Origin of the sequence: Streptomyces sp. NBC_01476, from assembly GCF_036227265.1 — a bacterium.
Taxonomy (GTDB): Bacteria; Actinomycetota; Actinomycetes; order Streptomycetales; family Streptomycetaceae; genus Actinacidiphila.
This window is the reverse complement of sequence record NZ_CP109446.1, coordinates 2,315,204-2,419,780: the sequence shown is the minus strand read 5'-3', so window position 1 is coordinate 2,419,780 and position 104,577 is coordinate 2,315,204. Positions and strand designations below refer to the sequence as shown.

Sequence of the window (104,577 nt, the reverse complement as noted above, 5' to 3'; positions counted from 1 at the left end):
GCTCGGCACGGACGTCATCGACGTCTACTACATGCACCGCCGTGACCCCAAGGTGCCGCTGAGCGAGTCGGTCGGGGCGATGGGCGAGCTGGTGGCGGCGGGCAAGGTCCGCCACCTGGGCCTGTCCGAGGTGACCGGCGCCGAGCTGCGCGAGGCGCACGCGGTGCACCCGATCGCCGCGATCCAGTCCGAGTGGTCGCTCTTCAGCCGGGACGTGGAGCAGTCCGCGGTCGGCGCGGCGGCCGAACTGGGCATCGCCTTCGTGCCGTACTCGCCGCTCGGCCGCGGCTTCCTCACCGGCGCCTTCCAGGACGCGGCCGGCGACCTGGCGCCCGGCGACCTCCGCCGCGCCCAGCCCCGCTTCACCGGGGAGAACGCGGCACGCAACGCCGCCCTGCTCGACCCGGTCCGCGAGGTGGCCGCGGCGCACGGCGCCACGCTCGGGCAGATCGCCCTGGCCTGGGTCCAGCAGCGCGCCCAGGTGCACGGCCTGCCGGTGGTGCCGATCCCCGGCACCCGCAGGGCGTCCCGTGTCCGCGAGAACACCGCGGCCACCCGGATCACTCTCACCGACACCGAGCTGGCCCGGCTCGAACCGATCGCCGGGCAGGTGGCGGGGACCCGTTACCCGGACATGAGCAGCACCTCGGCGGCGCGGGAGTAGGCAGTGGGCGCGGGGCGCGGGACGGGGGCCGCCGGACGGCGGAGGGTTACTTGCGGACGGCGGCCAGCACGGCGGCGGCGAACGGCAGGGACTCGTGGACCGGGCCGTAGCCGAGGCCGAAGATCACCGCTGAGGGGTCCTGGTCGGCCGCCGCGGGCGGCTCGGCCGCGTCCCGGCGGCGGACCCGCAGGTGGCCGTGGAGGAGTTCGGGGGAGTGCCATTCCACGCCGTCCAGCTCCTCCACCGGGAAGGACTGGTCGCCGGCTTTCCACTTGGCGGTGGAGGCGCCGGTCCAGAACCAGCGGAAGGTGACCGTGCGGCCGTCGAAGAACGCCTTGGCGTCGTACGCCTTGAACGAGCGCGGTCCGGCCGGCGCCGCCACCAGGAAGCGGGCCGGCGGCTCGGCCGGGCCCAGCGCGCCGATCGCGGCGGTGAGCTCGTCCCGCCGGGCCTCGGCGAGCGACCGCGACTGCTCGGGCAGCACCAGCCGGTAGGGGTCCGCGGTCTCCCGCAGCTGCCCGGCGGCGGCCTCCACCACCGGGTCCGCACCCGGCCGCGGCACCGCCCGCAGCACGACGGTCCCGCGCCGGCCGTCGGCCACCTCCACGCTCTCCAGGGCGGTGTACGGCACCCGCCGTTCGCCGAGCGCCTGCAGCAGCCGTGAGCCCCGCACCGAACGGCTGTACCGGATCACCAGCGCGTCTGGTGCGAACTCCCATACGGCGTTGTTTCCGGCCAGTACGTCACCCATAAGGGTCAGCTTATGGCCGGGTCGCGCCTGCCGACTCCCCCTGGCGCTACGCGCGTCACCGCTTTTTGCCCCGGAACCGCCGGCCGGCGGGAACGGGACTAGAGCCCCTGTGTACAGGCGTCACTCTGGTTGCAGGCGACGTCCCGGTAGTCGCCCAGGGCGATCTCCGCGAAGTTGGCGAGGCTGGTGGTGCCGGGGGCGAAGTAGCCGGGGTGGCCGGAGGCGCCGGCCGCGCTGATGACGCGGGCGCCGAAGGAACTGGAGACCGGATCGGCCCCGTGGCCGAGGCCGGCGAACTCCAGGTGGGGGACGTCGCCGATCCAGTCACCGGCGTCACGGGCGGCCCAGATGTGCGCGGTGGTGTGCAGGTCGTCCGCGTGCCGGGCGCGTACCCCGGGGCTGCCGAAGACCGTGATGTCCGAGACCCGTCCGCGCGGCAGGTCGGGGGCCGCCACACCGCACAGCACCGAGCCGTAGGAGTGGCAGAACAGCGCCACCTCGGCCTGCCGGGGCAGCGCGGTGACCAGTCCTTCGAGCCGGACGGCGCCGCGCTCGGCGTCCAGGCCGGTGGAGGCGTCCAGGCCGACCCCGATGGGGGTGGTGTAGTCGGCCCAGGCGACGACCGCGGTGTGCGCGCCGGGGTCGGCGGATGCCTCGGCGCCGTAGAGCTCCCGTGCCATGCCGGCCGGTGCCTGGTACGGCTTGTCGTCCCGCTCGAAGCTGAGCATGTCGGTGTCGACGCCGGGGACCACGATCGAGATCCGGGAGGCGGTGTCGAGGTCGCCGAGGACCTCGGCGGCGCGCCCGGCGCCGGTCGGGTCGAAGGCGAGGATCTGCCGGTTGCCGGTGAGCAGCGAGGTGTACCGCTCCACCAGCAGGCGCGCGTTCTGCCGGCCGACCGGGGTGAGCTTGCCGCTGCGGTAGAGCGCCCGCTCCGCGCTGCGGGCCTCGGTGAGGGCGAGGCGGTTGGCGAGGTAGCGCAGCGCCGTCGGGGCGCCGTTGAGGTTGCCGACCACCAGGGGGTAGCGCTTGGCGAGGCCGAGCCGCTGGGTGGCGGTGAGCGAGGCGAAGAAACGTGCGATGGCGCCGGGCGCCGCCTTCGGGTCGGGCAGTCTGCGCAGGCCGACCTTGCCGCTCATCCACGCGGAGATGGAGGCCGCCCGCGCGTCGGGGAGGCCGTGCGGGCGGACCGCGGTCCACCCGGTGGTCGCCAGCATGACGAAGACGACGGCCAGGGCGAGCAGAACTCGCACGGCGGCAGGGCTGGTACGCAGATAGAAAAGGGTCACTCGCGGTTGCCTCGCGCATTCATTCCCGCGATCAGCGGGCCGGTCCGGGGTAAGGGGCGGTACGGAGAGGTACTGAGAGGTACTGAGAGGTGCTGAGCGGTAAAAGGGCGGTGAGGAGCGGTGCCGTCAGTGGGCAGTGCCTCCTCCCTGCAGGTTAGAAGACACGGTCCGGCGCAGGGCCGCTGCGTGACGGACGTCACGTTTGGCAACGGAATAAGGACAGTAGAGGTTACGTGCCGAATCTCTACCCGGATAGGTCCTGACCGGCGCGAAAAGCCACGAAAAGCCAGAAAAAAGGCCCCGGCCGGTGGTATTACCACCGGCCGGGGCCAGGAAAATCGGCTCAAAACCGCTTACGCGTCGCCGCCCGCGGCACCCGGATGGGCCGCCGCCACGTCCAGCAGCTGGTACCGGTCGACGGCCTGCTTGAGCACCGAACGGTCGATCCTGCCGTCCTGGGCCAGCTCGGTCAGCACGGCGAGCACGATCGACTGGGCGTCGATGTGGAAGAACCGCCGGGCCGCCCCGCGGGTGTCCGCGAAACCGAAGCCGTCCGCGCCGAGCGAGGCGTACCGCCCCGGTACCCAGCGGGCGATCTGGTCCGGCACCGAGCGCATCCAGTCCGAGACCGCCACGAACGGGCCCTCGGCCCCGGAGAGCTTCCGCGTCACGTACGGGACGCGCTGCTCCTCCTCCGGGTGCAGCAGGTTGTGCTGCTTGACCTCGACCGCCTCGCGCCGCAGCTCGTTCCAGGAGGTCGCGGACCATACGTCGGCCCGTACGTTCCAGTCCGCGGCGAGCAGCCGCTGCGCCTCCAGCGCCCACGGGACCGCGACACCGGACGCCATGATCTGCGCCGGGATCGCGCCCGCCTCGCCGGCCTTGAGGCGGTGGACGCCCTTGAGGATGCCCTCGACGTCCACGTCGGCCGGCTCGGCCGGATGCTGGATCGGCTCGTTGTAGACGGTCAGGTAGTAGAAGATGTCCTCGCCGGGCCTGCCGTCGGCGGTCTCGCCGTACATCCGGCGCAGACCGTCCTGCACGATGTGGGCGATCTCGAAGGAGTACGCCGGGTCGTAGGCCACACACGCCGGGTTGGTCGAGGCCAGCAGCTGCGAGTGACCGTCGGCGTGCTGCAGGCCCTCACCCGTGAGGGTGGTCCGGCCGGCCGTCGCACCGAGCACGAAGCCGCGCGCGAGCTGGTCGGACATCTGCCAGAACTGGTCGCCGGTGCGCTGGAACCCGAACATCGAGTAGAAGACGTACACCGGGATCAGCGGCTCGCCGTGGGTGGCGTAGGCGGAGCCGGCGGCGATCAGCGAGGCGGTGCAGCCGGCCTCCGAGATGCCGTCGTGCAGCATCTGGCCGGTCGGCGACTCCTTGTACGCGAGCAGCAGTTCGCGGTCCACCGACTCGTACTGCTGGCCCAGCGGGTTGTAGATCTTCGCGCTCGGGAAGAAGGCGTCCATGCCGAAGGTGCGGTACTCGTCCGGGGCGATCAGCACGAAGCGCTTGCCGATCTCCTTGTCCCGCATCAGGTCCTTCAGGACCCGGACGAACGCCATGGTGGTGGCGATCGACTGCTGGCCTGAGCCCTTCTTCGCGGTCGCGTACGTCTTGTCCGGCGGCTGCGGCAGCGGCTTGGCGCGGACCACCCGGCTCGGCACGTAACCACCCAGGCTCTTGCGGTGGTCGTGCATGTACTGGATCTCTTCGGAGTCCCGGCCCGGGTGGTAGTAGGGCGGGTAGCCCTCGTCGAGCCGCTTGTCGGTGATCGGCAGGTGCAGCCGGTCCCGGAACCGCTTGAGGTCGTCGACGGTGAGCTTCTTCATCTGGTGGGTCGCGTTGCGGCCCTCGAAGTTCGGCCCCAGCGTCCAGCCCTTGATGGTCTGGGCGAGGATGACGGTCGGCTGGCCCCGGTGCTCCATGGCCGCGGTGTAGGCCGCGAAGACCTTGCGGTGGTCGTGGCCGCCGCGCCCGAGGTGCAGGATCTGCTCGTCGGTCATGCCCTCGACCATCTTGCGCAGCCGCTGGTCGTCGCCGAAGAAGTGTTCACGGATGTACGCGCCCGTCTCGGTGGCGTACGTCTGGAACTGCCCGTCCGGTGTGATGTTCATCTTGTTGACCAGCAGGCCGTCGCGGTCCTGGGCCAGCAGCGGGTCCCAGGAGCGGTCCCAGACCAGCTTGATGACGTTCCAGCCGGCGCCGCGGAACTGCGACTCCAGCTCCTGGATGATCTTGCCGTTGCCGCGCACCGGGCCGTCGAGCCGCTGCAGATTGCAGTTGACCACGAAGGTGAGGTTGTCCAGCCCCTCGCGGGCGGCGATGGAGAGCTGGCCGAGCGACTCCGGCTCGTCCATCTCGCCGTCGCCGAGGAACGCCCAGACATGCGACGAGGAGGTGTCGGCGATACCGCGCGCCTGCATGTAGCGGTTCATCCGGGCCTGGTAGATCGCGCCCAGCGGGCCCAGGCCCATGGAGACGGTCGGGAACTCCCAGAAGTCCGGCATCAGCCGCGGGTGCGGGTAGCTGGACAGACCGTCGGGCGCCTTCGACTTCTCCTGCCGGAACGCGTCCAGCTGCGCCTCGGTGAGCCGGTCGAGCAGGAAGGCGCGGGCGTAGATGCCGGGGGAGGCATGCCCCTGGAAGAAGATCTGGTCGCCGCCGGTCCCGTCGTCCTTGCCGCGGAAGAAGTGGTTGAAACCCACGTCGTACAGGGAGGCGGAGGAGGCGAAGGTCGCGATGTGCCCGCCGACGCCGATCCCCGGCCGCTGCGCCCGGGACACCATCACCGCGGCGTTCCACCGGGTGGCGTTGAGGATCTTGCGCTCGATCTCCTCGTTGCCGGGGAAGAACGGCTCGTCCTTGGTGGCGATAGTGTTGACGTAGTCGCTGCTGCGCATCTCGGGTACCGCGACCCGCTTTTCGCGGGCGTGTTCGATGAGGCGGAGCATCAGGTAGCGGGCACGCTCGCGGCCGCGCTCGTCGATGGCCGCATCGAGCGAGTCGAGCCATTCCGCCGTTTCCTCGGGATCGAAATCCGGGACCTGGCTGGGAAGGCCACCAATGATGATCGGGTTGCGATCGGATCCGGAAGCCACGCTGTTCCTTCACTGATAGAGGTGCTCTGCTGGGTCGCCGCATCCATCGTGTACCGCGGCGTTCGATACGTCATCTCTACCGTGCGGTAACCGGCGGGCCGGTGGGTTCGGTGGGTGGGTGTGCGGCCGAACGTGAACTGTACGCCCAGCAGGACCCGCGACCGACGCGTGGACCCAATCGCCCGCAACACCGACAAACCGGAGTGATCTGCGTCACCATGGAAGCGAAAACCTGAGTGCGGGATGCGGGGAAGACGGTCGAATCGTCACCGTTTCGGCTGTCTCGTACGCCGGGTACTTGCGCGATCCGCCCCGCCCGTGTGGACTACCGCCAATAAGCTCGCGCCGCAGCGGGCACATACAGACACAGCGAAACAATGCAGTTCCCATGACAGGAGGCAAAGCGTGAGCGCGACCGCGGACCACGCGGAGGAGCGGACCAACCCGGCGAGCCGGCTTGGTTTCGAGCCCGGACAGGTGGTCCAGGAGCTCGGGTACGACGAGGATTGCGACCAGGATCTCCGCGAGGCAATCGAGGAGCTCACGGGCGAAGAGCTCGCCGATGAGGAGTACGACGACGTGCCCGACGCCGTCCTGCTGTGGTTCCGCGAGGACGACGGCGACCTCACCGACGCATTGGTCGACGCCACGTCGACCGTCGACCCCGGCGCCCCGATCTGGCTGATGACCCCGAAGACGGGGCGTGACGGCCACGTCGAGCCCAGCGAGATCGGCGAGGCGGCGCAGACCGCGGGCCTGGCCCAGACCAGCAGTGTGAACGCTGCGCGGGACTGGACCGGCAGCCGTCTGGTCACCCCCAAGGCGGCGAGGGCCGCCCGGCGGTAAGCGGTCAGCGGTAACCAACAGTGCCGACAGCGCCGCCGGGGCTGCGTGCTCTGCCATCTGCCCATCGCATGTGGCCGGGCGCGCGGCTCCCCGCGCGCCCGTCGCTGCCCGGTGACGGGCGCGGGCCGTTCCCGCCGAGAGGGAGCCGTACGAGAGGGAGCCGTACCGTGCCGACAGAAGCCGGCGCCCCCGCCCCCGACTTCCAGCTGAGCGACCAGCACGGTCGCACCGTGCGGCTGAGCCACTTCCGGGGCCGCAAGAACGTCGTGCTGCTCTTCTTCCCCTTCGCCTTCACCAGCGTCTGCACCGGCGAACTCCGCGCGGTCCAGGAAGCGCTTCCCGCCTTCCAGAACGACGACGTACAGGTGCTGGCCGTCTCGTGCGACTCGATGCACGCGCTGCGGGTCTTCTCCGACTCCGAGGAGCTCGACTTCCCGCTGCTTTCCGACTTCTGGCCGCACGGAACGGCTTCCCGGGCCTACGGCGTCTTCGCCGAGGACAAGGGCTGCGCGCTGCGCGGCACCTTCGTCATCGACAAGCGGGGCACGGTCCGCTGGACGATCGTGAACGGCCTGCCGGACGCGCGGGACCTCCAGGAGTACACAAAGGCGCTCGAAGCGCTGTAGTCCGCGGGAACCGGTCACTAAGCTCGGCTCGTTGATCCGGCACGCGCGAAAACCGCAGGTTCAGCACGCAGGGCCCATACAGCACGCACGTCACGCAGCCTGGCTGCGCCGAACGGACGGGAGGACTCGTGGGAGTCAGCCTCAGCAAGGGTGGCAATGTCTCGCTGACCAAGGAGGCGCCGAACCTCACGGCGGTCGTCGTCGGTCTGGGCTGGGACGCCCGCACCACCACCGGCAACGACTTCGACCTCGACGCCAGCGCGCTGCTCACCAACGAACAGGGCAAGGTCCTGTCCGACGCGCACTTCGTCTTCTTCAACAACCTGCGCAGCCCCGACGGATCGGTGGAGCACACCGGCGACAACCTCACCGGTGAGGGCGAGGGCGACGACGAGGTGATCAACGTCAACCTGGCCACCGTGCCCGCCGACGTCACCAAGATCGTCTTCCCGGTCTCCATCTACGAGGCCGAGACCCGGCAGCAGAGCTTCGGCCAGGTCCGCAACGCCTACATCCGGGTGGTGAACGCGGCCGACAACCGCGAGCTGGCCCGGTACGACCTGACCGAGGACGCGTCCACCGAGACCGCCATGGTCTTCGGCGAGCTCTACCGGCACGGCGGTGAGTGGAAGTTCCGCGCCATCGGCCAGGGCTACGCCTCCGGCCTGCGCGGCATCGCCCAGGACTTCGGCGTCAACGTCTGACGCCGCCGGCCGTCGCTGAAGCGACCGCCGGACCGACTGCGGGATCAACTGCGGGATCAACCGCAGCGCCAACTGCGGCACAACCGGCACCAACTGCGGCACCAACTGCGGGGAGGAAAGAACCACGATGGGCGTCACGCTCGCCAAGGGAGGCAATGTCTCCCTCTCCAAGGCCGCGCCGAATCTCACCCAGGTGCAGATCGGCCTCGGCTGGAGGGCCCGTTCGACCACCGGAGCCGACTTCGACCTGGACGCCAGCGCGCTGCTCTGCGCCAACGGCCGGGTACTGGGAGATGAATACTTCGTCTTCTACAACAACCTCAAGAGCCCCGAGGGCTCCGTCGAGCACACCGGTGACGACCTGGTCGGCGGCTCCGGCGGCGACGACGAGACCATCCTGGTCGACCTGAGCCTGGTCCCGGCCGCCGTCGACAAGGTCGTCTTCCCGGTGTCGATCTACGACGCCGACGCCCGGGTGCAGACCTTCGGCCAGGTCAGCGACGCGTACATCCGCGTGCTCAACCAGGCCGACGGTGTGGAGCTGGCCCGGTACGACCTGACCGAGGACGCCTCCACCGAGACCGCCATGATCTTCGGCGAGCTCTACCGCTACGGCGGCGAATGGAAGTTCCGGGCGGTGGGCCAGGGGTACGCCTCCGGGCTTCGCGGTATCGCCCTAGACTTCGGGGTCAACGTTTCGTAAAGCCGCGTACCTCGCGGGGGCTCCCTTGCTCAAGGGATTCACAAGGGATTGGGTGGGAAGCACGTGCTCCTCAGAACTTTCGGCTGGTCGTTCGGCATCACTGCCGCGGGCCTGGCCCTGGCCGGCGTCCTCTGGGGAGGAAAAGGACTCGCGATCGTCGCGATCCTGTCCGTCCTTGAGATCTCGCTCTCCTTCGACAACGCCGTCATCAACGCGGGCATCCTGCGGAAGCTGAACGCCTTCTGGCAGAAGATGTTCCTGACCGTCGGTGTGCTGATCGCGGTCTTCGGCATGCGGCTGGTCTTCCCGATCATCATCGTGGCGATCACCGCCAAGCTGAGCCCCTGGGAAGCGGTGCGGGTCGCGATCGACGACCACGACCGGTACGAGTCCCTGGTGACCGGCGCCCACCCGGCGATCGCCGCCTTCGGTGGCATGTTCCTGTTGATGATCTTCCTCGACTTCATCTTCGAGGAGCGCGAGGTCACCTGGCTGGGCTGGCTGGAGCGCCCGCTGTCGAAGCTCGGCAAGCTGGACACGCTCTCCGTGGTGATCGCGATGGTCGTGCTGGTCATCGCGGCCACCACGGTCGCCACCGGAGTCCCGCTGCACGGCGGCCACGGCACCATCGACAAGGGCGAGACGGTGCTGCTCGCCGGTGTCGGGGGTCTGATCACCTATCTCGTCGTCGGCGGGGTCTCCAGCTTCTTCGAGGAGCGCCTGGAGGACGAGGAGGAGGACGACGAGGACACCGGCACCGCGCAGGTCCCGGCGCCCGGCGGCAGCGGCGCCACCCGCAGCCAGGTGGCCGGACTGGCAGGCAAGGCCGCGTTCTTCATGTTCCTCTACCTCGAAGTCATCGACGCCTCCTTCTCCTTCGACGGTGTCGTCGGCGCCTTCGCCATCAGCAACGACATCTTCGAGATCGCCCTGGGTCTGGGTATCGGCGCGATGTACATCCGGTCGCTGACCGTCTTCCTGGTCCGCAAGGGCACCCTGGACGACTACGTCTACCTGGAGCACGGCGCGCACTACGCGATCGGCGCGCTGGCCGTCATCCTGCTGATCACGATCAAGTACGACGTCAGCGAGGTGATCACCGGACTCGTCGGCGTTGTCCTGATCGCGGCGTCGTACTGGTCCTCGGTGGTACGCAACCGGCGGCTCGGGGAAGGATCCGATACGTCGGACGACAAGGCGGAAGTCACCTCCGGGGTCTGACCCCGGCCGCTTGGCTACGCTGCCCCCGCCGACCGGCGGGGGCAGCGTCGTGTCACCGCGACGACGGCAACCCGGGAGGGTGGAACACCGATGGACTGGCGGAGTCTTCTGGGGCCCAGTGGGGCCCAGCAGTTCGACCTGACGAATGTGCACTCCGTTGAGCTGACCAAACGGCGCCCGGAGATCTCGCTGACCAAACAGGGCGCCGCGATCGGCAACATGCGCGTCAACCTGTCCTGGTCGATGCGTACGTCGGACACCGCGAGCTGGAAGGTGGAGGGCGGCGGCTTCCTCCGCCGCCAGCTGGAGATCTTCAAGCCGCAGGTGGTGCAGGCGGCCGGCCCGGCGATGGTCAATGTGGACCTGGATCTGGCGTGCCTGTACGAACTGGCCGACGGCAGCAAGGGAGTTGTGCAGCCGCTCGGCGACTTCCTCGGCGACCTGGACGCCCCGCCGTACATCAAGATGAGCGGCGACGACCGGTTCGGCAGCGGTTCCGGCGAGACGCTCTTCATCAACTTCGACAAGCGCGACGAGTTCAAGCGGCTGCTGGTCTTCGTCTACATCTATGACGGCACGCCGGCCTTCGACCGCGCGCACGCCAAGGTGGAGATCTTCCCCGGCTCCGGCCCGCGGATCGAGATCCCGCTGAACGAGCGCGAGCCGCAGGCCAGGTCGTGCGCGGTGCTGCTGATCGAGAACCGCAAGGGCGAACTGGTGGTGCGGCGCGAGGTGCGGTACGTGTACGGGTTCCAGGCGGAGATCGACCGGCTCTACGGCTGGGGACTGCAGTGGGGGCGCGGCTACAAGTCGAAGGTGTAGCCGCTCCTCAGTGGGGGCCTCGGCGGCCTCAGCGGCCGGGCTGGAACTGCGGCCCCTGCGGCGGCAGCGTGAACCCGTTGTCGCCGTTGTGGGGCGCGGTGGCCGCACCGACCGGCTGGGGGTAGCCGTACGCCGGGTAGCCCTGCTGCGGCTGCTGCAGGACCGGCGGCGGCGCGGTGGGCGGCGCGGGGGCGGCGGCCACCGGCTGCGGGTAGCCGTACGCGGGCTGCGCCGGGACGTGCGCGGGTGACGAGGGGGCCGGCAGCGGATAGCCGTACGCACTCGTGGGGACCGGCGCGGCGGGCGCCGGGGCGGTGGGTGCCGCCGTGGCCGGTGCGGGGCTCTGCGGCGGTTGTGCGGGCTCGGACTCACCGTCGTCCACCGCGATGCCGAACTCGTTGGCCAGGTCGGCCAGGCCGGAGGCGTACCCCTGGCCGAGCGCGCGGAACTTCCAGCCCGAGCCCTTGCGGTAGACCTCGCCGCAGATCAGCGCGGTCTCGTGGCCGGTGTCCGGCACCACGTCGAAGGTGATCACCGGCGCGGCGTGCTGCGGGCCCGCGGTGTCGTAGAGCAGCAGCGCCAGATCCTCGACCAGGCGGAACGGCCCGCCGTCGCTGGAGGCGGCGAAGACCACCCGGTCGACGCCGGAGTCCAGCGCCGCCAGGTCCACCTCGACGGTGTCGGTGAGGCCCTCCGGGTCGCGTTTCTTCGGCAGGTGGCGGGCGAGGCCCGACGGATGGCGGGGTTCGTTGTAGAAGACGAAGTCGGCGTCGGAGCGGACCCGCCCGTCGGGGCCGAGCAGCAGCACGGAGGCGTCCACGTCGGGGGTTCCCGGCCGGGGCCGCCAGCGCAGCACGGCCCGCACGCCGGAGGCGTCCAGCGGGACGTTCATGCCCTTCACCATCACGTGCGTCATACCGGCCATCCTGCCCTTCCGGCGGGGCGCCCCACAACGCCGGGCGGCGCGCGGAGCGGGCGGGGATGTCGGAGCGTAAAGAATCGGCCTGTGTTGTTGGCATATCCATACAACGGAACCGGCCTCGCGGTCACGCGGTGGACCAGCGTCGGTTACCTGGTTTTCACGCACGGGGGGAACCAGTACCCCGTGGTCGCACGTACGATAATCGGCCAGATGTCTTCGGGCCCGACCACCCTGAAAGGTGGCATATGCGACACTTCGGACATCTCACTTCTGAGCAGAGAAGTGAACTGTTCCACCGCGAGCCCCAGGAGTTCACTGCGGACGCGCCTGCTGGGACGCTCGCCGTCGCCCTCGGGGCCACTTTGTACAGTCCCGCCACCCGCCCCCGGCTCGCGGACGACATCCGCAAACAGGCCGGCCAGGGTGTCGTCTCCATGGTGCTCTGCCTGGAGGACTCCATCGACGACCGCGATGTCGTCGCAGGTGAGGCCAATCTCGTCCAGCAGTTCGCCGACCTGGCGAGCCGGCCCGACCCGGCCGGCTCGATCCCGCTGCTCTTCATCCGGGTCCGCACCCCGGCGCAGATCACGGACCTGGTGGAGCGGCTCGGCGAGACGGTCGCACTGCTGTCCGGATTCGTACTGCCGAAGTTCACCGAGGAGACCGGCGTCCCCTTCCTGGAGGCGCTCACCCACGCCGAGGCCGCTTCCGGCCGCCGGCTCTTCGCCATGCCGGTGCTGGAGTCACCGCAGCTGCTGCACCTGGAGAGCCGGGTGGAGACGCTGCAGGGCATATCGCGGACCGTCGAGAAGTACCGCGACCGGGTGCTGGCGATGCGGCTCGGCGTCACCGACTTCTGCGCCTCCTACGGGCTGCGCCGCGCGCCCGCGATGACCGCCTACGACGTACAGATCGTGGCGTCCGTCATCGCCGACGTGGTGAACATCTTCGGCCGGGCGGACGGCAGCGGCTTCACCGTCAGCGGGCCGGTCTGGGAGTACTTCCGTCACCACGAGCGGATGTTCAAGCCGCAGCTGCGGGTCAGTCCGTTCCGCCCCGAGGCGGTGAACCTGCGCGAGGAACTGCTCGCCCAGGACATGGACGGGCTGCTGCGCGAGATCGAGCTGGACCGGGCCAACGGGCTGCAGGGCAAGACCTGCATCCACCCCACCCACGTGCCGGTGGTGCACGCGCTCAACGTGGTGACCCACGAGGAGTTCTGCGACGCCGCCGACATCCTGCACGAGGACCGCAGCGGCGGGGGAGTGCTGCGGTCGGTCTACACCAACAAGATGAACGAGGTGAAGCCGCACCGGGCCTGGGCGGAACGGACGCTGCGGCGGGCCGAGACGTTCGGCGTGGCCCGGGAGGAGATCGGCTTCGTGGAACTGCTCGGGGCGAGTCTGCCGTCCTCCTGACGGAGCGCCCACCTGTTGTAGCTGGAGTGAGGAAAACCCGCTTTATGGCCTTCACGGCAACGAACGCGCCCTGGTCAGGACAGTGGGTCGCCGACCGGCTGGGCGTCGCCCTGCACGGCGACGGCCTGTCCGCCCTGCTCGGCCTGGCGCTGCGGCGCAACCCCAAGCGGGCGCACCTGCTGGTCTCGCACGTCCTCGGCAAGCACGTGCCCCAGGACCCGGAGACGGTGTACGGCCACGGGTACGCGCTCGGCCGGCGGGTGCGGGAGCTACTGGGCCCGGACGCGGACGCGGCGGTCGTCCTCGGCTACGCCGAGACCGCGACCGGCCTCGGCCACACGGTCGCCGACGGCCTCGGCTCGGCGCCCTACCTCCACTCCACCCGCCGTCCCGTCCCCGGGGTGGCACCGGCCGGCGGCTTCGAGGAGGAGCACAGCCACGCCACCGGCCACCTCCTTCTGCCCGAGGACCCGCTGCTGCTCGCCGGCCACGGCCCGCTGGTGCTGGTCGACGACGAGTTCTCCACCGGCCGCACCATCCGTAACACCATCCGCGACCTGCACGCCCGCGCCCCGCGCGCCCGGTATGTCGTGGTCGCCCTCACCGACATGCGCTCCGCGGCCGACCGCGACGAGCTCACCGCCTTCGCGGCCTCCCTGTCCACCCGTATCGACGTCCTCGCCCTGGCCACCGGCACCGTCACCCTCCCGCCGGACGTACTGGCCAGGGGCCAGGCCCTCGTCGCCGCCCAGGAGGCGCTGGCCGCCGGCGCCCCCGCGGAGCCGGCCGCGCCCGCCGCGGCCGGGCAGGTGAGGCGGGTGGCACTGGACTGGCCGGCCGGGGTGCCGGACGGGGGCCGCCACGGCTTCCTGCCCCGTCACCGGGAACGGCTGGAGGCCGCGCTGCCCGCGATGGGCCGCGCGCTGGCCGCCGCACTGCCGGCCGGCGCCCGCCGGGTCCTCGTGCTCGGCAACGAAGAACTGATGTACGCGCCGCTGCGGCTCGCACAGGCCCTCCAGGACACGGCTCCCGGCGCCGTCGAGGTGCGGTACTCCACCACGACCCGCTCACCAGTGCTCGCCGTCGACGATCCCGGGTACGCGATACGCAGCCGGATCGTCTTCCCGGCACACGACGAGCCGGCCGACGGCGGGAGCGCGGAGCGGTACGCGTACAACGTGGCAGGGTTCGACGCGGTGGTGTGCGTGGTGGACTCCGCGGGGGACACCCCCGCGCTGGAGGAGGCCGGCGGGCTGGTCAGCCGGCTCGCCGGGGTCACGGACACGGTGATCGTCGCCGTGGTGCCGTCGTATCGACCGATGGGAAGCACGCAGAGCATGGGCATGGGCCGGCAGCACACGAGCGGGACACTGGCGGAGCCGCTGAGGGGACCGGAGTTCTCCTCCTACCGCCCGGACGAGGTGGGCTGGCTGCTCAAGGACCTCTCCGCGGTGGAGCTGGAGGCCCCGACCGAGGAGCGGGAGGAGGCGATCCAGAGCGGCGGCGCGCACTACGCCGAGTCGCTGCCCGTGGAGTACCAGCCGACCCCCGAGTACCAGGAACTCTTCCGCTCGGCGCTGGCCGGCTCCGCGCACCGGATCGCCCGCGCGGTCGGCGCGGTCACCGAACTCGTGCTCGCCGAACGCGGCCCGGACGCCGTACTGGTCTCCCTGGCCCGGGCCGGCACCCCGGTCGGCGTCCTGATGCGCCGCTGGGCCCGGCACGCGCACGGCCTGGACCTGCCGCACTACGCCGTCTCCATCGTCCGCGGCCGGGGCATCGACGCCAACGCCCTGCGCTGGCTCACCGCCCACCACGACCCGGCCGATGTGGTGTTCGTCGACGGCTGGACGGGCAAGGGCGCCATCACCCGCGAACTCGCGGACGCTGTCGCGGAGTTCGACGGCTTCAACCCGGAGATCGCGGTCCTCGCCGACCCCGGCGGCTGCGTGTCCACCTACGGCACCCGGGACGACTTCCTGATCCCCTCCGCCTGCCTCAACTCCACGGTCTCCGGGCTGATCTCGCGCACCGTGCTCAACGCCGGCCTGATCGGGCCCGACGACTTCCACGGCGGCAAGTTCTACCGTGAACTGCTCGACGCGGATGTCTCCGGCTACTTCCTCGACACCGTCTCCGCCGCCTTCGACGCGGTCGCCGGCGGCGTCGCCGAGGACGTCAAGTCGCTGCGCTCGCAGGACCGTTCACCGACCTGGGCGGGCTGGCGGGCGGTCGAGCGGATCAGCGAGGAGTACGGCATCGGCGACGTCAACCTGGTCAAGCCCGGTGTCGGCGAGACCACCCGGGTGCTGCTGCGCCGCGTCCCGTGGAAGATCCTCGCCCAGCGCGGGGCCGGCTCCGACCTGGACCATGTGCGGCTGCTCGCGGCCCAGCGCGGCGTCCCCGTCGAGGAGGTCGACGGCCTGCCGTACTCCTGCGTCGGCCTGATCCACCCCCGCTACACCCGTGGCGCGACCGGTACCGACGGCAAGGCGGTAGGCAGCAAGTGACCCCCCAAGCGAACCCGCAGGACACCAGGGCCGCGCACCGTCCGGGCGGCGGCACCCTGGTCGCCAGCGACCTGGACCGCACCCTCATCTACTCCTCCGCCGCGCTCGCGCTGACCATGCCCGACGAGCAGGCGCCCCGGCTGCTGTGCGTCGAGGTGCACGAGGCGAAACCGCTGTCCTACCTGACCGAGGCGGCCGGCCGGCTGCTGGTCGAACTCGCCGACAGCGCCCGCTTCGTGCCCGCCACCACCCGCACCCGCAAGCAGTACCGCCGGATCAGCCTGCCCGGCCGCCAGCCCCGGTACGCGATCTGTGCCAACGGCGGCCACCTGCTGGTCGACGGCCACACCGACCACGACTGGAACGACGAGATGCGCCGCCGCCTCGCCGACGGCTCCGCGCCGCTGGACGAGGTCCGCGCGTACCTGGCGGCCACCAGCGACCCCGAGTGGCTGCGCAAGGAACGCGTCGCGGAAGACCTCTTCGCCTATCTCGTGGTGGACCGCGAGCGGCTGCCGGCCGGCTGGGTGAAGGAACTCGCCGAGTGGGCGGAACCGCGCGGCTGGACCGTCTCGCTGCAGGGCCGCAAGATCTACGCCGTGCCGAAGCCGCTGCGCAAGAGCGCCGCCCTGGCCGAGGTGGTCCGCAGGACAGGCGCGGAACAGGTGCTGGCGGCCGGCGACTCGCTGCTCGACGTCGACCTGCTGATGGCCGCCGGCGCCGGCTGGCGCCCCGGCCACGGCGAACTCGCCGACACCGGCTGGCTCGCCCCGCACGTCACCGCGCTGGGCACGGTGGGCGTCGCGGCGGGCGAGGAGATCCTGCGGCGGATGCTGGCGCGGGTCGCCGGGGACGAGGCGGCGGCGTAACCCCGGGCCGGCTCAGAGGGCGGGTCCGTCGGGTCCGTCGTCGGGGCCGTCAGCAGGGCCGTCGTCCCGTCCGTCGTCCGGGCTGTCCTCGGGGTCCGGGCGGCCCGGTACGACCACCCGGGTGCAGTGCGCCCGACTGCGCTCGATCCGGCGGGCGTTGGGCCGTTCGCTGGCGGTGATGAAGGCGCGGGCCTCGGATTCGCTGCGACCGCCGCGGACATGGCGGCGCAGCAGGCGGCGCTCCCGCAGCCGGCGCGGCGCGTCCACGTACCAGAGTTCGTCCAGCAGATCGCGGACCTGGTCCCAGCCCGGGCCGTCGTCGGCCAGGTAGTTGCCCTCGGTGACCACCAGGCCCGCATGCGGCGGCACCACCAGGCCGGCCGCGATCGGCTCGTCCAGCCGCCGGTCGAAGTCGGGTGCGTAGACCGGGCGTTCACGGGTCGCCCGGACCCGGCGCAGCAGTGCGACGTAGCCGTCCACATCGAAGGTGTCGGGTGCGCCCTTGCGGTCGCGCCGGCCGAGCCGGTCCAACTGGGCGTTGGACAGATGGAAACCGTCCATCGGCAGATACGCGGCCGTGCCGGGGCCGAGCCGCTCGTTGACGCCGGTGACCAGCCGCCGGGCCAGGGTCGACTTTCCGGCGGCCGGCGGGCCCACGAGCCCCAGCAGGGCCCTGCGGCCTGGGATGCTGGGCACCAAGGCCACCGCGTCATCGACGAGCATCTCGACAGCCTAAGACAGGCCCGAGCTTCACACACGGGAGCAGACGTTGTACGAGACCAAGAATCCGCAGCTCACGCCCGAGCTGTACGCATACGTCCTTGAGCACAATCCGCTGGACCCGGGCCAGCGGGAGCTGGTGGACACCACCCACGCCGCGCTGGCCGACGTGGCGGGGCTGCAGACCGCCGAGGAGCAGGGACCGCTGCTGGCCTTCCTGGTCCGGCTGACCGGCGCCCGGCAGATCGTGGAGGTCGGCACCTTCACCGGCTTCTCCACCCTGTCCATGGCCCAGGCGCTGCCCGCCGACGGCCGGCTGATCGCCTGCGACGTCTCCGCCGAGTGGACGGCGGTGGGGCGCGAGGCGTGGCAGAAGGCGGGTGTCGCGGACCGCATCGACCTGCGGATCGCCCCCGCGATCGAGACGCTGCGGGCACTGCCCGGCGGTCAGTGGATCGACCTGGTCTTCCTCGACGCGGACAAGAGGTCCTACGGCGACTACTGGGAGGAACTGGTGCCCCGGCTGCGCCCCGGCGGTCTCGTGGTCGCCGACAACACGCTCTACCACGGCGAGGTCGTCGCCCCCGAGCCCGGCCCTGACGCCCTGGCGATCCGCGCCTTCAACGACCGGGTGCGGGCCGACGACCGGGTGGAGGACGTGCTGCTGACGGTCGCGGACGGACTGACCCTGGCCCGGCGCGTCTGACCCTGCCGGGGGGGGCAGCGGGCGGCCGGGCGTTTTATGCGAACCGGCCGCCGAAGGTCCGGGGCTGCGCCCGCCTGGCGCGAGCCCGTCGGGATACGCTGAGCCCATGCCTCGTTACGAGTACCGCTGCAAGACCTGCGAAACCACCTTCGAGCTGCGCCGGCCGATGTCCCAGGCCAACGCCCCCGCCCCCTGCCCCAAGGGCCACCCCGAAGCGGTGAAGCTGCTCTCCACGGTCTCGGTGGGCGCCTCCGTCGGGTCCTCCGTGTCCTCTGGGTCCTCTGGGTCCTCTGCGTCTTCTGTGTCCCCCGCACCGGCCGCCGGCGGCGGTTGCTGCGGCGGGGGCTGCTGCAACTGACACCGGTCCGCGGCCGGCCGTGTCGTCCGTGGTCCGTGGTCCGTCGTCAACGGCCGGCGGCGCGGTCCTCGCGGATGTTGGCGACGACACGGTTGGCGGTCTCCCGGACGGCGGCCGTCTCGGTGAGGAAGGCCCAGTAGTCGGGGTGGCGGCCCCCCAGGGCGGCCACCGCGCGGTCCAGCCGGGCCACCGCCTCGTCGAGCGGGCGGGCGTGGCGCGGCTCGGGGGTGGTACGGCCCTGCATCGCCAGCCGCTGCGCGTCGCGGATGGCGAAGCGGGTCTTCTCGACCTCGGCCTTCGGATCCTTGCTGACCTCGTTGAGGCGGCGCAGCCGGTCACCGGCGGCGCCCACCGCGCCGTCCACGTCGTCCATCAGGGCCCGCACGGTGGCCAGCTTGGCGGTGGCGTCCGCCCAGCGCTGCTCGGCCCTGGCCTTGCGCGCCTCGGCGAGCGCGTCCTCGGCCTGCCGGACGGCCTTGGCGGCCTGCTCAGGTACCCCCTGGAGATCCTGCCAGCAGGCCACCGAGAAGCGCCGCCGCAGTTCGCTGAGGACCGGGGCCACCCCCTCCGCCCGGGTGGCCAGTGCCTGTACCCGGGTGCGCAGCGACACCAGCCGCTTGTCCATCTCCGCGGCCTGCTCGGGCAGCCGCTCGGCTTCGGCCCTGACCGCCTCCGCGGTGCGCCGCATCTCGTCGGCGCGCCGCACGGTCTCGGTCACCCCGTGCTTGCTCGCCCCTTCGTTGAGCTTGGTCAGCTCCGGGCCGAGCGCTGCCAGCCGGGCCGCGAGATGGTCCGCCTTGAGCCCGGCCGCCCGTACCGCGTCCAGCGCGTCGCTCGCCGCCAGCAGCGACTGCTTGGCCCGCTCCCGGGCCGGCGCCAGCCGGGCCAGCTGCGTCTCGGCCTTGCCCAGCAGCGGACCCAGGCTCGACTGGAACCGCTCCAGCTCCTTCTTGGCGTTCTCCAGGTCGTCCTTCGCCCGGGTGAGCTCGGTCCTGGCCCGGGCCGCCGCCGCGTGGTCCAGCTCGTCCCGGTCCAGGTCGTGCGCGTCGACGGTGTTGATGTAGGCCGCGCTGACCTGGTCGATCCGCTCGCCCAGCGACCGGAAGCCGGCCAGCGCCCGGCGGGCCTCCGCGCTGTCGTCGACCGCGGAGATCGTCTCTATCGAGATCTGCAGGTCGCGCTGCGCGGTGTCCAGCTCGTAGAACGCCTGGGCCGCCGCGTCCTTCGCGGCCTGCGCCTCCGCACGCTGATTATTGTCGCCGCGCCGCCACCACGAACGTGCCGTCGTCACAGTGACACTCTCTCCCCGCGCTCAGCCCTCACCACCGTTCGCTCCATCCTCCCACCCGCCCGCCGCCGGCACACTGCCCGGTCCGTACACCCACGGTTCGCCCACGGTTGCTGACCAGCCCCCAGGGCAAGGTAACCTTTGACGTCGCAACTCCCGGGGCGTGTAGCTCAGTGGTAGAGCGCCGCCCTTACAAGGCGGATGTCGGCGGTTCGAAACCGTCCACGCCCACCCCCCCAGCAGGTCTGATGTAGAGAACTGCCAGGTCAAAGGCTATGCCGGGCCTGGCCATTCCGCTTTGCCAACAATGTGGGCGCACTCTAGGAACGCGCTGAGCGCATGCTGGGTACGCGGCCTCATCTCCCGATCGTCTCCCAAATGATCAAGGCGTTCTTGCAGGTGGGCCGGACATGGCGAGGCCCCCGTCACCCGTCGGCGACGAGGGCCGGCCTACCCCGGGAGGACCGACGAGGGGGCGCCTACAACGGTCTCCCGGGGAGTCGGTGGTTTGACTTCCCGCAGTGCCTAACGAGTTGCACCTACCAGGCGTTGTTCACTCGTTCGAGTGAACATGTGTTCGAATCACGTACACGCATCCTAGCCTCGCGGCGTCGGGCTGCCGCGGGGCCGGCTGTGCGGGTCGAGCGGTTGTTGGGGGTGGCCTGCTCATCTCGCGGGGTCCGGGCGAGGAGCTGGTTGAGCGGGTGGGGCCGCCCCAGATCAAGATCGTAAAACACTTCAGAACTGCTGTGGGCTTATGATCGTTTGCGGATCAGCGTTTGTCGAGTGCCCGCACCTCCCCCGCTGCCCGACTGGGTTCACGACCGCCGCCGCGAGCACGGCCGCCGTATCCAGTTGTGGCGCAGAGAGCGCGGGTTAACCCAGGAGCAGCTCGCCGAACGCACCGAGACGACCCTGTCCCTGTCGAGCATTCAGCGGGTGGAGGCCGGCGCCGAGGTTCACTTCTCAGCGATCATCATCGTGGCTGATGCTCTCGCTGTTCCCATTGGGACCCTCCTGACCACTGATCCGGGGATGGATCCGCCCGCCAGCTTGGGGGGCGCTGGCGGGCGGTGACTGCTGCCCCCACCATGCAGCTATGCGCGTAGCCGGGGCAAGGGTGCTGCATATATCTGCTACGACTGCCATATGACCCGAGGGTCTGCCGCCACCGCCCGGGGCCGCCTATGCGCTGCGGCGGACGTACTTACGGTTACACGGCTCAGGGTGGATCCACTGGGTGGGCGCCGGCGCGGCGTCTTGGTCGGCCGTCACCTCGCGAGCCTCGCCTTCGATTGGCTCATCGCAGTCCGCGCAAATCGGCCGGGCGGTCACGCGACGCCCCTTGCGGCACGGTGGGCTTCCCAGAGCTCGCGGCCAGTGGGGCAGTTGTGTAACCGGGTCAGGCATTCGTCGCAGCCCCGGGAGTGGGAGATGTAGGCGCGCCACGTGACGTTGGCGGCCGACTCCTGGCCGCGGCCCTCGGGGACTGGCTTCACCGTGGTGCCTTCGAGGAGCACGAGGGGTTCTGGTCCGTCTCCTGTGTCGAGCCAGTGGCCGCCGGTATCTGCGATCTCCGTCATTTCCCCGCTCCTTGCCGTTGATCAGGGCTGTTACCAGAGTCGGTGCACCCGGGTGTGCGCGGAAGTGTGCGCTGGGCGCCTGTGGTGGTGACCGAAACGCACACTGTGTGAATGGGAGTTGGCTACGCTCACGGCACTGAGAGTGATGTGAGGAACGCATGGAGCCCAACACCCTCCTCGACGCCCTGCTCGACGAGGCCGGCATGTCCCGCAAAGGGCTGGCCGCACGCATCAACCAAGCCGGCCACGCCCGCGGGAAACCCATGCGCTACGACCACACCGCAGTCATCCGGTGGCTGTCCGGGGCCCGCCCGCGCGGTATCACCCCCAACTTGATCTGCGACATCCTCTCCGAACGCCTCGGAAGACCCATCTCCCTCGCCGACATCGGCATGGGTCCCGCGTCCCCCACGACGCCAGCCGCCCCCCTCGCAGGGTTCATCGAGAGGTCCACCGCCCTCTGGCGCGGGGACAGGCAGCACCGTGCAGACGTGGAACAGACCCCTCTCATCACCGGCCTGCCCGCGATCGGACCCGTGTGGGAGTGGGAGAACCCGCCCGACGACCTCGACGTATCCCGCCCCGGCACGATGCGCGTCGGCCGCACCGACATCGAGGTCCTGCGCTCGGCGCGCCTGCACTACGAGGCGATGTACCGGCAGGCCGGCGGCGTCGCCACCCGTGGGCGCATCGTGAAATTCCTCGCCGAGCAGACCGCCCCCCTCGTGCGCGGCGCCTACACCAACACGACCGGCCGTGAGCTGCACCGGGCGACCGGCGGCCTGGTGGCCGTCGCCGGGATCTGCTCCTACGACTCCAACCGGCAAGGCCTGGCCCAGCGGTACTTCCACCAGGCGCTGCGCCTCGCGAAAGCATCCGGGGACAGGGCGTTCGGCGGGTACGTGATGGCGCTCCTGGTGAACCAGTGCCTGTTCATGAAGGACTACCGGCAGGCCGTCGCGTTCGCCGAGGCCGGGATTCGCGCGGCCGGCGGGGCGATCTCCCCTGCCCTGGCCACTGACCTGTATGCGATGCAGGCCAAGGCGTTCTCACGCATGGGCGACCAGGCGGGTGCCCACCGGTGTATGACCGCAGCCGAGGAAGCCGCGTCCCGCATCCGGCCCACCGAGGAACCAGCGGAGCTCGGCTACGTCCAGCCGGGCCTGGTCGAGGCGCAGCTGGCTGAGACGCTTATCAGCCTCCGGGATTTCGCTCCGGCGCAGGACTATGCGGCGGAGGCGGTGCGGGCCGGGGCGCATGCCCGCGGCAGCATCCACCGTCTGGCGACACTGGCGACCGCCGACCTCGGGCGCGGGGAGGCCGAATTGGCCGCCGCCCACACCCTGGACGCGTTGGAGCTCGCCCGCGGTCAGGAGTCGCAGCGTCTGCGGGACCGTTTCGTTCGTTTGCGGGGGATGCTCGCTGACAACGGTTCGGCGGTCGGCGTGGACGTGGTCGAGCAGATCGACGCCTCGTTGTCTGTTCCCTTGTAGGGGTGCGGCTCGGGTAGCGTCCCCGTCTACGAGTCCAGGACGGGAGCGGCGCGGTGTCGGTGTGGAAGAACCTCGGCGAGAAGACGGTGTACGAGAACCCCTGGCTGCGGGTGAACCTCGCGGATGTTGAATTGCCCGATGGCCGTCACCTTGACCACTATCTGATCCGGCAGCGTCCGGTCGCCCTGGCTACCGCCGTGAACGAGCGGGATGAGGTGCTGCTGCTGTGGCGTCACCGGTTCATCACCGACACCTGGGGGTGGGAGTTGGCGGCCGGTGTCGTTGAGGACGGCGAAGACATCGAAGCCGCAGCCGCCCGCGAAATGCTGGAAGAGACCGGGTGGCGTCCGGGTGCTCTGCAGCATCTGCTGACCGTGGAACCGTCGAACGGCCTGTCTGACGCCCGGCATCACGTGTACTGGTCGGAGACGGCTGAGTACGTCGGGTACCCCGAGGACGATTTCGAGTCGGACCGCCGGGAGTGGGTTCCGCTGGGCGATGTGCCGACACTCCTGGGCAGGGGCGAGATCCGTTCGGCGAATGCGGTGGCGGCGCTTCTGCTGCTGCATCACATGCGCTGCCGGTAGGCATATGCCGTCCGCCCCGCGCCTGTTACGTGCGTGACCTCTGCGCCACTAGGCTTGGATCATGCCCCCACCGCCGTGTACCTGCGCTGTCGCGCGCCCGCGTCCGGTGGCGGCGACCCGGTCGCCGGAGGCCGTCAACGCCGAGATCCACGAGCTTGCCGACCGGGCCCCGCTGACGGATGCGGACCAGGTGCGGCTGGCCGAGCTGTATGCCGAGTGGCTGGCAGTGGCGCGGGAGCGGGACGCGGCGTAGGTACGCTGACGTGCAGATGCCCCGGCCGCTTTCCTCGGTCGGGGCATCGCTGCTTAGCAGGTCAGGCGGTACGGCGCTCGTACTCGTCCCGGTAGGGCTGCTCGTTCTTGCGAACCTCTTCGGCGACCCGCTCGGCGATCTCGGTCCCGACACGCCCTCGGAACTCCAAGTCGTCTCTGTCCGCCGGGGCGACGCGCGCCTTGGAGTAGAGCAGGCACGGGGCATCGGCCCCGTAGCCGAACAGGAGGTAGACCTCGATCGTGTCGTCGTCGGGACCGGGCTTGAGGTCGATGTTGTACGTGCGGGTGTGGTCGCGCGGGTGGTCCGGGTCGTGGAACTCGGCGTAGCCGGTCAGGTAGTCGTCCGAGACGTAATCAACCAGGCCCGGGTTGTCGTAGTCGAACGGGTGCAGCTCGAAGCCGTTGGCCATCAGGGCCGTACCGGCTTCGAGGATGGCGTGGGCTTGACGTAGGCGCATGGTCAGTCTCCCTTGCAGTTCGGGTAGGTCCGCAGGTGCTTGGTGATGCTGGCGGGCGCCCCGGCGTAGTCGCAGCCGCGCGGGCACAGGTTCCAGCCGCCACGGTCGAGGGCGGCTTCCCGGATGGTCTCCTTGCCGCCGGGCGCGAACCCGGTGTCGGCGAGGAGGCGGGCGACGGACGCTTCGTGGTGGACGGCCATGTAGGCGGCTTCGGCGGTCTTGTCGTGGCCGGAGGCGAAGAACTTGCCGATGCCGATCTCGTTGCCGCAGCCGCACCAGCAGTTGCCGGTGGGGATGAGGCGGGGCTTGTCGTTGCTTGGCATGCTTCCAAGGTAGCAACCCAAGGATGTGCGGCAAGGGTTGATGGCTAGGATGGCGCGAATCCGCCACGCCCCCAGACAGCAGAACGCCCCGGCCGAAACCGGGGCGTTCTTTCGCGGTCGGGGCGACAGGGCCCGCCGTTCAGGCTGGCGGGAGCCTCCCGGTGCTACGGCCCGTAGGCTGGGACCGGATCCCATCCCTGTGCGTCACCCCTGTGTGGGAGCTGAGTGCGTTGGCCGCGCAGCACAGACCGATGCTGACCCTTTGCGGGGGGTCTCGCGGCCTCGGGATCTTTGGCGCATCCTCCCGGGCGATGCTGCGCGCCCATGGACACGTCAGGGCCAGTGTGGCACGCCGCACTGACAGCGCGACGCCCCTGCCTCCGGGTGGGCGGCAGAGACATCGGCGCGCGATTGGCCGGCCAACAGCCAGCACGGGCGGCGCGCACCACCAGCGGGCAGTCTGACACCCAGGTGAGACACGGGGTACGGAGTCCCGGCCCCCGGGTCGTAGGCTCGCCCCGTGGCTGACGAACCGATCCCCGGACACCTGTTGGACCTGCAACGTGCTGTGCTTGCCGCGCAGGCGGAGGTGACCGCGGCGTCCGCTCCCCCGGGGCGTGTGGCGGACTGGCCGCCGGAGGATCAGGCCCGGCTTGTGGCGGCCCGGCAGGCTGAGCTCGATGCGGTGTTCGCGTTGCAGGAGGCCCGCCGGGGTACCCCGTTCGAGGCGGTCGCGCAGCAGTGGCGACTCCGGGACGCCGCACGCGAGGCGTAGCCCCCGGGGTGCTTAAGATCGAACCTATGTCCGATCCACTGCCCCGCCCTGTGACGGTGACCCTGCCCGGTGTGGTCGCCGGGCGGCTCCTTGGGTGGCAGCGCACGGACAACGGGTGGGTGGCGGAGGTGGCCGTGACCATTCCCGCCGCGAACGTGCGCCCGGCCGACGAGAAGCCGGCGCCCCGACCCGAGCCTGCTGCCCGCTGGGTGGTGGCGCCTCTGCACCGCCACGGTGACGCCCCCGATGAGGTCCACCGCGCCAACCGCTGCTGGTACGTGACCACCCGCCCACCCGGGCAAACGGTCACCCAGGACCAGGCCAGGGCCGCCCTGGCTGCCGGGGCCATCCCCTGCCAAATCTGTGACCCCCAACCCTGACGGGGCGGCTACCGGATCGCCCCGTGATCCGTTGCCCCCGGGGTCCGTTCGCTCGGCCACGTGTTGCACCAGTGGCATGCCCACCGCAGGTTCGGCACCGTGTTCGGGCCCCCGGCGAACCGGGCCACGATGTGGTCCAGGCTCCCGATGCGGCGGCCCACATGCCCCCACGGCGCCGGCTTCCTGGTCACCGGGTCCACTGGGGCGCCCTTCCACTGCCAGTGACCCGCAGTGCGAGCACCGGCCTCGGGCGGCGTGCAGGATGCCGTACACGTCGTCGGTGGTGATTCGCTCCTCTGGGCGGCCACTCATCAGCCGCACCCGGTTCGCGCGCTTTGCCTTGAGCCCGCACCATGCCCGGACCTCCCGCAGCGGGGTTGCGGCCCGGTACGCGTCGTAGGTGAGGAACCGGGGCGGGGGCGCGGTCAAAGTCGGCGGGATGCCGGCCTGCGCCTCGTACTCCGCCGGGGTCGCCGGGGCAGGAACAAGCCCCAGAGCGGCAGCTATCACGTCCATGCCCTCGCTCACACCCAGCTCCCTAGTTGTCGTTTCTGAGGATGGACATGATTCCGCCGATCACGAGCGTCGCCAGGATGATCCCGGCGAAGAACCCGCCGGGCCACCACACCACCCACAGCATGCAGACGATCAGCACGCCCACCCCGAGCGCTGCCAGGGCGATGCCCAGCAGGACCAGGATGAACGGCACCGCCAACGCGGCACCCGTCGCCAGCCCCAGGACCGCCAACAGGTGGCGCCACAGGTCATCGGGGCCGGGCTCAGGCTTCTCGGTGCTCATTCCCCGCTCCCTGGGTTGGACGGGGTGGCGGCTGGTGTGAGCCAGTTCTCCCCGTTGTGGTCCCAGGCCAGGCGGTCGCTGGGGTCCGTGTAGCCGGCGCCCTCGTAGCAGCTGTCGCACCATGCCTCATGCTGCCCGTCGTGCCCGTCTGGCAGGTCACACACGGATGTTCCGTGGGCGTGGTGCAGCTCGGCGCCGCATGCCGGGGCATCGGGGTCAGGCATCGTTTAGTCCTCCTTGGTGCGGGCGAACACGGCCGGCGTAGATCAGACTTTGTGCGCCCACTCGGGCCTGTAGTCGGGGTGTTCGGCGAAGGCGGACGCGAGCAGACGTACCACGCGCCGGTAGATGTTCACGGCCCCGGTCATCAACTCGTGGACAGCCGTGCCGGGCTCGGTGTTGCGGAGCGAGATCTCCGCACTCTCCAGCTCCTGGATGATCCGGTACTTGGCCTTGAAGTCGGCGGTGCGCCAGGCGTCATCCTCCTCCCGCTCGTCCAGGCGGGCCATCAGGAACTCGATCAGGTCGGTCACGCGCCGCCTCCCGTCGAGGCATGGGCTTGGCGTGCGGCGATCTGGTCCATGTCGTACCGCAGCCAGCGCCGCCACCCCTCACGGGTCTCATCACCCAGCCATCCCTCACCGTGCTCCGAGCAGTACTTGCTGTCGTCCTCCGACCCAGTGTGGAGCCAGCACAGGTCGTGCTCCGTCACCCGAGGGCAGACGCCGCAGGTCGCCTCGCAGCAGTCCTCCTCGGGGGTGCAGTCCTCACACCGGGCGCCGGGACAGTGGAACTCGGATGCGGCGTCAGGTTCGGTCACGGTCACGGCTCAGTCCTCCTTGGTGCGGGCGACGGGTACGAGGTAGGGCAGGGCCGGGTTGGCCCCGCCGAACGCGGCCACGAGCGCCGCCATGGCCTCCCGGGCCACCGCGGCAACACCAACGGCGGCACACCTGGGCGCGCATGCCGGGCCAACTGGTGGCGCGCATGGGCCGGCGATGGGTACGGGCGGAAGGTCACGGGGTGCCTCCGGTAGTACCGAGCTTGGCCAGTTCGACGCGGTCCATGAACTCCTGTATCGGATCCTGGTGCACCCAGTTGGTGAGGGGGCTGATGGTCAGGTTGCCCCCCTGCTTGATGATCGCGGTCACGAGCCAGGCATGAAGCGCGATCAGGCCAAGTCCGGCCGGGGGCTGGAGGTCGGCGAGGAACGGGTGCTGTTCGATCAGCACGGGCCGAGCCTCATCGGCCGCGCGGGGCAGCTGCCACAGTTCCAGCCGGTCGCCGGTCATCCAGTCCAGGAGATCCGTGAGGCCGTCCACCTTCCGCGCGGACAGCAGCAGCGGCGTGGTCACGGACAGGACGTCAGCGAGGGGGAAGGTGCGGGTCTCAGGCATGGCTCAGCTCTCCTCGGGGGCGGGCGGGGTGGGGGCTGTTTTGGGGAAGCGTCCGGCGGCCCAGGACCATCCCATGCGGGAGCGGTGCTTGCCCTTGTGGTCGGCGGTGAGTTGGCAGGGGCGCTCCTTGCCCTCGGCGTGCGGAAGGCGTGGCGGCCGACCGATGCTGCCGCACTCCGGCCCGCCGGGTGACGCGAACGCAATGAACCAGTCCATGTGCAGCGCGGACGACTTCTCATTGCGGTAGCAGAAGTGCGTTGCGCAGCCACCGCACAGCTCGCACTCGGTGCAGTCGTCCAGGTCCCACGGGTCGACCTGGAAGCCCATCTGCTGCTGGTACCGCTCACTGCCGCATCCGGAGTCGGACACCGACCTCCACGTGCGCTGATCGTCGGCGGTCACTCGGCGGCCCCCTTGTCTTCGCGGGTGGTAGTCGGACGCACGGGGAGCTTCGCACCGGGGCGCCGTAGGTACCAGGCGATGAAGTCCCGGATGAGGCGCGTCCGGTTGCGCTCGCCGACGGCTTCACCGAGTGGGTTCCACTCGTCATCGGGGATGCGCAGCGGGCGAAGGGGCGTGTGCCCCTCGGTGTTCTGCTTGGCCATAGGGCCAGCGTAGAGGTGTATATGCATGAGTTCCACCATAGGGGTTGCCGTGTATATGCACAACGGCTACGGTGTGCATATACACACCGCACCGAGGGGCCCGCAATGAGCACCGACCGCATCGTGATCGACCAGGCAAAGATCCGCATCAGCGACGAGATCGCCGCCCGCATAAAGCCCGGGTCCGAGTTCCCCCGCTCCCTGGCCTGGTGGCAGCGGATCGTCCCGTGCTGGCTGACCGCAACCGAAGACGAAGGCGGTCACATCGTGCTCACCCCGAGCGGGCGCGACGCCGCTGGCAGCGTGTACGAACTCACCCCGGTAATCACCCGCCGCGAGATCCGGTACGGCCTGGACTGGCTCACCCGGTGGAACGGCAACAACGTCGACTTCACCGACGCCCTCTCCTGACCCGCACCAACACCCACCACCAGGGGAGTCACCGTGACCCGCACCGCCCGCCGCACGCTTCGTACCATCCGCCGCAGCATCACCGCCGCACTCCACACCAGCCGGCACCTGGTCACCGCCGTGCGCGGGGCACGCTTCGGGCTCCTCGTCCGCCTCTACCGGGCCATCGACCAGGGCGCCACCGTGCGGATCGCCTACCGGGACCGCGACGGCGTGACCACCGTGCGGGACGTGCAGCCCCAGTCGCTCCAGCCGACCGCCGCCGGGGACATCACCGTCACCGCCCACGACCACCTGCGCGGCGAGAAGCGCACCTTCCGCACCGACCGCATCCAGCTCGCTGCCTGAGGAGGCGCACCATGTCCGTCAACTACTACGCGTTCGGCCCCGGCATCACCGACCCCGAAGGCCTGCACATCGGCCAGTACGCCGTCTCCAGCCGCTTCCTGATGCAGTCGCTGCCCGAGCTGGGCTTGACGTCGTTGGCAGCGTGGATGGACTTCCTCCGTCGGCCCGGCGTCATCATCCGCGCCGAGCACGGCCTGGAGGCGAGTCCGGACGAGATGGAGGAGACCATCAGGGAGCGCGTCGACTCCCGGGGTTGGTCGAAGCAGGCGCGGATCAGGCGTCCCTACGATGCGCGGCCCGGGTACCACGTCGACGCCGAGGGCGTCGAGTTCTGCGAACTCGACTTCTGCTGACCCATCCCCGACCCGGCCGCCACCGTGCGGCCGGTACCCGCATAACCCCCGCCCGCCACCCGAGCAAGGAGACCACCGTGACCGACAGCCTCGCCCGACAGATAGTCGACCGGGACATCGCGGACAAGATCGACAGCCTCGCGACTGATGCTGACCGGCTCGCCGCCGCGGCGACGGATCTCGCCCGCTCCCTGAGGACCGGCGGCCACGCGGGCGGTGCCTTCCAGCTCGCCCAGCGCGCCACCCTCCTCCTGCAGCAGGCCGCCACCCTGGATGGGATGCGCGAGATCGCCAAACTGCTGCCCAAAGACGAACTCGCCTGACCCCCGCCCACCACCTAGTAAGGAGACCACCGTGACCGAGATCATCCGTCAGAGCCCGGTGAAGGACGCAGCGAGGAACCTCCTCGTCTCCACCGTGAAGATCCGCCGCAACTACTACGACACCGTGGTCTTCGACGAGCACCCCGACAAGCGCCACCAGGGGAAAGTACTTCCCGGGCACGAGCACGAGGGGCGCACCTTCGGGCCCTATGTGATCGGGGCGTCCAGCGAACGGGCGATGACCCGTGAGGAGGCCATGGAGCAGCACCGTGAGGCGCTGTATGCGGCCCGCACCGAGCAGATCACCTGACGCCGTGACCACTGCCCAACTCCGTGCCGCCTTGGCTGGCGTTCACCTGCGTTGGGGGCATGGTCATGACGGGCTCACCCCCGGGTGTGCCCTGTGTGCGGAGGAGCTGGCTGAGGTTCGGGCACTCACCGCCGTCAGCCGGGCACTCGCACCCGCCGGCCAACCCCAGCCCACCCCGGGCGCCAACCCGACCACAGCAAGGAGCACCACGTGAGCACCGCTTGGCCCTACGACGCGGACCGGGACGACCCGCTGACCACGCTGCGCATCCCCGTTGCGTCCGCATGGGCCGACTGGAACTACATCGTCGCCTTCGACAAGGAGAGCGCCGTCCGCCCGGACAGCACCGAGGCCCGGCAACTCGCCTCCTGCCTGCGCTACTACATCGACTCCTGGTACACCGAGTCGTACAAGGCGCGGCTCGCCGAACGGCCTTTTGACATCGACGGCGGCGCCAACGGGTTGACGTTCCACAAGTACGGCCCCGGCGACTGGGGGTACCGGCGGCGCACCTGGACGATGGGGCCGCTGTATGTTCCGCAGTCGCCCAGGCTCAGGGAGAGCGCCCGGCTCACGATCGGCCCGCTGCCTCTCGAACAGGTCATGGACCGCGCTTACGGACATCGTGACCGCCCACATGCCCGCCGGCTGGGACTCCTGACCCCGCCCCGCCCCGCCTTCCACCAGCAAGGAGACCGTCATGGCCCGTGAGAAGCCCAAGCCGCCCTGGAGTGCGCGGCGCGTCTGGCACTACCGGCGGGACGACATCGAGTCGTACCCGAACGGCGGGAAGCTGTGCGCCTGCGGGAAGCCGTGGCCGTGCGCCGACGCGCCACGGTGCACGTGCGACGCGGAAGTCCACGCGGGCGTTGGCTACTGGCACCAGCCCGACTGCGCCACGCAGCGCCCCGACGACCCGGCCCATCACCGACCCGAGGAGATCCAGTGAGCGCGTCCTGCGACCGAACCGAACACGCCAACCTCCTGCCGTTGCAGCACCTGGTGGAGCATCTGCACTGGGGCTGCACGGATCAGGCGCAGCAGGTGTGGCTGCTCGAAGCGGTCTTCGCCGAGCACGCCCACCAGCTGGCCGAGCAGGCGCTTCGGGTGTGGGGCAGGGAGGGCAGCAAGCGCCTCGCGGTGGACGAGGATGGCCTGCCGCTGTACCGGTCACCGTTCTACATGCACGAGGACGCAGACACCGCCGCCGACCTCATCGACCCGGAGGCCACCCCGTGACCATGCCCGCCAATACCTGCCTGAACGACTGCCCTGATACGGCGTGGTGCCCCGGATGCGCCGCCTGTCCGTGCGTCCCAACGTGCGACCCCGGCTGTCCGGTCAACTCCCGGCTCGCGCCCCACAAGGTCACCACAGCGGACGTCCGGGCCGCCCGCACCTGGGACATCCGCTGAACCGACCGCCGCCGACACCCCGCAGCAAGGAGAGAGACGTGCGCACCATCCGCGAGCAGCAGTTGTATCGAGATCTGGCCGTCGACATGATCCAGCGCGACCGCCGGTTGCGCGTCACGGCCATCGGGCCGGACGGCCGCGCCGAATGCCTGGTCGAACACGACCTCCACGGGACGACCGGACGAGTAGTCCGCATCCGGCCGCAGGCGTTGCGGAGCCCGGCGAAGTACGAACTGCTGGATGAAGCACCGACGTTGGCAATCGACCCCCGGTACACGGCCCTGCTCAAGGCGATGAACGGCGCACACCGTGCAGGCGCCACCCCGCGCGACTACGCCCAGGCCGCCTGGGACGCGCTCGGCTACCGCGAGGCCACCCCGTGAGCGCGCGTCTCACCAACCCGAACCGGGGCGCCTACCTGGACATGGAAGCCACAGGCGCAACGGCCGACGAACTGTGGGACTGCACTGGCTTCGCCCGCTGCGACGACTGCGGTCACCTGATGCGCGCCGAAACCCTGGTCACGCTCCCCGACCACCGATGCGCCCAGCGGCAACAGTTGCGGCGTGAGGCAACGACCTGACCCCCGCCCCTGCCCCGTTGCCCGGTTTGGCCACCATGGCCGAGCTGGCGGCGGGGCGTCCCGTTGTCCGCTGCCGGGAGTGCGGGCACCCGCTGGTGGACCGCGACGCGCGTTTGCGGGAACTGGGAGCCGACTGCGCGCTCAAGCGGGGACTGCGGGACGTGCGCGGGCCCGGCAGGTTCGAGGTCGAACAGGAGACGCTCCCCGAGGCGTGAGCCGGCCAACAACACCGCCCCGCCACCAGTCAGGTAGCGGGGCGGTGGCACGGGTGGGGTCAGGCCCGCTCCCCGAGGATGCGCCGGGCCATGGTCGTGGGGTACCCGTCGGTGACGGCCTCTTCGCTGCCGCCCATCCGCGCCTGCCGCACAGCGTCCGCAGCGGTCGCGTCCAGGAAGTCGGCGAGATCCAGGGCCAGTTCGGGCGACAGCAGCCCGCAGAGGACGCCGATGGGGCCGCCGAGGTAGTTGTCCAGGTCGTAGGCCCATTGGTCTGGTGCGCGGCCCCGGACCTTCTGGATCTCTATCGCAGCCTCCGCCGCGGCTCGCAGCTTCTCCGCCGCCTCGTGCAGCCGCAGTGCCGGGCCGGGTGGGGTGAGGAGCGCGAGTCGTGCCGCCTTCTCCTCCAGCCGCTCCGTGGGTCGTTCCGGGTTCAGCATGCGGTCCGCCTCGGGGGTCATCGTCCTGCCCTTCTGTGCGCGTCGGCCACGATCTCGGCCCGGTCGGGGTGCGCCTCAACAGCTTCCCGGAGTGCCGCCCACCAGGTGTTCGCGTACCGCTCCCGTTCCCGCATCTCCTGCAGGCGCCGCTCCATCCGTACCAGCCGGGCCGCCAGCTTGTCGCACATGCATTCCGCATCTGGGTCCTGTATCCGCGCCATACAGCCCGGCAGGAGGCACAGCGCGCCGTCGGGGTCGGTCCACCAGTAGCAGCCGGCCGGGACCGTGCCCGGCGTCGTGGTCGTGGGCGCCTCACGGTCGCCCAAGGCGACCTGGGTGGCGGTCACGACGCCTCCCGGGGCGTGGCCTTGGGGCTGCTGGCGCCCTGCTGCGGGTGGCAGGTCTGGTACCCGCCGTCGGCGTGCACCCAGTTCGAGTACCAGCCGAAGCCCTCACCCTCACGGGCCACCGGATGACCCCGGTCCTCAACCTCCAGGCCACAGTTGGCGCAGGCGGGGTAGGCGATCGGCGGGTCGGTGGTGGTCATCCGGCGTGCCTCCTGTTCGTGGTGGCGGCGAAGTCATCGTCGTGGGCGGACCGGCCGCGCGAGTCGGGCCCGCAGTCGAGGTAGGCGTCGATTGCCTGCCGCAGCATCGGCCCCGAGATCAGCTTCGGGTTGTTGTGGGCGTAGGCGGCGTACCAGTCGTGCTCCCACGGCTCACTCCGGGTGCCGATCAGGTCGCCGATCTCAGCCGGGGTCAGGTTCTCGCGGACCAGGGCGATCAGGCGGTCGTACCCCTCCGTGCCGAAGTCGGACAGACGGTACGTCACGACGGGTCCTCCTGGTCCGACTTGGCAATCCACGCCCCGAGTGCCTTGACGTAGGCGCGGTCCGCCCGCTCGGCCTCAGCCCGGAGCCGAACCGCCTCTGCGCGCAACTCGGCAAGGTCCGGAGCGTGGATGGCGAGCGGCCCCCGCAGCCAGTCCGGCATCACCTTCGCCAACTTCGCCACGGTGCGCTTCGGGAAGCCGGGGCCCGGGTCGAGGCACAGCTTGAGGAAGGCGCGGACTTCGGGTTCGGTGTCCAGGCGTACTCGGCTGCCCGTCGCCGTCGTCATCGGGTCTCCTGTTGTTGGTCGCGCCGGGCCCGCATCCGGGCGAGGCGCTGGGCGTCGGTGGGTTCGGTCCACGGGTGCCAGCCGGCGGCCTGCGTCCACCGCTGCATGTGGTCACGCTCCGGGACAGGGCAATGGCGGCCCGCGGGGAGGGTGGCGGTCACGAGGTCACCTGGTCCCACCACAGCGGGGTGTGCGTTGTGTGCCGCTGTCGCCTGCCACACGGGCGGCACCGAACGGGCGAGTGACGCTGAGGAACGAAGGCGTGGAGGGGCTTCCGCCAGTCGCCTTCGACCTGGATGTGGTAGCCGCGGTGGCCACCGCACCGGGCGCAGATCCAGTAGCCGTCGGAGCCGTCCGGCCGCACCGGGCCTTCGCGGAACCAGTGGTCGGTGATCACAACGCCTCCCCGCCGCCACACTCCGGACCGCAGTAGCGGTGATCGCCCTCCGCATGCTCGGCGGCCAGTTCGTGCTTGGCGCAGATCTCGGAGTCCTTGCACGGCGGCTCCGAGCACGCGTCCGGCCGATTCGGGTCCAGCACGGGCATCGGCGGAATGATGTACCCGAGTTCGTTGATGAGCTCACGATGCGCCATCGCCGCCGCAGCGCACAGCGGCCGGCCTGCGTGCCAGACGTAGTCGTCCCGGTTCGCCCCACCGGGGGTGGTGAGGACGGTGACATCGCCGAACGGCTCGCCGCAGTGAGCGCAGCGGGGATGCGTTGCAGTCTCAGCGGTCGAGTTGTTGGCGGCGGGCTCGCTGAGCAGCCCGAGCACGATCTCCCGGGCGCCGCAGAGGGCGACGTGGCTCTGGCTTCGGTGTGCGTACCGGGCGTTGCGGTCGATGACGGCCTGGAGCGCGGCAGCAGCCTCGGCGATCACCTCTTCCCGATGCCCCGGCGCGTAGGCGTCCATCACTCGGTCAGCGATCAGGTCGATGCTGTCCTTCGACAGCGGATCGGTACGCAGCATCGCCTGGGCGGCGGCACGACCATCGTCGCGGGCGGTCATCGGGTGTCCGCCTCGGCGTCATAGCCGCCGACATGGCTGATCTCGCCGGTGATGCTGAGGCTGGTCAACTCCGGCAGTTCGCAGTCGAGGAGCGCGGTCGGGTCGCGGTCGTCGCCGGTGTCATGGGCGGCGAGGGAGACCTCGACGCCAGCGGAGTTGGACAGGACGACGCGGGTTCCGAAGGCGTGGTCGTGGTCGGTGATGATGCGCAGCCGCATGATCGAAATCTCCCAGTTTGTGTAGGTTCATTCTCTCGCCAACTCCCCATGATCGCCACCCAGTTGCGTGGACGCGCAGGAGGAAAAGCGCAGGCAGGGGCGGGGGTTGGGGCTAGTCGAACAGCGAGCCCTGCACCCCCGGACCGAGGTCGGCCGGCCCGGCGGCGTCTTCCGCTTCCATCTCAGCGATGACCCGCAACAGTTCGGCGTGGTCGTCGCTGGGGTGGAAGTCGCAGTGCGGGTTGGAACAGGACCGCTCGGGCTGTTCCCAGTAGGCGCGGTGGGCCTTCTCCGCGTCCGCGAGCCAGTCGTCGCCGGCGGTGAAGCCGGGCCGGTGTGCCGCCCAACTGGCTTGGGCGGCGGCGATCCGGTCGCCGTCGCCGTAGAAGTCCGAGAAACCGTGCATCTTGATGTTCCAGACCCAGGACGCGCGCACGCTCTCGTAGGCGCGGCGGGAGCGGTCGTAGCCGGAGGCCGGGTCGATGTCGTCCATGTCCACGCCGCGCGCCAGGCAGTAGGCGATGCGGGCGTCGGCCGTGGACGTCCGCCGATCCGGGTCGGCGCTGTCGGCGTAGCGGCTGATCATCATCGCAGCACGCTGAGCGGACGTGAGCATTGCGGCCCTCCTCGGGCGGGAGCGGTGGCCCGCCCCGGGTTGGGGCGGGCGGGGTGAGTCAGGCGGCCGGGATGGACGAAGCCCACTTGGCGCAGTCGTCGCAGTGGCCGCTCTGGCTGGTACAGGCGAGCGCGGCCTCGGCGGCGATACGCAACAGAGCGGCAGCGGTCCCCGGAAGGTCATCCACCTCGGCGGCGAAGTGCCGCTGCGACTGGGTGGTGACGGAGACGGCGAATCGGGTGCAGCGGACCATCAGCGGGTGCGGCGCCAGGATCCAGCCCTCCATAGTGGCGACGGGGCCGTCCACGGTGGCGATCAGCGCGGCAGTGCGGCAGTGGGTGGCGAAGTCCCGAGTGGCCACCACGTCGTAGGTCTGTTCGCCACCGACGGTGCTGTCCGGGTGCTTGGCGTGCCACGCGACGGTCCGCTGCGTCGCCAGTTCGTCCATCTCGATGGCGGTGGTCCACATGTCCGTCGCGTTCATTTCCGTCTCCCCTGGCTGCTGCTGGTTTCTGTAATACAAGAATGCGCCCGCCACGTCCGCTTGTCAACCCACTCGCCCAGATGGGAGGGTGTTCCTGTAATACACATACCTAGGAGGCACCTCATGGCCCGCCCCAAGACCGGCCAGACGCCAGGCAAGAGCTTCCGGCCGCCCGTGCCGCTATGGGCCGAGGTCATGAAGTACGTCGAAGCCGAAGACCGCCCCTACGGCGACATCGTCATCGAAGCCCTCCACGACTGGCTGAAGAAGAAGCAGCGAGAACAGGCGCAGCAAGAGGCCGAAGAACCGGGATAGCCGCGCCGACCACCCGTCAGAACCGCATGCTGGGGTGGCACTTCTTGCACCGCGCTGGCTCGCCACCGGTCCCGTCGTCCCGGATCCGGGTAACGGGGTCGCAGTCCCAGTCCCCGCAGTGCGGGATGGTGTTGGTCGTGGGGTCGGCGTTGCGAAGTGCACGATCGGAACGTCTACCTGACGCCCATCAGATGGGCCTGCTCAACCGTCCGTTGGGCGGAGCCAACGGGGTTGTATTGACCGAAGTTGAACCATTCGCCTTCAAGGCGCAGCGGGCTGAAAGCGTCATGCAGATACGCTTCGAGATGCCTTCCGCCAGCGCAACTCCACAGCACTTCCAGTCGAACCGGGGACCCGGTTTGGATGGTGCGCAACCTCGCGCGGAGGCTAGACGTTGTGCCGATCTTCACCACTCCCGACCCATGCTGCCCAATCACGTAGACAACTTGGTCCGGGTGCACCCTCGCTTCTTCAGAGCCTTCCGGAATCGCGAACGCCTCATAGTTCTGAACGAGCTTGCCGCCGACTCTGCGCCCAGTGCGCACGAGGTAGCCGTGGTCGTAAAGCTCATCGAGCATCGGGCGCAAAGCACCCAACCCTTCACCCTCGTCACCACGTCGATCTCGTGCCCGTTCCATCAGGCCGCCTACCGAGACCTCCCACTTCGGAGCGTGATCCAAGATGACGAGTAAGAGCCCCACCGCTCCGTAGGTGAGTCTCTCGTCCGCCACGATGGCAGCCCGAGCGCTTGCTGCTGCTTCGGCGTCATCCGGTATGTGAATCAGCATTTGGTCAAGGTCTCCCATCTTGAAGCGGTCGGGTCTCGTACCGGCAACGGCCGGACGGTTGCCACCGTCCGGCCTTCTGCTTGTCCGCTCAGGGCCGGTCCTCTCGTGGCCAGCGAGCCGACTCGTCTCTCTCGACGGTGTACGAAACCGCGAACCGCTCGGCAGCCATACGCGTCTCATTCACCTCGGCGATCACTTCCCCCGCACCCGATCGCACCCGGGACTCCCGGGTGACCACGAGCAAGGGAGCGGACGAGTGCACGCCAAGCCGGCGCTGTTCGTCTGCGTTGGGGAGCCGCGACGAGATGGTCTCCCGCCATTGGAGCGGCGATCGGAAGTGCTCTTCGATGCGGTCGTAGATTCCACCAGGGCCGCTGTTGGCCTCGCCGAGGGGCGGAATGTCGGACGCCAGGGGTACGGGAATGTAGCTGGTTGACATCTGCAGTGGCTTGTTGGTGTCCGTCGGCCCCATGGCGCGGTCCCGAATGATGACGGTTGAGCCGCGTTCGATGCCGAGCATGTCGGCGATGTGCTGCGGTGCGACCGCAAGCCCGAGGTGCGGCGTTCCTACGGCCCTCCACTGCTTTGCGTTCTGGTCGAAGAAGTAGCCGATCTCGTCGCGGTAGGCGTGCCTGTCGCGGACGATGATCCGCGCCTCGGGGCGCTCCCGGACGATGGCTTTCTTCTTGGGCTGGAGGGTGACGAAGCCGTCCGTTGCCAACTGTCGGAGGGCTTGGAGGGCTGTGCCGGGGGCGACGTTGTGTTCCTTGGCGATCTCCTTGCTGGTGCCCAGTTCGGTGCCGGGCGGCAGGGTTCCTGCCTCGATGGCATCGCGGATGCGTTCCGCGATGTCCCGGTACCCAACACGCGGCACTGATGGCTCCTCTCGGCGGCTTTGGCTCATTTCGTTTCCCTTACTATAGTGCAGGGAGGCTGCCATAGGGTAGCCTTCTGCTTGTTCAAAGGAACGGCCCCGGTCACACGGCGCTGGAACGCCGACCGGGGCCTAACCCACCCGACCCCTGATCAAGGAGGGCAGGTCTGTGCCACAGAGTAACGCCCCTGCGCTAAGGCAGCACGTTCCGTCACCCGGAATCTCCGACATGTCGCCGGCGGATGTTGCCGCGCATCGTGCCGCGTCCTACATCCGCCCGTCGGCGAACTGGGGCATCTGCCCCGAGTGCAACGGCAACCTGGGCCCCAACCACGTGTGCCCGTCGCGGACTGTGCTGCGGCTGGAGACGGAACTCGCGTACCTGCTGCGTGACCGGCAGTACACCGAGAACGCCCGCCGCGAGATCGCCGAGCACGCCGCATGAGCCGCCGTCCGTCCCGCGCCGAGTTAGAGGCATACGCCGTCCACTCCGACAAGGCCGCCAGCCGCTTCGATGAGGCCGCCCGCGACGCCGAGGAGGCGTTGGCCACCGAGACCCGACCCGAGGTCCGGGCCCAATACGAAGCGATGAGCAAGTTCCACCAGCAGCACGCCAACGAAGCCCGCGAGGACTCCGCGACCTACCGCGACGGACGCATCCCCGGGGAGCAGTGGTGACCACCGCATCCAAGGACCCGCGCCCGCCGCTCCAGCCGTCCACGGTGCTCGCCGAACCCGCCACCGTCCAGGCAGCCGCCGACGACTACGCAGGCCGCAACACCACCACCCCCCAGACCATCACCGCCACACCCCACACCCACGGGCGGAAACCATGACCGCCCCGGGCCGCCCGCACAACGTCAACCATGGGGAGCCACGATGAGCCGCCGGGCCCGGGACATGGAAACCCCGGAGCAGCAATACGCCCGCCGCCAAGCCGGGGCCGCCGCCCAGCGATCCCGTGAAGCCGCCGCCAAGGCATACGACCAGGCCCAGCGGGACGACAACGCCGTGTGGGCCATCGGACGCGAGGGCCGGCGCGGATACGACCCCGATGCGGCAGCCCAGTACGCCGCGAGCCGTGACCAGAACTACGACCGGGCCGCCCGATACCAGGCCGAGGCCGAACGGCATGACGCCATCGCCAGCGCTCCGCAGCCGAAGAAACGCGGGTGGTGGCGGTGACCGCCGAAGAGGAACTCGCCCAAGCCGCCCGCGACTACGAGGACGCCCAGGAGTGGCTCAACCCCACCCCGGTCCGTGAAGAGCCCGACGACGAATGATCCCCCACCCGGTCAGTGACTGCGGCGACCCGCAGCTCCTCTGCCCCCAACACGACCAACCGTTCTACCCCACCCGCGACTACGACCAGGAGCACACCATGCCCCGCACCACCGAGCCCGAGCCCGACGACGACGGCACCATCCGCACCCCCATCGACGAGGTCTAACCCCCCAGCCGCCGGGCCGGCGGCGACCACCACCCGCCAGCCCGGCCACCAACCCGCAGAGAAGAGTCCACCGATGACCAGCCGCCCCGACACCAAGCCCCGAGCACAGAAGACGCTCGCGGGCATAGCCGCCGTCGGCGCCGCGATCATCGCCGGGATCGGCTTCGTCGGCTCCTACAAGGCAGTCCGCGACCTCGCCCGCGAGCAGGGCTTCGGCTGGTTCTCCGACATCTTCCCCATCGGCATCGACGCCGGGATCGTCGTCCTCCTCGCACTCGACATGCTCCTCACCTGGAAGCGCATCCCCTTCCCGCTGCTCCGACAGGTCGCCTGGCTACTGACCGCGGCGACGATCGCGTTCAACGCCGCGTCGGCGTGGCCCCGCCCTCTCGGCGTTGGCATGCACGCAGCGATTCCGGTGCTGTTCATCGTCATCGTCGAAGCCAGCCGGCACGCTGTCGGCCGCATCGCCGACATCACCGCCGACAAGCACATCGAACCCGTCCGGATCACCCGCTGGCTGCTTGCCCCGGCGCCGACGTTCCGGCTGTGGCGGCGGATGAAGTTGTGGGAACTGCGCAGTTACGAGGAAGTCATCCGGCGCGAGCAGGACCGCCTCGTGTACCGGGTGCGGCTGCGCGCCAAGTATGGGCGGAACTGGCGGGCGAAGGCTCCCGTCGGCGCCATGATTCCGCTGCGGCTGACGAAGTACGGGGTTCCGCTTAAGACTTCGGCGACCGCCACGGTGGCGATCTGCGCGGGCCCGAAGGGGATCCTCCCCGTCCCCGCTGTGGCGCCACGCCCCGCCGCTCCCGTGACGGCAGAGATCGCCACGGACATCGCCACGGTGACGGTTCAGGAGCGCCACGAAGCGACCGCCACGGCCGCTACGGAAGCGCCGCAAGGCAATCCCGCGAAGCGTCACCGCAGCGCTACGGCGGCAGCCAAGCGGAGCGGCACGGGCGATAGCCGAAGCGCCGCAGTGGCGGCCATCCGCGGCTTGTACGACACCCTCGGCCGGCGCCCCGTCGAGTCCGAGATGGTTGCCGAGCTGATCCGGATCAAGTCCAAGCACGTCTCCCCCGCCTTCGCGAAGAAGGTCCGCGCGGAGATCGAGAAGGATAACCCCGCGCTTGCCGCACTCGGCAGCGACAACGTCCGCCCGATGACTGGAAGCTGATGACCACGAACGATCAACCGAACTGCCAGGCAATGCAGGACGAAGCCCCCTGCGCACGCATCGCAACCCTGACGGCCCCGGTCCGCCTGTGCGACGAGCACAAACTGCAGGTTGCGGCGAGCATCCTGCCGGAAGTGCTGGCCGGCGCGCTGCGACAGGCGCGTTCGGTGGGGGCCAGGACGCTGGCTCCGGCGCTGGCTCACCTGGTGGCCAGCGCGCAGGCGGCGGCCATGCCGTCCGCCGAGCCTCATTCCGCGCTGGTGTACTTCATGGCAAATGGCGGCCGGGTCAAGATCGGATACACAAAGTCCCTGTTCACGCGGGTCTCGTCGTTGTCGTTGCGAGAGGACGCGCTCCTGCTCCTGCTCCATGGCGGGACGGATCTGGAACGCGCGTTGCATGCGAAGTTCGGTGCACACCGGGTGGCCGACAGCGAGTGGTTCGAGCTGACGCCGGACATCGTCCACTTCATCTCCAGCAAGGCGCCGAAGCATCACCTCGGTTCGAAGAGCAAGCGTTCCACCAGGGCGAATCCCCGTGGCCGGCGTTCACAAGCCGCCAAGCGGGCACCCCGCCGATCGATGACCGAGTGGGTGGAGCTCGCCGGTCCGATCTTCCACGCGGAGTTCAAGAGCCTCCGCAGGCAGCCCACCGCGAATGAGTTCGCCACCGCCATAGAGGCCGCCGGGCTCGGCCTGGTGTCCGATTCCACGGCGAAGAACATCCGCACCGAGATCTTGGACCGGACCGACGTACCCGCCCTTGACTGAACCCGACCGGGGTCCGACTCCGACCCGACTCCGACCGGTCGGAGTCGGACCCCACCACCCCCTTGATCAGTGATCTTCTCCCAGACCCGCGCCCGACTCCGACTCCGGTCGGAGTCGGAGCAGCCCCACGAAGGAGACCCCCGTGGCCGCCCGAACAGCCCCTCCGGCAGACCCGGTTGCGGCACCCCCAACCACCCCGAAGACGCCCGCACCGCCGCCCTCGCCGGTCCTGGCCTGGCCGTCGGAGTGGCCCGTTCCGGAACCCCCGAAGTCGTCCTCCCGGTCGCGGAAGCGCACCGGCCGGGGCGTCCCGATGGCCCCCGTTCTCGGGGCGGCGGGGAATGGAACGGCCCTCGCCGCGACCGCCGCCTACGCGGCAGGTGGCGTCGCTGCTGTCGCCGCCACCGGTGTTGCCGCAGCCGCCGGGGCGACCGCTGCTGTTGTCCGCCGCCGCAAGACGGTGAAGAGGAACCTGGCGGCGCGGCACAGCGGTGGCGGTCACCGCTCCGGGAGCGCTACGGCCGGGTGGGGCGGGATGGGTTCGGCATCGGGTGGCGGTCGCTCTGGAGGGTCGCGCCGTGGCGCTTTCGGTGGTGGTTCCACCGGCCTCGGTTCGGGTTCCGGTTCGGGTTCGTCCCGGCGCCCTGGTGGCGGCGTGACGGGGCTGGGGCGGACGGGTCCTGGCGCCGGGTCGCAGAAGGGAACCCGTACCGGTGTGGGCCGTTCTGGCGGCCTTGGGTCGGGCGGGGGTTCCGGGGCCGGGTTGTCGAAGTCCCACAAGAAGAAGTCGCCGACGCTGCGGGCCGCCGCATCCCGGGCGGCGCGGGCCGCTGCCGCTCTCGGTCGTGGTGCAGCCACCGCCACCCGCAAGACCCTCGGGCCGAAATCCCCGGCGATCCGGGCGGCGAAAGCTATCGGCCGGGGAGCGAAGAAGGCATGGAAAGCCGACGCCAGCACAAGCGCCCGGAAGACCGCGGCGGCCAGGGCAAGGCGCCTGCGCGGTGCGGCGCACGACGGGATCCGGGCGATCCTCGCCGGTGCCTGGACTGGCATCAAAAAACGCGACAGGCACGCCGCCCTGGCCCGCCTCAAGGACGTGTGGGCGCGCCGCCGCAAGAACCGCGCCGGCAAGAACACCCCCACCGCCGCCCCGCCCGTGGTCGCCCCGACCGTTCGCCGCCCCACCACAACCAGCAGCCCGACTGCCAGCACTGGAGGAACCAGCATGCCCGGACACCACTTCGTCGCCCCCGCCATGGAAATGGCCCGCATCGCCGCGAACTACGACCCCCAGGGGATGCTCCAGGTCGGCGAGGACTTCTCCGGCCTCGAAGAGGCCCTGCGCCTCACCGCCGAGGCCATGAAAGTCACCGTGGAGCACGCCGACGCCCGGCAGCCCCTCGCCCCGCAGATCATCGAAATGATGCGGCAGATCCACTCCCTGCAGCTCAAGGCAGCCGAGATGGCATCCGAACTGCGGCCCGCGTTCGAGTCCCTCCACCAGGTCGACCTCAACCGTCTTCGCAACCCCCGCAAGGGCGCAGCCGGCGAGCGCATGTGGGACGTCACCACCAACCTCTCCTGACCACCCCGTTCACCTACTGGATTCGGAGCACCTCGTGAAACTCGACTGGGATGCCGGGCACGGCCCCGTCACCGGCCCGATCAACTGCGGCCTCACCGCCCTGACCATCGGCTGGGCCGGGAACGAAGCCGGCATGCCCATGTCCTGGGCAGCCGCCACCGCGGCAGCCGGCTGGCTCGGCACCCACATCGCCGGGGTCCGGAAGGGCGTCACCGGCACCACCTTGGCCATGCGCACCGCAGCCTGGCTCGGCGCCGGCACCTGGTGCTCCTTCGCCATTGCCAACAGTCCCTGGACGCAGTGGAGCCTGGGATCTCTCCTCATCGGCACCCTCGGTCTCGGCGGGGCCATGGCCGGCGCCCACCACGTCGAAGCCGAAGCAGCGGAGAAGAAGACGGCAGCCGAGGCCGAAGCCAAACGCTCGTCCCTGGACGGAAAGCGCGCAGCGAAGGCCACGGAGTGGCAGGAACGCATCGCCCGTGTCTGCGCCGGCACTGTCGTACAGATCGTCGGCGTTGAAGACTGGGACACCGGTGCCGGGTTCACCCTCGAAGGTGAGTTCGGGCCCGGCGGCGGCCGGTGGAAAACCCTCGCCGGCTACGCGGACGCCCTCGCCTCCGACGCGCGCCTCCCCGAGGGCTGCGGCATTGAGGTCGGCCCCGGCGTTCACCGCGGCGCGGTCCTCCTGAACGTGTCCACCGAGAACGCCCTCATCGCCGACGCCAACTACCCCCCGGACTACTCGCCTCTGACGATCAACGGCCCGTCCCCGATCGGCGCATACCGCGACGGGGAGCAGGCCGCACCGGTCATGCGGCAGCGGTCCGCGCTGTACGTCGGCCGCCGCGGCTCCGGCAAAACGAACCTGATGAACGTGCAGCTCGCCAACCAGGTCCGCATGACCGACAACCTGGCGTGGGTCATCGACCTCAACGGCGGCGGTCTTGCCCTGCCCTGGCTCCACGCATGGGAGGCCGCGGGGCGCCCCGGGCGTCCGCCGATCGACTGGGTCGCCGACACCCCGGCGAAGGCCCTGGCCATGGCGGAGGCGGCGCTGCGGATCGCGAAGGCCCGCAAGCCCGGGTACAAGAAGCGGGAGATCGCCGCCAACGACGACAAGCTGCCCGTCGGCCCGGACGTGCCAGCGATCACCCTCAACAACGACGAGATCGCGGAACTGTTCTCCCCCCGAGCTCGCCGCGACGAGACCCTGCGCCGGGTCGGCGACACCCTCGTCCAGGTCATGGAGATCGCCCGCGCGGTCGCCGTGAACATCCTCAACGCCGCGCTGCGGGCAACCCAGGACGTGGTGTCCGAACCCCAGTTGCTCAAGCAGGCATCGCTGCGCATCGGGATGCGCAGCGATGAGACAGAGATGAACTACCTGTTCGGCTGGAACGACAAGGCCAGCCCCGAGGACGCCCCCTACCCCGGGTGCGGGTTCATCAAGCTGGAGGACGACCCGGCCCGGCCGGTGAAGATCTACCGCCTCAAGCCCGAGCAGATCGCCGACATCGTCAAGGCCACCTCCGGGATGCGACCCGAACTCGACGACCTGTCCCGGCGCGCCGCCGGCGACGCCTACGCCAACCGGTGGGACGGCACCGAGCACCTCTTCGGCGCCAACCCGACCGCCAGTGCGCCCGAGCCGGACCAGCCGCAGACGCCCGCGCCCCGCCAGGGAACCGGTGTCACCGACAGCTGGGGCAAGCCCACCCCCGACATGAAGCCCGACGTCCAGGCCGCCCTCGACGACGCCGAAGCCGCCAAGCGGAAACTCCACGACGCCATGGGCGAGAACGGAAACCGCGACCCCGACCTGGAACAGCAGTTCCAGGACATCCTCCGCGGCGGCGGCGCCGTCTGGCAGCCCCCCACCGACACCGGCGCCGACGGGGAAGACCCGCGCCGGCAGATCGTCTTCGACATCGTCGCCGGATCCGGTCCGGCAGGCATCGGCCCCGCCGCGATCGTCGACACCATCACCCGGCGCCACCCCGGCATCAAGCCCCCGCACCCGGACGTCATCGCCCGCTGGCTCAACGCCGACCCGCGCATCCACCGGCCCAAGACCGGCCGCTACGCCGTCCGCCCCGACCAGACCTGAGGACTGTCATGCCCGCCACCGACCCGTACACCGCGCTCCGCCCCGACCTCACCGGGCGGCCCCCGGTCGACACCCCTGCGTTCCCGCCCGGCCACCCCGACGCCCCACCCCAGGTCGCACCCGCACCGCCCGGCGCCGTCTGGACAATGCTCCCCAACGGCGACCGAGCCCTCGCCTACCTCCCGCCCGGCTACGAGAAGACCACCGAGCCCACCCCCGCCGCCCCGGCCGAACGCGACAAGTGGCCGCTCCGCATGGCCACCGGCGGCGGCGCCACCGCGGCAGTGATCGGTGTCATCGGCCACTACGGGCACGGCATCAACCAGGCAGGTCACGGCATCGGCATGGCCTTCCTCGGGATCGCCGCAGCAACAGCCACCGTCGGCATCGCCGTCTCGGCCATCAAGGGCAGCACCACCAAACGGAACCCGGTCAACGTCACCGTCAACAACAACATCTCGCCCAGCTTCTCCGCCAACTCCCGGTCCACCAGCAGCAACCGGGGGCGGTGATGGCCACCCCCACCCGGCGCAGGCCGGCCACACGGCGCCAGCCCGTCCGGCGCCGGCGCCGGACCGCCCGGCAGAAACGCAACGACCTCATCGCCGTCGGCAGCGTCCTCGCCCTGTTCGCCGCGATCGGGGCGGCCCGATGGGTCAACGAGCACCGCGGCATAGCCCTGGCCGTCGGGGCCCTGGTCCTGCTGGCGGGCGCGTACTTCGTGGCCCGGGTCATCACCGGCCGGATCCGCGCACACCGCCACCGGTGGACAGCGCCCACCAGCATCCACGCATACCTGACCGCCAGCCCAGACGAGTTCGAGCAGCAGACCGCTGCCCTCTGCCGCCGAGACGGATGCACCCGCGTCCGCGTCGTCGGCGGCTCCGGAGACCTCGCCGCCGACGTCCTCGCCACCACCCCCAGCGGCAAGCGCATCCTCATCCAGTGCAAGCGGTACGCCCCGCACAACAAAGTCGGCTCCGACCACGTCCAGCGCGTCAACGGCACCTACCGCGACATTCACGGATGCCAGCAGGCCGCGATCGTCACCACATCCAGCTACACCATCGACGCCATAAAGCTGGCCCGGCGCGTCGGCATGCGCCTGTACAACAGCAACGACCTTGCCCACTGGGCCGCCGGCGGACGACCGCCCTGGAACTGACCACAACCGGTGGCTCGGCCGATCCACCACCAACACCCACCAGAGGTGAGTTAGCCAGAGCGCGGATGTTCCGGCACCGTAACAACCACCCCGGCACCCACCCATAACCGGTTCACTCAACCCGAACCCTCTCAGAACCAGGAGAACCCATGCACTACGGATCCGGGCTCGCCCGCACCGGCGGACTCGCCATCGTCATCGGCGGCGTCACCTTCACCCCGTTCTGGCAGATCGCCATAGCCATCGGCACCGTCCTCGCCGGCGGCCTCGCCCTCCGCGCCGCGCACCTCATCCGCCACCGCTAACCACCACCGGCCTCGCCCCCTTGGGGGCGGGGCCCCAACAGGGGGAGCCCCAACCCGTGCACTCCGACGAAGCCGGCAGACGCCGCTACCTCGCCTACGCCCTGATCCTCGCCGCAGCCCTCACCGCCTACGCCCACCACCACATAGCGCAGACCATCCACCAGCCCTCCCGGCTCGTCGCGATCGACACCCTCGGGTTCTGCTGGCTCGCGTTCTCCCTCATCGCCGCCCACACCCACATCGACGTCCGCCCGTCCCGCCGGCAGACCCGGCAACTGGATGAACGCCGCGTCACCGTGATCGTCCCGCTGAAGAACGAAGACCCCACCACATTCCGGGCCCTGCTGGACTCACTGGCCGCCCAGTCCCGGCTGCCGCAGCGGTTGCACATCATCGACAACGGGTCCACCAACACCGACTGCCAGCGGGCATTCCACCAGTGGGCCGCCACCAGTCCGGCCGGCATGCAGGTCGAATACACCGTCACCGGTTCCATCGGGAAACGCGCCGCACAGGTCCTGGCGTTCGACGCCGACCCCACAGCGGACATCTTCGTGACCCTCGACTCCGACACGGTCCTCGACCCCAACGCTATCGCCGAGGGCATCGCCCCGTTCTCCCGCACCGACGTCACCTCCGTCGCCGGGCTGCTGCTGTGCCTCAACCAGTCGAAGAACCTCCTGACCCGCCTGGTGGACCTCAGCTTCGTGATGTCGTTCCTCAACGGGCGCGCCGCCTGGTCCCGGTTGGGCAGTGTCGTCGTCAACTGCGGTGGGCTCGCCTTCTACCGGGCCGACGTCGTCCGCAAATACCAGGACCAGTACGTCACCCAAACCGTGTGGGGCCGCCGCGTCGCCTCCGGAGACGACCGCATGCTCACCTGCTACGCGCTCCTCGAGGGACGAACCGTCATCCAAGAGCGCGCCATCGGCTACACCCTCCTCCCCGAGCGCATGAGCCACCTGGTGCGGCAGCGGATCCGCTGGTGGAGGTCGTTCTTCTGGGGTGGCACGTGGCTCATCAAGACGTTCCCCATCACCAAACCGGCCTGGGGCATGGTGCTGTGGCAGTTCGCCAGTTTCGCCCTGTACACGTTCGTGCTGCCCCTCGTCCTCATCGTGCACCCCGTGGAAACCCGCGGCTTGGCCGTGCCGTTCCTCATCTACATGGCCGGCCTGTCCTACGTTCGATCCGTCCGCTACCTAGTGGTTCGCCGCCCCGACCAGTCCTACGCATCGCAGCTCGGGTCGTTCGCGCTGGCGCCCCTGTCGAGCCTGCTGAACGTGTTCCTTTGCTCGATCCTCCAGTACGCCGGTCTGCTCACGTTCCTCAAGACCGGGTGGTCCACCCGCGCTACGGTCGAAGTCGGCATCACCGGCCAGCCCGACCTCGCGCCGGCCACCGTCATCGGCGTTCAAGGAACCGACCCGGACGCCCCCACGACCCCCATCCCGGTCATCACCGGCGCCACGGCGCCCCTCGCCAAGCTCTACGACCCCATCACCGAGATCACTCTCGAAACCCACCTCCCACGACACGCCCGCACCTGACCCGAAAGACCAACCACTCCCGCGCCAGCAGAGGAGAATGAGGGCATGACCGAGCCGCTGTACAGGGGAACATCCGTCGAGCAGGCAGCGCATGCCATCGACTCGCATGGATTCCGGGAGACCGTGACCAGCGCCGGAGTCACCATGGCCGTGGCCGCGCAACGCCTTCACACCGCCGCCCAGCACCTCGACCCGTCCGAGCTCGAAGTCCTGATTGCCACGCACCGGCCCGAGTTGTGGAAGCGCATGAACAAGAGGCCGGGGCGGATGGCGCGGATGATGCGACGGCGCTGACCCTGGACGAAACGACACCGCCCCCTGCCAGCCGGAAGGCGACAGGGGGCGGTTCCATGTTCGGCCGTCCAAGTGGCCCAGAAGAACAACCCACCTTTCGGCCCTCTAATGGTCCAATCTGCGCCGTTGACGTAGGACACTAGATCGCGTAACGGGAGGATGCGCCATGAACGGAACCACTGCAGCAGCACCACTCGAAAACCACCGCTGGTGGGCATACCGCGCATGCTCGCCGGCGCCCGGACTCCCCACCATGAGCGCAGCAGACGAAACGGTTCCGCTCACCGCATGGGTCAGTTCGGACACCGAAACCCAGGACGAACGTCACCTCCGCGAACTGGCCGCGCTCGGCCTCTGCAACCGCTGCCCCATCCGCCAGGCATGCCTCGACTACGCGCTCGCGGAGGAACCCCTCAACATCTGGGGCGGCATGACGGCAGCGCAACGACGGGACCTGCTTCTCGACCGTCGGCGCGCCGCCTCAGCGAAACCAGTTGAGCCAGCGCGCATCCCGGTCACTGAACTCGACCTGAGAGTCCTACGGGCGCTTGCCGGGCATCGCAGCCAGCAGATGGTTGCGCGGGCGGCGGGCATGGATGTGACGCGAACGAACTGGCACCGGTCAAGGCTTGTGACCTTCCTCAGGCTAGACCCGCGCACGGCCACTCGCATGGACCTGCTGCGGGCCGGCCTAGGGGCTGGGCTCCTCGATGGTGGGGTTTTCGTCCTGGTCGACCGGCGGCGGCTGATCGCCGCGGTGCCGTCGCGGCAGGCATCTGTTGCCCGATCCCGCGGGGTGCAGTTGGTGCTGCCTGGACTGGAACGGTTCCTCAACGGCTCCTCGACCGGCCGGGCGTCCGTATCCGTGATGCCTCAACGGTCCACGGGTCTGCTTGCCGCGTAGCGCCGACGTGTCCCTGGAGGCGGTCACGACGGCGCCTATCCGATGTTGGCCATGAGCCAGCGGCCGAGGTAGCCGCCGCCTGCGTAGATCTTGTTGTCGACGCCGCTGAGGCTTGGGGCGGAGTAGGCGAGGTTGACGGTGAAGTTCCCGCCGCCGTCAACCTCGCTGGCGTCCACGATGAACTGGGTGATTCCGCTGGCGTGGGGGAACGATGTGGCCTGCGTGTAGAACGGGGCGTACCCCTCAGGGCCCGGTGATCCGCTGGTGCCGGAGGATGAGGCGTAGCGGGAGACGCCGCTGCCGTCGCCCTTCATGACGGCCAGGTCGAGCTGGTACTGGGTGCCCGCGTACATGAACGACGGTGACACCCACACCCGGTCGCCGGCCGATGCGGGGACGGACTTGCCGATGATGATCCCGCCGGATGTCGTGACGAGTGTCCAGGCCGGTGCGTTGACCAGGACGATGATCTCTTCGTCGATGCGGTCGTCCGCAACCGAGGTGATGCCCCCACCGCTGCCTCCTGCGTGGGAGTCGGTGTAGGCGTTCGCCGCGGTGAGAGTTTCCGCATCCCCGTCATCGGCGTACCCCTGCGCCGCGGTCTGGGCTGCTGCCGCGGCCCCGGCGGAGTCATATGCGATGTCGGCCCGGTCGGCTTCCCCGGTGATGGCATTGTCGGTGTACGACTCAGCGGCGGCTTGTGCGGCGTTGGCAGCACCGAGCGTGTCGAACTGCCCACCGGCCCAGACGCGGTCGCCGTGCGGGTCCGTGGCGCTGGCGTGCGCAGCGACCTTGGCGGTGGAACCGGCCCCGGTTTCGAGGGCAGCAGTGTCGGTGATGCCGTGGATGTTGGTGCTGTCGGCTGCGTGTGCCGCAAGGGCGTCCCCTGCCGCTGCTCGGTCGCCGTGGGGATCATTCGAGGCGGTGTGAGCGGCGACTTTCGCCGTAGCGTCGGTGGCGGCTGCACTGGTGGCTGCCGATTGGGCCGATGCCGCCGAGCCCGCGGTGTCGAATGCGCTGGCCGGCTGGACTGCTGCGGTGCCAAGCCCCAGGTTCGTCCGGGCTGCCGCTACGGAGGCGACATCGGACAGGTTGCTGGCCTTCGCAAGCCCGCCCAGGCCGGCCAGCGTTGGCGCAGTCGGTGTCCCGTGCGCGTGGTCTCCCCGGGAGTAGTCGCTGGCCGAACCGGCCGTCGAGGACGCGCCGAACGCTGTCTGCGCGACCACCGTGGATGACGGGGTTCCCGTACCGCCGCCGCCAGGTTCCCCCGTGTCGCCCTTTTCGCCCTGCTCTCCTTGCGGACCGCGCGGCCCGACCACCGGGACGTACTGAGGGGAGGAGGGGTCGACTTGCTGCTGCCTGTCCAATTCGGCTTCCTCCTGGTCGGCGGAGACTGCCATGTAGTACGAGCGTTTCTTCCCTCCGATGGTCTCGGTGACCAGCCACAACCATCCCCGTGGGTTCGTGCCGGGAACGTCGTTGGGGAGGACCCGGACGCCGACGTTCCCCTCTGCGTCAACAAGGTCACCGTCGTCGTTGAATCGGTACGTGCCGGCGCCGGAGAAGACCCGGCCGAATCCTTCGACGGTGATGGCGGGGACGTTCGGTTCCAGGCGCACCGTCCCCTCTGCAGGGTCGCCGCCCGCTGGGTTGGTGGCGGCGTAGGTGAGAAGGGTCGTGGGAAGACCGTCTGGGAACGACATGTCAGACCCCTTCGTGGATGTAGGTCCGGACTTCTTCCGGCATCGGCTGCGGTGGCAGGGGAGGTTCGAGGCCGGAGCGCCGTATGTAGCCCACGAGGTCGCGGACCCATCCGGCGAGGTAGCGCAGCGCGTATTCTTGGCCGTTGATCTTCTGCCGGTCCCGGTCTGCCCGTTCCCGGTCCCGTTCGGCGTCGGACTCCAGTTCGTCCACACGGCGATCAAGCCGGCCGATCTCCTTGTGGTGCTGCTCGCTGAGCAGCTTGAAGTCATCCCGGCGTTGCTGACCTCGCGGTTGCCTGCGCCCGACGACGGCAGTGACGATTCCCCCGGCGGCTGTCACCCCGGCGACGCCCATGGCGCTCACGGCGGTCAGCATTTCAGCGCTCACGCGCAGTCTCCGTTCTTGCGCGGCCGGGCTCACGCCAGCCGACTACCACCAGGCACACCAGGCCGAACGCGCCAAAGATCGCTGCTGTTATCCACCCCCGCGAGTTGTCTCCCAGGGGCCACCAGGATGCGAGGTAGCTGAGCGACCACGGCACGCTGATCAGCCACACCGCAGTGAACCCGGGCCAGTCCCTGCCTTCACCGAGGAACGCGCACAGCAGTGCAATCCCGCCAGCTGTGAGCCACGCGATGGCCCACCCGTGGGAGGGCATCAGGTGCAGCAGCAGTCGCAGGCCGCGTTTGTCGGGGATGGGTTCGATGAGTTGCCCGTACCCGTAGAGGACAGCGATTGTCCCCTTGAGGCAGAGGATTGCTCCGCGGCGGCCCAGCCGGGCGCGCAACCGCCGGGCCGCCCCGAGCACGGTCAGGCCGCCTTGACCGGCGAACGCTGCTCCACCGGCAGTGCGGGCACGGGCGCGGTGACCTCGCGGTGCAGCACGAGAGCGAGGACAGCGGAGACACCGGACATGACGAGCGACTGCTGGTCGGCGGAAAGGTCCAGGCCGAACCCGACGAACAGTGCCAGGCCGGCCTGCGCGAACTGGAGGATCGCGGCGCCGGCGGCTCCGGTCTTGAGGACGACCGCCGACGCGACACCGACGATGGCGGCGAGCACGGTGTTGATGATGGCCTGCTGGTCGGCGGATACGTTCAGGCCGAATGCGGCGGCGAGCTTCAGTGCGATGGCCGCGACGGCCAGGATGTAGACGGGTTCCCTGCCGAATATCTTCATGGTTGTCCGTTCTCGGGTTTTGGTGGGGTTCAGAGCTTGGGGATCTTCAGGTCGGCCCATGTCTTCGGGCCCGGGTAGCCGTCGGGGTCGCCCTTCAAGTCGGGCTTGCTGCGCTGGTAGTCCGCGACGTTCTTCCGGTCGGCCTCGGTCCAGGACGGTCCGGGACCGGACTTGTAGTGCTTGCCGAATCCGAGCGCGACCAGTCGGCGTCCGAGCGCGGTGACGATCGGGCTGGTGCGGCCCACGTGGAAGAACCCGTCACCCGGGTACGGCTCCAGCGTCGCCGGCTTCGCCGCCGGGGGGATGTTCTTGCCCTTCCCACCGGTCAGGTACGCCCACGTAGTTGGGCCCGGGATGCCGTCGGCATCGGATCCGGTCCAGCCCTGCGCCTTCTGGAACGCGGCGGTGGCGTCCTTGTCGGCGTCGGACCACTTCGGTCCTGGACCGTCCTTGTAGAAGCGGCCCCCGCCGCGGGCGACGAGCATCTGGCCGAGGTGCGTGACGAACGAGTTGTTCTTGCCCGGGCCGAAGTGGTCGGCTCCGGGGAAACTGTTCGTCACGGTGGGGTCGGCCGGCTTCGGGTCGTCTGCTGCCCCGGGGACCACGGTGACGTCTATGGACCCGGGGTCGGTGTGGTCGTTTCCCGGCACGTGAATGTGGCCGTAGTGACCGGCCTTGGACTGCCACGTTCCCCGGTTGCGATTCGCCTTGGAAGGCGGACCGGCCGGCCAGGTGTCGGGGATCCCCCAGTCCCGCCCTGCGGCGAGGAGCCGCTGCCAGTTGACCTTCTTGGACGGGTCGAAGCCCTGCGTCCACGGCTTGGCGGCGTAACCGAGGACTTCGACCTGGATGTTGACGAGGCCCTCGCGGTTGGTGCGCCGGGAAGCGTCGTTCTTCAGGGCGCGGGCAGACTTGCTGAGGGGACCGAACTGGCCGACGCGGTCGGTCGGCGGGTCGTAGATGACCTGCGGCTCGGAGGCGACACGGATCAGGTATGCGGCGACCCCGGAGAAGTAGTCGCCGCCGGCCGGGGACTCTGTGGTGTGCCAGGTGAACCGGGCCCCGGACTCGGGGTGGTCCATGGCGCCGCCGATGGACTGCGACCCGAACCGGACTGCGCCAGCGATGTAGTCGGGCCCGCGCGTGGCAGTGCGCGCCCCGCGTCCCGAAGCTCGAGGAGTCGGTTCCGGCTGCCGTACTTCGAACGGCTCGGCGTCGACCGGAACGTACACGTCGAGGTCACCGTCACTGCCCTGTGTGGCGTCGCGGGCCACGAAGAACGCACCGGACTGCCGCGGGGACTCGATCAGAAGCCTGCCGGCGGCCGGGATGGCCGCCAGCGCCCGGACCTCGTCGACGTGGGCCTGGTCGCACTCGCCCAGGTACGCGGAGTTGACCGCTCCTGTGCTGAGGTCGATGGTGTCGACGGCTACGTGGTACCGCCGCGGGTCGACCTCAGGGGCGTCCTCAGTCTTGCTGGTCTTGTCGGTCATGCCGCGTGCTCCCGTCGGGGCTGGATGATGTCGACCTGGTCGCTGATCTGCTGGTACAGGTCGAGGGACAGGCGGAACGAACCGCCGTCGCCCCAGGACGTGGTCCAGTGGTTGCGGAGGCGCACGATGGTCCGCTTGGGGTCCAGGTCCCCGGTCTTGGTGAAGGTCACCTTCTCCAGTGCGGTCGCGGTCACCAGGTGGCCGCCATCGATCGGGGAGTTCTCCCACCCGGTCACGTCGTCCAGCAACGCAGAGCTGGTGGGCTCGAACCACGCCTGGTACCAGGGCATCCCGAAGAGACACGTTCCGTGTCCCATGTCGCGGGCGAACTCCTCGGCGGTGGTGGCGGTGCCGTACTGGTCGCAGATCCCACGGGACCTCAAGACCTTCGCGATGGCGAGACCCGACGTGCCGCAGTCGTCGGAGGGGAACTGCACGTCGTGCCACTCGTCGCGCTTGGTCGCGTCGGAGTACACGCCGATCGCGTACTTCTCCGCCGCAACCGCATCGGTCACGTCCAGCCCGACAGCGGTCGCCTCCACCGGGGTGAGAAGCGCCGCGGCGACCTCGGTCCCGGAGTTACCGCCGCAGGACCCGAGGGCCGGCAGGTCGTCCAGGCCGGGGAAGAGCTCGCTGGTTCGGATCCCCTGGTCGATCAGGTCTTCCTGGTCCAGGACCGGGAGGTTCGGTTCGTGGTCGGCCGGTTTGATGGGCTCGCCACTGTAGGAGCGGCGGTACGCCAGGGTCCGTGCGTCGAGGACCTGGTGGCGGCCGAACCTGGGGTGTACGTCGTAGGTGCGCACAAAGGGCTGGGGCACTGCGCTGCTCCGTGATCTCCCCGTGCCCCGGACCGCCGCGTGGTGTAGTCCCTCGGGGAGTCGTACACGGGGCGGAGGGTCGCCCTTCTGCTGCTGATCGTAGATCGGTGCGGGCTGGTCACTGCCCCCGCTGCTTCCCGGTCAGGTGATGTTGCCGAGGGGGACTTTCGCGTTGACGAGGTACTCGCGGCCTGCCGCGATGGATCCGCCTGAGCTGCCGGACACCAGGACCGCGCCGCCGGTTGTGACGAGGAGCGGGAAGATGCTGAAGGCGCCGCTGAGGACGCTGAAGCAGGGCAGCGGCGACTGTGTGGCGGGGCGGTACCCGGTGGGTAGGGTGACGATGGTGGTTCCGGCGCCGGACGCGACCTTGAAGGCGCCGACAAGCCACAGGTTGTCCTCTGCGTCGATGCGGTAGCGGAGGGTCTGCCAGTTGGTGGCACCGTTGTAGGTGGTGTTCCCGGACCAGCCGGTGGTGTAAGACGGGGTCTGCCATGTTGTGCCGTGGGACACGTACCCGGAGACGATGGCGTTTCCGGTGGTGGTGATGTCCACCGGGTGGGATCCGCCGCCGTCGTCGAAGGACACGATGGGCCTGGCGGCGTCGGAGCGCAGGCGCATCTTCACCGGGTAGGTTCCGCTGATCGAGTTGCCGAGGATCTGCGTGGTCTTCCCGTCGGCCTCAGCGAAGATGTTCGCGGCCGGACCGATGGATCCGCTGACGTCGCCGAGGTAGAGGATGCCGTTCTGGACCTGGAAGTCGAGGGTGACGCCGGACTGCGAGTAGGAGATCAGGTTGCCGAGGGAGCCACCGATTTCCAGGGTCAAGTCGCTGCTGGAGTTGTAGATCCGCAGGAAGTTGTCGTCGGTGATGACAACCGAGGGGTCCGCGTTGGATGTCTGAATGGTTCCGCCGGTGATGACGGTGCCGTCGATCGTTCCGCCGGTGATGGTCTTACCGGTGATCGCGTCGGCTTTCAGGGCAGTGGCGTCCACAGACCCGACGGCGAGCTTCGCGGCTGTGATCGAGAGCGCTGCCAGTTGCGCCGTCTGGATTGCGCCCGCAAGGATCTTCGGGGTGGTGATCGCGTTGTCTGCGATCTTCGTTGTGGTGATCGAACCGTCGGCGACATCGGTATCCACGACAGCCCTCGGCTCATACGGTCCAGCCTGAGTGGTCGGCGCGGACGCGGCACCGGACGTGTTCCTGGCTACCAGGACGACGTACTGCGGTGCCACCGCCGGCATGTAGACGATGGCACCCTGAGGTGTCTCAATCGTCGCCTGCAGGGTCGTTGCGGACGGGGTGAACCCCGACACGGGCGAGGCGTGCACCTCAACCCGGGCCCAGTCGAGTGGTGCCACAGCGTCCCCGGCAAACGAGCCGTCCCAGGCAACAGCCAGGCCACCGAGCGCCGGGGCCACCGTCGGCGTGGACGGAGCCGGTGGGGGCCCGCCGTTGACGATGTTCACCGCGGTCGTTCCGTCGGCCTGCTGCCCCACCAGGGCCCGGAGACTACCGTTGGCGTCCTTGACCTGCAGTGCGGTGTCGTCCAGGGAAGCAGATCCTAGCCGGGATGCCCGTTCCATGTTCTTCAGGCGGGTTTCCAGGGACGCGATGCGGCGCCCAATGTCAGTGGTCATGCGGCGGTCCCGTATACGTAGGAGGCGGATGGCTGCAGTGAGATCACGGCCTGGGGCCCGCCGTCAGCGGAGGGCTTCTTCGTCCACCCGGTGATACGGCACCAGCCGCGCCAGGAGATCCAGTCGTTGTTGACACGGACCTGCACGTCGTCTCCGATCTGCCAGGACCCGATCGGTGCGGACGGGGTGTGGCGGACGGTGATCTCTTCGACGGTTCCGAGGACTTCCCGGAAGGCCCGTTCCTGGTCTGCCCGGGTGGCGAGTACATCGGTGGCGGAGATGTCGGGGACGTCCAGGACGCGTTCGAGGCGTAGCCGGCCATTGCGGACGGCGCTGATGGCGCGGCGCTTCGCTGATCCGTCACCGAGTCCGTTAGCGACGACGACCTGGGCGTAGTCGTCCCCGGCGAGGGGCACTTCTGGGTCTTCGATGATGTTGATTCCGGTGGCGAAGCTGATGTCTGTTCGGCGCCGGCCAAGACGCGGCCACCCGAGTGCGATCCGTTTCACAGGGGCCGTCCGGTCGGCGTTCCAGGTCGTAACAGCCGTGTATTCGGGCATGGCCTGACCGGACACGATGTCGTCGACTTTGTCGCCGAGGACGGGGAACTCCCACCAGGGGAAGGCGTAGGGCTCGGAGGTGGTACCGATCTTCGCGGTGCTGGTGGTGGCATCCACGACCACGTCGAGGTCCCCGTCGGGGATGGACTGGGCGTAGGCCCAGACGTCCCGCAGGACCTGGCAGGGGTCGGCGTTGGCGTAGGGGCCGCGGCCACCGAGGTTCCCGTCGAGGTCGATGCGGTGCATCAGGTAGGACGGCCACGAGGCTGCTTCGATCGCGTAGGTGCTGCCCTGGGGCCGGGCGTCCCAGACGAGTCCGCCCCAGGTGATCTGGCCGTCTTCCTCGACGTAGATCTCGGTGGTTCCGGGGTCGGTGAGGGTGCTGTTGGAGTGGATGAGGTGCGGTGCGAGGGTCCCGGACAGTGACCCGGGTCCGGATAGTTCAGGGCCGAACTCGGGGTCCGTCAGGGGAAGCGCCTTGGACAGCCACTCGCCGGTGAGGGCGTGCCGCGTCATGACCCGGAGGTTGTTCGCGGCCATCAGCGGGGCGCCTCGGTGAACTCCACGTCGGCGACCAGCGTCACCCCGGTGTCCATGCCGACGTGGCCGCCGTTGCCGCCCCCGCCGGCCGCCCTGGGGCGTAGTAGTTGACTGGTTCCCCGGTAGGCGCTGGGGATGGTGAGGGTGTCGGCTACGACGACGGTGGACCGGCGGACGCCAGTTCCGTTGTTGTCGTCGAGGACGGTGTTCTGCAGGGACAGGGAGGCGCCGAAGGTGGCGCTGAGGTTCCCGAAGAAGTCCGCGGTGGAGTAGCGGATCTGGCAGATCGTGAGGACGATCTTTACGGTGGTTGCCCAGTCCGGGACGGGGATGTTCCACCCGGCGACGTTCGACCAGTAGGAGAACGTTCCGGATGATCCTGAGATCTCCACGAGGGCCGCGGTCGGCGAGTACGTCCACAGGGTTCGGTTGCGGCGGGGGTTGGCGCACTGCCGGATGTCGGTGATCATTCCGGAGGTGATGGTGGACGTGGACGCGGGGATGTCGATGCGGGCCAGGGGGATCGCGGTGTACCCGCCAGGTACCACGGTTGCGGTCGATCCGACGTTGCTGATCACGTCGAAGAACATGATCTGGTCGGTTGCCGGGTCGAGGCTCCCCTCGTACTGGGGGTCGAGGATGCGCAGCACGACCATGTCGGACCGCGGTGATCCACCGGTGGATGCGATCGATACGGTCGCAGACCCGATGTTGCAGGCCGAGTAGGACCCCTGGAACGAGTTGGCCTTGCCGCGGACTACCCCCGATCCGTCGCCGACCTGTACGGCGGCCCCAGGTGTCCCCAGGGCGGTGACCTTCAGGTCGTCGCCCTGGGTGATTCCCTCGGCTCCGTTGGCGAGGTCCCGGACCAGCATCCGGAACTGCTGCGCACTGTGCATCGACCCATTCGTCAAGATAGGCGCCTGGAACAGCGTCATTGCGTGTATCTCCTGTTCATAGCGCCTGGTAGGCCGGACGCCAGGTCAGGCGCAGCCGGGACGTGTTGGTCGGGTCGACGGCGGTCCATCTCAGTTCGCTCTGGCCGGCGGGTAGCGAGAACTGGTCCAGGCGGGAGGCGGCGGAGAGGAACGCTTCCGCGTTGCCGCCGTTCTCCCGGACCACGCTGACGCGCCCGGGCCGCGCGTCGAGCTCCACCCACTGGCCTGCGGTGAGCGCCAGCGTTGGCAGGGCGAGGGTCCTTCCTGACTCCGCGTGGATGATCGTGACGTTCGAGCACGGGCCGGTGATGCGGATGAGCGGGTAGGTGTCGGTGTCGCCGTCGTTGGTCACCCACCCAGGCCGGTCGGCTGCCCCGGATGCTGCGGTGACGAGGATCGGAGCGGCCACCGGTGCGGTGAACCCGCCGCCCGACAGCCACCCGAGGGGAATCTCCACGGTCTGGTCGGTGTCGCCGTAGAACAGGGGGTCGCCGGCAATGAACTCGATGTCGAGCGGGACGTAGCCGTAGATGACCTGCGCGAACTCGGCGTCGACCTTTCGGACGCGCCCGTAGAGGACCTTTGTGGGCCGGCCGGGACGCTTGATCCGCAGCGGGATCGTTTCCCCGCCCGCGAGGCGAACCGCTGGGTCGACGGCCCCGGCCTGCAGGGCTGCGAGGACATCGTGGGCCGCCTGCGGGTCGGCGGGGGTTTTGATGGCCGCGTCGAACTGGACTTGCCTCGCGTCCCAGTAGTCGGGGCCCACGAACACCCCGTCGGCGCTGGGCTGGGGCACGTCGTTGTCGCGGACCGGGGGCCTGCCCAGACCGGATGTTTCGATCACGTTGATGCTTGTGCCGGCGCCCATGAGCGCGCCCGCGAGGTCGTACTGCCAGTCGACGAGGTCAACCACGTGCGTTCACCCCTCCCCGTTTGGCCCGCCGGTAAGAGCGGGCGACCTGCGCGCCAATGTCGGACCCCGTTGCGCCTGTGCGGACTGTGGACACGCTGATGTGGGTGTCGCCTTCCTGCCGGATGACCGTGACTCCTCCAGCCGACCCGGCGGCGGTGAGGCCCAGACCGAATCGGTGCGCGATGTCGTACATCACGCGCATGGCCTGTGGCCGCTTGTTCTGGCCGAGTGGAACGAACCCCTCACCGCCGGTGGACGGCTCGGCGAACGTGAGCGCGCCGGCGGTCGTGCTGTAGATCCCGGGCCTGATCCCCCCGTTGTCGTAGCTGAGGCCCTTCTGGGCGCGCGCCAGGTCAGCGAGGAACTTCGAGGACCTAGACCCGAGCGCAGTCTTGATCTGCGAGGCGGCCTTCCCGGCGACGGTGACGATCTCGTCTTCCTCAATGCCGGTGGCGTCCGCGACCGTGTGAATGCCGACCTTGTTCGATGACACCGATCCGATGATCTGCACCAGTTCGGCGAGCTGATCGGACGACAGAGCGTTCCCGGCGGCCTTCGCGGACGCGTTCGCCTTCGCCGCGGCTGTCTTGTTCTTCACCGCCTGGGCGGCAATGGCCTGCGCCGCGTCGTCGCCCTGCCCGGCGAGTTGCGCGGCGAGCGCCCCGTACCCCTGCCCGGCGAGTTTCGACAGGTTCGCCTCGAAGGTGGTGGACACCTTGTTGGAGGCGTTGATCTGCGAGGTGTAGTCCGCGAGGGTTGCCTTCGCAAGAGGTCCGAGGCGCCGCAGGTTCGCGACGATGCTGTTGAACTGCTTGGTGGATGCCTTCGCGAGGGCGGCAACCATGTCGGCGCCCTCGGTTCCCATGCTCCGCAGCTGGTCGATGATGTCCGATCCGCCCCGGGACGCAATCCGGGACAGGGACGCCTCGTAGGACTTGCTTTCGCGGACGGCGGCGCCGAGGGTCCCGGACCACTCCGTCAGTGAGAATGTCTGCTTGTAACGCTTCTCCGCGGTGTTCGCCGCGTTCGTGGCCGTGGCGACGGTTCGGCGGGCCTTGGCGACGCTGTTCTCCGCCGATACGAGGGCGGCGTGGGTGTGCTTGTGCGATCGGACCTGCTGCAGGCGTGCTTCTGCGGTCCGCAGTGATCCAACGGCGTTCTGCTCTGCCCTGATCGCTTTCAGGTAGTCGTCGCGGCTGATGGGCTGGTGCCAGCTGTCGTATCCGGACTGCACGTCGCTGAGGGACCGGGCCGGGTCTGACGGTGAGTAGGAGAACCCGCCGGAGTCGAATGCGGTGACCGAGCCGTTGGCGTTCCACTGGATCGCCGACGGGTCACCGCCAAGCCGGCGCACGATCTCCTCGGTGATGGCGCGCGAGCGGGGCCGCTTGGACCTGGCGAATGGAACATACCCTTCGCCGTCGGTCTCCGGCTCGGCCCACACTCGCATGGCGCCGGCCGGTGCGAGTTGCGCGACGTGGCGTTCGCGCATGCCACCGGAGGCGTAGTAGTCGGTGACGGATCCGTTGGCGTTGGTTTTGTGCGGGCCCTGCGAGTAGTACGCCTTCGGGTCGACGCCGGTCTTGACCCCGTTGATGGTGACGGTGACAGTTTTGTGACTGGGAATGGAGTTGATGTACCGCTGGAGGCTGTCGATGGCAGACTTCGCTGTGCCCGTTGGTACGGTCAGCTGGAACTGGCGCGTCCCCGGGATCATGCGGATCTTGTACCCGAGGTTTTTCAGTGCCGTCTGGGCGTCCGCCGACAACGCATCAACGGTGATGGTCTTCTTCCCTGGGGTCTGCTTGATCTGCGCCTGCACCGCGAGGAGTTCCGCCATGACGCCATCAACTCCCTGGGTTTCCAGGAGGATCGCAACCTGCCCGGGAATGAGCCCCATGGAGTCCGCGACTTTCTTCGCGTCGTCCCCAGTGATTCCGTACTGACCAGACAGCTTGATCGCCGCGTCACGGCCGCGCTGCATTTCCTTGGAAGCCGCGGCAATGGATGTCGGCAGGTCCTTGCCCTGAGACTGGGCAAGAGAGAACGCAGCGGTCGCCGCATTGGTGGCCCCGTCGGCAATGTCAGTGAGGCTGCTGTAGAGCTGCTGACCGTTCTTGGTGACGGTGCTGATGCTGCCGTTGGTGTTGAGGAGAGCCTTCTTGTACCCCTCCGCCTTGTTCACTCCGTCAGCCAACTGGTCGTTCGCGTTGCTGATGGCCTGGTTCATCTGCGCCTCGGCGGCCTGGTAATCCAGCGTCCCGCCGGACAGCAGATCAAGTGCCTGCTTCAACGCCCTCGTCCGGGAGTCAGCGTCGGACGTGCTATCGGAAAGGTCACTCACCGCAGATTTCAGCCGGTCGTATGCGGACGTCCCACCCGATGTCCCCTTGATCGCCGAGTTCAGGTCGCGTGCTTTCTTCGCGGCCTCATCGGACTCGCCGATCAAATCCCGGACGGCATCAGCAGCGGCGCTGTACTGCAAGCCGGCCTTGATGTCGGCGTCCTGGCCCCTGGACCGCCTCTTCTGGCTCATGGCGGCCTTGTCGGACGCTTTCGACATTGCGTCGAGCCTGGTGGCGACGGTCTTCAGCGAGGTTCCCTGGCCCAGGTACGCGTCGGTGGTGTCCTTGAGGCTGTAGCCGGCCTTCCCGAGGATCGTGACAAGATCGCCGTACCCGCCCTTGACCTTGGTGGTCTGGAGGACGTTCGCGGCCTGCTCGCGGACAGCGTCATTGATCGCACCGTTGCTGTCACGGAACGCCTGGGTGAGGGACGAAACGCTGGCCTTGTGTTCCGCAGTGGCCTGCGCTGCCTTCTGCTGTGCCGCGGCCCAGAAGCCGAGGGCGACAGTGCCGGCGGCGATCGCCACGCCCCACGGTCCGCCGAGGAATCCGACGAGTCCACTCATCCCAGAGCGGAGACTCGTTGTGGCGGCGGCGCCGATGCCGCGCAGCGTCCCCGTGAAGCGTCCGCCTGTTGTGCTGGCGGTACGGAAGCTGTCTGTGATCCGGCCGATGACCGGGATGCGGGTCTGAAGCACCGCGAACGCGGCCCCGTACCGGGACAGGCTGACGCCGGCGGACGCCGCCAGTGTCCGCTGCACGGCCATCTGCGCACCGAACGACCGGAACGACCCCGTAAGGCGACCGCCGACGGTGCCAGCGAGTCCGGTCATCACCGGGGCAACACGGCGCGCCAGGAGCATCGCGAGGATCGCTGACTGCACCGGCCCCGGAAGGCTGCTGAAGTCCTGCACCAGCGCCCCAACGAGGCGGCCGAGCGGACCCAGCACACCGGACACCTGACCGACGACTTTCGCTGTCGCGTCGAACGCGAACACTGCCGTGTCCAGGGCGGTGGATACCCCGTCGCCGCCCTTACCGATATCACCCAGGGCGTGCACCACGGGTTCGGCACCGTGGACCACGTTCTTCAGGACGGTGACGAGAGCCTCGCCGGCGTTCAGTAGAACGTTCAGGGCGTCAGCAGCGACTTCGGTTCCGAAGCCCTTGAAGCTCGCCCCAAGCCCACGGGCCTCATGTCCGATGCCGGAGAAGATCCCGGAGAACTCCTTCTTCAGGTCCGGGCCGTACAGGTAGGCCGCCGAGTTGAGGTGCTTGAACCAGGCCGTCAGGTACGGCGTGGACTCGGCGAGTCCCTTCGTCAGCCCGCGGGTGATGTACTCCAGCGCCGGCGCCATCCCGTCGTAGATCGCCAGGCCGGTCTGCTTCGACTGGGTCTTGAGCTGCACCATGGCACCCGCAAGGCCCTTACCCTGCGCTGCGGCGATAGCAGCGGCGGCACCCTGCTGGCGTACCGCAATGTTCAGGGCGTCGAAGGACTCGGTTCCCTGGTGCGCCAGGGCGACAGCCGATGCCAGGGCGGGCTTCCCGAATGCCTTGCCGGCCGCGGCGGTGAAAGCCTTCGGGGAGAGTTTCTGCTGGGCGGTGTGGAGCTGGTCGATGACGTACCGGAGGCCCTTGAAGTTGCCCTGGGCATCCCACGCGTTGATGCCGAGGGTTTTCAGGCCGTCCGACATCTGATTGGTGGGTTTCGCGAGGTTGGTGAGGATTCCCCGCAGTGCGGTGCCGGCCTTGGATCCGAGGATGCCGGACTTGGCGAGCATGCCGACACCGGTGGCGGCGTCCTGCATGTCGATGCCGAGTCCGTGCGCAACCGGGCCAGCGTAGGACATGGCGTAGTAGATGTCCTTGACGCCACCGGAGGCGTTGTTCGCGGTCGCGGCGAGGGTGTCGGCGGTCTTGCTGGCCTGGTCGGCGGACAGGCCGAACTGGTCCATGATGTCGCCGAGGTACTTCGCACTGTCTGCTGCGTCGGTCTGTGCGGCGGCGGACAGCAGCAGGGCGGCCCTTGTGGAGTCGATCGCCTGGTCGGTCCTAAACCCTGCCTTGGACAGTTCGACCATGGCGTCGGCCGCTTCTACGGCGGACACCTTGGGGAGTTTCAGGTCCGAACCGAGTTGGTTGGCGACGGCCCCGGCCCTGGCCATCTGCATTCTGGTGGCGTTGGATGTGGCGCCGAACTGGTTGAGTGTCTGGTTGAGTTCGTTGCCGTTCTCAACGAGTTTCCCGGCGCCTGCGATGAGAGCCCCGCCGGCGAGCAGCGTCAGCAGGCCGGCGGCCCGGTCGCGTACCCGGCCGATTGCACCGTCCATGCGGCCCATGGATCGGGTGCCGTCGTCGCCGATACGTGCCGCGGCGGTGCGGGCTGTTCGGGAGGCGGCGGCGAGCCGGTCCAGGTCGCGGATGGTCACGCTGACCCGGGAACTCATTCTCCGCAGGTCGTTGGCGGCGTTCCTGGACTCGGTGCGGAGCAGCGCGATGTTGCGGCGGGACTCGCCGGAGGATCCGGCGATCAGGACGAGTTGCCGCTGCGCCGCCCGGGCTGATGCTGCGAGGGTGTCGATGTCCCGGGCTGTGGACCGTGAGGTGCTGCCGAGTTTCTTGACTTCCTTCGTGGCGGTGCGGGACTCGGTGCCGAGCTTGCCGACCTCTTTCACTGTGGACTTCAGGGCGGTGTCGAGGGACCGCGCGTCTTTGGCGGTGGCCTTGAGGGTCTTCGGCAGGTCTCCGGTTGCCCGGAGCGCCACTGACAGGTTCCAGTTCGGCATGGTCCCTCCCTTCTGTCATCCGGTGGTGCTGGTCAGTCGAGCCGTGCGTTGTCCCAGGGGCGTGGCCTGCGGTCTGCGCGTTTCAGTTCCCGTTCGGCCTGCCGTGCCGCGTGGACGGCCCAGGGCAGCAGCCCGACCTTTGCGCCGTGTTTCGTCTGGGGGATGTCGGCTTGGGCGTAGCCGATGGCCTCACAGCCGAGGCAGAGAGATGTTTCGGCGACGTAGGCTTCGTCGTCGCCCTCCCATTCCTCGGGGCGGGTGCCGCAGTGGGGGCAGACGCCGGTGAGGTACTCGCGGTAGGCGAGGGCCTTCGCGCGGTCGCGTTGGGTCCAGGTGCCGTCACCGATGCCGAGGAACTGCGAGTGGGGGATCCCCCACCGGTCGCACAGTTCGAGTTCTCCGCGTAGTCGGGCATCGGCGATCAGCCTTTTCCCAGGTCTGTGCGGTTCTTGTTCTGCACGGAGTACGCGGCCTGCCACAGGGCGATGGACTCTGCCGGCCCCCAGGTGTCGAGGTAGTGGGTGGCGTCCTCGACGGGCATGCCATCCACGGATGCCGCGGAGATCAGGGCGGGGGCGAGCGTGTCGATGTTCCACGGCTCGCCTTCTTCGGCCTGCTCTTCTGTCGGAGGGTGGGCCTTGATGAGGGCCTCGTACTCGGGCCTGGGGAGGGCTCGGAAGACCAGGAAGGTACTGGCCCCATCCACGGCGGCCTGTGCCTTCTGAACGGCCCTTCCGCACGCGGCGAGGGCCTTCTTCGCGTCGGCCAGCCGGTCCGAACTGGACGGGTCCTCGGTGAGCGCCTCGACCAGGGCCTCGGCTTGGCGGTGGGTCCGCTGGGCTTCGGCGAGGTCGTCCTTGAGGTCTTCGTCGTCGCAAATCCTCAGCTTCGCGGTGGCGTTGGTGCGGCTCTGGAGGCGTTCGCGTTTGGCCGCCCAGTGGGCGTCGAGGGCCACGGCCGCGGCCGGCGGGTCAGGCTGCGCTGGGGCGGTAGCCGTCTTCGTGTTTGAGGTGGTCATGTGGGGTCGGTCCTCCGTCAGGGAAGGGGGTGACCCGGCCGGGCGCCGCGTGGCGCCCCCTTCCGACACCGCGGGTGCCCGGCCGGGAGCTGGGGAAGGATCAGGTGGCGGCCGGCACGGCGGCACCGATGACGGGCGGCTCGGTGATGCTGAACATCACGGCGAACTTCGCGGCCTCGTTGTCGGTGGTGTACTGCGGGCTGATGGAGGCGACACGCACCGGGTAGATGTCCATGCTGGTGCTGGCGGGGACGTCGCCCTTGCGGAGGATGATCACGAAACCTTCGGAGCCCTTGGCGAGGGTGGTCTCGATGTCGTTGTCGGTGTCGTCCTCGTAGAACGTGATGGTGGAGTCCGACGCCTGGTCGGATCCGGGGATCTTCGCGTCGAAGGTCGCTTCCATCGTGGGGGTGTCGATCTGCTGGTTCTCCACGGAGAACCCGTCGATCGCGGCGATCGAGGGGGTCAGCTTCGTGGCGCCGGTCAGTTCGACCCGGGTCGGCAGCATCGTGGTCGCGGCGGCGGCGATGGTGTCGGTGAACAGGATCTTCGTTGTGCCCTTGCGGGAGAACTTGCCCATGAGAAAGGCCCCTTCGCGGGGCCTTCCCTCCTTTGCGGGACCTGGCCCCTACACGTGATGTGTGGGTGGCGGCCACCTGTCGGTGGCGTCCGCGTGGGGTCCCGCCGCGGTGCGGTTCTGCTCCCGACCCGAGTGGGGTCAGGTGGTTGGGGTCAGGTCGAACCTGAACCTCTGCACGTAGGACATGATCCCATCGGCGGGGTCGGGCACTGCCCCTGGTTCGATGTCGATGCCGCGGCTCATGCACTGGTAGCCGGGTGCGGTGATGTTGTGCAGCCATGCCCCGGTGGTGGGGTTGCGTCCGAGCAGGGCGATTCGGGCTTTATCTGCCAGCCACTCGGTTTGGGTCTGGTCTCCGCCGGACTGGGGGATCTCCGGGTCGGGACCGGACACGGAGGTGACCTGGTAAACGAGGTGGGCGTCCTCGTTTTCATCTGTGAAGGGCGCCCCGTCGAACGTTGAGTCGATGCTGTACAGGATGTGGTACGGGGGAAGGACGGGGGTTACCCCGTCGTCGGATCGGGGCATCTTTCCCAGACCGACGGGTTTTCCCGATTCTGCTGTGATGGCTGCGGCTACCTGAGCGGTCACAAGTCGACGTTCGATCACGACGGGCCGCCGCCCTCGTACCGTTCGCGTCCGTCCAAGCTGTTGTGCACGACTACCCAGCCCATTCCGCCGCCGTTCTTCTCGACGGGGCGAGTTCTGGGACCGCACACGCAGTCGCTGTCGCCGGAAGTGTCGTGCTCGATCAAGTCGTTAATCGGCGTGACGTGCATCGTGTTGGGGTCAGCCATCAACTCATCGCCTCCCCGACAGCGCGCTTGATGTTGAACCCGAAGCGCTTCTGGAAGTCCCCGACGGCCAGTCCGACATGGGGACGGGGGTGCTGGTCGTAGGTTCGACCGAGGGAGTCGGTGCCGACGAACCCGAACTCCAGCCGGCGCCCCTGCGGGGCTTCGGTCCCAACGGTGGTGACGTCCCCGGTGGACACGACCTGCCACGAGGCCAGGTACGCGCCGGTGACGACGTTGGGACCGGGAGCCCCCGAGGCGTTCGCCTGGATCAGGGCTCGCAGCAGTTGCCCTTCGTGCTTCGTGGTCGACTTCATCGCCTTCGGAACCCGGGCCGCGGCCTTCTCCAGGCGGCTGGCGAACTCGTCGGGTGTCATGCGGTTCCCCCGCGGCGCGCTTCCTGCTTGCGGTCGATGGGGGTGACCCGCACCGCACCCAGGGTGTTGGCCCGCCCCGGGTCGGTGGCCTGCCACACGGGGCCGATGAGCGCGGTGTCGCCTCCCTCATGGACCGCAGTGACGTCCACGAGGTCGTCCTGGTCTGCGGTGGGGGCGCTGAGCGGGGTCATGAGTCGGGACATGCTCTTGGTTTCCTGCACGAAGGGTTCGCCGGCTGATGGCCATCCGTTGTACCCGGACTGGGCGCTGTCGGCTTGCAGGGCACCCGGGCCTTCGTACACGGTCGCGGACGGCGGGTAGGTGAGCTGTCCGGTAGTGGGGTCGAGGACGGGTGCGCCGAGGGAGGGGCGGCGGATGCGGACGGTGTCGCGGAGTACGAGGTCGTTGATGAGTCCGGCTGCTTGGGCGAGGACGTCGTCGAGGCCGGGCACGTCAGTTCACCTTCCCTTGGGCCCAGTCGGCGAGTTGCTGGAGCATCGCGGTGGTGAGTTCGTGTTTCCCGCCGTCGAGGTCGCGGTTCAGGATGGCGGCGTCCAGTGCGGCTGGGTCGATGGCATCCAGGAACTGGGCGATCAGCTCTCCGGGCAGGGTCTCCTGTGCGACGGCGACGGTGGCGACGCCTTCGAGGTGCAGGTCTATGCCGGGCTTGAGGTGCAGGACCATGAGCGGCGGCTGCCCGGCGCGGTGCTGGATGTCGTAGCCGATGAGGTCGTTCGACATGTCGGTGTCGTTGACGGTGATCGTCGCCGTGGTTCCGGTGGTCGTGATGGTCACCGGGCGGGTGTCGTCGCCCATGCTTGGGGTGCTCACGCTGTCGCCTTCCCGCTGGTCGGACCGGGTTCGGGCGGCAAGTCGGCCACAAGAAGCCGGGTGCGTTCTACCTGGATGGCCTGGTCGCCTCCGACTCGCGATTCCTTCTGGCCGGTTTCGTTGGTGTAGAAGCTCCAGAAGTGGATCGCCCGTGGTCCGTCACCGGCCTGTTCGATCGTGAGCGGCGCCCCCTGCGGCACGTTCACTGGGTCGACGCCGTTGGCGCGCAGCCAGTCGCAGATCCGGTTCCGCTGCTCGTCATTGATGGTCTGGCCCCGGGCGACGACCACGGTGATCGTCGTTTGCGCTGGGGACGGCACAGGAAGTGCGGGGTTGGCGAGCGCCGTCGTCTCGGTCACAGCGCCTCCCCGTGAGGGATGTGCCCGCAGTTGGGGCAGCGGGTGGGCATGTGGGTGCGGAGCGCGTCCCAGAAGCGGCGGGCCGCGTCGTCCGGGTCGTAGCCGTCGCCGTACTCCAGCGTCCCGTCCGGGTGGATCGTGACGAGCGGTCGGCCGTTGTTGCCCCCCTGGATGGTGATCGTTGGCGGGGCCGGGTCGGCCACGGCGAAGACCGACCCCACCGGGATCGTGCCGTAGGTCAGTTCGCCTTCGGGCAAAGGAGGGGTGTCGGCCATCAGTCGGTCACCGCCCCACACCAGGTGCACCGGCGCGCGGGCAGCAGGACTGGTGCGGCAGGATCCCAGTCGTGCATGCCGAAGAAGTGCCGGAGCTTCCGAGTCACGGTGTACAGCCAGATCCACGCCCAGTAGGAGCGCGGAACGGGGTCGTACTCATCGCCGGACCACGGACTGGGGATCAACAGCGCGGTGGGCTTGGTGGCCATAGCTGCTTCCTTGCGGTGTCGGGGGCGTGCCCCGAGTGTCGGCCGAACCGGCGCGAGGGACTGCCCGCGCTCAGGACCCGCGCTCATAGGGTTCGTCGTCCTGTTCCACGTCGTGCTCCCGCAGCGGTGGGGGCGCGGCCCGTTCCGTATCGGCCGACAGCGAGAACCCGAACGGGACCTCTTCCGGCTCGGGTTCGGCCGGCGGTTCCTGCTGGAGAGCGGCGAGCATCCGCAGCGCGGAGTTCTCCACCCGCCGCAGATCGGACACTGCGGCGCCGTCGATCCGGATGTCCACGGTCCGATCCCCAGACGTGAGCGTCACCCGCATCAGGCCGCGCTTCGGGCTTCCAGCCAGCGGCGGACGGTCTGGTTGTGGCGGGCGTCAGCAAGCGCGTTGTGCTCCCCGTCGGGCTGCTTCGGGAGAGCGTCCCAGCCGATGCCGAGGCGCCGGGCTTCCTGCTGGATGTCGTTGGTGTACATCGGCACGCCCGCCGGAAGGTCGACCATGAGACCCCAGAGCCAGCACAGACGGACGTGGTCGTAGGCGCCGTAGTTGGCCCAGAGTTCGACATCGAGCGTGTCGCGGATGAAGGCGGCGACCTCGTGCGCGATGCGGTCCTGCCGCTTGACGGCGGGGTCCGCGTAGTCGAACAGCCACCGCTTTGGCATGGTCAGTCGTCGGTCGCCGTGGGCCTTTGGGAGGGACGGCACCACGTTGGCCATGAGCCAGCGGTGTCTGCGGATGCGGCGGATGGGCATGTTGCGGTTGACCGCGTAGTACGTGCGACCGTCTTCGGCGACCATGGCGATGCTGATCAGGTCGATGGTGTAGTGCTTCCGGAACCAGCCGCTCCGACGTTCCAGGAACTCCAGGTCGTAGTCAATGGCGGTCATGCCGAGTCCCCGTCTTCGATGTCGGTTCTGCCGGTCAGGTCAGGGCGCGGCGTCCACTGCCGGATACACCCCGGGTGAGCAATCGGGTAAGCGGCGGCTTCATCGGCGCTGCGGAGCGTCCCCGAGGCATGATCCGGATCCTCGTGAGATACGAACCCGCACTCCGGTCCATCAGTGCACTCGAACCACTCAACCCCCAAATCGAGCACGCCCGTGTTGACGGCACCCCGGTTCGCCGTCGTCGCGGCCTGCGCAGCGAACGCAGAAGCCGCCCACGCGGCAACCGGATGCCGGCGCTGGTTGGCATAGACGACCGCGTCCAGAGGATGCTCAACTGCCAAGGCATCCGCATCCACTCCCTCCGGACGACGAGCCGCCTCCGCCGCCGCCCGGGCGAACGCCTGCGCCCGGCGAACCGCCTCGGTGATGCGGCGAATCAGGTCCGCCCAGTACACGGCCGTAATGGCCGTCAGTGCGGCCTGGTGATCCGTTGTCCAGGAGAACCTGCGGATGTCGGCGCGCGCCGCCTCAAGGGCTCGGAGTGCGCCGTCCCGGTAGGCCGTCGGAAGATCAGTCGCGACCCAGCGTTCCGCCAGAGACCGCGCGTCCCGGTCGAACGCGGCTACGACACCGTTGAACTCGGCTACCGCCGCCCGGATCGCTTTCGAGGTGCGCTGCCGCAAGCGTGCGAGACGTCGCAGCAGCGAACCCTGCCCGTCCGTGAGGCGCTGCCACACGGCGGTCAGCCGCGATGTCGCCACCGCGATCATGGCCAGCAGTTCCGACCGGTGCCGGTTCGCCGTATCGACAGCGGGCGTTGTCATCGCCGGGGACGCTCCCGCAACCGGAACGTGCTGATCTTCCCAGCCGGTTCGAGCGGGTCGCCGAAGCCCGGCTCACCCGGCGCCGGCGGACCGTTGGGGTCTTCCAGGGCGGCGATCTGGGCTTGTAGGGCCGCAATGTTCGCGGCGTAGGAAACGTTCAGGACGTTGCTGACGCCCAGAACCGCCGGGGAGACCAGGATGTCCGCGAGCCTGCCTCGCAGGATCTCCAGGGCCACGGCGCGGGGGGTGCGCAGCCGCAGCAGCCTGGTCTCCAGGTCCACGAGGTCCGTTTTGGATCCCAGTTGGGACAGTAGCCATTCCTGGGTGGTGCGGTCCACGACAGCCTCCTGCTGGTGGGCGGTGCATGAAGGGGTTGGGTGTGGGTGCTACCGGGGACGCCCCGACCGCGGTAGCACCCACACACCTTCAGTGGCCGCCGGTGCCCTCAGCGGCGGCCCTCCGGCGCGAGGCCGGCTTCGTGGCCGCCTTGGGGGCGGCCGGCTTGGTGTCGGCCGCCTTCGGGGCTTCCTTGTCTCCGCTGACGGACGGAGGCGCGCTCGGGTCGGACGGTGAACTGTCCTTCCCTGGGCCGTCGGCCTCCTGCGGTTCGGACGGCAGGACTCCGTCCTTCCACACGGCCGGGTTGGACATGTACGGCCAGAACCGCTCTGGCACGTCGTCCCCGGGCAGGAACAGGACCGGCTTCGCTCCCGGCCGCTCGGGGTCCTTCACATGCACCGCCGCGATCAGTTCTGCCATGGTGATCACGCCGCCGGCAGGACGGTCGCGGAGATGTGGATGTCCGGCACGTACAGCACCGGCATGCCGATGGCCGCGCCGCGGGTGTAGATCTGCACCGGGTTGTCGTCGACCTTGGTGACGACGACGATGCCCGGGGCTTCCTCGCGGGTGAGGGCCGGGTTGGTGCCGGACGTGAACTGTGCGGCTTCGCGGGTGACGCCGTACTGGGTCTCGCCCCATTCGGAGGCGGGCACGTTCGGAACCATGATCCACTTGTTGTCGGGGATGACCCGCACGTAGCTGTCGTCGTCCCAGACCTGCACGTCGTAGGTCCGCACCGGCGGCAGGTTGTAACGGGCCCGCACCGCGTTGACCTCGTTCGGCGCGAGCGTTGCCGTCGGCGTGGTTCCCGTGGAGTAGGAACCGTAGAACGCGCCCCGGTACTCGGCGTTCGCCGCCAGCACCGACAAGGCCCGAAGCGAGGTCACGACCTCCTTCGGACGGGGGGCGCCGGAGTTGACGAGGAACTGGATCCACGCCATCTCGTCGGTCAGCGGCGTGGCGTCCGGGTCGTCCCACAGCACCGCCGCGGTCGGCTTGTTCGCGGAAGGGACGTTCCAGTTCACGTCCAGGCCCAGACCCGGCAGGGTATTGATGCCCGAGGAGAGCACCCGGCCGGCGGCCAGTTCCTGCGCGGTCTGGATGGCCTCGACGTGCCGCTCCGTGTCACCGTAGAGCAGGTCGACGTATCCGTTCGTGGCGAGCCCGTTGCCGACGTCCAGAAGGATCTGGTCCATCTCGGACACGGCAAGGGTCTGCCCCAGCGGGGGCAGCATGCCCTCGTTGACGACCTGCTCGGCCTGCCGCTTGGCCATGGCCGTCGGGGCGTCGTAGGCGCGCCACTTCGCCGCGTTGACGCGGCGCCGGGAACTGGTGGTGCGGAACTTGACGCCCTGGATCTGCCGGGCCGGCATGATCTCCCGGGTCAGCGCGTAGTCCGCCGGGGTGTCGATCGTGCGCGCGAAAACCGTGAGGTCTTCGGCGCTGGTGTCCTGAAGGAGGAGCTCAAGCGCATCCATCAGTGTCTCCTCCTCTTACCGGTAGTGGATGTTGACGCCGGGCGCCACGGAGGCGACGTCGGTCGGATCGAACGGAACGGGCAGCTCGCTGGCGAAGACCTCGCCGTACCACAGCAGCGCCCCGCCGGCCTTGGTGGAGGTCGGGTTGAAGAAGATGTGGTCGACCAGGAACCCGGCCAGGACCTCGGTGCCGTCGGATGCACTGGCCGCACCGCCGGCGGTGGTGGTGGCCACGGTGACGCCCGGCGTGCTTCCGCCGGTCAGGGACGAGGTGGTGGTGGGGGCTGCCACGTCGTCGCCGAGCTGCGCACCGGCCCAGTGGAGGGTCCAGGGGCCACCGGCTGCACCGGTGACGGTGACGTCCCCGACGGCGATGTTGGACAGGGCCTCCAGTGCGGACTGGACCGTGGAGGCGGCGGCGTTGTAGGCGATCGCCGCGGTGGTCTGACCGGACCAGGTGATCGTGAACGTGCCCCCGGTCGGGGACCCAGTGACGGTCAGAGTCTGGACCTCGGACGTCGGCCCCGCGTAAGGCGCGTACAGCCCGGATTCGGTGATCTTGCCCAGGGGGATCCCGGACTTCATGACGTTGCGGCCCTGCAGCAGCGGCATCGTGGCCGCCGTGTAGTGCACGCCGACGGTGAACTTCGTCAGGTCGAGGGCGATGGTGTTGGTGTCCTGGACACCTACGAGGGACGCGAGCCACGGCCGGTCGGCCGTGACGGTGTCCGAGTAGGTGAGCGGCTGGAAGTCGTTCATAGCCTCTCCTCGGGGAGCGGTGATGGTGGCGGTGCTCCACGAGGTGGTCGGGCGTGGTCCCCAAATGCCCCGGGTGGGGCGTCCACGGTGCGGGCGTGGTCCCGGTGCAGTGGTTCAGCTGGCCTTGAGGTGTCCTCGGCGGAGGGCCATCTCACGGCCGCGGTCGCCGGGCTTGCCGGACGGGGTCTGGCGTGACGGTGGTCCGCCGGCCGGGGTCCCGGCGGGCGCCGGCGGCGGGGTTCCCGGCGCGGCGGGCGCCTGGGCGCCGAAGTCGCCGGGCCGTCGGGCCTTCAGCTTCTCGGCGGCCTCGCGGATCTGATCGTCCGTTGGGTTGTCGACGTTGGCGAGGTCGTTGCGGAGGATCGCGGTGACGTCACCCAGCACTCCGGGGGCAGCACCGAGGCCCATGAGGGTCATCTGGAGGGATGCTGCACGGGTCATTGCCTGGGCCGCGGCGAGTTCGCGCCCGGCCTTCTCTGCTGCCGCGGCGGCGTCGGCCTCGCGGCGCTCCACCTCCGTCATGCGCTGCCGCTCCGCCTCCTGGGCCTGCTTCAGCAGAGACCCCATCTTGGCGGGGTCGAGATCGACGGTGTCCGGGTCGAGTCCGGCGGCGGTGGCGATGGACCGCAGCGCGGAACGGCGGCCGTCGTCCTTCTCCGCGGCCATCATCTTGCTGAGCCGGTCCTGGGTGATCTGGACCATCGGCGGGTTGCCGCCGGGTTCGCCGCCGGCGGCGGGCGGGGCAGGGTTCGCGGGCGTGCCGGGCATGTTCGCCGGGGTGGGCGCCGGTGGGACGGCCGGGGGCTGACCGCCGTCGTTGTAGAACACGGCGCGGGCGACGAGACCCGTGTACGGGTGGGACCACCCGGTGTCCGGGGTGGGGCGGTAGAGCGCGGGGCGGCGCATGAGGGCAGATCCTCCACAAGAAGTGGTAACCGACGCCCCCGCGCCTGGGCTGAGAGTATGCAAGGTCGTCAACTGCCACTGCCCCCGCTCTGATCACTGGGCGCCGGATCGGCCGATGGAACCGGCGGAAGCTCGGGCGCGGGAGGGGTGTCCTGGGTGACGTTGATGCCCAGGTAGCGGCCGACCGCCTCGGTGTCGCCGGTGGCGTCCGCCAGGTTCTTGGCGTCGGCGAAAGCACGGGCCTGGATGCGTTCGATCTCTTTCTGCACGTCCTGGATCGGGAACCCGGCCTCCATCAGCATCCGCACACCGGTTTCCAGGCTGATCACGTGGCCTTGGACGCCTTCGATGACCTGGTCGAGGATCCCCTTCTTGTCCAGGGGCCGGTACGGGCCGAAGGTCATGACGGCTGATTGGACGGTGACGCCTGCCCACTTGGGGAACTGGCCGGCGAGGTGGAGGCGCTGCACGAACTTCAGCAGCAGCTTGTACTTGTGGAATCGGGCGAGCCGCATGAACGCCATGAGGGAGTCCTCGGGCCCCAGGGCAAGTTCCAGGGCGTACCCGGAGGGGAACGCGGCGGGGTCTGCGGTGCCCAGCGACACGGCGGGGAGGCGGGCTGTGGCCGCGGCCCGGTCCTGCAGCGATCGGACGTGCTCGCGCAGCCCGGCGAGCTGAGGGGCGGTGTTGAGGGCGTCCATGCGACCGCCCTCGGGAAGGTCGAACACGACACCGGGCTCAACGCGGCGGTCTGGTTGCTTCCCGCCGCCGCCCTTGGTGGTGATCGACAGGATTGGCGAGCCGGTGATCGCGGAGGCGTGCGAGGAGTCGGTGTCGGCGCCGGCCAACTCGTCGAAGACCTGCAGCACCTTTGCGAGCGACGACTGGCCCCAGTGCTCTTCCGCGTCCGGGACCGTGTTGGGGACGTGTACGACGGGGATGAAGTCGATCAGCAGGTCGAGGTGGTCGAGGACCTCGCCGTCCCCGCGGGTTGCGAAGGCCGCTTTCTCCAGCGGGAGGGCGTCCACGTCGGTGGGGCCCGTCAGGTCGGACAGCCGCCACGTCGCATCGGTCATGTAGCAGGTGAACGGAGACGGCCGGTCGTTCCATGCGTAGTTGCGGGTGATTGAACCCGATGCGGGGTCCAGCGTGTCCCCGGTCACCAGGATCGGGCCGGGGTCGGTTTCGCCGTCGGGGTCTGGTGGCTGCATGACGGGGGCGCGCACGGCCCGGCCGCGCTGGTCCACGCCCGGTGCGGTGAGGGGCCGGATGTAGTCGAGTTCCCAGGTGATCCGGCGCAGCCTCGGTTTCAGCCCGCGGAGTTGGTCCTCGGGCAGTTCCCACGCCAGGTGCACGCGCCGCGGGTACGCGCCCGTGTCGCCGTCCTCTTCGATCACCGGAAAGTAGAACCCGGGGTCGGTGACACGGAGCACCGGCCGGCCCTTGGATGCGTCGAGGGCGAGCCAGTACACGCCGTCGCCGAGGCACACGGCCTTGCGTTCGGCCTGCAGCATCCGCATGGGCAGCAGTTCGTCTTCGGCCCATTCCCGCAGCAGGCCCTGTACGCGTTCGGCCATTGCCTGTTCGGGGGACGGTTCGCCGTCCCCGTCGTGGTCGGCTCCGGGCACGGTGATGGTCTGTTCCGAGCCGAGTACGTCAGCCACGAGGGTGTCGATGAACATGGCGGGGTCGCCGAACTCGCGGCGTTCCAGGGCCTCGGGGCCGTCTGCGATCGCCGCCAACTGGCCGGCCTGGTTGTTGTCGTAGGCGGCGAGGATCTTGTATGCGGCGAGGCGTCGCTGATCTGCCGGTGGCACCCACATCGCGGTCGACTCGGGGAACGCCCGGCGCGACGGCATACCCGTGTCGGAGGCGAAGATCGGCTTGTAGTTGAGCCATCCCCAGCCGTCGATGATGAGCTGCCGGCCGGCGGCGGCGAGGTGACGCAGGCCCACCGAGTTCTCCTCTGGGTGACGCCCCCGCGCCTTGTTGAACGGTAAGGCCGACTGGGGCCGGGGTCTGCCCGCGCGCGATCAGCGTCGTCCCGGGAGCCGGCCGCGGTCGTACTTCTGCGCGGCGGGGGCCACCGAAGCGGGGTCGGCCAGTTCGGTGAGGGCGTGGACGGCGGCGTCCATGCGGTCCGGGGAGTCCATGCCGGGGATCCAGGTGACCATCTGTCCCTCAAGTTGGGTGTGCTCGCTAACATGGTGAATGAGGCCCTGCTTGTAGAGCTGCGCGATCGGCTCGGCGCGGAGGCGTTTGCCCTGCTTGGCGTGCACTTCGATGATCGCGGGCATGAGCATGCCTCGGGTGTCGCCGTCGCGGGCGAGTTCTTGCCACGCCTGGGTGACGATCTGGCGGGCCATGTCACCGCCGAAGTTGGCCTCCACGATGATGGCGTCCGCGTTGCGTTCGATCGCGAGCAGGCAGACCTCGGTGCCCCAGGTGTCGGCTCCCATGGACCGGGAGCGGTCGTCGCGCACGTACATGTGGCCGCTGTTGTCGATGGCGGCGCAGCACAGGCCGACTTCATCGTTGCGGACACTGTCGCCGCCTGCGTGGTCGACGGCCACGACGACGCGCGTGGGGGTGATGCCGGGCCACGCGTCCTCGGCCACGCGGTGGTTGGTGATCCACGCCCATTTCCACACGCCGCCTTCGAGGGGGCGCGGTTTCTGTTGGTAGAGGGCGTACCAGATGCGTTCGCCGACGGATTCGCGGGTGTCGGCGAGTTCTTTCGCGTCGTACTGCTCGGGCCACAGGGGCTTACCGATAGGGCGCCCAAGGGGGTCGTCGGCACTGTCGGCGATGGCGGGGAGATCGATCTGCTCCCACCGGTGAGGCTCGTGGGCGAGGAGCCGGCCGGACAGGTCGTCCTCGTGCCAGCGCGTGTTGATCAGGATGATGGAGGCGGCAGGGGCGCGGCGGGTGAAGAAGACGCTTCGGTACCACTCCCAGACGCGTTCGCGCTGCGCCGGGCTGGACGCGTCGTCGTGGCCCTTGAAGGGGTCATCGACGATGCCGAGGTTGAACCCCTTGCCAGTGAGGCCACCGCCGACACCGGCGGTGACCATTCCGCCGCGGACGGATGAGCCCCGTCTCTGCTCCAGGTCGAAGCGCGCTGCGGCGTGGGAGGCGGGGTTGAGTTTGATGCCGAGGGCGGGGCTGTTGTCCTGGATCTGGTCGCGGACCCACCGGCCGTGGTCGTCGGCGAGATCTGCGCCGTAGGAGGCGATCATGACGCGGTGTTCCGGGTGGCGGCGCAGGTACCACAGCGGGCCCCAGCGGGACGCGCGCTGGCTCTTGCCGTGCCGCGGAGGCATCGTCAGCATCACCTGCAAGCGTTCGCCGCTCGCGATGCGCTGGAACGCGCGGTCGATCAGGTCGAGGTGCGGCGCTTGCTTCTCGCGGCCTTCGGTGAGGACTGCGGCCATGGCGCCGGGCGACCGGTCGAGAGCCATCTCCCGCTCGGCCTTGGCGAGCTTCGCGCGGATCTCCGGCGGGGACCGGCGTGCGACACGTCGGCGTTCAACGATGCCCAACTGCCGGTAGGCGTCCAGCAGGCCGGCCTCGTCAAGCTTCGGCACGCTCGCCCTCGTCGGCGTCGTCTTCTTCGGGGTCGGGTTCGAGGTGCGGGTGTCCGGCCTGCCCGGCGACGTTGATCAGCTTGTACAGGGTGGCGAGGGACCCGTCGGACATGGGCAGGTCCGCGCCGTCGGGCCCGGACAGTTCGGTCTTGGCGGGCATGTCGAGGCCGTTTAGCTTGGCGCGACGCTCAAGGAGTTTGATGGCGGTGTCCACGGCCCTCGGGTCGAACTTTGTCTCCGGTTCGGCGTCGGGGTCGTCCCGGTTCACGACTTCGCGGATCGGGTTCGTGGCGTGTGGCCATACAGCCAGCAGGAGCGCGTCGAGGCGCTCGTTCTCTTCCTGTCGGTAGACCGATACTTCGGCCTTCCAGTCGTCCCGCCGCTCTTCGAGAGCCCTGATCATGTCCTTGGTGGCGGAGGTTCGGCTTTTGTAGCCGAGGCCGAGGATGCGTGGGTCTTCGAAGGGGATGCCTTGCCGGCGGAGGCGGATGAGTGCTGCTCGGCGTTCGGCGACTTCCGCTTTCTTGGCTTTGGTCGGGGGCATGTTGGGCTCCGTGGGGCGACGGTGGTGATCTCTGCGCCCCCGCGCCTGTGCTGATGATCGCCCGGCGGCCGAGTTGGGACTGCCCGTGATGGTGTGGTGGCGCGGCCACGGCGGGATCAGGGTGCGCCGTGGCCGCGCGTTGAGGGGCAGGGCCGGTTGGATGAGGCACGGGGGATGCGGTGATCCTCCCGGCCCTGCTGTTGCAGCGTGCCCGGGGCCGGGGTGGGTGTCCACCGCGCGCTGCCCCCAGGTCCGGTCAGTCGGCCGGTGGGGGTTCGCAGGGTGTCGGGTCGGGGATCCGGAAGAGGTGCGGTCCGGCGGGATCGGAGGCTGCGGTCTGGACGAGCCACATCGTGATCGTGTCACTGTCTCGCTCCCACAACACGGGGCAGCCGGGAAGCCCAGACGGAGAGACGTCGAAATCCGCAGACGGAGTCACGGCCGCCACTCCTCGCGGTACTCGGGGTGGTCGGCGTAGGGCAGCGCTTCCAGCGGGAGCAGTTCGGAGGCAAGGTCGTAAGTGTCGTGTCCGACTGCGATCGCTTCGGCGAGGGAGTCGAGACGCCGCCGCTTGGCCTCGACTTCGCGCAGCACTCGGGCGGGGTCGTGGCGGGCGATGTGGGCGGCGTACTCGGGGTACCACGCATCGGCGATGCAGAACGATCCGCTGGCGAGGGCAACGACGGGGAGCACCTTGCTCTCGCCCTCGCCTGCGCGCCACGAGAAGTGGTCCCTGGCGGACCGCGCCGTCTGCTCATCCTCGTCGAGCCGGGCCCGGACGAACGTGATCAGGTCTCTGCTCACGGCCGCCACCTCGCGTCGTAGTCGGGGTGGGCGGCGAACGGTACCGCGAGTAGGCGCAGGGCCCGATGCAGCGCAGCCGCACACCCGTCCGCTACCTCGTACCACGTTTCCGGGTCGGGATCCCAGCACCGGCTGGCCTCTGCGAAGTCATTTACGATCCGCTCCTTCGCGTCGAGGTCGGCGAGTACGGACTCCGGCCCGCCGCAACTGCACACGGCCCCCGGCACGGCGCTGAGCATCTCAGCGGCGGCAATGGCCCCCGCGAGGTCCCCGCCTAGATGTTCATGGATGTCGCACTCCAGGTCGTGCCACTGTCCAACCCGTGCCCGATCCTCGGTGTACCGGGCGCGGAGGAAGTCGGCGATGTCGGTCATGGACGCAGCGCCTCCCGCCAGCGTTCGACGGTGGCGATGCGCACATGCCCAGTCTGGAGGCAGCGTTCGCCAGGATGGGTCTGGTGAATGAACTTGCCAACGACTTCACCGAGCAGACCTCGGAGTCGGGCGTTGTCCTCGCGCAGGGCGACGAGTTCCGTGTCCGGCTGCCGAGCTGGCATATGGACGGCCATCGCCCCCCAGAACTGGCGGGCGGCATCGTCGGGGTCATAGCCGGGTCCGTACTGCAGGCTGCCGTCCGGGTAAATCGCAACCAACGGCTCGTTGGCGGCGTTGTGGAATGAAAAAGCGGGGTCAGTGCGAGGGGCGTCGCTCATGGGCCCAGTGTCCCTCTTGGGCGTCGGGCCGCCTGCCCGCGAACGCAACCTGCCCCGCCTTGATCAAGGCGGGGCAGGCAGGCGAGCGGGCTGCGCCAACAGCACCGCAAGCGGGCGGTTCGAGTCACCGCATCAGGATGCTTCCATCCTACGACCAGAAGTCACCCGGAACGCAGACCAGAGCAACTTGGCGCGGATATGAATCAACTGGGTGGCGCCTGCTCGCCGGATCTCGCCGGGTCGTGACGGGCAGACGCCGAGGCGAAAGGAGCCTCGCACGAACCGTACCGCCCCGTCCCCCTACCGGTTCGACGCGTACCAGGTGATCGCGGCCTGGATGGGCTGCAACACGGCCATCATGTTGCCGGCCGCGCCCAGATTCTCCGTCCCATAGTCGCGCGCGACACGATCCGCCCGGTTCACATCCGCGATCGGCACCGCGTACCCGGACGGATCCTCAGCCTTCATCGCATCCCGCAGATCATGCGCCGCATGCAACCGGGCCGTCACCAGCGTCTGGCACTCATCAACCGTCGCACACCCCGGACCCATCAGACCCTGGTACTCCGCATACGCCGCCTCCACCGACATCACCGGCGCACTGGCCCCCACCGAAGTTGTCGCAGCCGGCGCCGGCTTACCGCCGCCCCCTCCGCAGCCGGCCACGCCCACGACTACCGCCGCGGCAACGGCCGCCATCCCCCACCCACGCATCCCCAACATGGCGCGCAGTCTCGCACCATCCCCACTGACACAGATCGGCTCATGTCACAGATGTAGCCGACCTGTTGCACAACCCCGGTGCCAACCACCGCTCGATGCTCAACGTCCTGGCAGGATCGGCACATGCTCATCACTCCACGCCCCGGAAACAACGCAGAGAGCATCCTCCAATCCCTGTCTCACGTGCACGGCCAGATATCGAACCTTCGATCAGGTCCCAGCATCCGAGCTCTCGAACAGCCCGCAGAGGACGCCAGGCGATGGCTCCTTGACTACCTTGAGTGGGCAACCCAGTCAGTCGAACACCTCAGATACGCAATCAGCGACGCGGACATCGACCGACTCATCCTCACCCGCCGCTACTACGAACTCCTCGGCGCGGCAGCACGACCCTTCGGCGACATCCACGCCCGGCTCATCAACGGACTGGTCAGCCTGGAGACTGCGGAGCGGACGGACGCCTTGGGCATCGTGGTCGCGGCGCTCAAGAAAAGCGCACGGCAGTGGTCAAAGCCCGGTCGGTTCGTCGTCGCCGACACCAGCTTCTACCTGCACAACGAAAAGCCCCTACGAGATGCGGATCTTCACGACGTACTCGATCTGCGCCCCTACGATCACGTCCACCTGCTCTTCCCCATCGTTGTGGTCGACGAGCTGGACAAGCTGAAAGAGTCCGGCAAGAACCACGCCCGGTGGCGCGCCGGCCACACGCTTGGCCTCCTCGACGGGCTCATCGGCAAGGGGACCACGGGTATTCTGCGCCGATTCCACAATCCGACGTCGGGACCCGAGGAGCTGATCCGTGGCGAGGTAAGCGTGGAGATCGTCCTCGACCCACCTAGGCACGTGCGCCTGCCGCTGGAAGACGACGAGATTATCGACCGAGCAGCGGCAATCCAAGCTCTGGCCGGACGCGACGTGTTGCTTCTGACCGCAGACACAGGCCAGGCCACTCGCGGGCGCATGGCTGGCTTGACGGTGAAGAAGATCACCAGCTCGGCGGGGACGGGCGAAGAGCCGCCGCCGGACAACCAGAAGCCCAGCCAGCAGCGCGGGAACGGATCCCGCGGGCAGCGAAAAGACCGGCGAGACGCTGAGGCGGATGACGCGTCGGCGCTGTGACGCGGCGTTCGGCCCGCAGCCACCGCCCCCGATAACATGCGGTATCAGGGCTGGTCAGTGAGCGTCGTCGCGTGCTGGTCGGGCGAGCTTGAGCCAGGGGTTGTTGGCGCGGTTCTGTGCCCGGTCGAGATACTCGCGCTTGACGACAGCTGAGCCAGCGTTCCACCGGCCCTGCTTCGTGGGGTCGCCGCCGGCGTCGGAGATGGCTTGGGCGCCGCCGCGCCGGAGACCGTGCGCGGTGATCTTCTCCCAGCCTTCGAGGCCGGCTGCGCGGGCCCGGTTGCGAACCCACTCGTTGATGGCGTCGCCGGTGACGTGATCGCCGCGCTGCGTGGCCTGGGCCCGCGATTGGAGGGTGCCGGCGCGGGTGAGGGCGCGGAACAGGGCGCCGTCGTGGATGCCGAGGCGGTGGAGGATGTCGAGCCACGCCCGCGTCGCACGGACCGGGTCGATCGCGGGGTCGTCCCATGCGGGGATGAACGTCTCGGCGCCCTTGGCCTCCTGGTCGGTTTTGGAGGCGGCGATGTGGAGGGCGACGCCGTCGGTTTCGATGGTGATGTTGCCGATGGTGAGGTCGGCGAGTTCGATCCTACGGTTGAGGGCGCCCCGGCCGAGGAGGAGGACGCACCGGTCGCGGATACCAGCCGGGGTCGCCGGGTCGCAGGTGGCGATCATGGCGCGGAGCATGGCGTCGGTGATGGCGGGCGCCTTCTTGACGCCGACGCGCTTGTTCCATTCTTTGCGGTACTCGTTGAGCATGCCGCGGGCTTCGGTGGTGCCGGGTTTCTTGTCGTCGGGCATCCAGGTTCGGATGGCTGACATGGCCACCGAGATGGCGTTGGGGGCGCGGCCCTGCTCGATGAGAGTGGCGACGTATTCGACGTAGGTGGCGGTGGTGCACGGTTGGGGGACGCGGCCCTGAGCGGCGCACCACGCCTTGAAGAGGTCCCGTTGGTTCTTATACGTCCGGCTGGTGTTGCGCGGCTTCGACTCGTTCTTGAGCCGGTCGGCGGTGGCCTTGCTGACGTACAGGTCGCGTTCGGTGTATGTGGGCTGGTCGGCCTCGGTCGGAATGGCCTGGCCGGGGACGAGGATCGTGTGCCGGTCGACGAGCGGCCGGGCAGGCGACGGCGCGGAGATCGGGGTAGGCAGGTGGTCGTCGTCAACCAGTTCGGCTTCGACCACCTCCTCGGGCTCGTTCATGCCGATTCCCCGTCGTCATCGGGCGCCGGGTCGAATCTCTCCTGCTCCTCTTCCATGAACGGGTAGCCGAGGTAGTAACCCACCCAGGCGGTCTCGATGTACGTGTGCGAACGACAGGGCATGCAGACCGCGTACACGCGCCCCTTGTCGAGGTCGGGCTGTCGGACCTGGACGCGTCCTGCGCTGTCAAGGAGTTGCGCCTCGAAGACGAAGGAGAGCGGCTGCCACTGGTGCTCGCCGTCGGGGGTCTTCGGGCATTGGGTCGCCGTGGGGTGGTGTTCTGATCCTCCGTCGCGGAGTGGTCGGTGGCGGCGGCCGGTGCAGTCGGGGTGGCCGCACTTCTCCCAACCCGGGCCGTCTCCGTCGCGCAGCCAGTAGTGCTCGCCTTTGTGGGTACCGCCGCCGTACATGGAGCCCCCTCGGGATTGGTTGGTATAAGGGAAATTATACTGAGCTACCTTGGGTAACGCGCCCCTCTGGGCAGAGTTGAGGACGCCTCAGCATCGCCTCTCTACAGCACCTCGCCCCGCCTCCCTTCCGGGTTGGCGGGGCGTTGCTTACGGCCGGGGCCTGGTTGTTCCCGTGATCTGTCCTGTGGTGGCCCCGTACCGCTCAACCCGGTGGCCGCAGGTGCAACTGGGGTCGTCGCAGTGCTGGTTGCGGGGTGCGTGCTGATCGCCCGGCGCGGCCGTGGGGTTGGTGGTCACTGGGTGCTCCCGGCGTTGCGGTAGGGGGCGTGCGGGTCGATGCCGATCAGGCGCCACGGCGAGGTGCAGGTGACTGCGTCGGGGTCCTGAGTCATGCGGTCGGTGCGCGGGAGTTCGAACGGCGGGCGGTGGCAGCACGGGGTGAGGCTGCTTCCGCCGGGCGGGCAGGCGTGGACGGTCTCAGGCATGGGGCGTCTCCTCTCCGGCGGGGGCGGTGGGGTGCTGTCGGTCGTGGATCCTTGCGATCTCGTGGAGGTTTTCGATGCTCGGCCACTTGACGTCGAAGGTGTGGATGCGGGCCTCCTGGTCGTGGGTGTCATCGCAGTCGACGCAGACCAGGGTGATAGCGAGGTCGCCGGGCCTGGTGATGGCGTCCGCGACAACGCGGTACCGGTACAGGTCGATCTGTGGATCGGTCACGTGTGTTCCTTGGTGGGGTGGCCCGGCCGGTCAGCCGGGCCACAAGCGGGCAGGTCAGGGGGTGGGGATGTCCTCGTCCGGCATCGGCGGCTCGTTGTCGACGAGGACCCACAGCGGTCCGAAGCTTCCGGGTTCGTGGTCGGAGGGCTTCTCGTCGAGGGCGTAGAAGGCGCCGGTCTGGCCGTGCCAGCCGATCTGCCGCCATGTCTGCTCGGCGTCGAGGGTCATGGTGCGCATCTCGGCGCCGGTCTCGGATTCGCGGCGGTACGGGCGGGTATTGGGCGGGGCGGGTTTCGGCATCGGGTTCTCCTTGCTGGTCAGGCGGGTGGGGTGGTGGGATCAGACGGGGCGCCGGCCGGGCTGCAACCGGCCGGCGCTTCTGGGGGGTCATGCGGCGGTCGGTGCCGCGAGGTGTTCGGCGAAGTCCAGGCCGAGGCCGGCGGCAACTATGCGCGCGGCGAGCAGCGGCGGCACAGCGTTGCCGATCTGGAGGGCGATCTGTCCGGCGTTGCCCTTGAACGGGTGGCCTGCGGGGAACGACTGAAGGGCCGCGGCTTCGGCCGGGGACAGGCTGAGGTGTCCGCCGGCCTGCTTCCCGCCGACGTGTCCGACGGTTCCGGTGACGGTGGGTGCGGGTTTGCGCCAGGCCCAGCGACCTGGGTTGTCCATCGCGGCGCGCATCGCGGCCCTGGACGTCGAGGAGAACGGCTCGGCGCCGCCGGTCTCCGTTCCGCCGCCAGTCACTGTGGGCGCCGGGCGCCGGGTGTAGCCCCAGCCGAGGGCGTCGGCCATGGTGCGCCACGGGAGGAGTCCGGCACCGAACAGGCTGTCGCCCTGCGGGTACTGGGTGTGGGTGGCGGTGGGGGCGGACACGTCGCGGACGCGGGAGGCGATGAGGATGGCGCGCCGCCTGGCCTGGCCGACCCCGTAGTCCGCGGCGTTGAGCTCGCCGCACCAGACGCTGTAGCCCCAGCCGCGGAGAATCTGCGCGTACTGCTTCCACAGCGGGAGAACGTCGGGGACTTCCTCCATGAGGATCGTTTCGGGCCGCAGGTCGTGGTGCCAGCGCATGGGTTCGGCGGCCAGGATCGATCGCGGGTCCTTGCACTGCGCCTTGAGTTCGCTGCGGGTGTCGAGGCCGACGGCGAGGTCGGCGACCGCCTGGTGCACGAGCGGCTGGTCGACCAGGCCGAGGCCCTTGCCGGCGCGTGACCACGCCTGGCACGGCGGGGAGTCGACCTTCACCTTGACGCGGCCGATGAAGGGCGCGGTCGGGTAGGCGGAGACGTCGCAGCGGACCGTCATGCGGTGTCCGGCCGCGACGCGGGTGCGGCAGGCTGCGTCGTCCCACTCCAGGCCGACCTCTGACAGGCCGAGTATGCGGAGCCCTTCGGCCCAGCCGCGGCGGGCGCGCGAACGAGTCGAGGATCATTCGGTGCCACCGCCCGTCCCGTGCCCACAGGGGGCGCCGCGGCGGGGGCTGACCCAGCCGGGGATGTAGCCGCAGACCGTGCAGGCGGTGCGCGTCTCCGTGTGCCCCTCAGACGGCTTGGGATCGGTCGGTAGAGGAATTCCCCCACTGAGGCCCTGCGGGGCGCTGTGGCGGCGCGTGCTGCCCTTGGACGGGGGAACGGGGGGCAACTCGCTGCTGTCGATCCACCCGAACGGGTCACCCCCGTCCTCCGGGCACACCACGCGCAGCAGTTCGGCCTCGTACCAGGCGGACGGGGCGGTCATCGGGGCACCCCGGCGAGGATCGTGTCGGCGACGGCGAGGGCCACGGGTTCGCCAACGCAGACGCCGCAGTCCTCCACGCACTGCGGACCCTCGTCCGGGTCGTCGTCGGGGTACTCGGCGACGTCGTGCATGCCGTTCTCGCTGGCGTCGGCTGCTTCCTCCAGCCAAGCGGACAGTTCGGGTTCGAGGATCACGACGACGGCGGCCTGGCGGAGACGGTCAGCGAGCGGGGAGGTGGTCGGTTCGTGCTGGTCGGTCATGGTCATCCTTCGGGTCGGGGTTCCTGGCGGGTAACGGGGCGGCGGGGTCAGGCGGCGTCGATTTGTGCGGCGATCCGTTCGGCGGCGGCGACCCGGCGGACGGCCAACTCGGCGTAGGCGCGGTCGATCTCCACGAGGAAGCAGCGGCGGCCTTCGAGGACCGCGGCCACCCCGGTGCTGCCGGAGCCGGCGCACGGGTCGACGACAAGGTCACCGCGGACCGTGCTGGATTCGATGAGCTGGGCCATGAGTTGCCACGGCTTCTCGGTGGGGTGGCGGGTGACGGCGTCGGCGTTGGGTCGCAGGACCCGCAGGACGGAGCCCTGCCTAAGGCGGGCGGTGAGCTGGCCGCCTCCGGCTGCGCGGCCGGAGCGGCGCTTGTAGTGGGCGCCGAAGGTGATGACTTCGTGTCCGGGCCCCCAGGGCAGGGACAGGTTGCCCATGCTGGTGTTGGCTTTGTCCCAGATAAGTCCGGCGGTGGCACTGAGGCGCAGCGGGCCGGCGAGCTGTTCGGGGCGGTAGCCGAAGACGTACACGTGGCGTTTGTCGGCCATGCCCTGGGTTCGCGTTCCTTCGGGGCCGACCCATTCGGCGAGGATCGCGGGCCAGTCGACGGCCCCGTCATCACCTGCGAGGCGCTCGAAGTTCTTGGCGTAGTTGGAGCGCCAGTTGGCGCCGTAGGGCGGGTCGGTGGCGAGTAGTCCGTACCCGGCGGGCACCTGCGCGATCACCGCCGAGTCCTGGGCGTCGCCCCAGATGACGGTGGCCCGGGCGGACTGGTGCAGGACCTGGCCGCCCGGGGGCGGGGTCAGGGGGAGGTCGAGGGTTTCGTGTGCGGTGGCGGTCATGCGGGCCTCCTGGGCGGCGGACGGCATCAGGCGCCTGTGGTGAACAGGTCGAGGGCTGTGGGTTCCTGCATGCGCTTCGCGATGACTTCGCAGTACCGCTCGTCGGCTTCGATGCCGATGGCGCGGCGCCCGGATTGCCGGGCGGCTTCAAGGGTTGAGCCGGATCCGGCGAACGGGTCGAGGACGAGGCCGCCCGGCTTGCAGGCGTAGTCGATCAGCGGGGCGAGGAGCTGGACGGGCTTCTCGGTGGGGTGGACCGCGCGGCCCTTCATCGACTTGGCGGGTATCACGGACCGCATGAGGCGGGTGCCGGTCTCTGTCCACCTGCGGCCGGTACCGTACTGGGCTTGGTGGACGGGCGGGCTCGTGCGGACCGCCGTGCCGTTGCGTGCGATCTGCGCCGGGGTGGCGGCAACGCGGGGTGTGTCGTGGTGGACCTCGCCCCAGGGCCCGCGGTACCAGTGCAGGGCGTGCTCGTGGACGCGGCGGAACCGGTCGGTGCCGGCCCCGGAGCCGTTGTGCTTCTCCCAGACGACGTCCTGCGACAGCTTCCAGTGGGCGAACTGCGGGCGCCGGTCGAGGAACATCCGCATGCTGCCGAAGCACCACATGCTGCTGGCGACCGTGGCGGCCAGCGTGGGCCACCCGTCGGGCCACCGATCCCAGGCGAGGCTCGTTTCCGAGTACGGCGGATCGGCCAGGACCAAATCGGCCTGCAGTCCGAGCTCGGGCAGCACCTCTCGCATGTCACCGAGGTACAGGGTCACGTCCCCATCGGGGCTGGACCAGTACGGGATCGGGGCCATCAGTTCTCCCCTCCGGCCGCGAGCCGCAGCAGCACCGCGGCGTGGCAGTGGTCGGTCTCGCCGGCCTCCGGTACGGCGCACCAGCACGCGAGGTCGAGGCCGGCCAGCTCGCGGCACGCGGTGTCGGCCAGGTCCGGGTTGGCCTTCAGGTGCGCCCGGTAGCTCTCGACGGCGAACCGGCGGGCCTCGGCTGCGGTGGGCCAGGTGCCGATGTTCGAGCCGCTGTCGTGGACGGCGTGCCAGCCGCCCGTCCGACGGTCGTAGACGACCCGGGTGGGGTTGCCCCACTTGCTGCCGCGCCCGACGTACTTCGAGCCGGTCGGCATGCCCTGCTGACCCTTGACGTGGGGACGGGTCCGCTGCACACGGGCGGGCATCAGGCCGCGCTCCCGTCAGCGTGCCGCACGAGCCGGTAGCCGGTGGAAGTGGGCTTGAAGCGGTCGAGGCGGATGCGGGTCGGCGGCTTCGTCGTCGGGCTCACGCTGCCGCCCCGCAGGCTGACGGCCTTGGTAAGGGCATAGCCGTCCTCGATGGAGATGACCTGGATCTTGCGGCCGTAGCCGCGCTTGTCGTTGTCGGCCCAGACCTGGCCGGGCTCAACGGACGGAAGGGGCGCTTCGGGCATGGCGGCGGTTCCTTTCAGGCGGCGGACGGGCGGGCAGGTCGGAGGGCGGCGAGGAGTTCAGCGCGGTGGGCGGCTTGTTCGGCGGGGGTCCAGGCCCGGCGGGGCACGGGCCCGTAGTCGGCGATGCGGCCGGTGGGGAGTGCTTCGGCGAGGAGCCGGTCAAGGGGGGTTTGGTGGCCGTCGGTGATGCGCCGACGGGTGCGGTAGGCGGTGGTGCGGTGGATGCCGAGCTGGTCGGCTATCGCGCTGTCGGTGTGGCCGGTTGCGACCAGGGCTGCGACGGCTGGGCGGACGTTCATGCGGTGGTCCTTTCGGCTTCGGTTTGGCGTTCGGGGTGGATTTCGGGGTTGCCCAGGGGCCAGCCGCCGTTGTGGCAGGGGGTGCCGGGCTCCACCTGGCAGACGGGGCAGACGGCGGTGGCCCGGGCCCACGCGGTGACGCGGGTGGGGTGCGGTGGGTCTGGGAGCCGGCGGCGGCCGGTCCGGGTGGTACACGCCTCGCCGGCGCCGACGTGGCAGTGCGGGCACGGAACCGTGCGGGCCGGATGGCGGGGGACGTTGAGAGCCGCGCGGATCGACACGGGCATCGAGGCGGCCGGGGGTGTGGTCATGACATCTCGCTTTCGACGATCTCGGCGTCGACGATTTCCTCGTCGGCGGTTAAGCGCACGAGCGCCACCCGGGACGCCTCACGGCGCCGCTCTTCCTCCGCCAGACGCTGAGCCGGGGTCTGCTCCAACTCGCCCACCGCAGCCCGCAGCCGGGCGCTGTGCGGCTTCAGGCGGGGCTTCCCCAGCGGCTGCTTCTCCGTGCCCCCCGGGGTCTTGCACGGACGCCCCACGACCGCACCGCACGCCGGGCACTCCACACCCAGCGGACCCGCACGGCGCACCGAGTCGATGACCGCCTGCTCGTCGGAGTCCGGCACAGGCCGGCCCACCTCGAAGCCACGGGCCTCCAACTCCTGCACGAACTGCTTCGACGGGCCGCCCTCAAGCGCCAACCGGCTGGCCGGCGGAGTGACGCGGCCAGATGCGACGGCCCTGATCTGGCCCTGGTAGCGGGCTATGAACTCGGCGGCGGTCTCGCCCTCGACGGGCTCGTACTGGAAGTTCTCCACCCGTGCCGAACGGATCTTGGCGCGCAGGGTCCGGACGTGGTGCGGCAAGATCCACAGCTTGCCGTCCGGGTCCTTCGGCGCGGTCGTGTAGTAGGTCGCAACCGCGGCGCTGGCGTCGTCATCGAACGGCACATCGTTGAGGGCTGCCGCCCAGGCAACAGCGGCAGCAGCGGACGGCTTGCGGTTGTCGAACGCCGAGCAGTGCTTCAGCAACTCGGCGGCTTCGGAGGGGTTCACGCGGGGTTCTCCTTCGCACGGAGTTCGGCAGCGAGGGCGTCCCAGCCGGCGACCGTGGTGTCGGTGCCGGGGAGGGGGCGGCCGGAGGCGCGGATGGCGACGACGTTGCCGCCGCTGTTTTGCTGGCGGCCCGACTCGAACTTCGCGGACCGGCGCAGCCACTTCTTCCACTCCTCGGGCCAGTTGCGGCGTCGGCCGCCGTCGGCACGGAAGTGCGAGACGAACTGATCGGTCTCGTACTCGATGTTGAGAGCGCCGCCGAAAGTGCTCACGGCCCAACGGCGCATGGGATCGGTGAGAGCGAAGCCGTCGAGATCGATAGGGGCGGGGTCGTAAGACCCCGACTGCGCCAGCCCGGCGGCGGCTTCCGCCTGTTCGACGGCCTCGCCGCCCCCCTCTGTTCCGTGGCTGGGGACAGTGGCAGGGGACAGGGGAAGGGGAGCGCGCGCGTCATGCGCGCCCGCGCCCGCACGCGTAGAGGGGGTCGGAGCCTCTTCCGCATGGGTCTCGCATGTCCCTTCGGAGGGGGGTGCGGAGGGGGTATCGGAGGGGGGTGCGTACCCCCCTCGGGTGGGGTCGGGATGGGGGTTGCCGAACGCCTTGCGGAGGGCGCCGATGTGATCGGCAACCTGCTGCCGGATGGACGGGCCTTCGATGCCCCGGACCTTCATGGGTTCGTCGCTGAGTTCGTCCAGCGGCACCCGGTTCATCTCGTCGAGCAGCGCCCGGCGCAGCAGCGGCGAGGAGATCTCCATGGCGCCGCTGACCATCGCGCCCATGACCTTGGGCTGCTTCCACACGCCGTCGTTCCGGACGAACGAGCGGATGAGCAGCTCCTCGGTGTCCTCGTCCATGACGATGAACCGGGCGGTGGCCAGGGCCAGGAGGTGCTTCTCCAGCTCGACCGCAGTCAGGTCGCTGGACTTACGGGCCCAGCGGCGGAGGGTCATCGGCAGCAGGCCGGCGTGGTTGAGGTTGGGCTGGCTGATGAGGAACAGGTAGAGGCGCTGCTCGTGCTGTGTAAGCGCGAGGAAGTCGGCGTCTTCCCAGATGGGCGTGAGGATCCGGCCGTGTCCGCGGGCCATCAGTTGGCACCGCCCGTCGAGGCCAGTTCGGCGACGTGCTTGCGGAGGTCGGTGCTCATTGCGCGGCCGGCGGATTCAGCCGCGATCAAGAGCGTTGCCGACCCCGTTCCGGCGTCGTAGGTTTCCCCGACCACGTTCAGGAACTGGCATACGGCGTCGCCCGGCGGCGGTCCTTCGTCGCTCACGGAATCCCAGGCCCGCTCCCATGCGTTGATGGCATCCACGCAGGCCACGAACCGATGGTCTTCCAGTGGATCGGGCGTTGATGCCGAGCGCACCATCCGTCCGATGTACGACGAGATGTCGATCGCGTTGTCAGCGCCCGCCAGGAACGCCGCCTCGGTGAGATCGGCGGTGGCGGATGCCCCGCAGTCGAGGAGCTTGTGGGTTTCGAGAGTGAAGTAGTCCTCGTCCAGTTCGGTGACCAGACGTCCCGCCCGCTCCCAGGACCATCGCCACGTGCAGTACAGGTGGACGAAAGTCACGTTCCTGCGCTGCTCCGCCTCGTTCTTCAGGTGAGCGGCCCGCCGGAACGTCTCCTGATCCACGTCGGCCACCGGCGTGGCGTTGGGCATGCTGCTGGTCTTGCCGCCGTTGCAGGCGGCGCAGGCGGTGACGAGGTTGGTTGGCGCGTCGCTGCCGCCGAGCGCCACGGGGATGACGTGGTCAACGTTGAGCTTCACGCCGGGTGCGGTCGCACCGCAGTACCGGCAGGCGTGGTTGTCCCGCCGCAGGATCTCGTAGCGGAGGCGCTGGGAGACGGCCATCGGTTCTTCTTTCGAAAGTGCTGGTCAGTGGGTTTTTGAGCGCAAGGAACCAGACCTTCAGGGAGGCTCTTTCTTCGCGGTGGAGCTGCGAACGGTACGGCTCCATACTATCGCAGGGTGTGTAGGCACCCGCAATACATTCGCAGTACGGCCAGGTCGCACGGGGTGTGCAGCTAGTGCACGGTCAGCTACCCTGACCTCATGACGACGAAGGGAACGCCCGGCCGCATGGTCCGTGTGGACGAGGAGACCTGGGCTGCCTACGAGGTGGTGTGCAGGGCCAAGGGCCTGTCGCGTGCCGCCGACCTGCGCGTCTACATCAACCGCGAGATCGCCGCGCACAAGCGCCGGCTCCGCGACGAGCGTGCCGCCGAGAACATCGCCCGCGCCGATCCTTCCTCCGGCTGACCTCATGCCCCTTCCCCCCTACTGCCTGGTCCCCAGCCGTTCCTCTCGAGCGGTTCTGGCACGCCTTTGAGCGCGGCGGGGCTGTGAGCGGCGCACCGGTGGCCGGGCGTGAAGTACCGGGTCTGCTCTGCCCGGCAGTACCTCGCCCCGTTCCAGTGCCCGCACGAACCGTCTGTGGGCCTCGTGTCCATGTGCTCCCCCTCCTGGCCCCGCGGTGGCGGGGCTTTGTGCTGTGATGGGTGGTGGGGCCGCCCCCGATTCCCGCGGGGGCGGCCCGTCGGGTCAGGTGGTGGCGGCGTAGATCGCCTTGCAGGTGGCGAGGTCCCGTTGTGTGGGGGTGAGAACTTCTCCGCCCGGGCCCCAGGTGCGGGTGCGGGGTTCGTGTTCGGCGAAGACGACCAGCTCGTGCTCGACGTGGAATGCGCGGCCTTGGACTCGGCAGGTTTCTGCTGCGTCCCAGTCGCTGGCGCAGAGCCACGCGCCGGTGGTCATCCAGTACGGCGGGTAGGGCTTGGCCCAGATCTCGTCGCCGTTGTCGTGGCGGAGGTCGTAGTGCCAGATCGGGCGGATCTGCTGGCAGTGCTGGCAGCGGCCGACTTCCTGCGGCGGGTCGATGAAGGTCATGCCGGGACTCCGAGCTGCTGCTGTACGGCGGTGAGGACTCCGGGGGCTGGGGTCCAGAAGCTGAGCGCGCCCTTGGCGGGCACCGGGGCGGGCAGGGCGGTGACGTCGGCGATCCGCCAGTGGAAGACCTGCTCGAAGCCCCAGGTGGCGCACTGTTCGTCGCATTCGGCGTCGCCGTCGAAGTGGCAGCCGGTGAAGGTGATGCGCGCGAGGATGGCGCCGCGGACGCCGGGCCACTGTTCGTCGGGGTCGTGGCCGGTGATGTCGTGGATGGCGAGGCGTCCGACTGCGGGGTAGGTGGTGGCCGCGGAGTGCAGCAGTACGGGCACGCCGATGTAGCGCGGGGGCAGCGGCCAGCCACGGTTCTCGATGCGCTTCGGCAGGGGTGACGGTTGGACGATGGCGTCCGCGTAGGGCTGCCGGATGGTGATGGCCTTCACGTGGTGTCCTTTCGGGGTTAGAGGTGGGCGCCTATGCGCCGCAGTTGGGCGCGCATGTTGGCGAGGGCTCTTCGGCCGCCGCGTGGGGTGGCGGCGAGGCTGATGGTTCGGCCGGCCGGGGAGCGGACCCGGTAGTGACCGGACCCGCCGAACCGGACGTGGAAGCCCTGGGCACGCAGGCGGTCGAGGAGCTGCTGCACGTCCTTGTTCACCCCGCACCGGCCCCGCGCCTGGTGTGGAATTCGGGGTGGTGGCCGGGGCGCCGGAACTGGACGCCGGCCAGGACCAGGAGGTCGTGGACGTACCCGTAGGTGCGGCCGGTTTCCGCCATGAGTTCCCTGATGGACGCGCCCGCCTCATACCGCACTTGCAGGGTGCGAGCGGCCCGTTTGCGGTGCTCACCGTGGAGCCGGATCACTGGGGTTTCGGTGCCTGGGTGGGCGCATCTGATGCAGTAGGCGTTGCCGTCGCCGTCGAGGCGCCCTTCGATGGTCTGGTCGTGGTCGCGGCGGCAGCGCGGCCCGACGGGTGGGAGGCCGCGGAGCGTGCGGAGCATGAGGCGGTTTTGGTAGCGGCCGGGGTCGTCCAGGAGATGTCCGGGGAGGATGCACTTGGGGTGGCCGCAGTCCTGGCGGGCGTATCCGATGGGGGTGCGGCCGGTGTGGAGGGCGAAGCCGATGGCGGGTTGGCTGAGGGTTTTCTGTTGCCAGACGATTCCGCTGTGGCCGACCCATTCGAGGTGCCCGTCGTGGGTGGGAGTGGTGCGGGCGTGCCAGCGGGTGGCGAGGTCGGTGGGGATGGGCAGGGGAAGGATCATGCCGCCGCCTCGGGTCGGGTGCGGGAGTTGATGAGGCAGGTGTTGCAGTAGGCGCGCCCGTCGGTGGTGTACCGGCCGTGACCGGCCTGGTCGTGACCGTGGACGCAGACCGGGGGTCGGGGTGGGAGGCCGTTGACGGCGCGCAGTGCGGCCCGTGTGGTGGCCCGGCCGGGTTGGTCTTCGACGTGGGTGGGTTCGACACAGCCGCGCAGGCCGCAGTCGGGGCGCACGTACCCGATGGGTTCGCGGCCGGTGCGGATCGTGAACGCGACACGGGCCGGCTTGTGGAGGATGTTGTCGAACCGCAGGTAGAGGCAGCCCGTCCACAGCAGGTGCCCGCCCTCGGTGCGGGTGGTGCGGGCGGCCCACTTCTCTTCGAGGGTGTCGGCGTAGATTCGGGGCGCGTTCATGCCGCCACCTCCCGCTCGGGGTAGTCGAGGAGGGCTTTGGCGATGTAGCTGTGGGCGCGGCGCAGGCGCTTCGCGGCGGCCGTTGCGTCGAGGCCGCCGACGGTCATCAGGAACCGGGCCTCGTCCGCGATGATCTCGGCCGGGTCCTTCGGCTCGAAGTGCCGGTCTCCGATCGGATGATCGGGGTTGTCCCAGTACGTCGGGGGCGGCCACCCCTGTTTGGCGGCCCGGTTCTTGGCGGCCTGGACGTGCTGCGGGGTGACTCCGTGCCGTTCCGGGTTGCGGGTGCGGAGCTTGTCGTAGGCGGCGGCGACGGCTTTCGCCGTTGACATGTAGACCCGGGATCGCTCGGCGAACACGAACGCGTTCACGTCGAACAGGCCCGCATGCCGGGCTACGTGGTTGACGGGCCACCCGATGGCGACGAGGGCTTGGATACGGCGCCGGGTGGCGGTGGCGTCGATACGGCCCGTGGTGCGGTCTTGAACCGTGACTGCGAGGATCTTTGCTTCGGTGGCGGGGGTGGTGCGCTGGCGGCGTCCTCGGCTCTGGCCGGGTGCGGGTCGCACGAATTCGAGGATCGACTGGGTCGTCAGGCCCGCTGCGGCGCCGATGGCGTTGGCGCTCATTCCTGCCCTGCGGAGCCGGAGGATGTGCCGGCGCGCTGGCTCGGCGTCTACGAAGGTGGTGTAGGTGCCCTCGCGGCGGGCCTTGAGGCGGGCCTGGTTGATGGTGTTGTACCGCTTGACGCATTGGGGGAGGCGGCAGCGGTACTCGGTGTAGCAGGTGGTCGTGTCGTGGTGCGGTGGGGTGCGGACGGCGGTGGTCACGCGGCGGCCTCCTTCGTGATCTTCGGCAGCAGCCCGGTTCGGCGCGCGTGGCCGATCCACTTCGCCGCCGTGGAATGCGCGGTCTTGAAGTGGCGCTGAACAGCGCGCGTGGGCGGCTCGCCGCAGTCGAGTGCTTCGCTGTAGACCTCGGCGACCTTCTTCAGGTGTTCGGCGGTCAGCTTGTAGCGCTTGTTGGCCTGCTCGGGTACGGCCTCGGCGGCGGAGACCGGACGGAAAGCGGCGACCTGCGCCACCGCATGCCACTGCCACTCGTCTGGCGTGCGGACGGCCAGAATCTGCGCGAGATGGGCGGTGATCTCCTGCCCAACACTGCCGATGTGGGCGAGCGTCACTGCGCCGTCGCGCACCTCGTAGGTGAAGACGACGCCCCCGCCGGGGCCGGTCATGTCGGGCGTCCTGATGGCGAGGCAGAACTGCTCGGGGAGCGCCCGGCCGCCCGCGCGGACCTGCCGCAGCGCCTCCGGGGCGGACGGTTGCCACCCGATGGGCCAGGTGAAGGACTCCCATCCGGGTGGCAGGTTGGCGTTCACGCGGCGGCCTCCGCTCGGCGGTGGGCCGGGATTCCGATCCACGTGGCGACCCGGGACTTATGGGTGGTGATGCGGCTGCTCTTCGCGCTCCCGTAGCCAACCCACTCCTCGATGAGCCCTGCGGCTTTCAGGCGACCGGGCAGCGAGCCCCATTGCGCCTGCGGGTTCGGCGGGTCGGGCAGGTCGTGGCGCTGCTGGATCTCGCTGGTGGTGAACGGCTGTCCGGAGTCGGCAGCGGCCACGAACGCGGACCACACGGCCGTGACCCATTCCTCGTAGTCCTCGGCGCGCTGCACCGCGGCAGGTGTCGGGGGTTCGGGCATGCCCGGCAGCGGGGTCGGGGTGCTCATGCGGTCCACCTCCGGGTGGGGATGCCTGCCTTCTCGGCGAGGTCGGCGGTGTGGGTGGCGCCCCGCGATCCGCCCTTGATGAAGGCCAGGCAGACGTCGGCACCCCGGCTGACCATGGCGGCGTTGCGCTTGGGCCCAGCGGTGCGGCCGTGCAGGTGCCAGGCCGCGGGGTGGGGCTCCTCGGTGACGCGTTCGTCGCCGCACCAGGTGGTGGCCCACACCTTCGCGACGAGGTCGGCTCCGGTGGGGCAGTCGCCGTGCACGATGACGACCGGGCGGCCGTAGGGGGCGGCGGCGAGCGCCTCGTCGAGGGCGCGGCGGACGACGCCGTGTGCGTCCCAATCCCGGGAGCCGGTGACGAGCACGCGGTAGGGGGTGGTCATGCGCTGGCCTCCTTGGTGGGCCTCGTGTTGGTGGGGATGCCGAGGAGCGCGTACTCCAGTTCGGCCCGGAACCCGGCGTCGGTGACGGCGGCGCGTAGCTGGTCTCGGTGGGTGCCGTTGGTGACGTGCGCGGCAATCAGGTCGATCAGGGCGTCATGGCGGGCCTGCAGGCGCCGCTTCTGCGCGGTGAGGGTCTCGACGTAGCGGGTGACATCAGTGAGGCGTGTGGCCCGGCTAGCGGCCAGGTCCGTGAGCCGCTCGTTCTCCCGGCGCAAGGCGTGCTTGGTCTCCATCACGCACCCGCCTTGATGTCCAGGTGGATTCCGGCGGCTTCGAGTTCGGTGATGAGGGACCGGGCCAGGTCCGCGGCCTTCTGGTCACCGGAGGTCAGCCCGTCCGTGATGTGCCGGGCGACTGTCCGCTCGAACAGGGCGCTCTGGTCGTCCGCCTGCCGGGCCTTCTCCTTGCGGAGGTTCGCCCGTTCGTTGAACGCGGCGATCCACTGGTCAGGGTCGTTGCCGAGCTTCTTCGCTGCCCGGTAGGCGGGGCCGCCGACGTCTCCCGCGGTGAGGATGCTGTCGAGGGTTTGGGATACGGCTTTCGCGGCGTCGGGTGCGAACCGGTGCAGGTTCTCCAGGGCGACGCCGGCGATGAGGCCGTTGACGGCTGCCTGCTGTTCGGCCTGCCGGAGCGGGGCGTCGTTGATGTATTCGGCAACGAGAAGGTCGGCTTCGATGCTGGACCGCAGCATGGTGGTGACGAACTCGGCCGGTGCCTTCGGGGTGGCGTTGCTGTTCATGGGATGCTCCTTGGTGGCCGCCGCTGCCTGCTTCGGACGGGCAGCGGCGGCCGTAGTGCGGGGGTGAGTTAGAACGGGGGCTCGGACGGGTTGCGGCCCAACGTCGTGTCGCTGATGCGCGACCGAATTGCGTCGGTGAGGTCGATGCCCTCGTTCTGCAGCGCAAAGGTGAGGCGGCGCGCCCACTCCTTGGAGCCGAGATCGTCCGGGTCGAGGAGCATGTAAGCGAGGTGAGCGGAGGCGATCCGGTAGAAGTTCTGGATCTTCTGGACCGCCGGGTCTGCCGCCCACGGGTCGGGCTCGTCGGGCAGGTGTGAGCCGGCCCAGGCCGCCTTCGAGTCGTTCTCGCCATCGGCGTCGAGATCCTGCGCGAGGCTGCGGGCGGCGCTCCAGCGGTCGCGGTTGGTGCTGGTGAGTCCGTTGGCGATGTGCCGGGCCACGCGGTCGCGCATCGCGGCCTCGCGGCGCCGCAGCAGGGTCAGGGCGTCCCGCATGTCGGCCCGGTTGGTGGCCTGCTCTTCGTCGCGGGCGAGAGTGGCGTAACCCGTTCCGATCCAGGCGGACACCTCGGCGATCCGCATGTCCGAGGGGTGTTCGTTGTTGTGGCGGGCGGCGTTGGCGAGGTGCTTCTCCGCCTCGGCGCGGTGGTCGGTGGTCATGGGTTGTGGTCTCCTTTGGGGTGAGCCGGGACCCCGCCTGTTATCGGCGGGCAGGGCCCCGGCGCGGGTGGGTTGGGTCAGGCGGCGGCGGTGCGCCACTTCGCGACGAGGTCGCGGAGGGCCTGCGCGGTGGCGTCCTCGACGCTCACGCCGAGCTCGCGGAACACGTCCTGATCGATGTCCGGCGCGTCGTACTCCGCGGCGAACGTGCGCAGTTCGGCGACCGCGGCGGCGTGCTCTGCGTCGTCGGCGGCGGGGTCCACGTACTCTGGCTCGGCGACCGGAGCCTGCTGCGCGGCCGGTGCGGGCGCGGCGGTCAGTTCGGCCACCGACAGCGGCGGGGCCTGGACCTGCTCGACGCGGATCTCCGTCGTGCCGATCAGTTCCTCGGCGGCGTAGGGCATGCCGTGCAGGGCGTCGGATGCGATCAGACGGCACAGGTCCCCAGTGGCGCGGGCCACGAGCATGGTGCCCGGCTGCTTCTGGTACTCCGAGTTCGTCTTGGTCACGCCGAGCCGTTCGGCGCGCTGGTACGTCCACACGACGGTCTGCCACTTCTCGGCTCCGGCCCGGCGGCCCCGCATCACACAGTGCTGGTCGTCGGACTCGACGAGTTCGATCTCGTGGCCCTTGTTCTGGACGACGCCGCGCATGGCGTGAGCACGGAGGGCGGGCGTGCCCTTGATGACGTCGATGCTCTTCAGCGTCGCCATCGGCTTGAGGCCGAGTTCCTGCCCGGCGAGAAGCGCGGCGGCGATGTCGCCGGGCTTGCCACGCAGGCTCGCCGGGACGAACGACGTCGCAGCCAGCTTGTGCGCCATCTGGTAGGCGACCTCGGCCTGCTGCGCCCACTCGACAAGACTGGTGGCGCCGGCGGGCAACTCCTGCTGGATGACCGGGGTGTTGTCGTTGCGGGCGGCGACGGCCTGCTGTTCGGGTACGGCGAGTTCAGACATTCAAAAACTCCTCGGCTTCGCGCTGGGCCACGTAGGGCGGCAGGGAGATGTATGGGATCTGGTCGACGGGCCCGGTCCAGTCGGGCCACACGCCGGTGCGTTCGCATTCGGCGTAGATGCGCAGGGCCTTGGCGTTCTTCGCCCGGCCGATGGCCCGGTCCGCCTGGGACAGTTCCCGGACGGTGATCAGGTACGGGGCGGTTTTCGACTGGAACACCAGGACGAACCGCGCCTGTCGACCGGTGACGGCCTGGACGCCGTCGACGTAGAAGGCGTCCTGCTGGTGGTAGTTGCGTTCCGCGATGGCCTTGGACGCCGAAGTCGGGTCGGCCTTGACCGCGGTCTTGTAGTCGACGCACAGGGTCAGGTCGGGGTACTCGCGAAGCATGTCCGGGCGGCAGCGGCAGGTGACGCCGGTTGCCTCGTCGGCCCAGTACAGGGACTGCTCCGCGATGCCGCCGGGGGCGAACAGCGGGCCAGCCTGGTGGTGCGCGCGGACGGCCGCGACCATGGCCTTGACCTTGTCCATGTCGGACGGCTTGAGCGGGATTTTGTCCTCGGCGCGGATCGCGAGCACCTCGGCTTTGACAGCGTTGGTTGCCCACTTCTCCGCGTCGACCACGACGAGTTCGGAGCCGGTGCCGAGCAGCAGCGAGTGCGCCGCCGTCCCGATCTCGAACTCTTTCTTCGGACCTTGGGGGTTCTGCCGGTCGTGGTTGAACTGGGCGGGGCATCCGGGGTCGAGGAGGGCACGTGCTCCGCTGCTGCTGAGGCTCCCGCCGGGGACGATGTCGGCGTGGTACTCGGCGAGGGACAGTTCCTCCGCCGTGTAGACGCCGACACCGCGCCACAGCGGGTCGGTGACGGGCGCGTCGAGGGTCGCGGTCACTTCGCACCGCCGGGGGCGTGGTTGCTGCACAGCCAGGCGTCGTGCTCGCTGTCCCACGTCCAGCCGCGTTCGGCGGCCTTGTTGGCCCGCTCGCCGTTCGGGCAGTTGCGGTAGGAGCAGAACACCCACTCGCCCTTGTCGAGTTGGCCCCCGCCGCCTGCCACCCCGGGTTCGTTGTCCTCGGGGATCCACCGCTCCAGGTCCCGCGCGAATGCTTGGACGGCGCGCTTGCCGTAGGTGGTGGGGAGGAGCAGTTCCTCGTTGGCGGTGGCACGGATCTGCCGCACAAGGCCCCCCAGCGGGACCTGCTGCCGGACGTATTCGGCTTCTTCGGCGAGGGTCGGTTCGTGTCCGACGTACAGGTCGAGGATTTGCACGAGCCGGGCGATGACCCGGGGGGCTTCGATGGCGAAGTCCTGGGTGTCTTCCTGGCCTTCCATGGCGCGGGCCTGGTCGAGGACCGCGCGGATCTCCGGCATCTTCGGGTTGGCGCTCATGCTGCGGCCTCCTCTTCGGTTGTGGCGGGCGGGGCGATGGTCCAGGCGCAGATGCCCCACGGTTTCCGGCCGGCGCCGGGGCAGTTGCGCTCGTCGGGAGGGAAGCGCTCGTGTCCGTTGCGTTGGTGGCGGACGACCGTGCCGTCTGCGCGGATGGCCCGTTCCTCCATGCAGTGGTCGCACCAGCCACGGGGCCGCGGCGGGAGCGGCAGCACCGGGTAGGTGATGTCGTAGGGGTGGACGATCGCGGCCCTCTTCGCGCCCTGCGGGAGGACCCGCACGTACTGGGCCCGGCCGCCGAGGATCGTCGCCGGGGCGCCCCGGTAGGCGACCTCCAGGCCGGTGAACGCGGGCACGTTGTAGTTGCGGCGGACCCACTTCAAGCTGGCGCTCACTACTGCCCACCCCCCGGGTGTTGTGCCCGGTAGTTCCGCTGCCTGGTGGTGCACGGGCAGACTTCGGTCAGTTCGGCCGCGTTGCCGAACGGGCAGTCGTCCCGGTGGTGCAGCGGGCGCGGCTTGGCGTCGGGCCGCAGCGGCTTCACGTCGCGTGCGTCCCACGCCCGGTTGGTGGTGTCGAACCGGCCGTCGGAGTGCCGGTACAGCACGTCAGGGGCGGTCATGCGGTCCTCCCGAGTGCGGCGTGGAGGGTCATGACGGGTACGGGCACGGTCGGCTGGTCGAGGGCGTCGCTGGTGTCGCGGACCATGGGCGGCACATCGACCCGGTTGTGGTTGGCCAGTGCGGCCTGTGCGGCGCGAAGGTCGTCGCCGACCCGCCGGCCCATGGCCTCCGCAGCCTGGAGCTGCTTGCGGGTGACGCTCAGGTCGACGCCCTGGGCGTGGAGTTGCTGCTGCTGGTTGCGGATGAGCTCGTCGGCGGCGGCCAGCCTGGCCCGCAGCACATGGTTGGCCTCGTGGGCGGCCTGCAGGTCGCGGTCCGCCTGGGCGGCGTCGTGGGCGGCCTGGTCGCGGGTGCGAGCCAGGAGGGTCTTGAGATGGGTGACCCGGTCCCGCAACTGGCGGCGGGTCAGGGCGAACCGGTGACGGTTAGGTGCGGCAACGGCGGCGCTCATCACTGACCACCTGCCTGTGGGGTTTCGGTGGTGAATCGGATGACCACCGCGTCGTCAGTGACGTGGAACCAGATGGCGTCGTCGGAGAGTGGGGTGTCCTTGTCGAGGCCGTGGGTTTCGCGGTAGGCGCGGTCCGCAGCCGACCAGGCTTTGCCGATCTCCGCGTGGGCGGCGCCCCACGGTTCGGTGGCCGGGACGATCCACTCGTGGCGGACAGACGTGACCTTGCGGTGCTCGTATGTGGCCATCAGGCGGCGCTCCTCTGTGCCGGCCGGGTAGGCGTCGCGGGTGTCAGGTTGCGAGCGAGGCGTTCGGTTGCCGCCTGGTGGAGACGGATAGCGAGGGCCGACGCGGGCAGTGCTGCCAGAAGGTCCTCAACCAACTGCTCGGTGGGCAGGTGACGCTCCGGGTGGTACAGGTCGGGGGCTTCCCCGCCGGTCACAACCCGGTCGAGGTCGTCCATCAGCTCAGGCCGGTCGGCCAGGAGTCCGATGACGTCCGCGAGCAGGTGCCGGACGAACCCGGTCACATCCAGGTCGCACCCATCGGGGCGCGGGGTGACAGTCACGGCGTGGGAGCGGGGAGTGGTGGTCATCAGGCACCCGCCTTCGGGGTGGCGGCGGCCTGCTGCTTGGCCGTGCGGTAGATGACCTCGTGGGTGTGCGGGATGTTGACCTTGTGGCCGTCGGCGAGCGTGACCATGGCGAACTTCGCCGGGCTCAGCACCTGCACGAGGCTGGTGATCTCCTGCCATGACCCGTTGGGGCGGCGGATGAACCCGCCCTCCTTGATCCGGGCGGCAGGGGTGAAGCGGGCAAGCTCGGTCTCAGGCATGGGGTCCCCCGGGGGTCTTGGTGGTGGTGGTGCGGCGGGTGTGTTTCATGCGGCGACCCAGGGCGACGGCGATGAAGAAGTTCGCGACGGGAGCAGCGCAGATGGTGGCGACCAGTGGCCCGGTCAGTTGGGCGAGGAGCGCCCACCCGCCGATCAGCAGAATCACGGCGATCACGCGGTCACCTCCCCGGCTGCGGTGTCGGCGGGGTGGGCGGGGGCTGGTCCTTGCCCGGGAACCAGTTGTCATCACTCACCCGGCTCACCCGCCCTGAGCACGTCGGGCACGGGCCACACCGAGTCCGCATCCAGATCCATCACCTGATGCCACTGCTCCAACAGGCGGCCGACCTTGAGGCGGGCATCAGGCTCGGCGGCACCCGCCAGCGAGGCCGCGACCGGTCGCGGGGACAGGGCGGTCATGAGGGATCACCCGGCTCGGTGTCGTCCTGCGACGGGGTGCACCACGGGTAGCCGGGGCACGGACCGAAGCCGTTGTGCTGCGAGCACAGGAGATTCGACGGATACGGACCGACATCTCCGTCGGGGTCGACGTAGCCGAGGGCGTCGTCGATACCGGACCGCCACGCCTGCTTCTTCGAGGCGTTGTCGTCGCAGTTCCGGTAGGCCGTCGCGTCGTCCATGGCCTCACGTACAGCCTCAGAACCGATGGCCTGCTGGTACCGCAGGTACGTGTCCTCGGCGAGGATCGACCGCAGGTATACGTCCACCTCGGCGGGCGTTGCCGCGAACCGCGAGGGATGCTCCGCCTCCAGCTCGGTGACACGGGCGGCCAGACGCTCCACCTCGGCCAGCAGCGCGGGCACGTCTTCGCGGGCTGCCGCAATGAAGGCCATGTCACCTGGGCCGCCATACACCGACGTCAACTCAAAGAGCACGCTCGGGTAGGTGCTGACACCATCACCAGACGTCAGCGGACGGTAGAGCGTGGGGACATTGCCGCGCCTCGCTCCTTCGAGCCACGGGCCCTTAGACGCAGCCGCCTCACGCGCCGCGATCTCGGCGAGCTGCTGCTCACTCAGCGGGGCGGTCATGCGGCCACCGCCTTGGTCCGCAGGATGTTCCGCCGCCAGAACGGAGCCGCCGACGACACCGGTATTCCGGCCTCAGCGTTCGCCGCGGCCAAACCCTCCACGAACCCCGCAGCCGACGACGCGTGACCATCCGTGCACAGCGACCGCAGGAACTGGGCCGTGTCCACATCCATCCCGGCGGCACGCCGACCCGCGTGAAACGCGAGCATGAACGACTGCGGGTCCTCCACGGTGAGACTCCGCGCCTCAGCGATCTCGATGGCACTCATGCCGCCACCGCCTTCGACGACCACTCAGCCGGCAAGCCCGCCGGGGCCAGGGCATCGGCCGGGCAGATCACCGTCACCGACAGGCGCACGTCCCGCCACGTCGTCGGCAGCCACAGCGAGAACCGCTCGACCCCAAGGTGCGAGTACCGGGACTCCGTCGGCTGCCCGCCGAACACGGCCACGAACGCCGCCATGATCGGCCGCGCGTCCTCGTCCACCATCAGGTCACCCATCAGGAAGCCGTCGGCTGCCAGACTCCACCGCACCGCGGGAAGATCCGGGTTCTCCTGCACCAACTGCATCAACGCCATCAGCGGGCCCGCCTGCTGGCTCACCCGGGCGGTCACAGCGCACCGCCGGTCTGTGCCGCAACCTGCGCCGCGTACAGCGCCGGAACCCCGTACCCGGTCAGCAGCACCGTGACGGAGCCGTGGTTGCCCTTCGCCGTGGAATACGAACCGCGGTGGGTCATCTGCCCCGTCGGAATGTGGAACCGCCCGAGCCACCAGTCCCAGTCGCCCAAGCCGGCCGGGGTGACGAAGACGTTCAGCGTCTCGGCGTCGATCAGCTCCGTCATCGCGTGGAACGGGTACTTCTCCGCGATCAGTCGGGCCAGGCGGGCGGCCTTCGACGCCGGATCCACCGGAACCCGGGCCGGGGGCTGTGGGGCAGCCTCGGCGGCCTCGCGGTCGGCGACGTTCAGAGCCAGCTGGTTCTCCGCCTGCCGGATCGTGTCGTCCGACACCAGCGGGGCGACGATCTCCAGGCCCTTACGCTCGGCCCACTCGCGGGCTGCTCGCTCCGCGTTCCGGTCGCAGTGCTCCGCGAAGTCCACGTAGCCGTAGGCGTGGTAGATGACCGGCCCGAACGTCATGTCCGCCGATGCGTTGCCTTCGGCGTCGAACACCACGGTCAGACCGTGCTTGGCCGCGAACTCCTCGACCGCCGAGTTCAGCGACAGTGACAACAGCAACGTCCGCTGCGTCGTGGGGACGGTCACGTCCGGGTTGGACTCCAGGAAGTCCGCGAACTCCCGCAGACTAGCCACATAGGTGGCACGCGGGTCGTCGGATGAGATGATGTTGCTCAAGGCTCTCGCCTCTCTCTTTCGGTTGGTTGGACGGGAGGCGTGCAGCCGAGGGGGTCGCGCCGGGGGCAACCGGCCGGCCCCCGCCACACGCAAGGGGCGGGTCAGGCGGCCTTGCGGACGCGCCTTGTCTTCGAGAGCGGATGCGTCGCGCTGGCCTCGTTGTAGGCCCGGATGTCATCGGCCGTGAGCGTGATCCGGCCACCATCGCGGTGGTGCCGGAGTTCGTGCCGCTTGCACTTCTCGCGGATCATCCGAGGCGTCCAGGGGAGCCACTTGTTCGCCGCGACTTCCTCGGGCGTGTACCGCCGGAGTTCGTCGATGGACTCGGCTGCCTCGACCTGGACCTGCTCGTTCGTGGGGGTTGCGGGTTCCGTGGCCATGGCGGTCACGTCGTCTCCTTGTGGGTGATGGCGGCTTCCGGGACGCCCAGCGCCCTGGCGATCCGCTCTT

At 69.5% G+C, this 104,577-nt stretch carries 155 protein-coding genes, 1 tRNA gene and 1 pseudogene (2 of these 157 only partly in view); 48 read left to right on the top strand and 109 right to left on the bottom strand.

The annotated features are described in order from the left end of the window. Nucleotides 1–664: the 3' portion of an aldo/keto reductase gene (locus tag OG552_RS10905; protein ID WP_329131697.1), read on the top strand. The gene continues 362 nt to the left of window position 1, outside the view; only the last 664 of its 1,026 coding nucleotides appear in the window; its start codon lies off the left edge, out of view; the stop codon is at nt 662–664. Between the two features lie 46 nt (nt 665–710). Here OG552_RS10905 and OG552_RS10900 read toward each other — a convergent pair whose 3' ends face one another. The 3 genes from OG552_RS10900 to aceE form a co-directional block, all read right to left on the bottom strand. Further along, a complete protein-coding gene (locus tag OG552_RS10900) occupies nt 711–1,415 on the bottom strand; it encodes a DUF4429 domain-containing protein (RefSeq protein ID WP_443070908.1) in 705 nt (234 codons plus the stop codon). Between the two features lie 98 nt (nt 1,416–1,513). Continuing rightward, the gene (locus OG552_RS10895) at nt 1,514–2,704 is read right to left on the bottom strand and encodes an alpha/beta hydrolase (protein WP_329131696.1); all 1,191 of its coding nucleotides are present in this window, start codon (nt 2,702–2,704) and stop codon (nt 1,514–1,516) included. 353 nt (nt 2,705–3,057) lie between these two features. Then, nucleotides 3,058–5,805 carry a pyruvate dehydrogenase (acetyl-transferring), homodimeric type gene (gene aceE / locus OG552_RS10890; protein ID WP_329131694.1) on the bottom strand — a complete coding sequence of 916 codons (2,748 nt, stop codon included), beginning with the start codon at nt 5,803–5,805 and terminating at the stop codon, nt 3,058–3,060. A 405-nt stretch (nt 5,806–6,210) separates the two neighbouring features. On the opposite strand from aceE, the gene OG552_RS10885 reads away from it, so the two are divergent. The 6 genes from OG552_RS10885 to OG552_RS10860 all read left to right on the top strand — a co-directional run bounded on the left by OG552_RS10885 (nt 6,211) and on the right by OG552_RS10860 (nt 10,727). Further along, complete coding sequence (locus tag OG552_RS10885) at nt 6,211–6,651, top strand: DUF3052 domain-containing protein (protein ID WP_329131693.1); 441 nt, start codon at nt 6,211–6,213, stop codon at nt 6,649–6,651. Nucleotides 6,652–6,818: 167 nt separating this feature from the next. After that, the gene (locus tag OG552_RS10880; protein ID WP_329131691.1) at nt 6,819–7,277 is read left to right on the top strand and encodes a peroxiredoxin; all 459 of its coding nucleotides are present in this window, start codon (nt 6,819–6,821) and stop codon (nt 7,275–7,277) included. A gap of 128 nt (nt 7,278–7,405) precedes the next feature. Then, nucleotides 7,406–7,981, top strand: a complete 576-nt coding sequence (locus OG552_RS10875; RefSeq protein ID WP_329131689.1) for a TerD family protein — start codon at nt 7,406–7,408, stop codon at nt 7,979–7,981. 127 nt (nt 7,982–8,108) lie between these two features. Beyond that, entirely contained in the window at nt 8,109–8,684 is a 576-nt protein-coding gene (locus OG552_RS10870) for a TerD family protein (protein WP_329131687.1), read from the top strand. Nucleotides 8,685–8,747: 63 nt separating this feature from the next. Further along, a complete protein-coding gene (locus tag OG552_RS10865; protein WP_329131685.1) occupies nt 8,748–9,905 on the top strand; it encodes a DUF475 domain-containing protein in 1,158 nt (385 codons plus the stop codon). Nucleotides 9,906–9,995: 90 nt separating this feature from the next. Next, the gene (locus OG552_RS10860; protein ID WP_329131683.1) at nt 9,996–10,727 is read left to right on the top strand and encodes a TerD family protein; all 732 of its coding nucleotides are present in this window, start codon (nt 9,996–9,998) and stop codon (nt 10,725–10,727) included. 28 nt (nt 10,728–10,755) lie between these two features. Here the strand turns inward: OG552_RS10860 and OG552_RS10855 are convergent, their stop codons facing one another. Then, nucleotides 10,756–11,643, bottom strand: a complete 888-nt coding sequence (locus tag OG552_RS10855; protein WP_329131681.1) for a TerD family protein — start codon at nt 11,641–11,643, stop codon at nt 10,756–10,758. Nucleotides 11,644–11,894: 251 nt separating this feature from the next. Between OG552_RS10855 and OG552_RS10850 the strand changes: the two genes are divergently transcribed. The 3 genes from OG552_RS10850 to OG552_RS10840 are packed head-to-tail and all read left to right on the top strand — an operon-like array spanning nt 11,895 to nt 16,446. Further along, nucleotides 11,895–13,067 carry an HpcH/HpaI aldolase/citrate lyase family protein gene (locus tag OG552_RS10850; RefSeq protein ID WP_329131679.1) on the top strand — a complete coding sequence of 391 codons (1,173 nt, stop codon included), beginning with the start codon at nt 11,895–11,897 and terminating at the stop codon, nt 13,065–13,067. A gap of 44 nt (nt 13,068–13,111) precedes the next feature. Continuing rightward, complete coding sequence (locus OG552_RS10845) at nt 13,112–15,577, top strand: phosphoribosyltransferase (RefSeq protein WP_329131677.1); 2,466 nt, start codon at nt 13,112–13,114, stop codon at nt 15,575–15,577. After that, nucleotides 15,574–16,446: an HAD family hydrolase gene (locus OG552_RS10840; protein WP_329131675.1), complete on the top strand. Its 873-nt coding sequence runs from the start codon at nt 15,574–15,576 to the stop codon at nt 16,444–16,446. The genes OG552_RS10845 and OG552_RS10840 overlap by 4 nt, the downstream gene beginning before the upstream one ends. Before the next feature lie 12 nt (nt 16,447–16,458). Here the strand turns inward: OG552_RS10840 and OG552_RS10835 are convergent, their stop codons facing one another. Next, the gene (locus OG552_RS10835) at nt 16,459–17,169 is read right to left on the bottom strand and encodes a nucleoside/nucleotide kinase family protein (protein WP_329131673.1); all 711 of its coding nucleotides are present in this window, start codon (nt 17,167–17,169) and stop codon (nt 16,459–16,461) included. Nucleotides 17,170–17,215: 46 nt separating this feature from the next. On the opposite strand from OG552_RS10835, the gene OG552_RS10830 reads away from it, so the two are divergent. Both OG552_RS10830 and OG552_RS10825 read left to right on the top strand, forming a co-directional pair. Further along, nucleotides 17,216–17,872, top strand: a complete 657-nt coding sequence (locus OG552_RS10830; protein ID WP_329131672.1) for an O-methyltransferase — start codon at nt 17,216–17,218, stop codon at nt 17,870–17,872. A gap of 106 nt (nt 17,873–17,978) precedes the next feature. Continuing rightward, nucleotides 17,979–18,230: an FmdB family zinc ribbon protein gene (locus tag OG552_RS10825; RefSeq protein WP_329131670.1), complete on the top strand. Its 252-nt coding sequence runs from the start codon at nt 17,979–17,981 to the stop codon at nt 18,228–18,230. A gap of 46 nt (nt 18,231–18,276) precedes the next feature. On the opposite strand, the gene OG552_RS10820 is transcribed toward OG552_RS10825, so the two are convergent. After that, complete coding sequence (locus OG552_RS10820; protein ID WP_329131669.1) at nt 18,277–19,521, bottom strand: hypothetical protein; 1,245 nt, start codon at nt 19,519–19,521, stop codon at nt 18,277–18,279. 156 nt (nt 19,522–19,677) lie between these two features. On the opposite strand from OG552_RS10820, the gene OG552_RS10815 reads away from it, so the two are divergent. Continuing rightward, nucleotides 19,678–19,749 (top strand) — tRNA-Val (locus OG552_RS10815). 555 nt (nt 19,750–20,304) lie between these two features. After that, entirely contained in the window at nt 20,305–20,595 is a 291-nt protein-coding gene (locus OG552_RS36410) for a helix-turn-helix domain-containing protein (RefSeq protein ID WP_443070906.1), read from the top strand. A 254-nt stretch (nt 20,596–20,849) separates the two neighbouring features. Here the strand turns inward: OG552_RS36410 and OG552_RS10810 are convergent, their stop codons facing one another. Next, on the bottom strand, nt 20,850–21,101 hold the full coding sequence (locus OG552_RS10810; RefSeq protein WP_329131668.1) for a hypothetical protein: 252 nt from the start codon (nt 21,099–21,101) through the stop codon (nt 20,850–20,852). Nucleotides 21,102–21,259: 158 nt separating this feature from the next. Between OG552_RS10810 and OG552_RS10805 the strand changes: the two genes are divergently transcribed. The 3 genes from OG552_RS10805 (at nt 21,260) to OG552_RS10795 (ending at nt 23,434) form a co-directional block, all read left to right on the top strand. Beyond that, nucleotides 21,260–22,594, top strand: coding sequence for a transcriptional regulator (locus OG552_RS10805; protein WP_329131667.1), 1,335 nt, complete (start codon nt 21,260–21,262; stop codon nt 22,592–22,594). A gap of 53 nt (nt 22,595–22,647) precedes the next feature. Continuing rightward, nucleotides 22,648–23,181: an NUDIX hydrolase gene (locus tag OG552_RS10800; protein ID WP_329131666.1), complete on the top strand. Its 534-nt coding sequence runs from the start codon at nt 22,648–22,650 to the stop codon at nt 23,179–23,181. A gap of 61 nt (nt 23,182–23,242) precedes the next feature. After that, the gene (locus tag OG552_RS10795) at nt 23,243–23,434 is read left to right on the top strand and encodes a hypothetical protein (RefSeq protein ID WP_329131665.1); all 192 of its coding nucleotides are present in this window, start codon (nt 23,243–23,245) and stop codon (nt 23,432–23,434) included. A gap of 61 nt (nt 23,435–23,495) precedes the next feature. On the opposite strand, the gene OG552_RS10790 is transcribed toward OG552_RS10795, so the two are convergent. Both OG552_RS10790 and OG552_RS10785 read right to left on the bottom strand, forming a co-directional pair. Continuing rightward, nucleotides 23,496–23,912, bottom strand: a complete 417-nt coding sequence (locus OG552_RS10790) for a hypothetical protein (protein ID WP_329131663.1) — start codon at nt 23,910–23,912, stop codon at nt 23,496–23,498. 2 nt (nt 23,913–23,914) lie between these two features. Beyond that, entirely contained in the window at nt 23,915–24,235 is a 321-nt protein-coding gene (locus tag OG552_RS10785; RefSeq protein ID WP_329131661.1) for a hypothetical protein, read from the bottom strand. A gap of 520 nt (nt 24,236–24,755) precedes the next feature. On the opposite strand from OG552_RS10785, the gene OG552_RS10780 reads away from it, so the two are divergent. Further along, nucleotides 24,756–25,010 carry a hypothetical protein gene (locus OG552_RS10780; RefSeq protein ID WP_329131659.1) on the top strand — a complete coding sequence of 85 codons (255 nt, stop codon included), beginning with the start codon at nt 24,756–24,758 and terminating at the stop codon, nt 25,008–25,010. A 26-nt stretch (nt 25,011–25,036) separates the two neighbouring features. Then, nucleotides 25,037–25,390, top strand: coding sequence for a DUF6233 domain-containing protein (locus OG552_RS10775; protein ID WP_329131658.1), 354 nt, complete (start codon nt 25,037–25,039; stop codon nt 25,388–25,390). A 538-nt stretch (nt 25,391–25,928) separates the two neighbouring features. Here the strand turns inward: OG552_RS10775 and OG552_RS10770 are convergent. From OG552_RS10770 to OG552_RS10740, 7 genes are all read right to left on the bottom strand, one after another. Then, nucleotides 25,929–26,189 (bottom strand): hypothetical protein, encoded by a 261-nt coding sequence (locus OG552_RS10770; RefSeq protein WP_329131656.1) that lies wholly within the window; start codon nt 26,187–26,189, stop codon nt 25,929–25,931. Beyond that, the gene (locus tag OG552_RS10765) at nt 26,186–26,413 is read right to left on the bottom strand and encodes a hypothetical protein (RefSeq protein WP_329131654.1); all 228 of its coding nucleotides are present in this window, start codon (nt 26,411–26,413) and stop codon (nt 26,186–26,188) included. The genes OG552_RS10770 and OG552_RS10765 overlap by 4 nt, the downstream gene beginning before the upstream one ends. Before the next feature lie 42 nt (nt 26,414–26,455). Then, nucleotides 26,456–26,722: a DUF6221 family protein gene (locus tag OG552_RS10760; protein ID WP_329131652.1), complete on the bottom strand. Its 267-nt coding sequence runs from the start codon at nt 26,720–26,722 to the stop codon at nt 26,456–26,458. After that, nucleotides 26,719–27,015, bottom strand: a complete 297-nt coding sequence (locus OG552_RS10755) for a hypothetical protein (protein WP_329131650.1) — start codon at nt 27,013–27,015, stop codon at nt 26,719–26,721. Before OG552_RS10755 ends, OG552_RS10760 begins: the two co-directional genes overlap by 4 nt. 190 nt (nt 27,016–27,205) lie before the next feature. Then, complete coding sequence (locus OG552_RS10750; RefSeq protein WP_329131648.1) at nt 27,206–27,586, bottom strand: DUF7736 domain-containing protein; 381 nt, start codon at nt 27,584–27,586, stop codon at nt 27,206–27,208. A 3-nt stretch (nt 27,587–27,589) separates the two neighbouring features. Continuing rightward, the gene (locus tag OG552_RS10745; RefSeq protein ID WP_329131646.1) at nt 27,590–27,955 is read right to left on the bottom strand and encodes a hypothetical protein; all 366 of its coding nucleotides are present in this window, start codon (nt 27,953–27,955) and stop codon (nt 27,590–27,592) included. A 29-nt stretch (nt 27,956–27,984) separates the two neighbouring features. Beyond that, on the bottom strand, nt 27,985–28,191 hold the full coding sequence (locus OG552_RS10740) for a hypothetical protein (protein WP_329131644.1): 207 nt from the start codon (nt 28,189–28,191) through the stop codon (nt 27,985–27,987). A 105-nt stretch (nt 28,192–28,296) separates the two neighbouring features. Between OG552_RS10740 and OG552_RS10735 the strand changes: the two genes are divergently transcribed. The 11 genes from OG552_RS10735 to OG552_RS10685 all read left to right on the top strand — a co-directional run bounded on the left by OG552_RS10735 (nt 28,297) and on the right by OG552_RS10685 (nt 32,149). Beyond that, nucleotides 28,297–28,602, top strand: a complete 306-nt coding sequence (locus OG552_RS10735; RefSeq protein WP_329131642.1) for a hypothetical protein — start codon at nt 28,297–28,299, stop codon at nt 28,600–28,602. Between the two features lie 33 nt (nt 28,603–28,635). After that, complete coding sequence (locus OG552_RS10730) at nt 28,636–28,950, top strand: WYL domain-containing protein (RefSeq protein WP_329131640.1); 315 nt, start codon at nt 28,636–28,638, stop codon at nt 28,948–28,950. 11 nt (nt 28,951–28,961) lie between these two features. Beyond that, complete coding sequence (locus tag OG552_RS10725; RefSeq protein ID WP_329131638.1) at nt 28,962–29,303, top strand: hypothetical protein; 342 nt, start codon at nt 28,962–28,964, stop codon at nt 29,301–29,303. A 77-nt stretch (nt 29,304–29,380) separates the two neighbouring features. After that, nucleotides 29,381–29,626, top strand: a complete 246-nt coding sequence (locus OG552_RS10720; protein WP_329131636.1) for a hypothetical protein — start codon at nt 29,381–29,383, stop codon at nt 29,624–29,626. Between the two features lie 31 nt (nt 29,627–29,657). Then, entirely contained in the window at nt 29,658–29,936 is a 279-nt protein-coding gene (locus OG552_RS10715) for a hypothetical protein (protein ID WP_329131634.1), read from the top strand. 210 nt (nt 29,937–30,146) lie between these two features. After that, nucleotides 30,147–30,647: a hypothetical protein gene (locus OG552_RS10710; protein ID WP_329131632.1), complete on the top strand. Its 501-nt coding sequence runs from the start codon at nt 30,147–30,149 to the stop codon at nt 30,645–30,647. Further along, the gene (locus OG552_RS10705; RefSeq protein WP_329131630.1) at nt 30,637–30,885 is read left to right on the top strand and encodes a hypothetical protein; all 249 of its coding nucleotides are present in this window, start codon (nt 30,637–30,639) and stop codon (nt 30,883–30,885) included. The genes OG552_RS10710 and OG552_RS10705 overlap by 11 nt, the downstream gene beginning before the upstream one ends. Continuing rightward, a complete protein-coding gene (locus OG552_RS10700; protein WP_329131629.1) occupies nt 30,882–31,175 on the top strand; it encodes a hypothetical protein in 294 nt (97 codons plus the stop codon). The genes OG552_RS10705 and OG552_RS10700 overlap by 4 nt, the downstream gene beginning before the upstream one ends. A 214-nt stretch (nt 31,176–31,389) precedes the next feature. Beyond that, a complete protein-coding gene (locus tag OG552_RS10695) occupies nt 31,390–31,734 on the top strand; it encodes a DUF6354 family protein (protein WP_329131627.1) in 345 nt (114 codons plus the stop codon). Next, on the top strand, nt 31,731–31,934 hold the full coding sequence (locus OG552_RS10690; protein WP_329131625.1) for a hypothetical protein: 204 nt from the start codon (nt 31,731–31,733) through the stop codon (nt 31,932–31,934). Before OG552_RS10695 ends, OG552_RS10690 begins: the two co-directional genes overlap by 4 nt. A 35-nt stretch (nt 31,935–31,969) precedes the next feature. Continuing rightward, nucleotides 31,970–32,149 carry a DUF6011 domain-containing protein gene (locus OG552_RS10685; RefSeq protein WP_329131623.1) on the top strand — a complete coding sequence of 60 codons (180 nt, stop codon included), beginning with the start codon at nt 31,970–31,972 and terminating at the stop codon, nt 32,147–32,149. A 59-nt stretch (nt 32,150–32,208) separates the two neighbouring features. Here OG552_RS10685 and OG552_RS10680 read toward each other — a convergent pair whose 3' ends face one another. The 10 genes from OG552_RS10680 to OG552_RS10635 form a co-directional block, all read right to left on the bottom strand. After that, on the bottom strand, nt 32,209–32,610 hold the full coding sequence (locus OG552_RS10680) for a hypothetical protein (protein ID WP_329131621.1): 402 nt from the start codon (nt 32,608–32,610) through the stop codon (nt 32,209–32,211). Then, a complete protein-coding gene (locus tag OG552_RS10675; RefSeq protein ID WP_329131619.1) occupies nt 32,607–32,936 on the bottom strand; it encodes a hypothetical protein in 330 nt (109 codons plus the stop codon). Before OG552_RS10675 ends, OG552_RS10680 begins: the two co-directional genes overlap by 4 nt. After that, nucleotides 32,933–33,136 (bottom strand): hypothetical protein, encoded by a 204-nt coding sequence (locus OG552_RS10670; RefSeq protein ID WP_329131617.1) that lies wholly within the window; start codon nt 33,134–33,136, stop codon nt 32,933–32,935. Before OG552_RS10670 ends, OG552_RS10675 begins: the two co-directional genes overlap by 4 nt. Next, nucleotides 33,133–33,420 (bottom strand): hypothetical protein, encoded by a 288-nt coding sequence (locus OG552_RS10665; protein WP_329131615.1) that lies wholly within the window; start codon nt 33,418–33,420, stop codon nt 33,133–33,135. The genes OG552_RS10670 and OG552_RS10665 overlap by 4 nt, the downstream gene beginning before the upstream one ends. After that, nucleotides 33,417–33,707, bottom strand: a complete 291-nt coding sequence (locus OG552_RS10660) for a hypothetical protein (RefSeq protein ID WP_329131613.1) — start codon at nt 33,705–33,707, stop codon at nt 33,417–33,419. The genes OG552_RS10665 and OG552_RS10660 overlap by 4 nt, the downstream gene beginning before the upstream one ends. After that, nucleotides 33,704–33,868: a hypothetical protein gene (locus OG552_RS10655; RefSeq protein ID WP_329131612.1), complete on the bottom strand. Its 165-nt coding sequence runs from the start codon at nt 33,866–33,868 to the stop codon at nt 33,704–33,706. Before OG552_RS10655 ends, OG552_RS10660 begins: the two co-directional genes overlap by 4 nt. A 232-nt stretch (nt 33,869–34,100) precedes the next feature. After that, nucleotides 34,101–34,715 (bottom strand): hypothetical protein, encoded by a 615-nt coding sequence (locus tag OG552_RS10650; RefSeq protein WP_329131610.1) that lies wholly within the window; start codon nt 34,713–34,715, stop codon nt 34,101–34,103. Continuing rightward, nucleotides 34,712–34,933: a hypothetical protein gene (locus OG552_RS10645; protein ID WP_329131609.1), complete on the bottom strand. Its 222-nt coding sequence runs from the start codon at nt 34,931–34,933 to the stop codon at nt 34,712–34,714. The genes OG552_RS10650 and OG552_RS10645 overlap by 4 nt, the downstream gene beginning before the upstream one ends. A gap of 112 nt (nt 34,934–35,045) precedes the next feature. Continuing rightward, complete coding sequence (locus OG552_RS10640; RefSeq protein WP_329131607.1) at nt 35,046–35,549, bottom strand: hypothetical protein; 504 nt, start codon at nt 35,547–35,549, stop codon at nt 35,046–35,048. A 58-nt stretch (nt 35,550–35,607) separates the two neighbouring features. Further along, nucleotides 35,608–36,033 carry a hypothetical protein gene (locus OG552_RS10635; protein WP_329131605.1) on the bottom strand — a complete coding sequence of 142 codons (426 nt, stop codon included), beginning with the start codon at nt 36,031–36,033 and terminating at the stop codon, nt 35,608–35,610. A 123-nt stretch (nt 36,034–36,156) separates the two neighbouring features. Here OG552_RS10635 and OG552_RS10630 point away from each other — a divergent pair, with 123 nt between their 5' ends. Then, the gene (locus tag OG552_RS10630) at nt 36,157–36,348 is read left to right on the top strand and encodes a hypothetical protein (protein ID WP_329131603.1); all 192 of its coding nucleotides are present in this window, start codon (nt 36,157–36,159) and stop codon (nt 36,346–36,348) included. A 173-nt stretch (nt 36,349–36,521) separates the two neighbouring features. Here the strand turns inward: OG552_RS10630 and OG552_RS10625 are convergent, their stop codons facing one another. Both OG552_RS10625 and OG552_RS10620 read right to left on the bottom strand, forming a co-directional pair. Continuing rightward, nucleotides 36,522–37,136 carry a GIY-YIG nuclease family protein gene (locus OG552_RS10625; RefSeq protein WP_329131602.1) on the bottom strand — a complete coding sequence of 205 codons (615 nt, stop codon included), beginning with the start codon at nt 37,134–37,136 and terminating at the stop codon, nt 36,522–36,524. Nucleotides 37,137–37,224: 88 nt separating this feature from the next. After that, nucleotides 37,225–38,040, bottom strand: a complete 816-nt coding sequence (locus OG552_RS10620) for a GntR family transcriptional regulator (RefSeq protein WP_329131600.1) — start codon at nt 38,038–38,040, stop codon at nt 37,225–37,227. Between the two features lie 199 nt (nt 38,041–38,239). Between OG552_RS10620 and OG552_RS10615 the strand changes: the two genes are divergently transcribed. The 15 genes and pseudogenes from OG552_RS10615 (at nt 38,240) to OG552_RS10545 (ending at nt 49,320) form a co-directional block, all read left to right on the top strand. Next, a complete protein-coding gene (locus OG552_RS10615; RefSeq protein WP_329131597.1) occupies nt 38,240–38,455 on the top strand; it encodes a hypothetical protein in 216 nt (71 codons plus the stop codon). Beyond that, a complete protein-coding gene (locus OG552_RS10610; RefSeq protein ID WP_329131595.1) occupies nt 38,452–38,688 on the top strand; it encodes a hypothetical protein in 237 nt (78 codons plus the stop codon). The genes OG552_RS10615 and OG552_RS10610 overlap by 4 nt, the downstream gene beginning before the upstream one ends. Continuing rightward, nucleotides 38,685–38,846 (top strand): hypothetical protein, encoded by a 162-nt coding sequence (locus tag OG552_RS10605; protein ID WP_329131593.1) that lies wholly within the window; start codon nt 38,685–38,687, stop codon nt 38,844–38,846. The genes OG552_RS10610 and OG552_RS10605 overlap by 4 nt, the downstream gene beginning before the upstream one ends. 43 nt (nt 38,847–38,889) lie before the next feature. Then, complete coding sequence (locus OG552_RS10600) at nt 38,890–39,195, top strand: hypothetical protein (protein ID WP_329131592.1); 306 nt, start codon at nt 38,890–38,892, stop codon at nt 39,193–39,195. A 94-nt stretch (nt 39,196–39,289) separates the two neighbouring features. Further along, nucleotides 39,290–39,460: a hypothetical protein gene (locus OG552_RS10595; protein WP_329131590.1), complete on the top strand. Its 171-nt coding sequence runs from the start codon at nt 39,290–39,292 to the stop codon at nt 39,458–39,460. Nucleotides 39,461–39,533: 73 nt separating this feature from the next. Then, nucleotides 39,534–40,197 (top strand): annotated as a pseudogene (locus tag OG552_RS10590) (DUF2637 domain-containing protein); the annotation flags it as partial. Between the two features lie 442 nt (nt 40,198–40,639). After that, nucleotides 40,640–41,410 (top strand): GIY-YIG nuclease family protein, encoded by a 771-nt coding sequence (locus OG552_RS10585; protein ID WP_329131588.1) that lies wholly within the window; start codon nt 40,640–40,642, stop codon nt 41,408–41,410. Nucleotides 41,411–42,173: 763 nt separating this feature from the next. Next, a complete protein-coding gene (locus tag OG552_RS10580) occupies nt 42,174–42,995 on the top strand; it encodes a hypothetical protein (protein ID WP_329131586.1) in 822 nt (273 codons plus the stop codon). Nucleotides 42,996–43,029: 34 nt separating this feature from the next. Further along, nucleotides 43,030–45,102, top strand: a complete 2,073-nt coding sequence (locus OG552_RS10575; RefSeq protein ID WP_329131584.1) for a hypothetical protein — start codon at nt 43,030–43,032, stop codon at nt 45,100–45,102. 8 nt (nt 45,103–45,110) lie between these two features. Next, nucleotides 45,111–45,614 (top strand): hypothetical protein, encoded by a 504-nt coding sequence (locus tag OG552_RS10570; protein ID WP_329131583.1) that lies wholly within the window; start codon nt 45,111–45,113, stop codon nt 45,612–45,614. Beyond that, complete coding sequence (locus OG552_RS10565) at nt 45,614–46,267, top strand: restriction endonuclease (protein ID WP_329131580.1); 654 nt, start codon at nt 45,614–45,616, stop codon at nt 46,265–46,267. The genes OG552_RS10570 and OG552_RS10565 overlap by 1 nt, the downstream gene beginning before the upstream one ends. 149 nt (nt 46,268–46,416) lie before the next feature. After that, nucleotides 46,417–46,572, top strand: a complete 156-nt coding sequence (locus OG552_RS10560; RefSeq protein ID WP_329131578.1) for a hypothetical protein — start codon at nt 46,417–46,419, stop codon at nt 46,570–46,572. A gap of 56 nt (nt 46,573–46,628) precedes the next feature. Further along, the gene (locus OG552_RS10555) at nt 46,629–48,122 is read left to right on the top strand and encodes a glycosyltransferase family 2 protein (RefSeq protein WP_329131576.1); all 1,494 of its coding nucleotides are present in this window, start codon (nt 46,629–46,631) and stop codon (nt 48,120–48,122) included. A 45-nt stretch (nt 48,123–48,167) separates the two neighbouring features. Beyond that, entirely contained in the window at nt 48,168–48,416 is a 249-nt protein-coding gene (locus tag OG552_RS10550; RefSeq protein WP_329131574.1) for a hypothetical protein, read from the top strand. Nucleotides 48,417–48,669: 253 nt separating this feature from the next. After that, entirely contained in the window at nt 48,670–49,320 is a 651-nt protein-coding gene (locus OG552_RS10545; protein WP_329131571.1) for a WhiB family transcriptional regulator, read from the top strand. A 35-nt stretch (nt 49,321–49,355) separates the two neighbouring features. Here the strand turns inward: OG552_RS10545 and OG552_RS10540 are convergent, their stop codons facing one another. The 36 genes from OG552_RS10540 to OG552_RS10365 all read right to left on the bottom strand — a co-directional run bounded on the left by OG552_RS10540 (nt 49,356) and on the right by OG552_RS10365 (nt 80,235). Beyond that, nucleotides 49,356–51,023 carry a hypothetical protein gene (locus OG552_RS10540; protein ID WP_329131570.1) on the bottom strand — a complete coding sequence of 556 codons (1,668 nt, stop codon included), beginning with the start codon at nt 51,021–51,023 and terminating at the stop codon, nt 49,356–49,358. Between the two features lies 1 nt (nt 51,024). Further along, entirely contained in the window at nt 51,025–51,411 is a 387-nt protein-coding gene (locus OG552_RS10535) for a hypothetical protein (protein ID WP_329131569.1), read from the bottom strand. A 423-nt stretch (nt 51,412–51,834) separates the two neighbouring features. Beyond that, nucleotides 51,835–52,203: a hypothetical protein gene (locus OG552_RS10530; protein WP_329131568.1), complete on the bottom strand. Its 369-nt coding sequence runs from the start codon at nt 52,201–52,203 to the stop codon at nt 51,835–51,837. Nucleotides 52,204–52,232: 29 nt separating this feature from the next. Beyond that, a complete protein-coding gene (locus OG552_RS10525; protein WP_329131566.1) occupies nt 52,233–53,696 on the bottom strand; it encodes a peptidoglycan-binding protein in 1,464 nt (487 codons plus the stop codon). Further along, nucleotides 53,693–54,514 carry a hypothetical protein gene (locus OG552_RS10520; protein WP_329131564.1) on the bottom strand — a complete coding sequence of 274 codons (822 nt, stop codon included), beginning with the start codon at nt 54,512–54,514 and terminating at the stop codon, nt 53,693–53,695. The genes OG552_RS10525 and OG552_RS10520 overlap by 4 nt, the downstream gene beginning before the upstream one ends. A gap of 141 nt (nt 54,515–54,655) precedes the next feature. After that, a complete protein-coding gene (locus tag OG552_RS10515; protein ID WP_329131562.1) occupies nt 54,656–56,158 on the bottom strand; it encodes a hypothetical protein in 1,503 nt (500 codons plus the stop codon). Then, nucleotides 56,155–57,234 (bottom strand): hypothetical protein, encoded by a 1,080-nt coding sequence (locus tag OG552_RS10510; RefSeq protein ID WP_329131560.1) that lies wholly within the window; start codon nt 57,232–57,234, stop codon nt 56,155–56,157. The genes OG552_RS10515 and OG552_RS10510 overlap by 4 nt, the downstream gene beginning before the upstream one ends. 23 nt (nt 57,235–57,257) lie before the next feature. Then, a complete protein-coding gene (locus OG552_RS10505; protein WP_329131558.1) occupies nt 57,258–58,157 on the bottom strand; it encodes a hypothetical protein in 900 nt (299 codons plus the stop codon). A gap of 55 nt (nt 58,158–58,212) precedes the next feature. Next, on the bottom strand, nt 58,213–59,109 hold the full coding sequence (locus tag OG552_RS10500) for a hypothetical protein (RefSeq protein WP_329131556.1): 897 nt from the start codon (nt 59,107–59,109) through the stop codon (nt 58,213–58,215). After that, nucleotides 59,102–64,243, bottom strand: coding sequence for a phage tail tape measure protein (locus OG552_RS10495; protein WP_329131554.1), 5,142 nt, complete (start codon nt 64,241–64,243; stop codon nt 59,102–59,104). Before OG552_RS10495 ends, OG552_RS10500 begins: the two co-directional genes overlap by 8 nt. A 32-nt stretch (nt 64,244–64,275) precedes the next feature. Then, nucleotides 64,276–64,722, bottom strand: a complete 447-nt coding sequence (locus OG552_RS10490) for a hypothetical protein (RefSeq protein ID WP_329131552.1) — start codon at nt 64,720–64,722, stop codon at nt 64,276–64,278. Then, complete coding sequence (locus OG552_RS10485; RefSeq protein WP_329131551.1) at nt 64,665–65,261, bottom strand: hypothetical protein; 597 nt, start codon at nt 65,259–65,261, stop codon at nt 64,665–64,667. Before OG552_RS10485 ends, OG552_RS10490 begins: the two co-directional genes overlap by 58 nt. A gap of 100 nt (nt 65,262–65,361) precedes the next feature. After that, nucleotides 65,362–65,841, bottom strand: a complete 480-nt coding sequence (locus tag OG552_RS10480) for a phage tail tube protein (RefSeq protein WP_329131549.1) — start codon at nt 65,839–65,841, stop codon at nt 65,362–65,364. Nucleotides 65,842–65,979: 138 nt separating this feature from the next. Then, a complete protein-coding gene (locus tag OG552_RS10475; RefSeq protein ID WP_329131547.1) occupies nt 65,980–66,432 on the bottom strand; it encodes a hypothetical protein in 453 nt (150 codons plus the stop codon). 14 nt (nt 66,433–66,446) lie between these two features. Continuing rightward, a complete protein-coding gene (locus OG552_RS10470) occupies nt 66,447–66,638 on the bottom strand; it encodes a hypothetical protein (protein ID WP_329131546.1) in 192 nt (63 codons plus the stop codon). Then, entirely contained in the window at nt 66,638–67,012 is a 375-nt protein-coding gene (locus OG552_RS10465; RefSeq protein ID WP_329131544.1) for an HK97 gp10 family phage protein, read from the bottom strand. Before OG552_RS10465 ends, OG552_RS10470 begins: the two co-directional genes overlap by 1 nt. After that, on the bottom strand, nt 67,009–67,464 hold the full coding sequence (locus tag OG552_RS10460) for a DUF6093 family protein (RefSeq protein ID WP_329131542.1): 456 nt from the start codon (nt 67,462–67,464) through the stop codon (nt 67,009–67,011). Before OG552_RS10460 ends, OG552_RS10465 begins: the two co-directional genes overlap by 4 nt. A 1-nt stretch (nt 67,465) precedes the next feature. After that, on the bottom strand, nt 67,466–67,843 hold the full coding sequence (locus OG552_RS10455; protein WP_329131540.1) for a hypothetical protein: 378 nt from the start codon (nt 67,841–67,843) through the stop codon (nt 67,466–67,468). Continuing rightward, a complete protein-coding gene (locus OG552_RS10450; RefSeq protein WP_329131538.1) occupies nt 67,840–68,202 on the bottom strand; it encodes a hypothetical protein in 363 nt (120 codons plus the stop codon). Before OG552_RS10450 ends, OG552_RS10455 begins: the two co-directional genes overlap by 4 nt. After that, the gene (locus tag OG552_RS10445; RefSeq protein WP_329131537.1) at nt 68,199–68,477 is read right to left on the bottom strand and encodes a hypothetical protein; all 279 of its coding nucleotides are present in this window, start codon (nt 68,475–68,477) and stop codon (nt 68,199–68,201) included. The genes OG552_RS10450 and OG552_RS10445 overlap by 4 nt, the downstream gene beginning before the upstream one ends. Beyond that, a complete protein-coding gene (locus OG552_RS10440) occupies nt 68,477–68,686 on the bottom strand; it encodes a hypothetical protein (protein WP_329131535.1) in 210 nt (69 codons plus the stop codon). The genes OG552_RS10445 and OG552_RS10440 overlap by 1 nt, the downstream gene beginning before the upstream one ends. A 70-nt stretch (nt 68,687–68,756) precedes the next feature. Beyond that, nucleotides 68,757–68,981, bottom strand: coding sequence for a hypothetical protein (locus tag OG552_RS10435; RefSeq protein ID WP_329131533.1), 225 nt, complete (start codon nt 68,979–68,981; stop codon nt 68,757–68,759). A gap of 32 nt (nt 68,982–69,013) precedes the next feature. Beyond that, nucleotides 69,014–69,580: a hypothetical protein gene (locus tag OG552_RS10430; protein WP_329131531.1), complete on the bottom strand. Its 567-nt coding sequence runs from the start codon at nt 69,578–69,580 to the stop codon at nt 69,014–69,016. Then, on the bottom strand, nt 69,577–70,404 hold the full coding sequence (locus tag OG552_RS10425; protein WP_329131529.1) for a hypothetical protein: 828 nt from the start codon (nt 70,402–70,404) through the stop codon (nt 69,577–69,579). The genes OG552_RS10430 and OG552_RS10425 overlap by 4 nt, the downstream gene beginning before the upstream one ends. Beyond that, nucleotides 70,401–70,742, bottom strand: coding sequence for a hypothetical protein (locus tag OG552_RS10420; RefSeq protein ID WP_329131527.1), 342 nt, complete (start codon nt 70,740–70,742; stop codon nt 70,401–70,403). The genes OG552_RS10425 and OG552_RS10420 overlap by 4 nt, the downstream gene beginning before the upstream one ends. 88 nt (nt 70,743–70,830) lie before the next feature. Next, on the bottom strand, nt 70,831–71,163 hold the full coding sequence (locus OG552_RS10415) for a hypothetical protein (RefSeq protein WP_329131525.1): 333 nt from the start codon (nt 71,161–71,163) through the stop codon (nt 70,831–70,833). A gap of 5 nt (nt 71,164–71,168) precedes the next feature. Further along, nucleotides 71,169–72,224, bottom strand: a complete 1,056-nt coding sequence (locus tag OG552_RS10410; RefSeq protein ID WP_329131524.1) for a major capsid protein — start codon at nt 72,222–72,224, stop codon at nt 71,169–71,171. 15 nt (nt 72,225–72,239) lie between these two features. Further along, a complete protein-coding gene (locus OG552_RS10405) occupies nt 72,240–72,983 on the bottom strand; it encodes a hypothetical protein (protein ID WP_329131522.1) in 744 nt (247 codons plus the stop codon). A gap of 114 nt (nt 72,984–73,097) precedes the next feature. Further along, nucleotides 73,098–73,889, bottom strand: coding sequence for a hypothetical protein (locus OG552_RS10400; protein ID WP_329131520.1), 792 nt, complete (start codon nt 73,887–73,889; stop codon nt 73,098–73,100). A gap of 68 nt (nt 73,890–73,957) precedes the next feature. Continuing rightward, nucleotides 73,958–75,844 (bottom strand): hypothetical protein, encoded by a 1,887-nt coding sequence (locus tag OG552_RS10395; protein ID WP_329131519.1) that lies wholly within the window; start codon nt 75,842–75,844, stop codon nt 73,958–73,960. A gap of 78 nt (nt 75,845–75,922) precedes the next feature. Then, nucleotides 75,923–77,476: a terminase large subunit domain-containing protein gene (locus tag OG552_RS10390; RefSeq protein ID WP_329131517.1), complete on the bottom strand. Its 1,554-nt coding sequence runs from the start codon at nt 77,474–77,476 to the stop codon at nt 75,923–75,925. Then, the gene (locus OG552_RS10385) at nt 77,463–78,020 is read right to left on the bottom strand and encodes a hypothetical protein (RefSeq protein WP_329131515.1); all 558 of its coding nucleotides are present in this window, start codon (nt 78,018–78,020) and stop codon (nt 77,463–77,465) included. The genes OG552_RS10390 and OG552_RS10385 overlap by 14 nt, the downstream gene beginning before the upstream one ends. Before the next feature lie 435 nt (nt 78,021–78,455). Further along, a complete protein-coding gene (locus OG552_RS10380) occupies nt 78,456–78,824 on the bottom strand; it encodes a DUF6221 family protein (protein ID WP_329131513.1) in 369 nt (122 codons plus the stop codon). Beyond that, a complete protein-coding gene (locus tag OG552_RS10375; RefSeq protein ID WP_329131511.1) occupies nt 78,821–79,198 on the bottom strand; it encodes a DUF6221 family protein in 378 nt (125 codons plus the stop codon). Before OG552_RS10375 ends, OG552_RS10380 begins: the two co-directional genes overlap by 4 nt. Then, nucleotides 79,195–79,536 carry a hypothetical protein gene (locus OG552_RS10370; RefSeq protein WP_329131509.1) on the bottom strand — a complete coding sequence of 114 codons (342 nt, stop codon included), beginning with the start codon at nt 79,534–79,536 and terminating at the stop codon, nt 79,195–79,197. Before OG552_RS10370 ends, OG552_RS10375 begins: the two co-directional genes overlap by 4 nt. 300 nt (nt 79,537–79,836) lie before the next feature. Continuing rightward, nucleotides 79,837–80,235, bottom strand: a complete 399-nt coding sequence (locus OG552_RS10365) for a hypothetical protein (RefSeq protein WP_329131507.1) — start codon at nt 80,233–80,235, stop codon at nt 79,837–79,839. A 147-nt stretch (nt 80,236–80,382) separates the two neighbouring features. On the opposite strand from OG552_RS10365, the gene OG552_RS10360 reads away from it, so the two are divergent. Then, nucleotides 80,383–81,381, top strand: coding sequence for a PIN domain-containing protein (locus OG552_RS10360; protein ID WP_329131505.1), 999 nt, complete (start codon nt 80,383–80,385; stop codon nt 81,379–81,381). Between the two features lie 54 nt (nt 81,382–81,435). On the opposite strand, the gene OG552_RS10355 is transcribed toward OG552_RS10360, so the two are convergent. The 16 genes from OG552_RS10355 to OG552_RS10285 all read right to left on the bottom strand — a co-directional run bounded on the left by OG552_RS10355 (nt 81,436) and on the right by OG552_RS10285 (nt 91,195). Beyond that, a complete protein-coding gene (locus OG552_RS10355) occupies nt 81,436–82,584 on the bottom strand; it encodes a tyrosine-type recombinase/integrase (protein WP_329131503.1) in 1,149 nt (382 codons plus the stop codon). Further along, entirely contained in the window at nt 82,581–82,994 is a 414-nt protein-coding gene (locus tag OG552_RS10350) for a hypothetical protein (RefSeq protein WP_329131501.1), read from the bottom strand. The genes OG552_RS10355 and OG552_RS10350 overlap by 4 nt, the downstream gene beginning before the upstream one ends. 293 nt (nt 82,995–83,287) lie before the next feature. Continuing rightward, entirely contained in the window at nt 83,288–83,479 is a 192-nt protein-coding gene (locus OG552_RS10345) for a hypothetical protein (protein WP_329131499.1), read from the bottom strand. After that, nucleotides 83,472–83,711: a hypothetical protein gene (locus OG552_RS10340; protein WP_329131497.1), complete on the bottom strand. Its 240-nt coding sequence runs from the start codon at nt 83,709–83,711 to the stop codon at nt 83,472–83,474. Before OG552_RS10340 ends, OG552_RS10345 begins: the two co-directional genes overlap by 8 nt. Nucleotides 83,712–83,765: 54 nt before the next feature. Then, complete coding sequence (locus tag OG552_RS10335; protein ID WP_329131495.1) at nt 83,766–84,011, bottom strand: hypothetical protein; 246 nt, start codon at nt 84,009–84,011, stop codon at nt 83,766–83,768. Nucleotides 84,012–84,098: 87 nt separating this feature from the next. Continuing rightward, nucleotides 84,099–85,016, bottom strand: coding sequence for a DNA cytosine methyltransferase (locus tag OG552_RS10330; protein ID WP_329131493.1), 918 nt, complete (start codon nt 85,014–85,016; stop codon nt 84,099–84,101). A gap of 428 nt (nt 85,017–85,444) precedes the next feature. After that, nucleotides 85,445–85,708, bottom strand: a complete 264-nt coding sequence (locus OG552_RS10325) for a hypothetical protein (protein WP_329131491.1) — start codon at nt 85,706–85,708, stop codon at nt 85,445–85,447. Nucleotides 85,709–85,755: 47 nt separating this feature from the next. After that, nucleotides 85,756–86,556: a DNA-methyltransferase gene (locus OG552_RS10320; RefSeq protein WP_329131489.1), complete on the bottom strand. Its 801-nt coding sequence runs from the start codon at nt 86,554–86,556 to the stop codon at nt 85,756–85,758. A gap of 26 nt (nt 86,557–86,582) precedes the next feature. Further along, nucleotides 86,583–87,362 (bottom strand): DNA-methyltransferase, encoded by a 780-nt coding sequence (locus tag OG552_RS10315; RefSeq protein WP_329131487.1) that lies wholly within the window; start codon nt 87,360–87,362, stop codon nt 86,583–86,585. After that, nucleotides 87,362–87,739, bottom strand: coding sequence for a DUF4326 domain-containing protein (locus OG552_RS10310; RefSeq protein ID WP_329131485.1), 378 nt, complete (start codon nt 87,737–87,739; stop codon nt 87,362–87,364). The genes OG552_RS10315 and OG552_RS10310 overlap by 1 nt, the downstream gene beginning before the upstream one ends. Next, nucleotides 87,739–87,987 carry a hypothetical protein gene (locus OG552_RS10305; RefSeq protein WP_329131483.1) on the bottom strand — a complete coding sequence of 83 codons (249 nt, stop codon included), beginning with the start codon at nt 87,985–87,987 and terminating at the stop codon, nt 87,739–87,741. The genes OG552_RS10310 and OG552_RS10305 overlap by 1 nt, the downstream gene beginning before the upstream one ends. A gap of 14 nt (nt 87,988–88,001) precedes the next feature. Next, nucleotides 88,002–88,286 carry a helix-turn-helix domain-containing protein gene (locus OG552_RS10300; protein WP_329131481.1) on the bottom strand — a complete coding sequence of 95 codons (285 nt, stop codon included), beginning with the start codon at nt 88,284–88,286 and terminating at the stop codon, nt 88,002–88,004. Further along, nucleotides 88,283–88,573 carry a zinc finger domain-containing protein gene (locus OG552_RS36405; RefSeq protein WP_443071157.1) on the bottom strand — a complete coding sequence of 97 codons (291 nt, stop codon included), beginning with the start codon at nt 88,571–88,573 and terminating at the stop codon, nt 88,283–88,285. Before OG552_RS36405 ends, OG552_RS10300 begins: the two co-directional genes overlap by 4 nt. A 20-nt stretch (nt 88,574–88,593) precedes the next feature. Beyond that, a complete protein-coding gene (locus tag OG552_RS10295; RefSeq protein WP_329131479.1) occupies nt 88,594–89,343 on the bottom strand; it encodes a zinc finger domain-containing protein in 750 nt (249 codons plus the stop codon). After that, entirely contained in the window at nt 89,340–90,428 is a 1,089-nt protein-coding gene (locus OG552_RS10290; RefSeq protein WP_329131477.1) for a hypothetical protein, read from the bottom strand. Before OG552_RS10290 ends, OG552_RS10295 begins: the two co-directional genes overlap by 4 nt. Then, complete coding sequence (locus OG552_RS10285) at nt 90,428–91,195, bottom strand: HNH endonuclease (protein WP_329131475.1); 768 nt, start codon at nt 91,193–91,195, stop codon at nt 90,428–90,430. The genes OG552_RS10290 and OG552_RS10285 overlap by 1 nt, the downstream gene beginning before the upstream one ends. A 201-nt stretch (nt 91,196–91,396) precedes the next feature. Between OG552_RS10285 and OG552_RS10280 the strand changes: the two genes are divergently transcribed. Beyond that, the gene (locus OG552_RS10280; RefSeq protein ID WP_329131473.1) at nt 91,397–91,603 is read left to right on the top strand and encodes a hypothetical protein; all 207 of its coding nucleotides are present in this window, start codon (nt 91,397–91,399) and stop codon (nt 91,601–91,603) included. A gap of 282 nt (nt 91,604–91,885) precedes the next feature. On the opposite strand, the gene OG552_RS10275 is transcribed toward OG552_RS10280, so the two are convergent. From OG552_RS10275 to OG552_RS10135, 29 genes are all read right to left on the bottom strand, one after another. Then, nucleotides 91,886–92,227 (bottom strand): hypothetical protein, encoded by a 342-nt coding sequence (locus OG552_RS10275; RefSeq protein WP_329131471.1) that lies wholly within the window; start codon nt 92,225–92,227, stop codon nt 91,886–91,888. Beyond that, the gene (locus OG552_RS10270) at nt 92,224–92,667 is read right to left on the bottom strand and encodes a hypothetical protein (protein WP_329131469.1); all 444 of its coding nucleotides are present in this window, start codon (nt 92,665–92,667) and stop codon (nt 92,224–92,226) included. The genes OG552_RS10275 and OG552_RS10270 overlap by 4 nt, the downstream gene beginning before the upstream one ends. Before the next feature lie 17 nt (nt 92,668–92,684). Next, the gene (locus OG552_RS10265; RefSeq protein ID WP_329131468.1) at nt 92,685–92,879 is read right to left on the bottom strand and encodes a hypothetical protein; all 195 of its coding nucleotides are present in this window, start codon (nt 92,877–92,879) and stop codon (nt 92,685–92,687) included. Beyond that, on the bottom strand, nt 92,876–93,484 hold the full coding sequence (locus OG552_RS10260) for a helix-turn-helix domain-containing protein (protein ID WP_329131466.1): 609 nt from the start codon (nt 93,482–93,484) through the stop codon (nt 92,876–92,878). The genes OG552_RS10265 and OG552_RS10260 overlap by 4 nt, the downstream gene beginning before the upstream one ends. Then, nucleotides 93,481–93,894 (bottom strand): hypothetical protein, encoded by a 414-nt coding sequence (locus OG552_RS10255; RefSeq protein ID WP_329131463.1) that lies wholly within the window; start codon nt 93,892–93,894, stop codon nt 93,481–93,483. Before OG552_RS10255 ends, OG552_RS10260 begins: the two co-directional genes overlap by 4 nt. Further along, nucleotides 93,891–94,724, bottom strand: a complete 834-nt coding sequence (locus OG552_RS10250) for a hypothetical protein (protein WP_329131461.1) — start codon at nt 94,722–94,724, stop codon at nt 93,891–93,893. The genes OG552_RS10255 and OG552_RS10250 overlap by 4 nt, the downstream gene beginning before the upstream one ends. Further along, nucleotides 94,721–95,275, bottom strand: coding sequence for a hypothetical protein (locus OG552_RS10245; RefSeq protein WP_329131459.1), 555 nt, complete (start codon nt 95,273–95,275; stop codon nt 94,721–94,723). Before OG552_RS10245 ends, OG552_RS10250 begins: the two co-directional genes overlap by 4 nt. Then, entirely contained in the window at nt 95,272–95,625 is a 354-nt protein-coding gene (locus OG552_RS10240) for a hypothetical protein (RefSeq protein WP_329131457.1), read from the bottom strand. Before OG552_RS10240 ends, OG552_RS10245 begins: the two co-directional genes overlap by 4 nt. Next, a complete protein-coding gene (locus OG552_RS10235; RefSeq protein ID WP_329131455.1) occupies nt 95,622–96,008 on the bottom strand; it encodes an SLOG family protein in 387 nt (128 codons plus the stop codon). The genes OG552_RS10240 and OG552_RS10235 overlap by 4 nt, the downstream gene beginning before the upstream one ends. After that, nucleotides 96,005–96,301 (bottom strand): hypothetical protein, encoded by a 297-nt coding sequence (locus tag OG552_RS10230; RefSeq protein WP_329131453.1) that lies wholly within the window; start codon nt 96,299–96,301, stop codon nt 96,005–96,007. Before OG552_RS10230 ends, OG552_RS10235 begins: the two co-directional genes overlap by 4 nt. Further along, complete coding sequence (locus OG552_RS10225; protein WP_329131451.1) at nt 96,301–96,807, bottom strand: hypothetical protein; 507 nt, start codon at nt 96,805–96,807, stop codon at nt 96,301–96,303. The genes OG552_RS10230 and OG552_RS10225 overlap by 1 nt, the downstream gene beginning before the upstream one ends. 68 nt (nt 96,808–96,875) lie before the next feature. Next, nucleotides 96,876–97,466 (bottom strand): hypothetical protein, encoded by a 591-nt coding sequence (locus OG552_RS10220; RefSeq protein ID WP_329131449.1) that lies wholly within the window; start codon nt 97,464–97,466, stop codon nt 96,876–96,878. Between the two features lie 77 nt (nt 97,467–97,543). Continuing rightward, the gene (locus OG552_RS10215) at nt 97,544–98,422 is read right to left on the bottom strand and encodes a hypothetical protein (protein ID WP_329131447.1); all 879 of its coding nucleotides are present in this window, start codon (nt 98,420–98,422) and stop codon (nt 97,544–97,546) included. Further along, entirely contained in the window at nt 98,415–99,311 is an 897-nt protein-coding gene (locus OG552_RS10210; protein WP_329131445.1) for a PD-(D/E)XK nuclease-like domain-containing protein, read from the bottom strand. The genes OG552_RS10215 and OG552_RS10210 overlap by 8 nt, the downstream gene beginning before the upstream one ends. Beyond that, nucleotides 99,308–99,808 carry a hypothetical protein gene (locus OG552_RS10205; protein WP_329131443.1) on the bottom strand — a complete coding sequence of 167 codons (501 nt, stop codon included), beginning with the start codon at nt 99,806–99,808 and terminating at the stop codon, nt 99,308–99,310. Before OG552_RS10205 ends, OG552_RS10210 begins: the two co-directional genes overlap by 4 nt. Next, nucleotides 99,805–100,203 carry a hypothetical protein gene (locus tag OG552_RS10200; protein ID WP_329131441.1) on the bottom strand — a complete coding sequence of 133 codons (399 nt, stop codon included), beginning with the start codon at nt 100,201–100,203 and terminating at the stop codon, nt 99,805–99,807. The genes OG552_RS10205 and OG552_RS10200 overlap by 4 nt, the downstream gene beginning before the upstream one ends. After that, the gene (locus OG552_RS10195; RefSeq protein ID WP_329131439.1) at nt 100,203–100,430 is read right to left on the bottom strand and encodes a hypothetical protein; all 228 of its coding nucleotides are present in this window, start codon (nt 100,428–100,430) and stop codon (nt 100,203–100,205) included. Before OG552_RS10195 ends, OG552_RS10200 begins: the two co-directional genes overlap by 1 nt. Next, a complete protein-coding gene (locus OG552_RS10190) occupies nt 100,427–100,882 on the bottom strand; it encodes a hypothetical protein (protein ID WP_329131437.1) in 456 nt (151 codons plus the stop codon). The genes OG552_RS10195 and OG552_RS10190 overlap by 4 nt, the downstream gene beginning before the upstream one ends. After that, nucleotides 100,882–101,130 (bottom strand): hypothetical protein, encoded by a 249-nt coding sequence (locus tag OG552_RS10185; protein ID WP_329131435.1) that lies wholly within the window; start codon nt 101,128–101,130, stop codon nt 100,882–100,884. The genes OG552_RS10190 and OG552_RS10185 overlap by 1 nt, the downstream gene beginning before the upstream one ends. Continuing rightward, on the bottom strand, nt 101,130–101,477 hold the full coding sequence (locus OG552_RS10180; RefSeq protein WP_329131433.1) for a hypothetical protein: 348 nt from the start codon (nt 101,475–101,477) through the stop codon (nt 101,130–101,132). Before OG552_RS10180 ends, OG552_RS10185 begins: the two co-directional genes overlap by 1 nt. Next, nucleotides 101,477–101,716, bottom strand: a complete 240-nt coding sequence (locus OG552_RS10175; protein WP_329131431.1) for a hypothetical protein — start codon at nt 101,714–101,716, stop codon at nt 101,477–101,479. The genes OG552_RS10180 and OG552_RS10175 overlap by 1 nt, the downstream gene beginning before the upstream one ends. Next, complete coding sequence (locus OG552_RS10170) at nt 101,709–101,891, bottom strand: hypothetical protein (protein WP_329131429.1); 183 nt, start codon at nt 101,889–101,891, stop codon at nt 101,709–101,711. The genes OG552_RS10175 and OG552_RS10170 overlap by 8 nt, the downstream gene beginning before the upstream one ends. Before the next feature lie 71 nt (nt 101,892–101,962). Beyond that, complete coding sequence (locus tag OG552_RS10165) at nt 101,963–102,136, bottom strand: hypothetical protein (protein ID WP_329131427.1); 174 nt, start codon at nt 102,134–102,136, stop codon at nt 101,963–101,965. Beyond that, nucleotides 102,133–102,768, bottom strand: coding sequence for a hypothetical protein (locus OG552_RS10160; RefSeq protein WP_329131425.1), 636 nt, complete (start codon nt 102,766–102,768; stop codon nt 102,133–102,135). The genes OG552_RS10165 and OG552_RS10160 overlap by 4 nt, the downstream gene beginning before the upstream one ends. Continuing rightward, nucleotides 102,765–103,037 carry a hypothetical protein gene (locus tag OG552_RS10155; RefSeq protein WP_329131423.1) on the bottom strand — a complete coding sequence of 91 codons (273 nt, stop codon included), beginning with the start codon at nt 103,035–103,037 and terminating at the stop codon, nt 102,765–102,767. Before OG552_RS10155 ends, OG552_RS10160 begins: the two co-directional genes overlap by 4 nt. After that, complete coding sequence (locus OG552_RS10150; RefSeq protein ID WP_329131421.1) at nt 103,034–103,372, bottom strand: hypothetical protein; 339 nt, start codon at nt 103,370–103,372, stop codon at nt 103,034–103,036. Before OG552_RS10150 ends, OG552_RS10155 begins: the two co-directional genes overlap by 4 nt. 8 nt (nt 103,373–103,380) lie before the next feature. Then, nucleotides 103,381–104,127, bottom strand: a complete 747-nt coding sequence (locus OG552_RS10145; RefSeq protein ID WP_329131419.1) for a hypothetical protein — start codon at nt 104,125–104,127, stop codon at nt 103,381–103,383. A gap of 101 nt (nt 104,128–104,228) precedes the next feature. Next, nucleotides 104,229–104,516 carry a hypothetical protein gene (locus OG552_RS10140; protein ID WP_329131418.1) on the bottom strand — a complete coding sequence of 96 codons (288 nt, stop codon included), beginning with the start codon at nt 104,514–104,516 and terminating at the stop codon, nt 104,229–104,231. Continuing rightward, nucleotides 104,513–104,577: the 3' end of a helix-turn-helix domain-containing protein gene (locus OG552_RS10135; protein ID WP_329131416.1), read on the bottom strand. 142 nt of this gene lie beyond the right edge of the window; 65 of the gene's 207 nt are visible here — the last part of the coding sequence; the start codon falls outside the window, past its right edge; it ends in the stop codon at nt 104,513–104,515. The genes OG552_RS10140 and OG552_RS10135 overlap by 4 nt, the downstream gene beginning before the upstream one ends.

Coding starts and splice junctions, on each gene's coding strand:
- OG552_RS10900 (WP_443070908.1), bottom strand. CDS start 1,415: ATGGGTGACGTACTGGCCGGAAACAACGCCGTATGGGAGTTCGCACCA.
- OG552_RS10870 (WP_329131687.1), top strand. CDS start 8,109: ATGGGCGTCACGCTCGCCAAGGGAGGCAATGTCTCCCTCTCCAAGGCC.
- OG552_RS10860 (WP_329131683.1), top strand. CDS start 9,996: ATGGACTGGCGGAGTCTTCTGGGGCCCAGTGGGGCCCAGCAGTTCGAC.
- OG552_RS10855 (WP_329131681.1), bottom strand. CDS start 11,643: ATGACGCACGTGATGGTGAAGGGCATGAACGTCCCGCTGGACGCCTCC.
- OG552_RS10850 (WP_329131679.1), top strand. CDS start 11,895: ATGCGACACTTCGGACATCTCACTTCTGAGCAGAGAAGTGAACTGTTC.
- OG552_RS10845 (WP_329131677.1), top strand. CDS start 13,112: ATGGCCTTCACGGCAACGAACGCGCCCTGGTCAGGACAGTGGGTCGCC.
- OG552_RS10835 (WP_329131673.1), bottom strand. CDS start 17,169: ATGCTCGTCGATGACGCGGTGGCCTTGGTGCCCAGCATCCCAGGCCGC.
- OG552_RS10825 (WP_329131670.1), top strand. CDS start 17,979: ATGCCTCGTTACGAGTACCGCTGCAAGACCTGCGAAACCACCTTCGAG.
- OG552_RS10810 (WP_329131668.1), bottom strand. CDS start 21,101: ATGACGGAGATCGCAGATACCGGCGGCCACTGGCTCGACACAGGAGAC.
- OG552_RS10805 (WP_329131667.1), top strand. CDS start 21,260: ATGGAGCCCAACACCCTCCTCGACGCCCTGCTCGACGAGGCCGGCATG.
- OG552_RS10795 (WP_329131665.1), top strand. CDS start 23,243: ATGCCCCCACCGCCGTGTACCTGCGCTGTCGCGCGCCCGCGTCCGGTG.
- OG552_RS10790 (WP_329131663.1), bottom strand. CDS start 23,912: ATGCGCCTACGTCAAGCCCACGCCATCCTCGAAGCCGGTACGGCCCTG.
- OG552_RS10785 (WP_329131661.1), bottom strand. CDS start 24,235: ATGCCAAGCAACGACAAGCCCCGCCTCATCCCCACCGGCAACTGCTGG.
- OG552_RS10775 (WP_329131658.1), top strand. CDS start 25,037: ATGTCCGATCCACTGCCCCGCCCTGTGACGGTGACCCTGCCCGGTGTG.
- OG552_RS10770 (WP_329131656.1), bottom strand. CDS start 26,189: ATGAGCACCGAGAAGCCTGAGCCCGGCCCCGATGACCTGTGGCGCCAC.
- OG552_RS10765 (WP_329131654.1), bottom strand. CDS start 26,413: ATGCCTGACCCCGATGCCCCGGCATGCGGCGCCGAGCTGCACCACGCC.
- OG552_RS10750 (WP_329131648.1), bottom strand. CDS start 27,586: ATGCCTGAGACCCGCACCTTCCCCCTCGCTGACGTCCTGTCCGTGACC.
- OG552_RS10740 (WP_329131644.1), bottom strand. CDS start 28,191: ATGGCCAAGCAGAACACCGAGGGGCACACGCCCCTTCGCCCGCTGCGC.
- OG552_RS10735 (WP_329131642.1), top strand. CDS start 28,297: ATGAGCACCGACCGCATCGTGATCGACCAGGCAAAGATCCGCATCAGC.
- OG552_RS10725 (WP_329131638.1), top strand. CDS start 28,962: ATGTCCGTCAACTACTACGCGTTCGGCCCCGGCATCACCGACCCCGAA.
- OG552_RS10705 (WP_329131630.1), top strand. CDS start 30,637: ATGGCCCGTGAGAAGCCCAAGCCGCCCTGGAGTGCGCGGCGCGTCTGG.
- OG552_RS10685 (WP_329131623.1), top strand. CDS start 31,970: ATGGCCGAGCTGGCGGCGGGGCGTCCCGTTGTCCGCTGCCGGGAGTGC.
- OG552_RS10680 (WP_329131621.1), bottom strand. CDS start 32,610: ATGACCCCCGAGGCGGACCGCATGCTGAACCCGGAACGACCCACGGAG.
- OG552_RS10670 (WP_329131617.1), bottom strand. CDS start 33,136: ATGACCACCACCGACCCGCCGATCGCCTACCCCGCCTGCGCCAACTGT.
- OG552_RS10660 (WP_329131613.1), bottom strand. CDS start 33,707: ATGACGACGGCGACGGGCAGCCGAGTACGCCTGGACACCGAACCCGAA.
- OG552_RS10650 (WP_329131610.1), bottom strand. CDS start 34,715: ATGACCGCCCGCGACGATGGTCGTGCCGCCGCCCAGGCGATGCTGCGT.
- OG552_RS10645 (WP_329131609.1), bottom strand. CDS start 34,933: ATGCGGCTGCGCATCATCACCGACCACGACCACGCCTTCGGAACCCGC.
- OG552_RS10640 (WP_329131607.1), bottom strand. CDS start 35,549: ATGCTCACGTCCGCTCAGCGTGCTGCGATGATGATCAGCCGCTACGCC.
- OG552_RS10635 (WP_329131605.1), bottom strand. CDS start 36,033: ATGAACGCGACGGACATGTGGACCACCGCCATCGAGATGGACGAACTG.
- OG552_RS10630 (WP_329131603.1), top strand. CDS start 36,157: ATGGCCCGCCCCAAGACCGGCCAGACGCCAGGCAAGAGCTTCCGGCCG.
- OG552_RS10625 (WP_329131602.1), bottom strand. CDS start 37,136: ATGCTGATTCACATACCGGATGACGCCGAAGCAGCAGCAAGCGCTCGG.
- OG552_RS10620 (WP_329131600.1), bottom strand. CDS start 38,040: ATGAGCCAAAGCCGCCGAGAGGAGCCATCAGTGCCGCGTGTTGGGTAC.
- OG552_RS10615 (WP_329131597.1), top strand. CDS start 38,240: ATGTCGCCGGCGGATGTTGCCGCGCATCGTGCCGCGTCCTACATCCGC.
- OG552_RS10610 (WP_329131595.1), top strand. CDS start 38,452: ATGAGCCGCCGTCCGTCCCGCGCCGAGTTAGAGGCATACGCCGTCCAC.
- OG552_RS10600 (WP_329131592.1), top strand. CDS start 38,890: ATGAGCCGCCGGGCCCGGGACATGGAAACCCCGGAGCAGCAATACGCC.
- OG552_RS10595 (WP_329131590.1), top strand. CDS start 39,290: ATGATCCCCCACCCGGTCAGTGACTGCGGCGACCCGCAGCTCCTCTGC.
- OG552_RS10585 (WP_329131588.1), top strand. CDS start 40,640: ATGACCACGAACGATCAACCGAACTGCCAGGCAATGCAGGACGAAGCC.
- OG552_RS10570 (WP_329131583.1), top strand. CDS start 45,111: ATGCCCGCCACCGACCCGTACACCGCGCTCCGCCCCGACCTCACCGGG.
- OG552_RS10565 (WP_329131580.1), top strand. CDS start 45,614: ATGGCCACCCCCACCCGGCGCAGGCCGGCCACACGGCGCCAGCCCGTC.
- OG552_RS10560 (WP_329131578.1), top strand. CDS start 46,417: ATGCACTACGGATCCGGGCTCGCCCGCACCGGCGGACTCGCCATCGTC.
- OG552_RS10550 (WP_329131574.1), top strand. CDS start 48,168: ATGACCGAGCCGCTGTACAGGGGAACATCCGTCGAGCAGGCAGCGCAT.
- OG552_RS10545 (WP_329131571.1), top strand. CDS start 48,670: ATGAGCGCAGCAGACGAAACGGTTCCGCTCACCGCATGGGTCAGTTCG.
- OG552_RS10540 (WP_329131570.1), bottom strand. CDS start 51,023: ATGTCGTTCCCAGACGGTCTTCCCACGACCCTTCTCACCTACGCCGCC.
- OG552_RS10530 (WP_329131568.1), bottom strand. CDS start 52,203: ATGAAGATATTCGGCAGGGAACCCGTCTACATCCTGGCCGTCGCGGCC.
- OG552_RS10525 (WP_329131566.1), bottom strand. CDS start 53,696: ATGACCGACAAGACCAGCAAGACTGAGGACGCCCCTGAGGTCGACCCG.
- OG552_RS10515 (WP_329131562.1), bottom strand. CDS start 56,158: ATGACCACTGACATTGGGCGCCGCATCGCGTCCCTGGAAACCCGCCTG.
- OG552_RS10510 (WP_329131560.1), bottom strand. CDS start 57,234: ATGACGCGGCACGCCCTCACCGGCGAGTGGCTGTCCAAGGCGCTTCCC.
- OG552_RS10505 (WP_329131558.1), bottom strand. CDS start 58,157: ATGCACAGTGCGCAGCAGTTCCGGATGCTGGTCCGGGACCTCGCCAAC.
- OG552_RS10495 (WP_329131554.1), bottom strand. CDS start 64,243: ATGCCGAACTGGAACCTGTCAGTGGCGCTCCGGGCAACCGGAGACCTG.
- OG552_RS10485 (WP_329131551.1), bottom strand. CDS start 65,261: ATGACCACCTCAAACACGAAGACGGCTACCGCCCCAGCGCAGCCTGAC.
- OG552_RS10480 (WP_329131549.1), bottom strand. CDS start 65,841: ATGGGCAAGTTCTCCCGCAAGGGCACAACGAAGATCCTGTTCACCGAC.
- OG552_RS10470 (WP_329131546.1), bottom strand. CDS start 66,638: ATGGCTGACCCCAACACGATGCACGTCACGCCGATTAACGACTTGATC.
- OG552_RS10465 (WP_329131544.1), bottom strand. CDS start 67,012: ATGACACCCGACGAGTTCGCCAGCCGCCTGGAGAAGGCCGCGGCCCGG.
- OG552_RS10445 (WP_329131537.1), bottom strand. CDS start 68,477: ATGGCCGACACCCCTCCTTTGCCCGAAGGCGAACTGACCTACGGCACG.
- OG552_RS10440 (WP_329131535.1), bottom strand. CDS start 68,686: ATGGCCACCAAGCCCACCGCGCTGTTGATCCCCAGTCCGTGGTCCGGC.
- OG552_RS10430 (WP_329131531.1), bottom strand. CDS start 69,580: ATGACCGCCATTGACTACGACCTGGAGTTCCTGGAACGTCGGAGCGGC.
- OG552_RS10425 (WP_329131529.1), bottom strand. CDS start 70,404: ATGACAACGCCCGCTGTCGATACGGCGAACCGGCACCGGTCGGAACTG.
- OG552_RS10415 (WP_329131525.1), bottom strand. CDS start 71,163: ATGGCAGAACTGATCGCGGCGGTGCATGTGAAGGACCCCGAGCGGCCG.
- OG552_RS10410 (WP_329131524.1), bottom strand. CDS start 72,224: ATGGATGCGCTTGAGCTCCTCCTTCAGGACACCAGCGCCGAAGACCTC.
- OG552_RS10405 (WP_329131522.1), bottom strand. CDS start 72,983: ATGAACGACTTCCAGCCGCTCACCTACTCGGACACCGTCACGGCCGAC.
- OG552_RS10400 (WP_329131520.1), bottom strand. CDS start 73,889: ATGCGCCGCCCCGCGCTCTACCGCCCCACCCCGGACACCGGGTGGTCC.
- OG552_RS10385 (WP_329131515.1), bottom strand. CDS start 78,020: ATGCCCCCGACCAAAGCCAAGAAAGCGGAAGTCGCCGAACGCCGAGCA.
- OG552_RS10375 (WP_329131511.1), bottom strand. CDS start 79,198: ATGACCGACATCGCCGACTTCCTCCGCGCCCGGTACACCGAGGATCGG.
- OG552_RS10370 (WP_329131509.1), bottom strand. CDS start 79,536: ATGAGCGACGCCCCTCGCACTGACCCCGCTTTTTCATTCCACAACGCC.
- OG552_RS10365 (WP_329131507.1), bottom strand. CDS start 80,235: ATGGCGGCCGTTGCCGCGGCGGTAGTCGTGGGCGTGGCCGGCTGCGGA.
- OG552_RS10360 (WP_329131505.1), top strand. CDS start 80,383: ATGCTCATCACTCCACGCCCCGGAAACAACGCAGAGAGCATCCTCCAA.
- OG552_RS10355 (WP_329131503.1), bottom strand. CDS start 82,584: ATGAACGAGCCCGAGGAGGTGGTCGAAGCCGAACTGGTTGACGACGAC.
- OG552_RS10350 (WP_329131501.1), bottom strand. CDS start 82,994: ATGTACGGCGGCGGTACCCACAAAGGCGAGCACTACTGGCTGCGCGAC.
- OG552_RS10345 (WP_329131499.1), bottom strand. CDS start 83,479: ATGCCTGAGACCGTCCACGCCTGCCCGCCCGGCGGAAGCAGCCTCACC.
- OG552_RS10335 (WP_329131495.1), bottom strand. CDS start 84,011: ATGCCGAAACCCGCCCCGCCCAATACCCGCCCGTACCGCCGCGAATCC.
- OG552_RS10330 (WP_329131493.1), bottom strand. CDS start 85,016: ATGACGGTCCGCTGCGACGTCTCCGCCTACCCGACCGCGCCCTTCATC.
- OG552_RS10325 (WP_329131491.1), bottom strand. CDS start 85,708: ATGACCGACCAGCACGAACCGACCACCTCCCCGCTCGCTGACCGTCTC.
- OG552_RS10320 (WP_329131489.1), bottom strand. CDS start 86,556: ATGACCGCCACCGCACACGAAACCCTCGACCTCCCCCTGACCCCGCCC.
- OG552_RS10315 (WP_329131487.1), bottom strand. CDS start 87,362: ATGGCCCCGATCCCGTACTGGTCCAGCCCCGATGGGGACGTGACCCTG.
- OG552_RS10310 (WP_329131485.1), bottom strand. CDS start 87,739: ATGCCCGCCCGTGTGCAGCGGACCCGTCCCCACGTCAAGGGTCAGCAG.
- OG552_RS10305 (WP_329131483.1), bottom strand. CDS start 87,987: ATGCCCGAAGCGCCCCTTCCGTCCGTTGAGCCCGGCCAGGTCTGGGCC.
- OG552_RS10300 (WP_329131481.1), bottom strand. CDS start 88,286: ATGAACGTCCGCCCAGCCGTCGCAGCCCTGGTCGCAACCGGCCACACC.
- OG552_RS36405 (WP_443071157.1), bottom strand. CDS start 88,573: ATGCCCGTGTCGATCCGCGCGGCTCTCAACGTCCCCCGCCATCCGGCC.
- OG552_RS10290 (WP_329131477.1), bottom strand. CDS start 90,428: ATGGCCCGCGGACACGGCCGGATCCTCACGCCCATCTGGGAAGACGCC.
- OG552_RS10285 (WP_329131475.1), bottom strand. CDS start 91,195: ATGGCCGTCTCCCAGCGCCTCCGCTACGAGATCCTGCGGCGGGACAAC.
- OG552_RS10280 (WP_329131473.1), top strand. CDS start 91,397: ATGACGACGAAGGGAACGCCCGGCCGCATGGTCCGTGTGGACGAGGAG.
- OG552_RS10275 (WP_329131471.1), bottom strand. CDS start 92,227: ATGACCTTCATCGACCCGCCGCAGGAAGTCGGCCGCTGCCAGCACTGC.
- OG552_RS10260 (WP_329131466.1), bottom strand. CDS start 93,484: ATGATCCTTCCCCTGCCCATCCCCACCGACCTCGCCACCCGCTGGCAC.
- OG552_RS10255 (WP_329131463.1), bottom strand. CDS start 93,894: ATGAACGCGCCCCGAATCTACGCCGACACCCTCGAAGAGAAGTGGGCC.
- OG552_RS10240 (WP_329131457.1), bottom strand. CDS start 95,625: ATGAGCACCCCGACCCCGCTGCCGGGCATGCCCGAACCCCCGACACCT.
- OG552_RS10235 (WP_329131455.1), bottom strand. CDS start 96,008: ATGACCACCCCCTACCGCGTGCTCGTCACCGGCTCCCGGGATTGGGAC.
- OG552_RS10230 (WP_329131453.1), bottom strand. CDS start 96,301: ATGGAGACCAAGCACGCCTTGCGCCGGGAGAACGAGCGGCTCACGGAC.
- OG552_RS10225 (WP_329131451.1), bottom strand. CDS start 96,807: ATGAACAGCAACGCCACCCCGAAGGCACCGGCCGAGTTCGTCACCACC.
- OG552_RS10220 (WP_329131449.1), bottom strand. CDS start 97,466: ATGACCACCGACCACCGCGCCGAGGCGGAGAAGCACCTCGCCAACGCC.
- OG552_RS10215 (WP_329131447.1), bottom strand. CDS start 98,422: ATGTCTGAACTCGCCGTACCCGAACAGCAGGCCGTCGCCGCCCGCAAC.
- OG552_RS10205 (WP_329131443.1), bottom strand. CDS start 99,808: ATGAGCGCCAACCCGAAGATGCCGGAGATCCGCGCGGTCCTCGACCAG.
- OG552_RS10195 (WP_329131439.1), bottom strand. CDS start 100,430: ATGACCGCCCCTGACGTGCTGTACCGGCACTCCGACGGCCGGTTCGAC.
- OG552_RS10190 (WP_329131437.1), bottom strand. CDS start 100,882: ATGAGCGCCGCCGTTGCCGCACCTAACCGTCACCGGTTCGCCCTGACC.
- OG552_RS10185 (WP_329131435.1), bottom strand. CDS start 101,130: ATGGCCACATACGAGCACCGCAAGGTCACGTCTGTCCGCCACGAGTGG.
- OG552_RS10180 (WP_329131433.1), bottom strand. CDS start 101,477: ATGACCACCACTCCCCGCTCCCACGCCGTGACTGTCACCCCGCGCCCC.
- OG552_RS10175 (WP_329131431.1), bottom strand. CDS start 101,716: ATGCCTGAGACCGAGCTTGCCCGCTTCACCCCTGCCGCCCGGATCAAG.
- OG552_RS10165 (WP_329131427.1), bottom strand. CDS start 102,136: ATGACCGCCCTGTCCCCGCGACCGGTCGCGGCCTCGCTGGCGGGTGCC.
- OG552_RS10160 (WP_329131425.1), bottom strand. CDS start 102,768: ATGACCGCCCCGCTGAGTGAGCAGCAGCTCGCCGAGATCGCGGCGCGT.
- OG552_RS10155 (WP_329131423.1), bottom strand. CDS start 103,037: ATGAGTGCCATCGAGATCGCTGAGGCGCGGAGTCTCACCGTGGAGGAC.